At 36.1% G+C, this 115343-nt stretch carries 106 protein-coding genes, 2 tRNA genes and 1 pseudogene (1 of these 109 running past the window's edge); 19 read left to right on the top strand and 90 right to left on the bottom strand.

Features of this window, described 5'->3' with window-relative positions; all coding sequences use genetic code 11:
* The 5 genes from B9O19_RS00530 to B9O19_RS00510 form a co-directional block, all read right to left on the bottom strand.
* On the bottom strand, positions 1 to 160 hold the 5' end (the start) of the coding sequence (locus B9O19_RS00530; protein ID WP_102364641.1) for a serine hydrolase domain-containing protein. The gene continues 1265 nt to the left of window position 1, outside the view; 160 of the gene's 1425 nt are visible here — the first part of the coding sequence; its start codon is at positions 158 to 160; its stop codon lies beyond the left edge, outside the window.
* A gap of 561 nt (positions 161 to 721) precedes the next feature.
* A complete protein-coding gene (locus tag B9O19_RS00525; protein ID WP_102364640.1) occupies positions 722 to 1369 on the bottom strand; it encodes an NAD(P)H-hydrate epimerase in 648 nt (215 codons plus the stop codon).
* Positions 1370 to 1405: 36 nt separating this feature from the next.
* Positions 1406 to 2665: a thymidine phosphorylase gene (locus B9O19_RS00520; protein WP_102364639.1), complete on the bottom strand. Its 1260-nt coding sequence runs from the start codon at positions 2663 to 2665 to the stop codon at positions 1406 to 1408.
* A gap of 27 nt (positions 2666 to 2692) precedes the next feature.
* Complete coding sequence (locus B9O19_RS00515) at positions 2693 to 3430, bottom strand: DUF6062 family protein (RefSeq protein ID WP_102364638.1); 738 nt, start codon at positions 3428 to 3430, stop codon at positions 2693 to 2695.
* A gap of 25 nt (positions 3431 to 3455) precedes the next feature.
* Positions 3456 to 4043 (bottom strand): manganese efflux pump MntP, encoded by a 588-nt coding sequence (locus B9O19_RS00510; protein ID WP_245862969.1) that lies wholly within the window; start codon positions 4041 to 4043, stop codon positions 3456 to 3458.
* A 548-nt stretch (positions 4044 to 4591) separates the two neighbouring features.
* Here B9O19_RS00510 and B9O19_RS00505 point away from each other — a divergent pair.
* The 5 genes from B9O19_RS00505 (at position 4592) to B9O19_RS00485 (ending at position 9335) form a co-directional block, all read left to right on the top strand.
* On the top strand, positions 4592 to 5587 hold the full coding sequence (locus tag B9O19_RS00505) for an ABC transporter substrate-binding protein (RefSeq protein WP_102364637.1): 996 nt from the start codon (positions 4592 to 4594) through the stop codon (positions 5585 to 5587).
* Positions 5588 to 5602: 15 nt separating this feature from the next.
* On the top strand, positions 5603 to 6502 hold the full coding sequence (locus B9O19_RS00500; protein WP_102364636.1) for an ABC transporter permease: 900 nt from the start codon (positions 5603 to 5605) through the stop codon (positions 6500 to 6502).
* Positions 6495 to 7268 carry an ABC transporter ATP-binding protein gene (locus tag B9O19_RS00495; protein ID WP_102364635.1) on the top strand — a complete coding sequence of 258 codons (774 nt, stop codon included), beginning with the start codon at positions 6495 to 6497 and terminating at the stop codon, positions 7266 to 7268. Before B9O19_RS00500 ends, B9O19_RS00495 begins: the two co-directional genes overlap by 8 nt.
* Positions 7269 to 7629: 361 nt before the next feature.
* Positions 7630 to 9114 (top strand): S-layer homology domain-containing protein, encoded by a 1485-nt coding sequence (locus B9O19_RS00490; protein WP_102364634.1) that lies wholly within the window; start codon positions 7630 to 7632, stop codon positions 9112 to 9114.
* Positions 9115 to 9128: 14 nt separating this feature from the next.
* A complete protein-coding gene (locus B9O19_RS00485) occupies positions 9129 to 9335 on the top strand; it encodes a DUF3006 domain-containing protein (RefSeq protein ID WP_102364633.1) in 207 nt (68 codons plus the stop codon).
* Positions 9336 to 9367: 32 nt separating this feature from the next.
* Here the strand turns inward: B9O19_RS00485 and B9O19_RS00480 are convergent, their stop codons facing one another.
* The 7 genes from B9O19_RS00480 to pta all read right to left on the bottom strand — a co-directional run bounded on the left by B9O19_RS00480 (position 9368) and on the right by pta (position 16262).
* Positions 9368 to 9898, bottom strand: coding sequence for a Fe-S-containing hydro-lyase (locus tag B9O19_RS00480; protein ID WP_102364632.1), 531 nt, complete (start codon positions 9896 to 9898; stop codon positions 9368 to 9370).
* A 20-nt stretch (positions 9899 to 9918) separates the two neighbouring features.
* Positions 9919 to 10929, bottom strand: coding sequence for an HAD family hydrolase (locus B9O19_RS00475; RefSeq protein ID WP_102364631.1), 1011 nt, complete (start codon positions 10927 to 10929; stop codon positions 9919 to 9921).
* The gene (locus tag B9O19_RS00470; protein ID WP_154058591.1) at positions 10910 to 11530 is read right to left on the bottom strand and encodes an imidazoleglycerol-phosphate dehydratase; all 621 of its coding nucleotides are present in this window, start codon (positions 11528 to 11530) and stop codon (positions 10910 to 10912) included. Before B9O19_RS00470 ends, B9O19_RS00475 begins: the two co-directional genes overlap by 20 nt.
* A 26-nt stretch (positions 11531 to 11556) precedes the next feature.
* Positions 11557 to 12849, bottom strand: coding sequence for a histidinol dehydrogenase (hisD, locus tag B9O19_RS00465; RefSeq protein ID WP_102364629.1), 1293 nt, complete (start codon positions 12847 to 12849; stop codon positions 11557 to 11559).
* A 525-nt stretch (positions 12850 to 13374) separates the two neighbouring features.
* Complete coding sequence (sigH, locus tag B9O19_RS00460; RefSeq protein ID WP_102364628.1) at positions 13375 to 13977, bottom strand: RNA polymerase sporulation sigma factor SigH; 603 nt, start codon at positions 13975 to 13977, stop codon at positions 13375 to 13377.
* A gap of 66 nt (positions 13978 to 14043) precedes the next feature.
* The gene (locus tag B9O19_RS00455) at positions 14044 to 15237 is read right to left on the bottom strand and encodes an acetate/propionate family kinase (protein WP_102364627.1); all 1194 of its coding nucleotides are present in this window, start codon (positions 15235 to 15237) and stop codon (positions 14044 to 14046) included.
* 26 nt (positions 15238 to 15263) lie between these two features.
* Positions 15264 to 16262 carry a phosphate acetyltransferase gene (gene pta, locus B9O19_RS00450; RefSeq protein WP_102364626.1) on the bottom strand — a complete coding sequence of 333 codons (999 nt, stop codon included), beginning with the start codon at positions 16260 to 16262 and terminating at the stop codon, positions 15264 to 15266.
* Between the two features lie 336 nt (positions 16263 to 16598).
* Here pta and B9O19_RS00445 point away from each other — a divergent pair, with 336 nt between their 5' ends.
* Positions 16599 to 17735, top strand: coding sequence for a tRNA(Met) cytidine acetate ligase (locus B9O19_RS00445; protein ID WP_102364625.1), 1137 nt, complete (start codon positions 16599 to 16601; stop codon positions 17733 to 17735).
* A gap of 108 nt (positions 17736 to 17843) precedes the next feature.
* Here the strand turns inward: B9O19_RS00445 and B9O19_RS00440 are convergent, their stop codons facing one another.
* The gene (locus tag B9O19_RS00440) at positions 17844 to 19724 is read right to left on the bottom strand and encodes an Ig-like domain-containing protein (RefSeq protein WP_102364624.1); all 1881 of its coding nucleotides are present in this window, start codon (positions 19722 to 19724) and stop codon (positions 17844 to 17846) included.
* A gap of 74 nt (positions 19725 to 19798) precedes the next feature.
* The gene (proB, locus tag B9O19_RS00435; protein ID WP_102366569.1) at positions 19799 to 20581 is read right to left on the bottom strand and encodes a glutamate 5-kinase; all 783 of its coding nucleotides are present in this window, start codon (positions 20579 to 20581) and stop codon (positions 19799 to 19801) included.
* A 136-nt stretch (positions 20582 to 20717) separates the two neighbouring features.
* Between proB and dusB the strand changes: the two genes are divergently transcribed.
* On the top strand, positions 20718 to 21683 hold the full coding sequence (gene dusB / locus B9O19_RS00430; protein WP_102364623.1) for a tRNA dihydrouridine synthase DusB: 966 nt from the start codon (positions 20718 to 20720) through the stop codon (positions 21681 to 21683).
* Between the two features lie 13 nt (positions 21684 to 21696).
* Here dusB and B9O19_RS00425 read toward each other — a convergent pair whose 3' ends face one another.
* From B9O19_RS00425 to B9O19_RS00410, 4 genes are all read right to left on the bottom strand, one after another.
* Positions 21697 to 21963, bottom strand: coding sequence for a pro-sigmaK processing inhibitor BofA family protein (locus tag B9O19_RS00425; RefSeq protein ID WP_102364622.1), 267 nt, complete (start codon positions 21961 to 21963; stop codon positions 21697 to 21699).
* A gap of 68 nt (positions 21964 to 22031) precedes the next feature.
* A complete protein-coding gene (gene uvrC, locus B9O19_RS00420) occupies positions 22032 to 23906 on the bottom strand; it encodes an excinuclease ABC subunit UvrC (RefSeq protein WP_207655130.1) in 1875 nt (624 codons plus the stop codon).
* Between the two features lie 91 nt (positions 23907 to 23997).
* Positions 23998 to 24258, bottom strand: a complete 261-nt coding sequence (locus B9O19_RS00415) for an HPr family phosphocarrier protein (RefSeq protein WP_102364621.1) — start codon at positions 24256 to 24258, stop codon at positions 23998 to 24000.
* A gap of 300 nt (positions 24259 to 24558) precedes the next feature.
* Positions 24559 to 25536, bottom strand: coding sequence for an ATP-grasp domain-containing protein (locus B9O19_RS00410; protein ID WP_102364620.1), 978 nt, complete (start codon positions 25534 to 25536; stop codon positions 24559 to 24561).
* A gap of 594 nt (positions 25537 to 26130) precedes the next feature.
* Between B9O19_RS00410 and metA the strand changes: the two genes are divergently transcribed.
* From metA to B9O19_RS00395, 3 genes are read left to right on the top strand one after another with little or no spacing between them, the layout of a single operon-like run.
* Entirely contained in the window at positions 26131 to 27054 is a 924-nt protein-coding gene (gene metA, locus B9O19_RS00405) for a homoserine O-acetyltransferase MetA (protein ID WP_102364619.1), read from the top strand.
* 40 nt (positions 27055 to 27094) lie between these two features.
* On the top strand, positions 27095 to 27454 hold the full coding sequence (locus B9O19_RS11945; protein WP_245862967.1) for a hypothetical protein: 360 nt from the start codon (positions 27095 to 27097) through the stop codon (positions 27452 to 27454).
* Complete coding sequence (locus tag B9O19_RS00395; protein ID WP_102364618.1) at positions 27447 to 27821, top strand: DUF2085 domain-containing protein; 375 nt, start codon at positions 27447 to 27449, stop codon at positions 27819 to 27821. The genes B9O19_RS11945 and B9O19_RS00395 overlap by 8 nt, the downstream gene beginning before the upstream one ends.
* A 33-nt stretch (positions 27822 to 27854) precedes the next feature.
* On the opposite strand, the gene folD is transcribed toward B9O19_RS00395, so the two are convergent.
* The 3 genes from folD to safA all read right to left on the bottom strand — a co-directional run bounded on the left by folD (position 27855) and on the right by safA (position 31288).
* Positions 27855 to 28709, bottom strand: a complete 855-nt coding sequence (gene folD / locus B9O19_RS00390; RefSeq protein ID WP_172620962.1) for a bifunctional methylenetetrahydrofolate dehydrogenase/methenyltetrahydrofolate cyclohydrolase FolD — start codon at positions 28707 to 28709, stop codon at positions 27855 to 27857.
* On the bottom strand, positions 28709 to 30544 hold the full coding sequence (locus B9O19_RS00385; RefSeq protein ID WP_102364616.1) for a YgiQ family radical SAM protein: 1836 nt from the start codon (positions 30542 to 30544) through the stop codon (positions 28709 to 28711). The genes folD and B9O19_RS00385 overlap by 1 nt, the downstream gene beginning before the upstream one ends.
* Positions 30545 to 30679: 135 nt before the next feature.
* The gene (gene safA / locus B9O19_RS00380; RefSeq protein WP_102364615.1) at positions 30680 to 31288 is read right to left on the bottom strand and encodes a SafA/ExsA family spore coat assembly protein; all 609 of its coding nucleotides are present in this window, start codon (positions 31286 to 31288) and stop codon (positions 30680 to 30682) included.
* Positions 31289 to 31552: 264 nt separating this feature from the next.
* On the opposite strand from safA, the gene B9O19_RS00375 reads away from it, so the two are divergent.
* The 5 genes from B9O19_RS00375 to B9O19_RS00355 all read left to right on the top strand — a co-directional run bounded on the left by B9O19_RS00375 (position 31553) and on the right by B9O19_RS00355 (position 36674).
* The gene (locus B9O19_RS00375) at positions 31553 to 32350 is read left to right on the top strand and encodes an HAD family hydrolase (RefSeq protein WP_102364614.1); all 798 of its coding nucleotides are present in this window, start codon (positions 31553 to 31555) and stop codon (positions 32348 to 32350) included.
* Positions 32351 to 32438: 88 nt separating this feature from the next.
* Positions 32439 to 32915 (top strand): TspO/MBR family protein, encoded by a 477-nt coding sequence (locus B9O19_RS00370; protein ID WP_102364613.1) that lies wholly within the window; start codon positions 32439 to 32441, stop codon positions 32913 to 32915.
* Between the two features lie 127 nt (positions 32916 to 33042).
* Positions 33043 to 33312, top strand: coding sequence for an ACT domain-containing protein (locus B9O19_RS00365; RefSeq protein WP_102364612.1), 270 nt, complete (start codon positions 33043 to 33045; stop codon positions 33310 to 33312).
* 20 nt (positions 33313 to 33332) lie between these two features.
* Positions 33333 to 34697, top strand: coding sequence for a PFL family protein (locus B9O19_RS00360; protein ID WP_102364611.1), 1365 nt, complete (start codon positions 33333 to 33335; stop codon positions 34695 to 34697).
* Positions 34698 to 35318: 621 nt separating this feature from the next.
* The gene (locus B9O19_RS00355; RefSeq protein WP_102366566.1) at positions 35319 to 36674 is read left to right on the top strand and encodes a cation:proton antiporter; all 1356 of its coding nucleotides are present in this window, start codon (positions 35319 to 35321) and stop codon (positions 36672 to 36674) included.
* A gap of 75 nt (positions 36675 to 36749) precedes the next feature.
* Here the strand turns inward: B9O19_RS00355 and B9O19_RS00350 are convergent, their stop codons facing one another.
* The 12 genes from B9O19_RS00350 to B9O19_RS00295 all read right to left on the bottom strand — a co-directional run bounded on the left by B9O19_RS00350 (position 36750) and on the right by B9O19_RS00295 (position 49722).
* Entirely contained in the window at positions 36750 to 37679 is a 930-nt protein-coding gene (locus B9O19_RS00350) for a DUF2156 domain-containing protein (RefSeq protein ID WP_158648869.1), read from the bottom strand.
* Positions 37680 to 37701: 22 nt separating this feature from the next.
* Positions 37702 to 38199, bottom strand: a complete 498-nt coding sequence (locus B9O19_RS00345; RefSeq protein WP_102364609.1) for a YkgJ family cysteine cluster protein — start codon at positions 38197 to 38199, stop codon at positions 37702 to 37704.
* A 62-nt stretch (positions 38200 to 38261) separates the two neighbouring features.
* The gene (locus B9O19_RS00340; protein WP_169925260.1) at positions 38262 to 38699 is read right to left on the bottom strand and encodes an HIT family protein; all 438 of its coding nucleotides are present in this window, start codon (positions 38697 to 38699) and stop codon (positions 38262 to 38264) included.
* A 29-nt stretch (positions 38700 to 38728) separates the two neighbouring features.
* The gene (locus tag B9O19_RS00335) at positions 38729 to 39796 is read right to left on the bottom strand and encodes an RnfABCDGE type electron transport complex subunit B (RefSeq protein WP_102364608.1); all 1068 of its coding nucleotides are present in this window, start codon (positions 39794 to 39796) and stop codon (positions 38729 to 38731) included.
* Positions 39797 to 39810: 14 nt separating this feature from the next.
* Positions 39811 to 40404, bottom strand: coding sequence for an electron transport complex subunit RsxA (rsxA, locus tag B9O19_RS00330; protein WP_102364607.1), 594 nt, complete (start codon positions 40402 to 40404; stop codon positions 39811 to 39813).
* A gap of 1 nt (position 40405) precedes the next feature.
* Positions 40406 to 41053 (bottom strand): electron transport complex subunit RsxE, encoded by a 648-nt coding sequence (rsxE, locus tag B9O19_RS00325; protein WP_102364606.1) that lies wholly within the window; start codon positions 41051 to 41053, stop codon positions 40406 to 40408.
* Positions 41050 to 41814, bottom strand: coding sequence for an RnfABCDGE type electron transport complex subunit G (locus B9O19_RS00320; RefSeq protein ID WP_102364605.1), 765 nt, complete (start codon positions 41812 to 41814; stop codon positions 41050 to 41052). The genes rsxE and B9O19_RS00320 overlap by 4 nt, the downstream gene beginning before the upstream one ends.
* Positions 41814 to 42806, bottom strand: a complete 993-nt coding sequence (locus B9O19_RS00315) for an RnfABCDGE type electron transport complex subunit D (RefSeq protein WP_102364604.1) — start codon at positions 42804 to 42806, stop codon at positions 41814 to 41816. Before B9O19_RS00315 ends, B9O19_RS00320 begins: the two co-directional genes overlap by 1 nt.
* Positions 42807 to 42823: 17 nt before the next feature.
* Positions 42824 to 44152 carry an electron transport complex subunit RsxC gene (gene rsxC, locus B9O19_RS00310; protein ID WP_102364603.1) on the bottom strand — a complete coding sequence of 443 codons (1329 nt, stop codon included), beginning with the start codon at positions 44150 to 44152 and terminating at the stop codon, positions 42824 to 42826.
* Between the two features lie 343 nt (positions 44153 to 44495).
* Positions 44496 to 46889, bottom strand: a complete 2394-nt coding sequence (locus tag B9O19_RS00305) for a sialate O-acetylesterase (protein WP_102364602.1) — start codon at positions 46887 to 46889, stop codon at positions 44496 to 44498.
* Positions 46890 to 47055: 166 nt separating this feature from the next.
* Entirely contained in the window at positions 47056 to 48537 is a 1482-nt protein-coding gene (gene malQ / locus B9O19_RS00300) for a 4-alpha-glucanotransferase (RefSeq protein WP_102364601.1), read from the bottom strand.
* A 120-nt stretch (positions 48538 to 48657) separates the two neighbouring features.
* Positions 48658 to 49722, bottom strand: coding sequence for a branched-chain amino acid aminotransferase (locus tag B9O19_RS00295; protein WP_169925259.1), 1065 nt, complete (start codon positions 49720 to 49722; stop codon positions 48658 to 48660).
* Positions 49723 to 49996: 274 nt separating this feature from the next.
* Between B9O19_RS00295 and B9O19_RS12190 the strand changes: the two genes are divergently transcribed.
* Complete coding sequence (locus B9O19_RS12190; RefSeq protein WP_102364600.1) at positions 49997 to 50974, top strand: sigma-E processing peptidase SpoIIGA; 978 nt, start codon at positions 49997 to 49999, stop codon at positions 50972 to 50974.
* Positions 50859 to 51587, top strand: a complete 729-nt coding sequence (gene sigE, locus B9O19_RS00285) for an RNA polymerase sporulation sigma factor SigE (protein WP_102364599.1) — start codon at positions 50859 to 50861, stop codon at positions 51585 to 51587. Before B9O19_RS12190 ends, sigE begins: the two co-directional genes overlap by 116 nt.
* A gap of 9 nt (positions 51588 to 51596) precedes the next feature.
* Here the strand turns inward: sigE and B9O19_RS00280 are convergent, their stop codons facing one another.
* The gene (locus tag B9O19_RS00280) at positions 51597 to 52004 is read right to left on the bottom strand and encodes a hypothetical protein (protein WP_102364598.1); all 408 of its coding nucleotides are present in this window, start codon (positions 52002 to 52004) and stop codon (positions 51597 to 51599) included.
* A gap of 193 nt (positions 52005 to 52197) precedes the next feature.
* On the opposite strand from B9O19_RS00280, the gene B9O19_RS00275 reads away from it, so the two are divergent.
* Both B9O19_RS00275 and B9O19_RS00270 read left to right on the top strand, forming a co-directional pair.
* Positions 52198 to 52274 (top strand) — tRNA-Met (locus B9O19_RS00275).
* Between the two features lie 3 nt (positions 52275 to 52277).
* A tRNA-Glu gene (locus B9O19_RS00270) sits at positions 52278 to 52352 on the top strand.
* Positions 52353 to 52853: 501 nt separating this feature from the next.
* Here B9O19_RS00270 and B9O19_RS00265 read toward each other — a convergent pair.
* From B9O19_RS00265 to B9O19_RS00005, 56 genes and pseudogenes are all read right to left on the bottom strand, one after another.
* Complete coding sequence (locus B9O19_RS00265) at positions 52854 to 54464, bottom strand: ATP-binding protein (RefSeq protein ID WP_245862965.1); 1611 nt, start codon at positions 54462 to 54464, stop codon at positions 52854 to 52856.
* Positions 54465 to 54817: 353 nt separating this feature from the next.
* The gene (locus B9O19_RS00260; RefSeq protein WP_102364596.1) at positions 54818 to 57202 is read right to left on the bottom strand and encodes a glycoside hydrolase family 97 catalytic domain-containing protein; all 2385 of its coding nucleotides are present in this window, start codon (positions 57200 to 57202) and stop codon (positions 54818 to 54820) included.
* Positions 57203 to 57211: 9 nt separating this feature from the next.
* The gene (locus tag B9O19_RS00255; RefSeq protein WP_102364595.1) at positions 57212 to 60409 is read right to left on the bottom strand and encodes an S-layer homology domain-containing protein; all 3198 of its coding nucleotides are present in this window, start codon (positions 60407 to 60409) and stop codon (positions 57212 to 57214) included.
* A gap of 122 nt (positions 60410 to 60531) precedes the next feature.
* A complete protein-coding gene (locus B9O19_RS00250) occupies positions 60532 to 62658 on the bottom strand; it encodes an RICIN domain-containing protein (RefSeq protein WP_102364594.1) in 2127 nt (708 codons plus the stop codon).
* Between the two features lie 287 nt (positions 62659 to 62945).
* Positions 62946 to 64223: an S-layer homology domain-containing protein gene (locus B9O19_RS00245; protein WP_102364593.1), complete on the bottom strand. Its 1278-nt coding sequence runs from the start codon at positions 64221 to 64223 to the stop codon at positions 62946 to 62948.
* 15 nt (positions 64224 to 64238) lie between these two features.
* Entirely contained in the window at positions 64239 to 69521 is a 5283-nt protein-coding gene (locus B9O19_RS00240; protein ID WP_102364592.1) for an InlB B-repeat-containing protein, read from the bottom strand.
* Between the two features lie 75 nt (positions 69522 to 69596).
* The gene (locus B9O19_RS00235) at positions 69597 to 71654 is read right to left on the bottom strand and encodes a beta-sandwich domain-containing protein (RefSeq protein ID WP_102364591.1); all 2058 of its coding nucleotides are present in this window, start codon (positions 71652 to 71654) and stop codon (positions 69597 to 69599) included.
* 251 nt (positions 71655 to 71905) lie between these two features.
* The gene (locus tag B9O19_RS00230) at positions 71906 to 73129 is read right to left on the bottom strand and encodes an NAD(P)-dependent oxidoreductase (protein ID WP_102364590.1); all 1224 of its coding nucleotides are present in this window, start codon (positions 73127 to 73129) and stop codon (positions 71906 to 71908) included.
* A 143-nt stretch (positions 73130 to 73272) separates the two neighbouring features.
* On the bottom strand, positions 73273 to 74817 hold the full coding sequence (gene cls / locus B9O19_RS00225; RefSeq protein ID WP_158648868.1) for a cardiolipin synthase: 1545 nt from the start codon (positions 74815 to 74817) through the stop codon (positions 73273 to 73275).
* A 38-nt stretch (positions 74818 to 74855) separates the two neighbouring features.
* Positions 74856 to 76049: a sodium/glutamate symporter gene (gene gltS, locus B9O19_RS00220; RefSeq protein WP_102364588.1), complete on the bottom strand. Its 1194-nt coding sequence runs from the start codon at positions 76047 to 76049 to the stop codon at positions 74856 to 74858.
* Positions 76050 to 77075, bottom strand: coding sequence for a BMP family ABC transporter substrate-binding protein (locus B9O19_RS00215; protein WP_158648867.1), 1026 nt, complete (start codon positions 77073 to 77075; stop codon positions 76050 to 76052).
* Positions 77076 to 77203: 128 nt separating this feature from the next.
* On the bottom strand, positions 77204 to 78205 hold the full coding sequence (tsaD, locus tag B9O19_RS00210) for a tRNA (adenosine(37)-N6)-threonylcarbamoyltransferase complex transferase subunit TsaD (protein WP_102364586.1): 1002 nt from the start codon (positions 78203 to 78205) through the stop codon (positions 77204 to 77206).
* Positions 78206 to 78218: 13 nt separating this feature from the next.
* The gene (rimI, locus tag B9O19_RS00205) at positions 78219 to 78665 is read right to left on the bottom strand and encodes a ribosomal protein S18-alanine N-acetyltransferase (RefSeq protein WP_102364585.1); all 447 of its coding nucleotides are present in this window, start codon (positions 78663 to 78665) and stop codon (positions 78219 to 78221) included.
* A gap of 2 nt (positions 78666 to 78667) precedes the next feature.
* Positions 78668 to 80194 carry an L-threonylcarbamoyladenylate synthase gene (locus tag B9O19_RS00200; protein ID WP_102364584.1) on the bottom strand — a complete coding sequence of 509 codons (1527 nt, stop codon included), beginning with the start codon at positions 80192 to 80194 and terminating at the stop codon, positions 78668 to 78670.
* A gap of 18 nt (positions 80195 to 80212) precedes the next feature.
* Complete coding sequence (prfA, locus tag B9O19_RS00195) at positions 80213 to 81295, bottom strand: peptide chain release factor 1 (protein ID WP_102364583.1); 1083 nt, start codon at positions 81293 to 81295, stop codon at positions 80213 to 80215.
* Between the two features lie 22 nt (positions 81296 to 81317).
* A protein-coding gene (gene prfB / locus B9O19_RS00190; RefSeq protein ID WP_245862963.1) for a peptide chain release factor 2 occupies positions 81318 to 82431 on the bottom strand; the annotation gives its coding sequence in 2 pieces (ribosomal slippage) (positions 81318 to 82367 and positions 82369 to 82431; 1113 coding nt in all).
* A gap of 39 nt (positions 82432 to 82470) precedes the next feature.
* Positions 82471 to 85248, bottom strand: a complete 2778-nt coding sequence (gene secA, locus B9O19_RS00185) for a preprotein translocase subunit SecA (RefSeq protein ID WP_102364582.1) — start codon at positions 85246 to 85248, stop codon at positions 82471 to 82473.
* A 366-nt stretch (positions 85249 to 85614) separates the two neighbouring features.
* Positions 85615 to 86223: a DUF5105 domain-containing protein gene (locus B9O19_RS00180; RefSeq protein WP_102364581.1), complete on the bottom strand. Its 609-nt coding sequence runs from the start codon at positions 86221 to 86223 to the stop codon at positions 85615 to 85617.
* Between the two features lie 144 nt (positions 86224 to 86367).
* Positions 86368 to 86748 (bottom strand): annotated as a pseudogene (locus tag B9O19_RS00175) (manganese catalase family protein); the annotation flags it as partial.
* A gap of 52 nt (positions 86749 to 86800) precedes the next feature.
* Positions 86801 to 87070 (bottom strand): helix-turn-helix domain-containing protein, encoded by a 270-nt coding sequence (locus B9O19_RS00170; protein WP_158648866.1) that lies wholly within the window; start codon positions 87068 to 87070, stop codon positions 86801 to 86803.
* Between the two features lie 212 nt (positions 87071 to 87282).
* Positions 87283 to 87489, bottom strand: coding sequence for a hypothetical protein (locus tag B9O19_RS00165; protein ID WP_154058589.1), 207 nt, complete (start codon positions 87487 to 87489; stop codon positions 87283 to 87285).
* A 71-nt stretch (positions 87490 to 87560) separates the two neighbouring features.
* A complete protein-coding gene (locus B9O19_RS00160; RefSeq protein ID WP_158648865.1) occupies positions 87561 to 88421 on the bottom strand; it encodes an N-acetylmuramoyl-L-alanine amidase family protein in 861 nt (286 codons plus the stop codon).
* Between the two features lie 2 nt (positions 88422 to 88423).
* Positions 88424 to 88684 (bottom strand): crAss001_48 related protein, encoded by a 261-nt coding sequence (locus tag B9O19_RS00155; RefSeq protein WP_102364576.1) that lies wholly within the window; start codon positions 88682 to 88684, stop codon positions 88424 to 88426.
* Positions 88685 to 88686: 2 nt separating this feature from the next.
* Positions 88687 to 88941: a phage holin gene (locus B9O19_RS00150; protein ID WP_102364575.1), complete on the bottom strand. Its 255-nt coding sequence runs from the start codon at positions 88939 to 88941 to the stop codon at positions 88687 to 88689.
* Positions 88934 to 89170: a hypothetical protein gene (locus B9O19_RS00145; RefSeq protein ID WP_245862960.1), complete on the bottom strand. Its 237-nt coding sequence runs from the start codon at positions 89168 to 89170 to the stop codon at positions 88934 to 88936. The genes B9O19_RS00150 and B9O19_RS00145 overlap by 8 nt, the downstream gene beginning before the upstream one ends.
* Positions 89171 to 89186: 16 nt before the next feature.
* A complete protein-coding gene (locus B9O19_RS00140; protein WP_102364574.1) occupies positions 89187 to 90131 on the bottom strand; it encodes a peptidase G2 autoproteolytic cleavage domain-containing protein in 945 nt (314 codons plus the stop codon).
* 16 nt (positions 90132 to 90147) lie between these two features.
* Positions 90148 to 90861: a hypothetical protein gene (locus B9O19_RS00135; protein ID WP_102364573.1), complete on the bottom strand. Its 714-nt coding sequence runs from the start codon at positions 90859 to 90861 to the stop codon at positions 90148 to 90150.
* 59 nt (positions 90862 to 90920) lie between these two features.
* Positions 90921 to 92681, bottom strand: coding sequence for a hypothetical protein (locus B9O19_RS00130; protein WP_102364572.1), 1761 nt, complete (start codon positions 92679 to 92681; stop codon positions 90921 to 90923).
* A 318-nt stretch (positions 92682 to 92999) separates the two neighbouring features.
* A complete protein-coding gene (locus B9O19_RS00125) occupies positions 93000 to 93224 on the bottom strand; it encodes a hypothetical protein (RefSeq protein WP_102364571.1) in 225 nt (74 codons plus the stop codon).
* 252 nt (positions 93225 to 93476) lie between these two features.
* Positions 93477 to 94361 carry a Rha family transcriptional regulator gene (locus B9O19_RS00120; RefSeq protein ID WP_102364570.1) on the bottom strand — a complete coding sequence of 295 codons (885 nt, stop codon included), beginning with the start codon at positions 94359 to 94361 and terminating at the stop codon, positions 93477 to 93479.
* A 125-nt stretch (positions 94362 to 94486) separates the two neighbouring features.
* A complete protein-coding gene (locus B9O19_RS11785) occupies positions 94487 to 94666 on the bottom strand; it encodes a hypothetical protein (protein ID WP_245862956.1) in 180 nt (59 codons plus the stop codon).
* A gap of 67 nt (positions 94667 to 94733) precedes the next feature.
* Positions 94734 to 95600, bottom strand: coding sequence for a hypothetical protein (locus B9O19_RS00115; RefSeq protein ID WP_102364569.1), 867 nt, complete (start codon positions 95598 to 95600; stop codon positions 94734 to 94736).
* A gap of 96 nt (positions 95601 to 95696) precedes the next feature.
* Positions 95697 to 97535: a prophage endopeptidase tail family protein gene (locus B9O19_RS00110; RefSeq protein ID WP_102364568.1), complete on the bottom strand. Its 1839-nt coding sequence runs from the start codon at positions 97533 to 97535 to the stop codon at positions 95697 to 95699.
* On the bottom strand, positions 97535 to 98341 hold the full coding sequence (locus B9O19_RS00105) for a distal tail protein Dit (RefSeq protein WP_102364567.1): 807 nt from the start codon (positions 98339 to 98341) through the stop codon (positions 97535 to 97537). The genes B9O19_RS00110 and B9O19_RS00105 overlap by 1 nt, the downstream gene beginning before the upstream one ends.
* Complete coding sequence (locus B9O19_RS00100; RefSeq protein WP_102364566.1) at positions 98338 to 103731, bottom strand: phage tail tape measure protein; 5394 nt, start codon at positions 103729 to 103731, stop codon at positions 98338 to 98340. The genes B9O19_RS00105 and B9O19_RS00100 overlap by 4 nt, the downstream gene beginning before the upstream one ends.
* A gap of 120 nt (positions 103732 to 103851) precedes the next feature.
* The gene (locus tag B9O19_RS11595) at positions 103852 to 104001 is read right to left on the bottom strand and encodes a hypothetical protein (RefSeq protein ID WP_158648864.1); all 150 of its coding nucleotides are present in this window, start codon (positions 103999 to 104001) and stop codon (positions 103852 to 103854) included.
* 47 nt (positions 104002 to 104048) lie between these two features.
* The gene (locus B9O19_RS00095) at positions 104049 to 104342 is read right to left on the bottom strand and encodes a hypothetical protein (RefSeq protein WP_102364565.1); all 294 of its coding nucleotides are present in this window, start codon (positions 104340 to 104342) and stop codon (positions 104049 to 104051) included.
* A gap of 3 nt (positions 104343 to 104345) precedes the next feature.
* Positions 104346 to 104984 (bottom strand): major tail protein, encoded by a 639-nt coding sequence (locus tag B9O19_RS00090; protein WP_102364564.1) that lies wholly within the window; start codon positions 104982 to 104984, stop codon positions 104346 to 104348.
* Positions 104985 to 105003: 19 nt separating this feature from the next.
* Positions 105004 to 105435 (bottom strand): HK97-gp10 family putative phage morphogenesis protein, encoded by a 432-nt coding sequence (locus tag B9O19_RS00085; protein WP_102364563.1) that lies wholly within the window; start codon positions 105433 to 105435, stop codon positions 105004 to 105006.
* 14 nt (positions 105436 to 105449) lie between these two features.
* Positions 105450 to 105794 carry a hypothetical protein gene (locus B9O19_RS00080; protein WP_102364562.1) on the bottom strand — a complete coding sequence of 115 codons (345 nt, stop codon included), beginning with the start codon at positions 105792 to 105794 and terminating at the stop codon, positions 105450 to 105452.
* Positions 105791 to 106144 (bottom strand): hypothetical protein, encoded by a 354-nt coding sequence (locus tag B9O19_RS00075; protein ID WP_102364561.1) that lies wholly within the window; start codon positions 106142 to 106144, stop codon positions 105791 to 105793. Before B9O19_RS00075 ends, B9O19_RS00080 begins: the two co-directional genes overlap by 4 nt.
* On the bottom strand, positions 106113 to 106496 hold the full coding sequence (locus B9O19_RS00070; RefSeq protein WP_102364560.1) for a phage head-tail connector protein: 384 nt from the start codon (positions 106494 to 106496) through the stop codon (positions 106113 to 106115). The genes B9O19_RS00075 and B9O19_RS00070 overlap by 32 nt, the downstream gene beginning before the upstream one ends.
* Positions 106426 to 106575, bottom strand: coding sequence for a hypothetical protein (locus B9O19_RS11590; RefSeq protein ID WP_158648863.1), 150 nt, complete (start codon positions 106573 to 106575; stop codon positions 106426 to 106428). Before B9O19_RS11590 ends, B9O19_RS00070 begins: the two co-directional genes overlap by 71 nt.
* Positions 106576 to 106581: 6 nt before the next feature.
* Positions 106582 to 107409, bottom strand: coding sequence for a N4-gp56 family major capsid protein (locus B9O19_RS00065; RefSeq protein WP_102364559.1), 828 nt, complete (start codon positions 107407 to 107409; stop codon positions 106582 to 106584).
* Positions 107409 to 108044 (bottom strand): DUF4355 domain-containing protein, encoded by a 636-nt coding sequence (locus B9O19_RS00060; protein WP_102364558.1) that lies wholly within the window; start codon positions 108042 to 108044, stop codon positions 107409 to 107411. Before B9O19_RS00060 ends, B9O19_RS00065 begins: the two co-directional genes overlap by 1 nt.
* A gap of 143 nt (positions 108045 to 108187) precedes the next feature.
* Complete coding sequence (locus tag B9O19_RS00055) at positions 108188 to 108475, bottom strand: hypothetical protein (protein WP_102364557.1); 288 nt, start codon at positions 108473 to 108475, stop codon at positions 108188 to 108190.
* A 59-nt stretch (positions 108476 to 108534) separates the two neighbouring features.
* Positions 108535 to 108720 (bottom strand): hypothetical protein, encoded by a 186-nt coding sequence (locus B9O19_RS00050; protein WP_102364556.1) that lies wholly within the window; start codon positions 108718 to 108720, stop codon positions 108535 to 108537.
* The gene (locus B9O19_RS00045) at positions 108708 to 110264 is read right to left on the bottom strand and encodes a minor capsid protein (RefSeq protein ID WP_102364555.1); all 1557 of its coding nucleotides are present in this window, start codon (positions 110262 to 110264) and stop codon (positions 108708 to 108710) included. The genes B9O19_RS00050 and B9O19_RS00045 overlap by 13 nt, the downstream gene beginning before the upstream one ends.
* Positions 110251 to 111627, bottom strand: coding sequence for a phage portal protein (locus B9O19_RS00040; RefSeq protein ID WP_102364554.1), 1377 nt, complete (start codon positions 111625 to 111627; stop codon positions 110251 to 110253). The genes B9O19_RS00045 and B9O19_RS00040 overlap by 14 nt, the downstream gene beginning before the upstream one ends.
* The gene (locus tag B9O19_RS00035; protein ID WP_102364553.1) at positions 111624 to 112889 is read right to left on the bottom strand and encodes a PBSX family phage terminase large subunit; all 1266 of its coding nucleotides are present in this window, start codon (positions 112887 to 112889) and stop codon (positions 111624 to 111626) included. Before B9O19_RS00035 ends, B9O19_RS00040 begins: the two co-directional genes overlap by 4 nt.
* Positions 112876 to 113337 carry a terminase small subunit gene (locus B9O19_RS00030; protein WP_306559983.1) on the bottom strand — a complete coding sequence of 154 codons (462 nt, stop codon included), beginning with the start codon at positions 113335 to 113337 and terminating at the stop codon, positions 112876 to 112878. Before B9O19_RS00030 ends, B9O19_RS00035 begins: the two co-directional genes overlap by 14 nt.
* Positions 113338 to 113494: 157 nt before the next feature.
* Positions 113495 to 113899 (bottom strand): hypothetical protein, encoded by a 405-nt coding sequence (locus B9O19_RS00025; protein ID WP_102364551.1) that lies wholly within the window; start codon positions 113897 to 113899, stop codon positions 113495 to 113497.
* 67 nt (positions 113900 to 113966) lie between these two features.
* Positions 113967 to 114236: a dATP/dGTP diphosphohydrolase domain-containing protein gene (locus tag B9O19_RS00020; protein WP_102364550.1), complete on the bottom strand. Its 270-nt coding sequence runs from the start codon at positions 114234 to 114236 to the stop codon at positions 113967 to 113969.
* A gap of 22 nt (positions 114237 to 114258) precedes the next feature.
* Positions 114259 to 114459, bottom strand: a complete 201-nt coding sequence (locus tag B9O19_RS00015; protein ID WP_102364549.1) for a hypothetical protein — start codon at positions 114457 to 114459, stop codon at positions 114259 to 114261.
* 1 nt (position 114460) lies between these two features.
* Entirely contained in the window at positions 114461 to 114853 is a 393-nt protein-coding gene (locus tag B9O19_RS00010; RefSeq protein WP_102364548.1) for a RusA family crossover junction endodeoxyribonuclease, read from the bottom strand.
* Positions 114843 to 115067 (bottom strand): hypothetical protein, encoded by a 225-nt coding sequence (locus B9O19_RS00005; RefSeq protein ID WP_102364547.1) that lies wholly within the window; start codon positions 115065 to 115067, stop codon positions 114843 to 114845. Before B9O19_RS00005 ends, B9O19_RS00010 begins: the two co-directional genes overlap by 11 nt.
* Between the last annotated feature and the right edge of the window lie 276 nt (positions 115068 to 115343).

Genomic DNA, 115343 nt, shown 5'->3' with positions numbered 1-115343 from the left:
GATTATAATAGGCTTCACAAATCAGCTTATTTCCCCTCATTATCAATATGCTGTGCATATCTACTTCTTCTTTTTCTAACCTATTTATAAAATTTATAATTCTTTTGGAATTAATGTTTGCGTTTTCAGGACTGGTTTTTTCATAAAAACTTTTATTCATCTTTAAGTTCCTTTTCAATTTAATTTATTTCATTATAATATTATATTAATTAAAGCAATAAAAGTCAAGAATGCTATAAAATACTCCTAACAACTTATAGATTACATTAAAACTATTTAAAATATTTTAAAAGTAACTTATAAAAAATTACAAGAATTAAAACTATATATATTTAAAGTCAAACGAATTGATATTTTATAATATTTATATGCTGTTCAAATAATATATTGATCTTTCATACAACGTTTAATATCATTTAAAAAATATTTTTATTATACTTTTATTCATTTTTTAGTATACAAATGTTACTGATTATATATTGAAAACAAAATTTTTATTTATAATTATTTATAAATAGAAAAAACGTCACGCTTTTTTAAAGCGCAGCGTTTTTATCACACGAATTAATTATTTTATTAAAGAATAATCGCCAAATTTTATAATTAATTCAATCTTATTTTTCTTTAACATTATTTATAAAAAATAATTTATATGCAACAGAGTTTTAATAATTAAAACTGACTTTATTACGTTTAAATATATAATTAATTATTTATAAAATTATATTTTATGGCATTCTTCCGGTATTCCAATGTCAGCGCATACTACTCTTCCACAGTTTTCAAAAGTATTTTCTTTCATATGAGCATTTTTCAAACTATCTAATGCTATTGTAAAATCAGCTTTGAAAGCGCCGTCAGAAATTTCACCCGAATAATCTACTCCACTCGGAATATCTATTGCAAATTTTATAGCATCGCTGTCAGAAATTGCAGAAAATAATGATTTAATATTATCATTTAATTCACCATGAAATCCTGTTCCATAAACGGCATCAATAATTGCGTCACTTCCCCAAATTATGGGAATACTTTTATCTTTTTCAAAAGTTATTATTTCTATTCCGCAATCTTTAGCTTTATTAAAGTTTTTGATAGCATCTATAGTTTTAGGAGGTCCGTCAACCATCATAATTAGTGGGTTTCCACCAAACTTTTTTATTATTCTTGCAGCGACAAAGCCGTCTCCGCCATTATTTCCGGTTCCTGTTAGAATCAATATTATTTTCGTTTCAAAATCTTTTATATTTTTACGTACAAAATCAGCAACGCACATTCCCGCATTTTCCATCATTTGATAATATGTTATTCCCATATCGTTGGCGTTTTTTTCTATCTGTTTCATCTGACTCGCATTTACAACTCTCACCAATATTACCTCCGATCCAATTTACATAAAATATAATCATTCTATCGTTAAGCTGTCTAAATAATATTCTTTTGTAAAATCTAAAATTTCTTTTTTATCCGTGTATAAAACAGCTAATACGTCACTCTTTGAAATATAACTATCAGTCTTTTTATTTATAAAAATTCCTGCTGAATGATTTATTTTATCATTCAAGCTTTGTCTCCCTGCTCCTAACAAACATGCAGTTTTACCAATCTTTTCAGAATCCATCTTTGTTATTTGACCTGACATATTAGCTTTTACTTCTAAAGAATATTTTGATTTTGGAAATTTATTTGTATCATCAATACATTCTACATCTCCGTCTTGCATAAATACCAACTCTCTGAATTTATTCAGGGCCGTTCCATTTTCAATACTGCCCAGCGCCATCTTTCTGCATTCATCTACCGATTTATCAACAAATTCAAGCTGAAGCATTACACTTGAAATATCTATACAAAGTTCTAAAAAATCTTTTGGTCCATTTCCTTTTAGAGTCTGTATAGCTTCTATCACTTCAAGTGAATTTCCAACTGTATTTCCTATAGGCTCATTCATATCTGTAAGCAGTGCTTTAACCTTTTTACCATTCTGATTTCCTATTTTTATCATAGTTTCAGCAAGCTCTTTTGCGTTTTTATACGTTTTCATAAACGCACCGCTGCCATATTTTACATCTAATACTATAGCATTTGCACCGGATGCAATTTTCTTGCTCATTATACTAGACGCTATTAGCGGAATACAATCAACAGTTCCTGTAACATCACGCAATGAATATATTTTTTTATCGGCAGGGGCAAGATTTTTCAACTGACCAACGATAGAAATACCAATTTCATTAATTATATCTATAAAACGTTCAACTGGTATTTGTGTATTAAAATTTTTGATTGATTCTAGCTTATCTATTGTTCCACCCGTATATCCAAGACCACGTCCAGACATTTTTGCCACCTTGCCGCCGCACGCTGCCACGCACGGTCCTACTACTAAGGTTGTTTTGTCTCCTACTCCTCCGGTTGAATGCTTGTCCACTACTGTTCCGCTGATACCGGAAAGATTAAGTATATCTCCCGAATTAGCCATACACATAGTCATCTTTGAAATTACTTTTTCATTTGCCCCGGTAAAACACAAGGCCATTAAATAAGCAGACATTTGATAATCAGGTATTATCCCTTGTGTATAACCGTTAATCAAGTATTCAATTTCTGAATCTGAAAGATCAATACCATTTTTCTGCTTTATAATTATATCTATAATATCCATTGTATTTCCTCACGATTTTAATCCGGACTATTCCTCAACATTCTCCGAAGAAACTTTTAATATTGTTCTTTGAAGTGCATCTTTTGAATTTTTCCATGGTTCATCTTTAAAGCGATAATCAAACTTTTGTATAAACCAATCTATATCTTCTTGAAGCAAATCCAAATTTTTAAGTTCAAGCGGAACCAACACGGTCAAAAAATCTTTATATTTATCTGAACTTAGTTTCTTTTTTCCCTCTTTAATAATCATATTAAAATGTTCAAGACAAAACCCTTTAGAGTTTAAAATTTTTTCCCTAAAATCATCTTCCTTCTTCCACAGATAAAAAAATGTATCAATATAACTATTCATTCGAGATTCCATTCTTTTACAAGCGTAACAAGAATTTTCTATTTCAGAAATGTATTCAACAGATTTTGTTTGTTCCTCATTTTTTCTAAACAGATTTTTTTTAATAGTGTGATTGGTTTCATTTAATTCATCCTTAAAAATTTCATTCAAATTTTGTCTGATATTTTTCATATGCGTACTTAAAATCAAAGCTACACCTAAACGATTCTGCGCTTTATACATTTGCGAATAATGCTTTTTACAAAAACCAATTTTGTCGGTTTCAGACCTAATATCTTCTTCCATATATGAAGGTCCCAAAATATAATTCAATATATCTTCTTCCACCTTTTTATTTAAAGTACAGAATAAACATTCTTCATTTTTATCAATCGCTTCATTCACCGGAATTGTATACAATTGTTCCTTCACATCATTACCACCGATCTATTTTAAATTAAAAACTCAATATTCCTAAACCTTCTAAAAGTATCTTTATACCTATCAAAACTAAAATTATTCCTCCTGCAAACTCAGCTTTCGATTTAAACTTAACTCCAAACCGATTTCCAACTAAGACTCCAATAATTGAAAGAATAAATGTAATAACACCTATATATGAAGCCGCCGACCATATTTCAACCTGCAAAAAAGCAAATGAAATTCCTACGGCCAGCGCGTCAATACTTGTGGCAAAAGCAAGCAATGTAATTTCTTTAAAATCGTATTTTAAATCACAGCACCCTTCACCTTCATTTTTTATTGCTTCGTATATCATTTTACCACCTATAAACGCCAGCAATATAAAAGCAATCCAATGATCGACACTGGTTATGTAAGCCTCAAACTGTTTTCCGGCAAACCAGCCTATAATAGGCATTGCAGCTTGAAATACTCCAAAAAATAATGCTATGATAAAAGTATATTTATAGTCAACTTTACTCATTTTAAGCCCTTTACAGACAGAAACCGCAAAAGCATCCATAGCAAGACCAACAGCAATTAAAACTATTTCATAAAATCTCATTCCTGAAACATATGGCATACAAATATGCCATAACTCCTTTCTCTTTTTTAATAAAATATTAATGCATTAAAGAATATTATAACATCTATATTATATAAAATCAATCAATATTTAAAATATAAATAAAACAAAGACCGCGCCAATTTGACACAGTCTTTGTGCAGCGGGGAGGCTGCATATATTATGAAATCTACAAACTTATAATAACTCAGTTATTTATTTTTATCAATAAGCAATGTTGACAAAAAAAATATATTCTTCTTGTAGAAAATAAATAAAAAATACATACACATATATTTTATCTATAAAATGTGACATAAACACTTTAAAATTGATTTAATTATACATTTAATAAATATTTATAAATACTCCAAAAAATAAAATATTTTTATACGTAAAAAAATAATTAAATATATTTTTAAAATCAAATAAACAATAAAAGTTTTTAGCCATAAAATTTTAAATATAAAATTTAAGAATGTATTTTTATGTAATTGGAATACTTAATAAATAAGGTGTTTTTTATTATGGAAAATTTAATACTTAACTTTTGAGAGGAGCAGCTTATGAATTCAAAAAAGTTTATTTTATCTGCACTTATTATATCTATACTTCTTATAACCGGATGCTCAAATTTCGGCGGCAATGATTTAAAAAAACAACAATCAGATAAATATAAAATAGGAATAGTACAATATGCTGACCATACAACATTAGAAGACTGCAAAACCGGCTTTATAGAAGGACTTGCAAATGAAGGTTTTGTGTCCGGCGACAACTTAGAAATCATTCAGAAATCCGCTCAGGGTGACAGTTCATTAAACACACAAATAGTTCAAAATTTTGTAAACTCAAAAGTTAACCTAGTTTTCGGTATAGCTACTCCATCGGCAATGACATCATATAATTATTGTTATGAAAATAAAATACCGGTGGTTTTCGGTGCTGTATCTGATCCCGTTAAAGCAAATTTAGCTAAAAGCGAAACAGAACCTATGGATGGTATTACAGGAGTATCAGACCAGCCGCCTGTAGAAAAGCAGCTTGAATTAATAAGAAAAATTCTGCCTGACGCAAAAAAAATAGGAATAATATATACAACAAATGAGTCAAACTCTCAAAGCACTCTTAACATTTATAAAGAAAAAGCCAGTGAATTTGGTTTTGAGATTATAGAAAAAGGTATCAGCAACGCATCAGAAATTTCTCAGGCGATAGATATTGTTCTTGGACAAGCTGACTGCATATCTAATCTAACAGACAACATCGTTGTAAATAATCTCCCTGTTATGCTTGAAAAGGCTAATGCCGCCAATATACCGATATTTGGTTCCGAAAGCAGACAAGTGACAGGCGGATGTCTCGCCTCAGCAGGTGTTGATTATATAGAACTCGGAAAAAAAGCCGGAATTATGGCCTCTAAAATATTAAAAGGTGAAGAAATCAGCACAATACCATATGAGGTAATTAATCAAAGCGAAATTGCAGTTAATGAAGAAACAGCAGCAAATTTGAATATAGTAATTCCCGATGATATTTTGAAAAATGCTGAAAAAAAGTAATTAGGAGATAAATATATGGTTGGTATAGTTACAAGCATACTTGAGCAAGGATTTATTTATGGTGTCATGGCTGTTGGAGTATATATAAGCTATAAAATCTTAGATTTTCCTGACCTTTCTGTTGACGGTACTTTTCCGCTTGGAGCCGCTTTATGTATAACGGTTTCCGCCGCAGGAATAGATCCGTGGCTAAGTTTAATATTAGCATTTTTATCAGGCTGTGCAGCAGGAGCATTTACAGGATTTTTAAATGTAGGGCTTAAAATTAAAAATCTGCTGTGCGGTATATTAACTATGACCGCCTTATATTCCATTAATTACAGAATAGCCGGCTCATCAACAGTTTTTATAAGTATGACTGACAATACTATATTTTCCAGTTTTTCAAGTATGCTTCCAGCCCATATTAACTTATACAGCAAGCTTATTATTATGTTTTTTATAACTATAGTATCAAAACTTCTTCTTGACTGGTATCTCAGAACAAAATCAGGATTTCTTTTAAGAAGCGTTGGTGATAACGAAAGTCTTGTTGTTACCCTCGGTAAAAATCCGGGAAACATAAAAATTCTTGGACTGGCTATTTCGAACGGTCTGGTTGCACTGGCAGGAGCCGTAAACTGCCAATATACAAGACAGTTTTCTGTTGGAGGCGGCACAGGAACGGTAGTTATGGGATTAGCTGCAGTAATTATAGGAGCAACTATTTTTAAGAAAATGAGGTTTTTAAAAATCACGACCAGCGTTATTATAGGAATGATAATATATAAGACTTTAACATACGCCGCTATTGCTTCAGGCCTGATAGCAACAGATACCAACCTGGTTATTACAGTCCTATTTATAGTTATTTTGATTATAAATAATATATTATTTAAACGAGACAAAGGAATTGGGGTGAGACCTGATGCTTGAAATTAAAAATATTTCAAAAACATTTAACCGGGGAACAATTGATGAAAAAGTAATATTTAATGACTTTAACCTCAGCGTTCCCAGAGGTGAATTTGTATGTATAATCGGCTCTAACGGCTCCGGTAAAACAACAATACTGAATCTTATTTCCGGTGATATTAAAGCCGATTCAGGACAAATAGTAATTAACGGTAAAAATATAGTTAAACAAAAAAATTACCAGCGTGCAAAATATTTAAGCAGAGTTTTTCAAAATCCATCTATGGGCACCTGCTCTTCTATGACAATTTTAGAAAATCTGTCAATAGCTGATAACAAAGGAAAATCATTTGGGTTATCTTGGGGTTTAAATCATAAGCGCAAAAAATATTATAAAGAACAGCTTGAATTATTGGGTATGGGACTTGAGAACAGATTGGATACATTGGCAGGTTCTCTTTCAGGAGGTCAGAGACAAGCTCTGTCAATGATTATGGCAACATTATCAAAACCTGATTTACTGCTTTTGGACGAACATACAGCGGCGCTTGACCCCAAATCAAGCGACACCATTATGAATCTTACGCAAAAAGTAGTAGATGAAAAAAATATTACTACTCTTATGGTTACTCATAATCTTAAACACGCTGTGACATACGGAGACAGAACTATAATGATGCATGAAGGTAAAATAGTTATGGATGTCAAATCAGAAGAAAAAAACAAAAAAAGTATTGATGATTACCTGCACATATTTAACGAGATAAGTATTGAGTACGGAAATTAATTTTATTCTTATATAAAATAATGAGAATAAAGACAATTAAAAATTAATTTGTTTCTAAACAATATACTTTTATCTATAACCAAAGTATAAAACAAAAAATATCAAACTTAAATTTTTTCTTTTATAACACTTTACTTTGTTTATATATGTTATTTTTTGCAACAGCAATAAATAATTTTGGCTGATACAGGAACTTTTGTCTTGTTGAATCAGTCATATTATAATATAAAATATTTAATAGTCTTATTATAGCTCCATTTTTCCGTAAAACTTGACAAATAATAAGACTAATGATATAATCCTTGCTTGAAATTGTATTTAGATAATATTTATATTGTTAAACGAAAAAGGAGAATTTGTAATGTTAAGAAAAAGAGTTACATGGTCTGTCACTATTGCAGTTTTGACGTTACTTATGTGTTTAGGCAGTTTCTCAGCATATGCAACATCGTTTTATGATGTGCCTGATGACTTTTGGGCGGCGCCTTACATAACAAATCTTGAATCACGCGGAATTATTTCCGGTTATGGAGACGGAACTTTTTTACCTCAGAACTATGTTGCCAGATGTGAATATGCCAAAATGCTTGTTAATGCGTCCGGACTTAAACTTTCCACAAAACGCACAAGCCCATATGCAGACGTTGATGTTAATGACTGGTCTTTTCCTTATATCAATTCAATAACTCAGCAAATGCCTGGATACCAAAGCACATCTCCGGGAGATTCAAGACTGTATTTCAAGCCTTGGGATAATGCTACACGTGAGGACGTAACAGTTGCTTTAATGAAAGTTATGAATTATGACCTTTCCGAATATTATCCAGTTGATGACAGCTTGTTATCAGATGTGTTTTACGATTATAATACCATTCCTAAACAAGATCGTCCTTATATAGCAGAAGCTGTTAAACAAGGTTATATAACAGGTACTCAAGAAGGAACATTTCAAGGCGGAGACCCTATAATACGATGCGAAGTTGCTGCAATACTATACAGAGCTTTTCCTAATGATAATACAGCATATGTGGATTCAGTCAATAATAACAATGAAGAGTTGCCAAGCGATGTTGCGCTTGGCAATTCGTTTGTAAAAGTGTATTATTTAAATATTGGTCAAGGTGACAGCGAATTTGTTTTGCTTCCTAACGGAAAAACAATGCTGATTGACGCGTCAACTTCTAAATACGGCAAAGAAATATGCAGTTTTATAAAAAATTTAGGATATAATAAAATTGATTATTTGGTTGCAACTCATCCTCACGCAGACCATATTGGCGGTATGAATGAAGTTTTGAACAATTTTGAAATCGGAACATTATATATGCCAAACGCCGTAACCACTACCAAAACATATGAACAATTCTTAAGCACTATAATAGAGAAAAATATAAATGTAGTTGAAGCTAAATCCGGAGTTACAATATTCAATGAAGATACAATGTCAGCTTTTATACTGGCTCCAAGCAATAACGAATATAAAGATTTAAACAATTATTCTGCCGTAATAAGAATAGCATTTGGAAACACAGCGTTTTTGTTTATGGGTGACGCAGAGATTGAATCTGAAAATGAAATATTATCAAACTATAACATTGAATCTCTTTGGGCTAACGTCATTAAGATTGGACATCATGGTTCTTCTTCATCCAGTCAGCAAGCGTTTCTAAGCAAGGTAAATCCGATGTTTGCGGTTATATCCTGCGGCGCAGATAATAAATACGGTCATCCTACAGAACAAACTTTAAATACTTTAAACAATATGGGTATAAAAACATTCAGAACTGATACTGACGGAACAATAATTTTTGCAAGCGATGGCAATAATGTATACAGAGAATATTAAAGGAGATATTTTAAATGAAAATAATTATTGATAGATTTGAAGGAAACTTTGCAGTTGTAGAATTTGATGAAGGTTCAGGATTTGCAGATATGCCGATTGAATTGATTCCGCCCGAAGCCCGTGAAGGCGATGTAATTAATATAACAATTGACAGAGATGAAACATCTTTAAGAAAAGAAAATATTAAAAATATGATGAATAAAATATTTGATAAAAATTAAAAAAATACCGGTTTTCATACCGGTATTTTTTATTATCTATCATGATATAAATTTTTACCATTAGAATCTATAATAACAATAGCAGGAAAGTTCTCTACAGTAAGTTTTCTGACAGCCTCAGTCCCAAGGTCTTCATAAGCTATTATCTCTGCAGCTTTAATACTTTTCGCTATTAAAGCGCCGGCACCGCCTATAGCTCCGAAATATACGGCTCCATACTCTTTCATTGCATTAACAACATCGTCTGACCTTTCACCCTTGCCTATCATCCCGGTAAGACCTAATTTTATCAATTCAGGAGCATACGCGTCCATTCTTCCGCTTGTAGTAGGACCGCACGAACCAATAACCTGACCTGGTTTTGCAGGCGTTGGACCAGCATAATAAATTATTTTATTTTCTATTTCAAAAGGGAGTTTTTCTCCGCTTTTCAAGGCGTCAATCATTCTTTTATGAGCCGCGTCTCTGGCTGTATAAATTTCTCCGGTTATGAGAACGGTATCTCCGCTTTTTAAAGATTTTACCTTTTCACTTGTTAATGGTGTTTCAATTTTTATTTGCATAATAATCCCCACAAAAATATTTAATCGTCAATAAGTTGTGTTACATCTTCAAATATATAATCAGCATTATGGCTTAAAAAATATTCATTAGCAGATTTCCTATCAATACCGGTAAGAACACCTACAAAAACCATACCTGCTGATTTTGCCGCCATCAAATCGCTTGGCGCGTCTCCAACTACAGCAATTTTTAAACATCTCTCTTTATCATAATTACCGGATATTAATTTCTCATCATCCAGTTCATTTCTAAAAGCCGCTTTTAAAAACACAAACGGGTTCGGTTTTGACAAAGGAGTTTCGGGTTTAAAATCTTCTTCCGCTTTTAATACGTCGTCATATGTAACAATCATATTGTCAGAAAAGAATTCCATTAATCCCCACTTTTTCAGAGGAAACAAAATTTCATCTTTTGGACGCCCGGTTCCTATCCCCAAACTAATTCCCTTGCTCTTTAAATCTAAAAAAGTCTTTTTTAAATCATTCAAATCTACCAAAGGTTTTTCCATAGTATTAAGACCGGGGACAGATTCCCCTCCTAAAAACCATAATTGAAAACAGTTAATAACATCATCCCATAACTTGCTCCTGCCTCGCTTAAAATCGGAAAACTCACTATTTAAAGATACAGCAGCAAGTTCACCCACGAGATTGTAGACCTCAGGAGCCTGAACCGTGATATTTTCAATAAACATACGAACTGACTCAAAATGCCATTCGTTGAATTCTGTCAAATCCGGCTCCAGATATTTTGAAACACAAAAAACTATATAAGCTAAATCCCAATTTGTATTTACTCCTAATGCTTTCACGGCTTTTATAGTTTTATCTCCGCAAAAAATTATTTTGTGAAGCTCTTTAAAGTTGCCGTAACACCAATTATGGTCTATCTCACTCAATCCATAGAATTTATGGCTGTATAAAAGCTCATATACCGTTAAAGCCGCCGCATCCCAATAAATATATTCGCTTGTTACAACCCCATCCATATCAAATATTATCTTGTCAAAATTATTCGGCTGAAACTTCATATTCTACCTTTCCTGCAACGCCGGAGGTTAACCCTTCTCTGGAAGAATCAAATGACAAAGCTTGACCGAGAGCGATTCCAACACCTCTGAAAACTGCTTCCCAAATATGATGGCCGTTCTGACCGGATTTTAAATCAATAAACAGAGTACATCTTGCTCCCTGAGCAAATCCTTCAAGAAAAGTAATAAGCTCTTCGCTTGGCATCCTTTCAACATTCTCACAATAATTTATTGATTTTTGAAACGTAAGCTGCGACCTGTCCTCAAATGAAATTGCCGCATCTGCACACGCTTCATCAATAATCCCTGTCGCAAAACCATAACCTGATGGAGAATTTATATTTATATATTCCCCGACAGCTTTTCCAAGCGTCATTCCAACATCTTCACACACCAAATGGCAAAGTTCAAATTCGTCAAAATCCATATCAATGCTGATATTAAGTGATGCGCGCCACGCAATATGCTCAATCATATGATTCAAAAATGGCAGCGGCGTTTTAATATATTTTCTATAGTCAGGCTTTAGCTCACCTTTTTCTATTACTACCTCAATTGAAGTTTCAGTAGTTTTTCTCTTTACAGTAATTCTATTTTTCATAGTAAAATCCTCGCGTACGCTCAATTTTATTTTCTCTCTTTAACTGCTAAAGCGTGGGTATCAAAGCCCTCTACAGTTGCAATCTTATAGGCATAATCCCTAACCATTTCAAAGCCGTCGCGGCTTGCGTAACCAACCGAAGAACGCTTTAAGAAGTCCATAACAGAAACGCTTGAATAGGTTTTAGCAAACTGCCCGGTAGGCAAAATAGCATTCGGACCTAAAACAAAATTACACAATGTGACCGGAGTATAATCTCCCAGCAGAATTTCTCCCGCATTTTTTATTTTGGGAAGAACCACAAACGGTTCCTTTGTCATAACTTCCATATGTTCCGGTGCATAGTCATTTACAAAATCAATACTCTCTTCAAGACTTTCAGTTATAATAGCTCCGCCGTATGTATTGAAATTCGTAGTTACAAACTCACGTCTTTTATCAGATATTTTTTCGAGCTGTCTTTCAACAATTTCAGCCGCTTTATAAACCAGTTCTTCACAATTAGTAACTAAAAGTGCAGCGGAATCCGGTCCATGCTCTGCTTCAATCATCCAATCCAAAGCCACCTTTTCAGGGTCGGCGTTTTCATCAGCAAGTATTATACATTCGCTTGGTCCTGCCGGCAAACCTGAATCAATATAGTTGGACAAAACTCTTTTTGCTGCTGTAGCATAAGCGTTTCCGGGTCCTATTATCTTATGGCATTTTGGAATAGTTTCGGTTCCGTATGCAACAGAAGCGACTGCCTGAATTCCTCCGACCTTATATATTTCACTAACGCCGATTATTTTAGCGGCCGCAAGAATTGCGTCATCAACATTTCCTTCCTCATTAGGCGGTGTAACAACTACAATTTTTTCTACGCCGGCAACAACAGCAGGTGTAGCCAACATACATAAAACAGACGGGAAGCTTCCCTTGCCCCGCGGAACATAAAGACAAACATCTACGATAGGAGTAGTTTTTTCACCAACCAAAAGACCCTTATCCACTTCAGTAAACCACATCTCTTCAGGCATTTGCTTTGAATGAAAATTTCTAATATTTTTAACGGCATATTCAATTGCTTCTCTAGTTTCTGCATCCAAGCGCTCATAACCTGCCTCAATCTCTTCAGGTTTTACCTTCATTTCATCCGCGCTAAGAGTTACATGGTCAAATTTAGCGGTATATTCTAAAACTGCTTCATCCCCGCGCTTTCTAATATCATCCGAAACTTCTTTAGCAATCTTCATTTGTTCAGAAATGTCAGATTCAGCGCGTTTCATTATGAATTCTCTCTTTTCAGATGTCAGTTCAGATAACTTATAAATATTCATACTATACTCCTCTATATAAAAATAATAATTAACATAATTAACTTAAAAAATATAACTTAAGATATTATATATTAAAGTCTTGCAAAGTTCAAGGTATTTTATGAAAAAACTGGTTTAATTTAAAATAATATTTTTCTCAGTAGACAAAAAACAACATTAAAAAGAACAATATATCTGTATTTTTCAATAATTTAAATGATTGTGAATATAAAATATAAAAATAAATTTAAACAAAATTTTTTATTTAAGTGAGGGACTTGCCCGTAAAAACGCAAATTGTGGATAACTTTTAAAAATCAGTGATTTTAGTTATTTTTACTATATAAAAACGGTGGATAATGTGAATAACTCTGTTGATAACTGATTTTACGGGATATTCTAAAAGTGGATAATAATATTTCTTAACACAAATTTATTTAAATTTTAAAGAAAAGTATAATAAAATAAAAGTGTAAAATTTCAAAAAATTATAATTTATAAATAAATTTTTGAAAATTACTACAGATATTTTGCTCTACAATTTTTTTACTTTTCATCCAGCTTTTTTTTAATTCTTTGAAGTGCATTATCAATTGATTTTGTAGGCTTATTAATAATTTCAGAAATTTCCTGATACGACATACCCTGAAGATGTAAAATCAACACTCTTTTTTCTAAATCACTCAACTTTTCATCTATTTCTTTCTCTATATCTTTTAATTTTTCATGCATTATATAAAGCTTTTCAGGGTCCACAGATTCCCTTTCTGCCAAGGTTTCAACTAAAGTTCTCTCAGAGACGTCCTCATACACAGGTTTATTTAAAGATATATACGTATTAAGGGGCTGATGTTTCTGCCTTGCTGCCGTCTTTATAGCAGTGAAAATTTGACGTTTGACGCAAAGTTCAGCAAAACTATAAAACGAAGCCTGCTTATCCGAATTATAATCGTGTATAGCCTTAAATAAGCCTATCATGCCCTCCTGCATCAAATCATCGTTATCTCCACCCGCCAAAAAATACATTTTAGCTCTAGACTTGACCAGGTTTTTATACTTATTCAGCAAGAACTCCTCAGCAGACCTATCCTTTTCCGCTAAAGACACTATTTCTTCATCAGTCATATTTTCATAATAGTTTAAAGCCATATAATATCAACCTCATTTTTAAAAGCAAGGCTGTCTCAATCGAGACAGCCTTAACCAATAAGTGAATTATTTTACTAAATCCAAAGTCTCACGTGCGATTGCAAGCTCTTCATTTGTAGGAATAACCATAACTTTTACGTTTGAATCAGGAGTTGAAATGTAGATTTCCTTACCTCTCTCCTTATTCTTTTCCTCATCAATCTTTATGCCAAGATATCCTAAATACTGACAAATTTTATATCTGGTATCACAGTCGTTCTCACCTATTCCTCCGGTAAACGCTATTGCGTCAACACCGTTCATAGCTGCAACATATGAACCAACATATTTTGCAACGCGGTAAATAAACGCATCAAGAGCTATCTGTGCTCTTTTATTGCCTTCCTGTGCTGCGGCTGACAAATCGCGAAAGTCGCTCGATACGCCGGAGATACCTAAAACACCGGACTCCTTATTCAATATATTCAAAACTTCATCAACCGACAAATTTTCATTATTGGCAATATACTGTACAACAGCCGGGTCAATGTCACCGCTTCTGGTTCCCATTATCAAACCTTCAAGAGGAGTAAGGCCCATGCTTGTGTCAACACACTTTCCGCCGACAGAAGCAGAAATACTGGCGCCATTGCCCAAATGACACACAATTACTTTGCAGTTGCTGTTATCTAATTCCCCGAATTTAATTGCTCTGCCGGAAACAAACTTATGACTTGTACCGTGGAAACCATATTTTCTAATACTATACTTCTCGTAATATTTATATGGTATAGCATACATATACGCCTTAGGCTCCATACTCTGCCCAAATGCTGTATCAAAAACCGCAACCTGAGGAGTTCCGGCCATAGCGTCCTCACATGCCTCAATACCAATAAGGTTTGCCGGATTATGAAGAGGTCCCAATGGGAAACAATCTTTGATTACCTTTTTAACATCATCGTTAACAACAACTGAGTCGCTGTAATACTGTCCGCCATGGAGAACTCTGTGACCAACAGCGGAAATATCATTTATGTCTGCAATAACTCCATGCTCTTCATCAACAAGTGCGTCCAAAACCATTTGAACAGCAGTCTTGTGGGTTGGCATCGGTTTTTCTTCAACATATTTTTCTTTTCCCTCAGGGCTATGTGTAAGCTTTGAACCTTCAAGACCAATTCTTTCGCACAAGCCTTTAGCCAAAACTTTTTCCGATTCTGTTTCGATAAGCTGATATTTAAGTGATGAACTACCTGCGTTAATAACTAAAACTTTCATTTATTTTACACCCTCCGATAATATAATTAATCCTGATTTTGAGCCTGTACACATGTAATAGCAACAACTCCGGCAATATCTTCTGCACTGCAGCCTCTTGATAAGTCGTTTACCGGTTTTGCCATTCCCTGAGTCATTGGTCCGTATGCTTCAGCTTTTGCCAAACGCTGAACCAGCTTATAGCCAATGTTTCCGGCGTCAAGATTCGGGAAAATCAAAACGTTTGCCTGACCTGCAACATCGCTGTCAGGAGCTTTCAAAGAAGCAACGCTTGGAACGATAGCCGCGTCAAGCTGAAGTTCTCCGTCAAGCTTTAAGTCAGGAGCTAATTCTTTAGCCTTATCAGCTGCGTTCTTAACCAAATCAACCTGTTCTGATTTAGCGCTTCCGTAAGTTGAATATGAAAGCATAGCAACCTTTGGCTCTCCGCCTACAAGACTCTTATAGGACTTTGAAGAAGAAATAGCTATTTCAGCCAGCTTTTCTGAATCCGGATATTCGTTAAGTCCGCAGTCAGAAAATACAAATGTTCCATTATTTCCATATTCACAATCAGGAACCATCATTAAGAAAAATGCTGAAACAACTTTAGTGTCAGGAGCAGTCTTAATTGTCTGCAATGACGATCTCATTACGTCGGCTGTAGCGTGAACAGCGCCGGCAACCATACCGTCTGCTCTGCCTGTTTTAACCAGCATACAGCCAAAATACAATACGTCTTTTACTTTCTCAGCAGCCTGAGCCGGCAGCATACCCTTTTTCTTTCTAAGCTCATAAAGTCCGTTTCCAAGCTCTTCTGTAAGTTCGCTTGTGTCAGGGTCAATAATAGTTGCCTCAGAAATATCAAGTCCATCCGCCATACTTTTTATTTTAGACTCATTGCCTAAAAGTATGATATTGGCATATCCTTCTTTTAAAATTTGGGCTGCTGCGTCAATCGTTCTGCGTTCCTCTCCCTCAGCAAGAACAATAGTCTTCTTATCCGCCCTGGCAGTTTCCTTAATCTTGTCCATGAATTTTGACATTTGTTAAACCTCATTTCCTATGTGTATATTGATAATTATTTTACAAAATCATAATAAGCCAAAAATTCCAGTTTATATGGTAATTTTTGATACTCAGCTGTTACATTATACACCTATAAAAAGTCGATTTCAAGTATTAAATATAAAAAATTTTGTTATAAACCATAGTTTTTTTAATACTTATAACCAGTTTTTTAAATTATTACATTAAAATTTTAAATAAAACAGCTTTTCTGAAATAAAATAGCCTATATTGACATATAAACATTAGTAAGATATAATTTTATTTAGTTTATATTTTATAAAAATTGCTCTTTTATGTTGGAGGAATAATAATTGAAAGTCTGCGGAATTGTGTGTGAATATAACCCCTTTCATAATGGTCACAAATATCAGATTGACTATATAAAACAAAATTTAGGTTTTGACGCTGTTGTCGGTATAATGAGCGGAAACTATACACAGCGCGGCGATGTGGCTGTGTATGATAAATCTGTCCGAGCCTTGGCGGCTGTTCAATCAGGAATGGATCTAGTGTTAGAACTGCCTGCTGTTCATTCAATGCAGTCGGCTGAAATTTTTGCGTTTAATTCAATTTATATTTTACATTCTTTGGGACTTATTGACAGCATAGCTTTCGGCGCCGAACATTCTGAAATAACAGAAATACAAAAAACTGCTTCATTGCTATACACTGAACCAAAAGAATTTAAAATGATTCTCAAATCAGAACTGCAGTCGGGAAAGCCGTTTTTTTTAGCAAGAAAAAATGCTGTATACAGAATTTTAGGAAACAGCTATGCTAATATTTTAAGTGAACCTAATAATATTCTTGCTATTGAATATATCAAAGCATTATACAAATTAAACAGTAATATTGAACCTATTTTAATAAAGAGATGTGAGTCGGAGCATAATGATACCGTTATTCATGGCGAGATAGCCAGCGCAAGCGCTATAAGAAATATATTAAATATTCATGGTTCAAATATGATTAAAGCGGTTCCTGAAAACTGTATTTCATTATATAAAAATTCGTCACTCCATAGGATTGAAAAGTTAGATACCGCTATAATATCGGATATAATAAAGTCTGATATTATTACGATTCGGAATGCTCCAGACGTCTCTGAGGGATTAGAGAATAAAATTAAAAAATCAGCATTTTCTTCAAAAAACTTTTCTGAATTATGTGATAATATAAAATCAAAACGTTATGCACACAGCAGAATTAGACGAATCATAATGAATATATTTTTGGGAATAACAAAAGAAGACGCTGTAACACCACCTCAATATATTAAAATATTGAATTTTAATAAAAAAGGACAGGAACTCCTTCATAACGCAAAATCTACTTCAAAACTTCCGCTGGCGAAAAACAGAAACGGAATTAATAATATAGAAAAAGCGGTAAAAATCTGGGACCGCGAAATTGTTTTTGACAAACTTTATGAACTGTCACAAATATAAATAATAAAGCTTATTAATAACACTTCGGTTTAAGTAAAATTAATTTAAATCTTATACATTAAAAATAACCCGTTGCCTTAACACAACGAGTTATTTTTTTTATAATTATTAATAGATTACTATATTCCCTGCTTCTTTTACTAATGTATAAGATTTTGATATTTCTGACGCTGCACCGTGAGCAGTTATAGTTAAAGTATGAGTTCCGTCAGAAACAGAATTTTTATTCAAATATGTTTTATAAGGAATTTCTGTTTTCGTATCCAAAAGATTTCCGTCTATATAATACTCTACATAATTCGTATACTGTTCCGGCTGATAGACATATCCGTATATCGGAATATAATCGCTGTTATAAGTTCTTCCGCCGTCCGCTTTAACAAATGTATATTTAGGAGTTTCATTATATGACAGCAGATATGGACCGGTTGTAATAGCTTCTTCTATAATTTGCGTGTAGTTAGGTTTAAATGAAAGGTCAAATCCTATAACTTCTGATTTCATATCTTGATTAAAATATACAATACTTTTTAGCTGCGGGAATCTCATAGCTGCATACCAATACATATTTCTGACCCGCTTTTCTCCCCACAAATCTATGTTTTCATCACTGTAAGAGATTCGAGAGACAACACCGCCCTCGCTTATGGCAAGCGGCTTATTAATATTATTTTCTTTCATAAAATCAGTTATATATTTAAGTGAATTCGTTGTATAGCCAAAATCACCTAAGGTAAAGTATATCTGAGATTCGCGCGTAGTACATACCTCAGAACCATCTTCAACAGCCAGGCTGTTTAAAAAATCTTTCTTTAAAAATGATGACACTCCTATCCAATCTACATATTCATCACCTGGATAAAAATATCCAAACGGTCTGTCCAGGGAACCATTGTCATTCGGCGACCACATAACAGCGAAATTTGGATACTCATGTACCATATCCGCAATCTTTCTAAAAGCTTTTATATATGCTGTAGGAGAATCCCCCAGGTATCCTATATTCATTTCCGCGCCAAAACGTATTATTGTCGGCTTATTATATTTAGCCATATTATCTAATGTTTCTTTAATGTATTCATCGTTCGCACTGTCCAAAACCAAATTAATATCCACAACATTCCAGGGAACCTGGCTTATACAGTTTTTCTCCGGCACAATATAACTGCTGGGCTTATTAAGCTGGGTTTGAAAATCATCAAATTCTAAATATGATGAATACACCCCAAAATCATGATGAAATGTTTCCGGCGAACCGTCTTCGGGATTTCCGTTGCCGTCGCTGACTATACCTGCATATATACCGCTTCTGGGTTCCAGCTTAGCTCCGTAATATGTTGCTTCTTCAGGCTTTCCTTCAGTATATATGTCTATCTCAGTCTGATTTACTTTGCTTTCCATTTGAGCAAGCAGTTCAGCCCAATCATTAACCTTAAACCTAAAACAGTTTATATTAAAAGCGTTGGCAGAAGCGTCATAACCGCCGCACATATTGTAATCAGACCAACCGGTTTGTATATTATATTCATCACTTAAATAAACCAAATCATCAACGCTGACACACGCATATCCATCAAGACAATATGCATATATTTTTATACCATTTATCCGCACATCAAAACTGGACGGCTCAGCTATGTAATTTGAAACAGCTATTGATTGTTTATATGGATATACAGCAATTTCAGATGTTGACCTCAAATTAAGCACATTTTTCTCTGGGTCATAATTTAATTCGAAACCATATCTAGTCATATCATCAATAGAAATTAAGACTTTTTCATCGCAGTAATACCCTTGAATTTCATATCCGTCAAGATAAATTGGCATATATGACAAAGAATACTGCCCATAATACTCATTATCTGCACATACATCATTATATTTATTATCAGAAAACAAATCACTGCTCCAAACCGCTATAACAGCCAGTAACAGCAAAGCAATAATAAGTTTTGGAAAAAACAAACCATATATTTTTTTACGCACAAAAATACCTCCCGATAGATTTTATAGTATTTAGACGTAAAAAAATGGAAAAAGTTCCAATATATTATTTGTAATTATTTTTCTTTGTGTTTAAATAATGTTCCAATATTCTCGCCTTCTAAAACTCTATAGATCTTTTCAGGAACATTTCCATTTAATAAAACCATATCTATACCATTATCATTCACAAACTTAGCAGCCCTTAATTTTGTTTTCATACCGCCTGTTCCTCGGCTGGAACCTTCCGCTCCTGCACACGACATAATCTCCTCAGATATTTCCGATACCACAGGAATAATTTTTGCGTTTTTATCTTTTCTTGGGTCGCTGTCATAAAATCCGTCAATATCTGAAAGAATTATTAAGAGGTCGGCTCTGACAAGTTCGGCTACTGTAGCTGATAACGTATCATTGTCACCAAACTCTATCTCATAAGTAGATATCACATCATTCTCATTTACTATAGGAACAACGCCAAATGAAATCATAGCGTCAAAAGCCCTGCGAGCGCTGTTATATCTAGTTTCCTCATCAAGGATAAACTTTGTTAAAAGAACCTGACCGGTGCTGTATCCGTATTCTTTAAAGATTTTATCATAAATAGAAACCAAACTTGCCTGACCTATAGCAGCCAGGGCTTGTTTCATTCTGACTGAATCAGGCTTCTCTTTCAAACCTACTTTCCCTGCTCCGACGCCAATAGCGCCGCTTGAGACCAATATTACTTCATGACCCATATTTTTAATATTTGAGATAACACGAACCAACTGCTCTATTCTCTCCAGATTTAATTTTCCGCTTTCATGGGTAAGCGTAGAAGTTCCAACCTTTATTACTATTCTTTTTGTTTTCAAAATAATCAACCCTTAAATTTCATTCTTCATAATTGTTAAAATCTAACCCGGGTATTATATCAATAATGTCTCTTTATGTCAATATTTCATATTGGCAAATCACAATATATAGTGTATAATATCCGCAAGGAGAAACGATATGAAAATAGGAACTTTAAATCTTAAAAACAATATAATACTTGCACCAATGGCCGGAGTGACGGACAAAGCGTTTAGGCTCATAACAAAACCGTTCGGTCCTGCTTTGATGTATACGGAAATGGTATCCGGAAAGGGGCTTCTGTATAAAAATAAAAGGACTGAGGTTTTGCTGGAAGTTTTGAATTTTGAAAAACCTACCGCCGCTCAGATTTTTGGGCACGAACCTGAAGTAATGTCAGAAATTGCTGAACGCTCACTTGAATTTGGGGCAGATATGATAGATATTAATATGGGTTGTCCGGCACCTAAGATTGTAAATAACGGTGACGGCAGTGCATTAATGAAAAATCCTGAACTGGCAGGTAAAATTATCAGTGCAGTAAGAAAATCCGTCAATTGTCCTATGTCAGTAAAATTCAGGATGGGCTGGGACGATGACAGTATAAACGCAGTTGAGTTTGCAAAAACAGCAGAAAACAACGGCGCTGACGCAATAACAATACACGGAAGAACCAGAGCACAATTTTATTCTGGCAAAGCGAATCTTGAAATAATAAAAAAAGTAAAAGAAGCTGTAAAAATACCGGTAATAGGCAACGGAGATGTACATGACGGCAAATCCGCAAAATATATGCTTGATTATACCGGATGCGACGGTATAATGATAGGGAGAGCAGCTCAGGGAAACCCTTGGTTGTTTAGTTCTGTGCTTCATTATCTGAAAACCGGTGATGAACTTGCTCCGCCTACACTTGAGGAACGTTCTGACATTGCCGAAAAACATCTCCGGCTTTTAGTGAAATTTAAAGGCGAATACCGCGGCGTTCTTGAGGGAAGAAAACATATGGCATGGTATTTTAAAGGTTTGTGCGGCGGAGCAAAACTGAGAAATCTTATCAATCAATGCGATACTCTTGAACAAATGCTGGACTTAATAAGTTATGAAAATCTACGTGACTTTTAACGCAATACCGCTGCTATGCAAAACATGACAACACGCATAGCAAAACAAGTCCCGGAACCCCTAATACACCTATTGTAACCGCATTAAACGGATTTAGAGCCAAAGTAAAACCGGATTTTTGAAATATTAAATTAAACAGCAGAAGTATTCCAATACCAATAATACAGCTAATCATCAGCCTAAAAATCCAAATCAGCGGTTTTTTGAATAACTTAATACACATAAAAAACAAAAAAAGGCCAAATATGTAAACGATAATACTTCTTAAGTCAAAAGACATATAAATCAACTCCTCACTGATTTATATGCTTGTTCGGTTTACAAAATTACTTAGCCTTTTATTTATTTTTAATTTTCAGGATGAAAATATTTATATACATTCCTTGCTGTTTGAGGGTCTATAACAGCGGATAACTCTCCGACTGTAGCATTCTTAATTTTTTTAATAGATGAAAAACTTAATAGAAGCTTATTTCTCTTTGCCGGACCAACTCCTTTTATATCATCAAGTTCACTGTGAACGCTGGCTTTTTCATGTTTTTTTCTAAAGGCAGTAATCGCAAACCTATGTACTTCCTCCTGAAGACCCGTAAGAAACTTAAATAACTCGCTGTCTTTATCAATATAAAATTCTTGATTTTCATCAGTTAGCGCTCTGGTTCTGTGTTTATCATCCTTAACCATACCATATACTGGAATTTCTTCTCCCATGGTTTCAAACAGTTCTTTTATTACGTGGACATGCCCTTTGCCGCCGTCTAATAAAATCAAATTAGGAAGCGGCAGAAATTTTGCTTTATCATCTTGCAGAGTTCCTGATTTTATTGCGTCCTCTTCCTCATATGCTTTAGATATCCTGCGAAATATAACCTCTCTTGTACTTTCGTAATCATTTGCTCCCTCCACTGTTTTTATGTTAAACTTTCTATATGAAGATTTATGAGGACGCGCATTATTATACACAACACAAACACCTACGCTTTGAGAACCTGAAATATTAGAAATATCATAACTTTCAATTCTAAAAGGTGTGATTTTAAGCTTAAGCAATTCCATTAGTCCTTTTAATACAGCATTTTGATTTGTTTGCTCCCTGTCCCTTTTAAATTTATGAACTTTTAAAGATTCCTCAGCATTTTTATTAACCATTGTAATAGTATGCGCTTTATCCCCGCGTTTTGGCATATGAACCCGTATTTTATGTCCGCTCTTTTCAGATAGCCATTTCTCTATTTCTTCAGAATCTTCTATCTCTACGGGAATCAAAATTTCTTTAGGTATATTTGTTGCCGTAAAATAAAATTGTTTTATAAATCCCGAAATAAGTTCTTCCAATGTATCGTCACTATTTTCAAAAACATAGTGCTCGGAACCAAGCATTTTTCCGCCTCGCATATAAAAAATCTGAACACAGCAGTCGTTATTCTCTCTGTATACGCCAATAATATCTCGGTTATCCTCATTTGTAGATATTATCTTCTGCTTTTCATCAAGTGCTCTTAGATTATTAATTCTGTCCCTATAACCTGCCGCCTTTTCGTATTCTAAATTATCTGAAGCTTTGTACATTTTCTCAGTCAATGCTTTTTCTAACATTGAATAGTTGCCGCTTAAAACATCTGAAATTTTATTAAACATTTCAGAATATTCTTCCTGAGAAATTTTTCCTGCACACGGAGCGCTGCACTGACCAATCTGATAATAAAGACATGGCCTGTCTTTTCCTATATCCCTGGGCAGAACCCTATTGCAAGTTCTTATTTTAAAAATTCTTTTAATCGTGTCAAGAGTTTCTTTTGTATTGGCGGCGCTCATATATGGACCGAAATACTTTGAACCGTCTTTTACAAGTCTTCTTGTAACAAATATTTTTGGATAATCTTCTTTTACAGTTATTTTAATATACGGATATTGTTTATCATCTTTTAAGAGTATGTTATATTTCGGCATATACTTTTTTATTAAGTTACATTCAAGTATAAGCGCCTCAACCTCACTGTCAGTTAATATATAGTCAAAATCATTGACCTGATTCACCATTTTAACAGTTTTGACAGTATGGCTTTTCGAATTTATAAAATATGAGCTGACCCTGCTTTTAAGAACCTTGCTTTTTCCGACATAAATTATTTTTCCGTCCTTATCCTTCATTAAATACACGCCAGGTGACATTGGAAGAGTTTTTAATTTTTCTTTTATTCTACACATAATATCTTCTTTCATTAATATCACCCCACATTTTATTTTATGTATCAAAAAAGAGTAAACTGTGAAAACAGTTCACTCAAATTTTAGTATATTTTAACCAAACGGTTTATGCAAAATTATAAGAAATCAAATCAACCAAGTTATTAACAGCGTCTTCCTCATCCGGACCATCAGCAATTATGGTGATCGTAAGACCTTTAGTAATACCGAGCGAAAGAACACCCAGCAGACTTTTTGCGTTAACCTTTCTATCTTCACTCTCAACCCAAATACTGGACTTAAATTCATTGGCCTTCTGTATAAAGAAAGTTGCCGGTCTCGCATGGAGTCCAACCTGATTCTGAACTACTACCTCTTTCATGTACATAATACCGCTCCTTTTAATGCAAAAAATTAACTGAGACTTTACAGTTGTCATTACTATAATACAAGAGTTTTCAAGATAAGTCAAGTAGAAATTTTGAAATTATACTAGTTTTTATTTGAAATTTAATGATTTTATCCAATCTTGTATAACTGCATAAATTCATATTTTTAAGTTAAAAGTAATTTGTTCAATTTAACAATTTAATATTTTCTTTGATAATTATATTATTTTACGATTTACCCAAATTATTTACAAAATGTATAAAAACACTTTATTATATGTATAAAATTAAAACATTAATTATAACTGCCATTTTGTTTGTATTAACTCATTTAGTAAATCATAAAACGACCAGCCAACAGCCGAGGCGGCAATCATTGTAAGACTATCCTGGTCTAATCTGTGAGGTCTAACCGCTCCGGTCATATTAGGTTTCAAATTAAAATCAAACATCTCATATTCTCCATGGATGTTCTCCCTGCAGTCAATTCTTACTAAAGCTTTTAAATCCATTGAAATAACAGCTTTTGAACAGGCTTCAGAAATTTTGTTTAAACTTTCATTATTTTTTAAAATGGCCCGGCTATTTTTAGAAACCGCAACAACGCCATTATATGGAGCTATACCATTGCAATGGTTAAATCTTTCAACAACCGGCAAACATGTGCCATTTGGTAAAACAGAAATAGTAATTTCTTTTCCATCTAAAAACGGCTCAACAATCATTTCATCCCCATAGAATCCACTATCAATCAGGTTTTTTAAAGCACTGTAAAGTTCTTCAGCTGAACAGCATCTCATAACTCCCTGGCTTCCTCTGCCGCGAACGGGTTTTATCACACAAGGAAAATCTCCGTTATATTTACTCTCTTTATTAAGCAAAACACCCTTTACTACCGGAAATCCCAAATTTCGCAAATAATTATTTGTATAGTACTTATCATCATATTTTGACACATCTGACGGACGCTGACCTATAATATTAATACCGCTAAAACTTTCAATCGGATGATTGTTATACAAAACTGTATTTAACCATATTGTGTCTGCGCCCAAAGAAATTGCATGCTGTATTCCTTCCTTAGTATCCGGAAAAACCCAATCAAAATCCTTTAGCATATCAGGATGTTTAACAGGCGTCACAACATCAATATTGTTTTTTTGAAGACAATAGCAAATATCCGCTCCGCTGTCGCTGTATCCGCCTTCCTTCATCGGTTTTTTTATTCCTTTGATAACAGGCGGACTATTCTTTTGATATAAAACAGCAATTTTCATATTTTAATCCTCCTTAAAATTTAATATTTAAAAAGTCTAATAATAACATATTTTATCATAAATGTATTTTAAAATCAAACTAGAAAATTATCATGTTTCACCTTGTTTAATATATAATTAAAACCGTATCATATTATTTAGCTGTTCTTTATTTTAAATAACAAACACCTATCTGTAGAAATTTAATAGTAATTATCTATTTTATTACATAAAAAGTAACTGTTATTAAAAATTTTACATAATACATATTTAGCAAATAGTTATTTAGATTTAACAATAAAAAATACGCCATGACAATATTATCATAATTATATTTATATAAATATAAAGACTTGAAATATACATTAAAAACAAACTGAAAATATTTCAATATAAAATCTATATTTTACTCTTTAGTTTTTTATATTAAATCTAATATTTTATATATTTTGTTAGAATAATAAATCTGTATTATAAAATAAAGTGAATAATATTTTAAATCTGCTTATTATAAAATCATTCTGCTTATTTATAAAATTATTAATATAAAATTGCTTTACTAGTATAAATTTATGTGTTATAATCGAAAATACAAAATAAATGGTGGTGAGAAATATGCCGATAAAAGTTACAGATACTCTTCCGGCAACCGGAACTCTTAACAGTGAGAATATATTCGTAATGACAGAGACTAGAGCTCTTAAGCAAGAAATAAGACCTCTTGAAATAGTAATATTAAACCTGATGCCTAAAAAAATAGAAACTGAAACTCAACTTCTCAGAGTTCTTGGAAATACGCCGCTTCAGATTAACATTAGTTTTATGCACACAAAAAGCTATGAATCAAAAAATACACCAAAAAGTCATATTGAAACATTTTATGATACGTTTGATAAATTTAAAGACAAAAAATTTGACGGTTTGATAATTACAGGCGCACCTGTGGAGCAGATGGATTTCGAAGAAGTAGATTATTGGGATGAGCTTTGCGAAATCATGGAATGGTCAAAGAAAAATGTTACATCAACTTTTCATATTTGCTGGGGCGCTCAAGCCGGCCTTTATTACCATTATGGGATACCAAAATATGAAATGAAGGATAAACTTTTTGGCATTTTTGAACACTATGTGCTTCCTGAAAAAAAGCATAAGATACTTCTAAGAGGATTTGACGATAAGTTTTATGCTCCTCATTCCAGACATACAGAAACCAGAGAATCTGATATTGTTAAGGTTCCAGAGCTAGAAATTTTATCAAAATCTGACGAAGCCGGCGTTTACATAGTATCAGCTAAAAGCGGACGTCAATTTTTCGTTACCGGACACTCTGAGTATGATAATATTACATTAGCAAATGAATATTTTAGGGATAAAGCCAAAGGTATTGATATTAATTTGCCAAAAAATTATTTTCCAGATAATGATCCATTAAAAGAACCTCTTATGATGTGGCGTTCTCACGCAAACTTATTATATTCAAATTGGCTGAATTATTTTGTATACCAAACAACACCATATAATTTAGATGAGATTCAATAACATTTAGTAAAGCCTTGATGTAGATTTAGGAGTGAAATTTATGTATTGCAAAAAATGCGGAACGGATATGGGCAACTCAACTTTCTGCCCACATTGCGGACAACCTGCCAGCGTGCCTGAATATGATGCAGAAGTTGTAGGAGGTCCTAAAAATGCTTCAAATAATGAACAAGCAAATGGTTATTCAGGCATAAAGTGTCCTCATTGCGGAAGTAATAATTGTCAGCCAATGACAGAAACTAAAGTTTCCGGCGGAGGGTACGACCCCGGAAGCGGATGCTGCGGATATATTTTGTTTGGTCCTTTGGGTCTTTTATGCGGAGCTTGTAACAGCGGAACTACGTCAACTAACCGCACCTATTGGATTTGCAGAAATTGCGGAAGACGTTTTAATGGATAAAAAATTTGATTCAAATAAGCTTTGGTTAAAACTCATGAATTTTGGAAGGCTGACAAAATGTCATCAAATACCTGAAAGAAGTTTTTTTATCAATGGATTTCAGTTTCCTGTATGTTCTAGATGTACCGGCGTATTCTTTGGTTGGATTGCCGCTATTTGTTTAATATTTTTTTATAAACCAAATATATTTATTGTAATATTATTTTGTTTGGCAATGTTTTTAGATTGGTTTTTACAATCTAAAAACATAATAAAATGTAACAATATCAGAAGATTTATTACAGGTACATTGGGAGGATATGCTCTTATGAGCTTATACCTTAAAATAATTATTTATATAATTCAATTTTTAATTTCAAAATTTTAACAGGGAAGACAAAAAGTCTTCCCTGTTTCATTTTTATTTTTCTAATTTCTTTTTTGAAGCTGTAACAGTATTTCTCATAAGCATAGCTATTGTCATAGGTCCAACTCCTCCGGGAACCGGAGTAATTGCTCCTGCAACAGGCTCAACCTCATTAAAATCAACATCGCCGCACAACTTTCCATTTTCGTCTCTATCCATTCCGACATCAATGACTACCGCACCGGGTTTTACCATATCGGCTTTTACAAATTTAGGAATACCTACAGCTGCCACAAGAATGTCAGCACTTTTTGTAACTTCAGCTAAATTTTTTGTATGAGAATGGCATGTTGTAACAGTACCGTTTTCATGTAAAAGCAGCATTGACATTGGCTTTCCGACTATGTTGCTTCTTCCTATAACAACACATGTCTTTCCGTCAACTTCAACTCCGCTTTCATGTATTAATTCCATAATTCCGGCAGGAGTACAAGGCAAAAAGTCGTAATCTCCAATCATTATTTTACCAACATTACTTGGATGAAAAGCATCAACATCTTTTTCAGGTTTAATATTATCAATTATAACCTTATCATCAAGATGTTTTGGCAATGGAAGCTGAACTAATATTCCATCAATTTTATCATTTTCATTTAATTCATTTATAAGTTTTAAAAGTTCTTCTTCCGATGTATTTTCAGACAACCTATGAACTTCTGAATAAATTCCTACCTCTTCACAAGCTTTTTCCTTATTTCTGACATAAACTTTTGAAGCAGAATCATCCCCAACAAGAACAACAGCAAGTCCTGTTTGTTTTCCACGCTGTGATAGTTCTTCCACCTCTTTTTTAAGTTCATCTTTTACACGGGCAGAAACAATTTTACCGCTCAATATCTTTGCCATTATTATCCTCTCCTCTTTGTATCAGGTTTATATATTTTTTTATTTCCTAACGGTTTAATTAAACATTTGGAATCAAATCCAATTAAATCTTCCCTGCCTGCCTTTTTTAAGGCTTTCAGAACCAAATTATAATTTTTAGGGTTTCTATATTGGAGAAGTGCTCTTTGCATTTGCTTCTCTTCATATGTTTTTGGAACATAAACTTCTGTCATAGTCCTAGGGTCGATACCGGTATAATACATACAAGTAGATATACTTCCGGGCGTTGGATAAAAATCCTGCACCTGTTCTGGATTATGTCCTGTATCTCTAAGATATTCCGCTAACTTAACTGCGTCTTTTAAAGTGCTGCCTGGATGCGATGACATTAAATAAGGTACCAAAAATTGTTCTTTACCTAACTCTTCGTTTATTTTTTTATACTTAGCGGAAAATTTTTCAAAAACTTCATGCTTAGGTTTACCCATATATTTCAAAACATTATCTGAAATGTGTTCAGGAGCAACCTTTAATTGTCCGCTTATATGATATTTTGATAATTCATATAAAAAACTACCATTTTTATCTGCCATTAAGTAATCAAATCTTATACCGCTGCGAATAAAAACTTTTTTAATCTTAGGTAACTTTCTAAGCTTTCTAAGCAGCTCAATATAATCAGAATGGTCAACAACTAGATTTTTACAAGGCTGCGGGAAAAGACACTGTTTATTTTTACACACACCTCTCTGAAGTTGTTCCTCGCATGAAGGGAATCTAAAATTTGCAGTCGGTCCTCCGACATCGTGAATATAACCTTTAAAATTCTTTAATTCTGTTAACAGTTCAGCCTCGTTTATTATTGACTTATGGCTTCGTGCAGTTACAGTTCTTCCTTGATGAAATGTTAAAGCGCAAAAATTGCAGCCTCCAAAACACCCGCGGCATGAAGTAATAGAAAACTCTACTTCATTAATCGCAGGAACTCCGCCCTGTTTTTTATATATCGGATGATAAGTGCGCATATATGGCAAAGCATAGACATCGTCAAGTTCTTCAGTGGATAAAGGAGCAGCAGGCGGATTTTGCACAATATATCTGTCATTGTCGAGTTGAACCAAAGGTTTTCCTCTGACAGCGTCCTGTTCTTCATATTGAATTTTTGTCGCTATAGCATAAGATTTTTTATCATTTGAAACCATATCAAATCCCGGAAGCGAAATTGCATCATACGGAAGATTATTTTTATCATTCTCTATATACATGGTTCCCAAAATTCCTTTGATTTCACTCACAGGAACTTCAGTGTCAAGAAGTTCGGCCACTTCAACTATTTGCCTTTCACCCATACCAAATATAAGCAGGTCAGCTCCACTGTCAATTAAAATACTTCTTCTTACTTTATTGCTCCAATAATCATAATGTGCAAATCGTCTCAAACTTGCTTCTATTCCGCCTATAATAATCGGAACACTGCCAAAGGCTTCTCTTATTTTATTACAATATACTATTGTAGCCCTATCAGGTCTCATTCCGCCTTTTCCGCCCGGAGAATATAAATCTGTATTTCTGACCTTTTTCGAAACAGTATATCTGTTTACCATGGGATCAATATTTCCGGACATAACAATAAAGCCCAATCTGGGCTTTCCCAGTATTTTGAAATCATCACAGCTTTTCCATGACGGCTGTGAAATTATTCCTACAGTATATCCATTATGTTCAAGTACACGAGAAATTATTGCATGTCCAAAACTCGGATGGTCAACATATGCGTCACCGATTACATATACAAAATCCAGCCGCTTAATTCCTCTTAAATCTAAATCTTTTTTAGAAATAGGCAAAAATTTATTCATGTTATGATTATAGCATTATATAATATATTATGTCAAATAAATTATTATAATCTAAATTTTCAAACAAATTAAAAGCCCTCGGTTGAGAGCTTTTACACATGTTTTAAAATTTCTTTCTGAGATTTCTAAAATATCCTACTTTTGTATAAACATCTGAGTCCAATAGTTTCCATTTGCTACATAGCCTACGCCAATATCAGTATAATTAGCGTTAAGCATATTTGCTCGGTGACCTGCCGAATTCCACCAGCTGTTTACAACCTGTGCCGGTGTACGCTGACCATAAGCAATATTTTCTCCGGCTGAACGGTATTTGATTCCAAAATTCTTTATCATATTAAAAGGTGAACCATACGTAGGACTGGTATGAGAAAAATATTTGTTATTTGCCATATCTTGAGATTTATAACGAGCGACTCTTGATAATTCCCAATTAGCATTCAAAGGTTTTAATCCTCGTGATGCCCTTTTTTCATTTGTTAAATCTATTACCTGCTGCTCGAAAGAAGTTATAGACTCATCCATCAATGGTATATTTAAAACCTGATTCGGATAAATTAAAGCAGGATTAGATACTTGAGGATTAGCTGAGATTATCTCACTTAATCCGACCTGATATTTTACTGCTATTTTCCACATACTTTCGCCTTTAACAACCGTATGCTGTATTGTCTTTGCTTCTGCTGTGATGCAAAACAAAGAAATTATAAATATTAATGTCAATGATTTTTTTAGTGTTTTCATAATAATCCTCCATACTTATTTTTTCATATTTGTAAAAAAGAATACGAAGAAAAATATTACTTAAATTATATAAAATCGAACTATATAAAAATTTTTATACAATATAAATACATAATAGGCGCAAATTTTCTTAATAGATTTATTACCTATTATATAAAAAATGTATTGCAAAGATTTAAAGTTTGAGGTAGAATATTTAAAGATTAAGTAAATCTATTTCAGTCTGCTGAATCATGACTAAACAAGATATAAGGAGATATATTTATGAAGAATTACAGGGGAGCAGTATTTTTTGACTTCGACGGTACCCTTGTTGACGAAGGTGAAAAAATCTTTATTCCTACTAAATCTACTAAAGATTCTATTCAAAAACTGCAGGAAAACAATTTCATGGTTGGTCTTGCAACCGGCAGAGCACGCTGTTATGTACCTGAAACAGGAATTGACTTTGATTGTTATATTACATCAAATGGAGCTTGTGCCACTGTAAACGGAGAATACATTATAAATGATAAACTCACAACAAATGAATTAACTGAATTAATAAGTTATTTTGATGAAAATAATTATGGTTATATTACAGAAAATCATGACGCCTGCTATTACAGCAAAAATAATTATGAAAGTTTTATGGAAATGATGAATCATTTTAATATTAGCATGAACTGTTTCTTCCCAATGCCGGAAGATATAAATATAGTTCAGGCAAATAAAATGATGTTTACGTATAACGGTGACAAGTTATTCAGCAAACTAATTGAAAATTTTGGAGATAAATATAATATAACCAAACACCGTTCCAATCCTTCCGGCGACCTGGTTAAACAAAACATTTCAAAGGCTTCGGGTATAAATCAAATAATGAAGCACTTTAAACTTGACTTAAATGATACATATGCCTTTGGAGACGGTGATAATGACTATGATATGCTGAAAACTGTTGGATACGGTATTGCAATGGGAAAACACACAAAGCAACTTGAAAATATAGCAAGTTTTGTAACAGAAACCGTGTTGAATGAAGGAATAACTGTTGGATTAAAAAATTATGGTCTAATATAAGACGTATTTTTTGTTCACTAGCTTTATCGGTTGAATACAATTATAACAATAAACATACAATATACTAAAAAATATATGAGGTGGTTGTATGTTTAAAACATTAAATTTGAAAAAACTCATTTTGTCATTTTTGATACCATTTGGAGTTGCCTTTTTATCAGAAATATTGACAAAAAACGCTATGGAAGAATATGCAAATCTCGCGTCGCCTCCGCTTTCACCGCCAGGTGTGGTTTTTCCTATAGTATGGGCGGTTTTATATTTTCTTATGAGTTTATCACTGTATGGAATTGCTAACTCAACGGCTCCGCAGCCTAAGAAATCATTATGCTATTTAATTTTTGGCTTACAGCTGTTTTTTAACTTTGCTTGGACAATTTTATTTTTTGTATTCGGACTGCACACGTTTTCAGCTGTATGGCTTACAATATTAATTGCTCTGATTATTTTAAACATTTTAGCATTTTATAGAATATCCAAAGCGTCTGCTTATATGCTGATACCATATTTATTATGGTGCATTTTTGCATTGTATCTTAATATAGGTATAGCAATTTTAAATTGATGTAATATTGTACTGTACTTTTTTAAAATTTAATGATAATATATTTATTAGAGTAATGGTTTAAAATCTTTAGACCATTACTCTAAACATAAGATAAATTATAATTATATACTTAAGGAGAAAAATTATGAAAGCAGTATTAACAGTTATGGGAATAGACAAGACGGGTATAATTGCGAAAACCAGCAGTCTGCTCTATGAAAACGATATTAATATTCTCGATATTAACCAAACAATAATGCAAAATATTTTCACCATGGTAATGCTCGTCGATGTAAGCTCAACCAAATTAGATTTCGGCGAACTGTCTGATAAACTTGCCGGCCTGGGAAAAGAACTTGGAGTTGAAATTAGAATTCAACATGAAGACATATTTAATTCAATGCACAGAATTTAAACCACCGAAAGGAAATACATATGATAAACTTAAATACAAATGAGATTACCGAAACCATAAAAATGATTAGGGATGAACATCTAGATATTAGAACTATAACTATGGGAATATCATTACTAGATTGTGCAGACGAGAATCCTGACAAAGCATGTCAAAAAATCTACGATAAAATCACTAGATGTGCAAAAGATTTAGTCGAAACCGGAAATATTATCAGCAGGAGATATGGTATCCCTATTATACATAAACGTATATCAGTTACACCAATATCATTGGTTGCTGCAGCAAGCAAAACTGATAACTATGTTCAGTTTGCAAAAACATTGGACAAGGCTGCAAAAGAACTCGGAGTTAATTTTATCGGCGGATATTCCGCTCTTGTATATAAGGGATATACCGAATCGGATAAAAAATTGATAAAATCAATTCCAGAAGCTCTTTCAACCACTGAATATGTATGTTCTTCTGTCGGAGTTGCAACAACTAAAGCCGGTATTAATATGGATGCAGTCAAAGAGATGGGAGAAATAATCAAACAGATGTCTGACATGTCAAAAGATGATGACTCTTTGGGCTGTGCAAAATTTGTTGTTTTCGCCAATCCTGTTGAGGATAATCCTTTTATGGCTGGAGCGTTTCATGGCGTAGGTGAGGGCGATACTGTTATAAACGTAGGCGTAAGCGGTCCCGGAGTAGTAAAAAAAGCACTTGAGCAAGTCAAAGGTGAAGAATTTGGCACTGTATCTGAAACTATAAAAAAGACTGCTTTCAAAATAACGAGAATGGGTCAGCTTGTAGCTCGCGAAGCTTCAAAGATGCTTAACTCTTCTTATGGAATAGTTGACCTATCACTTGCTCCAACACCTGAGGTTGGCGATAGCGTAGCTTATATTCTTGAAGAAATGGGGCTTGAAAAGTGCGGATGCCACGGCACTACCGCTGCTCTTGCACTATTAAATGACGCGGTCAAAAAAGGCGGAGTTATGGCGTCAAGCTATGTTGGCGGACTTAGCGGTGCGTTTATTCCGGTTAGTGAAGACGCAGGTATGATATCCGCAGCTGAATGCGGTGCTCTAACTTTAGATAAGCTGGAAGCTATGACATGTGTTTGTTCGGTAGGTCTGGATATGATAGCAATACCAGGAGATACGCCGGCGTCAACAATTTCCGCGATTATTGCAGATGAAATGGCAATAGGAGTTATTAACCAAAAAACCACAGCTGTCAGAATAATACCTGCTGCCGGTAAAACTGTTGGAGATTCTCTTGAATTTGGAGGACTGCTCGGTGAAGCTCCGGTTATGCCTGTTCATAACTACAGCAGTGAAGTATTTATTAACCGCGGCGGACGTATTCCTGCACCGATACATAGTCTTAAAAACTAATTTATGACATAAAATTAGTTTCATTTTTCAAAGCTATTTGACAGAGCTATTTGTCATATAACTTTGAGGTTGTTGACAATATAAAATAATTTTGGTAAAAACAACGGCTTTGACCGCTTGCGGAGCAATGAGGATGAGTTATACATAATATTTTAACATATTATTTACACCATATAATGTGTAGTTGCCGTGATCTGTAACAATAATATCTCTCTTGTTTTACACATATAATTTCATCATAAATATACGAAAAAGACCAGCGTTTGCTGGTCTTTTCAATATGATGTATTTATGATTATGCAGATTTTTGATTATGTTGTACAATATAATTATTACCTATAAATAATAAAATCATTAATTAACAAGTTTTATAATTGATATACTATAACAAATCTTTATACTATTATACATTATATTCCAAGATATTTTCAAAACAGAAATAATAGCAAAAAAAAACACATTAACGATAAAATATAGGTAGACAAAAACTAAAAAAAGTAGTATCATAGTTCTTGGTGCATTATTGCTTAAATCAATTTGTGTTCTGCATCAATATATTTTTATAAAATAAAAGCTATAATGTTATTTTGGGGTTAATATGAATTTATAAGGATGGTAGGGATTATGGAATATGGATATTTGATTGATTTAGCGCTTATATTGTTAAGCACTAAATTATTAGGTTTGCTCACAAGAAAAATACAAATGCCTCAGGTTGTCGGTGCTTTGCTGGCAGGTTTAATTTTAGGACCGGCTTGCCTTGGATGGCTTCACAGCACGGATTTTATAACTTCTATATCTGAACTTGGCGTCATAGTTCTAATGTTCAGCGCAGGTCTCGAAACCGATATAAAAGAATTGAAAAAATGCGGTGTAGCCTCTACGGTTATAGCACTGATGGGTGTTATTCTCCCTTTGATTGGCGGTTGGGTTGTAGCTTACTTTTTTAACAAATCAGGTGACCCGAATACGCTGCTGCAAAACATTTTTATTGGCGTTATTTTAACTGCAACATCGGTAAGTATCACAGTTGAAACGCTCAAAGAATTAGGCAAGCTTTCTACCCATTCAGGTAATGCTATTTTAGGAGCGGCACTTATTGATGACGTTTTAGGTATTATAGCGCTCACAATAATAACCAGCTGTGCTGATCCGACTATAAGTCTACCGATTGTACTTATTAAAATTTTAGCTTTCTTTGCATTCTGTGGTATTGTCGCTTATCTGTTTTTTAAATTTGTTAGGCCTTGGATGAATGGTTATAAAAAAGATTTACGCCGTTTCAGCGTTTTGAGTTTTGTATTTTGTCTTCTTATGGCATATTGCTCTGAAGCATTTTTTGGTGTTTCAGATATAACTGGAGCTTTCGTTGCCGGGCTTATATTATCAGGAACTAAAAGGACTTCATATATAATTTCCAGATTCGATACGGTGTCTTTTATGTTGCTCTCTCCTGTATTTTTTGCCAGCGTCGGATTAAAAGTTACCATTAACTCAATGGGACCGGCTATAATCGCTTTCACATTTTTCTTATTAATTGTTTCTATACTTTCAAAAGTAGTCGGGTGCGGCGTTGGTGCTAAAATGTGCGGATATACTAATCTACAGTCTACAAAGATAGGAATTGGAATGATCTCACGTGGTGAAGTTGCTCTGATTGTCGCCAGCAAGGGTGCAGCTCTTGGTTTAATGGTTCAGGAGTTCTTTGCTCCCGTTGTAATTGTCGTGGTGGTCACTACGATAATCACACCAGTATTGCTCAAACTTGTTTATAAATACCAAGCAGCTCACTATGAAGACCCAGTCTACAACACAACTCTTGTAGACCGTATGCAGGAAAAACATCAGATCGAAATGGTTACCCAAAAGGTCGCTGATATACATGAAGATATAAAACTTGAAAAGAATAAAGAAGAGCAGCTCAAAAAATATAACGAGAAGTATGGGCTTAATGTTGACAAAGATAAATTTTATTGATTTATTAAGATTTTCTTATATAAACAAAATTAAGACAGGGATATATGCTATCCCTGTCTTTTGTATAATAATTACTTATTTGAAGAAAGCTGTATATTTTTTTAACATATATTCAGGTCTATACCTGGTTTTTGAACGTCTTAAACCTATAAGACCTATATCTTCCTCCATATTAGTCAATTCAGCTCTTTCATAATAGGTCTTAACATGCTCCTGCAATACTACCTTATAAATCTGCTGATAACTTATATCACCTTTCTGTGCTATAATATCAAAAGCCCCTCCGGGCAAAATTGTCCCGTATCCATAGCCTCTGATTGATTTACCAACAAATATTATAATTCCTTCAAGGTCTAACTCATTAAAATTTTCAAGCGCGTTGCATATAGAAACATTTTCTTTTATTAAAGAATCAGAATCCATATTTCTCTCTATGTTTTCTTTAAGCCATTTGCTTTGATACTTTAATAATTGTTTTATATTACTTTCGCTGATTCTTTCAATCCTGGTTTCCTCTCCATAGAGATTCCAAAAACGATTTACTGCCCTACGCTGTTTTGAAAGGTCTGATGAAGAAAAATCAACAAGTTTTTCACTTTTATAAATATACTCTGCCCAATCTTCCTGCTCCTCTATACAAAACTCAAACTTATCTAATTTTTCAAGTTCATCTTTCGTATCATCGGTCACAGCAAAAAAATAAGGTCTATGCCCTTCTTTCCTCGATATCTCAATAATTAAATTTATGGCAGACTCAAGATTTCCGGTTCCTATCGGTATCGGAACAAAATATGCAATTTGATTATTTTCACCGCCAAAATTTCTATTCTTCTGACGAATAAATAAAACATTATCCTGAACGCATATTTCAGTATTATATTTTTCACGAAGACAAAACAAGTTTGCGAATGTCATTTGACATGAATTCGAATTCGTTTTATTTAAAAAATTATTAACTATTTCTTTATCTGAAAGTTCAATCCTTTTAAATTCTAAACTTGGCATTAAATCACCTTTCATTTGTATACTAATCAGAAAATGTCATTATTACCGGAAAATCACTTCTATATTCCTTTATAATATCTGGCATTTTCATTGCTTTATCTCTAATATATTCACCAATCCCCGACTGGACAAACTCTTTAACTGTTTCAACAGGCAATTTATTAATCTCCTTGCAAGTTGGGGTCAAAGCAATAACTAAATGTTCAGCATCCTTCATTATTCTAAGAGGCCATATTTTGCAGTCCAGAGGCTTTTCATCATCATTAAGCATACAGCCACTTTTTTTGTCAAGAAAAAAACAAGCTGCTTCCTCATCATCAGAATCAGTTTTATACTCTTTGCTTAAATCTATAGTATATAAATCACCTACGCGAACAAATTCAGAATCTTGATATTTTGTTTTGAGTTTTTCAATAACTGACTTTGAAAAAAGAGGAGTTTCCCAAATACTGGTTCTTCTGAAAACACAGCAAAAACCGCAGTCAGCGCACTGTTCTTTTGAGAGAATTTTTGAAAGCATAAACACACCTCCGAGTCTAAATTAAGCAGAGTCAAACAAGACCCTGCTTAATTGCATTTTATTTAACCTGCATCCTCTTCTTTTAGTGCTTCTCTTATTTCATTTATCATATCTGCATATTCAGCATCGTCAAGATACACACGATCAGGATTCATTAGGAACACTCCACCCCACTCGTATTCATCTTTATACTTTGGAACCAGATGAAAATGCAAATGGCTTCCGGTATCCCCATATGCCCCATAATTTATTTTTTGAGGATTAAAAATTTTTCTGAGAGCAGAAGAGATTTTTGCTATATCCTCAAAATATGAGCATCTTTCTTCCGGAGTAAGTTCCGTCATATCACCAACATGTTTTTTATGAGCTGCTATAACTCTTCCTCTATGACTTTGTTCTTTAAACAAATATACCTTACAAGTTTCGAGTTCACATATTTTTATTCCAAACTTTTCAACTAACTCGCCTTCAACACAATATGCGCAGTTATTATCAATCATACATATACCTCCTGAATATAAATCCATGATTATATTCTATTCGATTCTTTAACATTTATTTCCTGAGTATCAGAAATTTGCACACCACTTTTTATTTTTACTTCTCTATCAATATTATTCTTTACAACATCGTTGAATTTAGTATCTGCATCAACAACTTTTGACTTTATATTCTTTTCACTTTCGCCGGGAGACTGATTTAAGTCTTTTCTTTCAGCAGCTTTTTTAGCTTTCAAAGCTTCTATTTGTTCCGGCGTCAATTTAGGTTTAGACGGTTTTGGTTCAGGACGAACCAATCCAGCTGGAGTAACTTTATTAATAGCCTTTTGCGGACATTTTTGTGCGCAGATACCACAATTAACACATTTATTAGGGTCAATAACCGCCAAATGCTCACTTATTGATATAGCCCCCTTCGGACAAGCTTTTGCACAAATTCCGCAGCCAATACAACCAACCGCACAGTCTCGTCTGGTAATTTTTCCTTTTTCAACACTCTTACATGTTATAGTATACTTACTTTTAAGCGGCAGTATTTTAATAATCTTTTTTGGACATTCTTCCGCACAGGCTCCGCACGCAACACATTTGTCTATATCAACATATGCTACTCCATCCTTAATGCTCATTGCACCGAACTTACAAACCTTAACGCAAGAGCCAAATCCCAAACATCCGTAAGCACACATTTTTTCCCCGCCGCCAAGACGCGAAGCACTGTAACAATCTCTTGGACCGTCAAAATAATATTTTTGAACGGCTCTTTCAGGACTTCCGTTACATAGAACACGGGCAACCATTTTTTCTTTTACTTCATTCTTAACACCCATTATTTCAGAAATCTTTTCGGAAACAGCGTCACCGCCCACAGGACACATATTGGTCTTAACTCCGCCTTTACACAAAGCAGTTGCATAAGCCGAACATCCTGCAAAGCCACATCCTCCGCAATTTGCTCCCGGCAGAACCTCTAAAATTTTAGGAACACGCTCATCCTCTTTTACAGCAAATACTTTTGAAGCAACACCAAGTAAAACTCCAAAAATTAATCCCATTCCACCGACAACAAGGACAGGGATAAGAATACTTGAAACCATTTATTTCCCCTCCTTTAGAAACTTAATCCCGAAAATCCGAGGAAGGCAATCGAAAGAAGCGCCGCCGTTACGAGCGTAATCGGCATACCTTTCAGGAATTTGGGAACGTTTGAACTTTCTAATCTCTCTCGTACACCTGCAAACAATACAATAGCTATGGTGAATCCAATACCAGCTGAAACACCATAAACCACCGACTTCAAAAAACTCATATCTGTTCCGCCGAACTTAGTTATATTTTGTATAGCTACACCAAGCACCGCACAGTTTGTAGTAATAAGCGGCAAATAAACGCCAAGTGAGCTATATAAAGACGGAATAGACTTTTTCAAAAACATCTCAACAAACTGCACAAGCACAGCTATAACTAAAATAAACGCTATCGTCTGTAAATATTCCAGATGGAACGGAACCAACAAATAATATTGAACACACCATGTTATTATTGACGCGCATGCCATAACAAACACAACGGCAAACCCCATACCAACAGATGTATCAACCTTTTTTGACACTCCTAGGAAAGGACATATTCCTAAAAACTGAACTAATACAAAATTATTTATAAGTATAGCGCCTATACTGATTACCAATAAATCTGCAACCATATTATATGCCCTCCTTTTCATCTGACGAATTCAGAGCAGTTTTTTTCTTTTTCCTTTTCATAACAATTATATTAATTACCGCAAGCAGACAACCTAGCGTCAAGAATGCTCCCGGAGGAAGTATCATAATGGAAACCGGCTGAAATCCGCTGCCAAACAATGAAATACCGGCAAATGTTCCGGCTCCTAGAATTTCTCTTACTGCTGAGATTAAAATAAGAGCGGCTGTAAAACCAAGACCCATACCTAATCCATCAAACATTGATTTACCAACAGAATTTTTATTGGCAAACGCTTCAGCTCTTCCTAAAATTATACAGTTAACAACAATCAAAGGAATGTAAATTCCAAGACTGCTTGACAGAGCAGGAACATAAGCGTTCATAAGCATTTGAACAACTGTTACGAAACCGGCTATTATAACTATATAAGCCGCTATTCTTATCTTGTCTGGTATAAACTTTCTCAAAAGCGATATAACGATATTCGAACAAATCAAAACCGCCGTAGTTGAAAGACCCATTCCGATAGCGTTAACAACTCCGGTTGTAACGGCAAGAGTAGGACACATACCTAGAAATAATACAAACGAAGGATTTTCATAAAGCAATCCATTCAGGAAAGTTTTAAAATATGTATTTTGCTTCATTCTGCCGCACCCCCTTCAACATCTTCATCACTGTCAGCCGGTTCTTCTCTATTAGTTTCAGAATCTTCCTGACTAACTTCTGCTTCAGAATCTATTGTTTCAGATTCAGCACTTGGCTGACCTTCCTCAACTTGATTTTGATCCGAATTTTCATTATTTTGCACTTCTTCAGCCGGCGGAATATTATTATCATCAATAACCACGCGTGCGGCGTCAAGAGAAGCGTTTACAGCTTTTGTAACGGCTTTTGAAGTAATAGTTGCGCCTGATATAGCTTCAACCTTGTATTCTGCTGATGCAGCGCTTCCATTCTTATCAACTTGTATATCCTGACCCAAACCTGTATACTGGTCTATCCAATCAGACTGACTTTTTGCTCCAAGTCCCGGGGTTTCACTCATTTCCGTAACTTTAGCTTTTGTTACCTTACATTCTGAATCAATTCCTACCATCACAACTATATCACCGCCGTAGCCTTCTCCGCATACAGCACTTGCGACATATCCAACTATAGTACCGTCATTTAGCATACCGGCATATATACCGTCAACAGTTACACCGGATTCAGGTTCAGGCAGTTTTGTACCGTCCTTTTCAAACTTATCTGCTTCAGGAAGCAGTTCTTTCATATTCTCATTAAAAGCAGCCTCAGTATTTTTAGCGATTATAGGTGATGTTACCATATTTACACCGCCAAGCAGAGCTGCCACAATCGCAGTTATCAAAAGCAACTTTATAGTAAGAGTAGCTGTCTCTTTCATTATACTTGTGCCTCCTTTCTTTTTCTTGAGGCACCATAACGTTTTGGTGCTGTGATTCTGTCAATTAAAGGCGTAACAATATTCATAAGAAGAATCGAGTATGAGCAGCCTTCCGGATATCCGCCCCACACTCTGATTAAAACAGTTATTACTCCGCAGCCGATACCAAAAATAATTTGACCGACAGGAGTATATGGAGTAGTAGTATAGTCCGTTGCCATAAAGAAAGCTCCCAGCATTACGCCGCCGGCAAGAACCTGATACAAAGCGTCTCCTGTAAAAAATCCATCCGGACCGGCAAATATCCAAGTTCCAAGAGCTAATGTCAAAAGATATGCAAGCGGGATTCTTAATCTTATAACTTTTTTAATAAGGAGATAGGCTCCGCCGATTAAAATTGCCAAAGCTGAAGTCTCTCCAATACATCCGCCAACGTTTCCAATAAATAAATTAAAATAGCTTGGAAGCTGAGAAGCTCCTTCGGTTCCTGCATATGCTGCAAGCGGTGTCGCTGATGTCACAACATCTGCAGTATTCCAAAGCGGAACAGCTGTATGCGGAGCAACCCATGTAGTCATCGCTAATGCCCACGACGCCAGCAAAAACGCTCTTGCAGCCAGGGCAGGGTTCATAAAATTATGACCAAGACCGCCAAAAAATTGCTTAACAATTATAATGGCAAAAAATGCTCCTATAACAACCATCCAAAGCGGAATTGTAACCGGCATATTAAAGGCCAAAAGCATACCTGTTACAATAGCGCTGAAGTCACCAACAGTAGTTGGTTTATTTAATATCTTATTCCATAACCACTCAAATAAGACGCATGCCAAAACACTGATAACAGTGACGACCGCAGCCCTATACCCAAAAACCAAAACCCCTGCAAGCAATGCCGGAATCAAAGCAATTATAACATCAAGCATTGTTTTTCTGACCGTATCATTACCTGATATATGCGGGGAATGTGAAACAACAAGTAAATTATCCAAATTTATTCCCTCCACCTTTATTTATTTCTTTGCTGTGCGGCACGAAGCTTAACTTTTGCCACCTTTATCTGCTGAACCTGTCTGCGTTTTGAAGGACAACTGAACGCGCAGCTTCCACACTCAATACAATCTGCAATATTCAACTTCTCCAGTGCTTTAAAATCATCTGCTCTCGCCGCCTCATCAAGCCTATTCGGCAGCAATTTCATAGGACAGGCATAAACACATTTACCACATCTGAGACAAGCGTTTTCTTCAAAACCATAAGCCAAATCCGGGCCAAAAGCTAAAAGACCGGACGTGCCTTTAACCGCCGGCACATCAAGTGTAGGGATAGCCATCCCCATCATAGGACCTCCCATTATCAGCTTGGTCGGCTCTTGTACAAATCCACCCGTTTGCTCAATAACATCTTTAAGGGAGGTGCCGATACGAACTTTGTAATTTCCTGGATTTTTAACACAGTCACCGCCGGTTGTTACCACCCTTGTCATAACCGGCAAACCTCTTTTAACAGCCTGATAAATAGCTCTGCAAGTATCAACATTGCACACAATGGCGCCAACCTGATATGGAAGCTGTCCCGGTCCTACTTTTCGGCCGGTTATGGCATTAATAAGCTGTTTTTCACCGCCCTGCGGATATTTGGTTTTTAATTTTTCCACATGAATATCAACATCTTTAGATTTTGCCGCAAGAGCATTCATCGTCTCAATCGCTAGCTCTTTGTTATCTTCAATACCTATGTAACCATCTTTTAATCCAAAAATATGCATTACTATTTTTAATCCGCCAATAATCTGTTCAGGTATTTCAAGCATCGTTCTATAATCCGATGTTAAATATGGTTCGCACTCAGCGGCATTAACTATTACATAATCTATTTTAGCTTCCGGAGGCGGCGACAGTTTAACATGTGTTGGGAAGGTAGCTCCGCCAAGACCAACGATCCCCGCTTCTTTTATAATTTCAATTATTTCCTTAGGCGAAAGCTGTGTATAATCATCACAGCCCTTTAAGTTAGGATAAATAGTATCCTGTCCGTCATCCTCAATAACTATTGAATTAACCATTAATCCATTTGGATGAAGCCTCTTTTCAATCGCTTTAACCGTGCCTGATACAGATGAATGAATACAGGCAGACACAAATCCTCCGGCTTCTGCAATCTTCTGCCCTGCATAAACGATATCACCAACCTCGACAATCGGACTTGCAGGCGCTCCTATATGCTGGGCAACAGGATAAACCATTTCCTGCGACGGATCAAGTTCAACGATAGCCTTTCCGGCTGTTGGCTCTTTCATATCGTTTGGATGAACACCGCCACGAAATGTTTTCAACATTTTAAATACCTCCTATGTAACAAAATATCATCTTCAAAATAAACTGCCAAAAGACACAAATTTTAGATTTTATACTTAGAATCAGAGTGCAAAAAAACAGTATAAAAACTGAAAATGTTTTAGACCAAAAAAACTCAAATTAGCATTCTATTTATTATACCTTTGAATGACTTTAATGTCAATAATTTAGATTACTATTTTATAAACAAACCATATTTTTTGACAATTTTTTGGTCATATTATAAATTTTACCGGTAATTTTTTTATTCCATGCTATACTTAACCCCGCTTAATATATTAGGCGGGGTCAAAACAATAAATCAAAATATTTATCAAATAAACACTATAAAACTTCACTTCCGTTATATGTATTAAAAGTTACTGCAGGAAGTCCTGAATCATCAGTTAAATTTGGCATTTCGGGATACGCTCCCCAAGCATACATAACATCTGTAGGATTAAAAACGCTGTCGCTCCATACGACAACTTTATCATTTTCAATTCTTGCATTTGCCGGATAAAATTTGCCATTCTCATCAGAAATCCAGAATTCATGCAAAATGCTAGTATCTGTAGATGAAGCTGATATTTTTTGCTCGCAGACAGAATCAGCATATTGACTTTTATCCATAACTTTTAACTTCCCTTTATGTTTAAAAGTCAGAACTATGGTATTATCAATTTTCTGCTTAGACTGATATACAGGTCCCGAAGTATTGGCTTCTGAATCCTTGTATATATCATGTCCTACATAATCAAGAAATCTATCTGCCACTACTTCTTTCTGCCATGGATGAATATCGGTTCTTGCACATCCTTCTCCTTGGTCATACCGTCCGATTATATCAAGCAGACCAAACATTCCTACATTCTTTTTATTTCTCACTTTTTGGAGGGCTATGCGCTGCCCTTCTCGAATTTCACTTGCATCCTTCGTTTCATATCTTGTTAATTGAACATAATAAAACGGCAAATCTTCACTGCTCCATTTTTGTCTGTACAGATCAATTAATCCGGCCATCGCGTCGCTGTATTCCTCAGCATTCATATTAGTTCTGTAATTATCCGCTTCACCTTGATACCATAAAATACCTTTTATTTTCTGATTAGTAAATGGATATATACGGTTATTGTACAGCTTTCCGCTGTCACCTGTAAATTTTCCAAAACTCTCTCCTCTTGGATACCATTGATTAATTTCGGTATCTCCGACCGCTACACTGATTATTCCTACATTACGGTCATATCGGTCTTTTATTCCCTGGGAAAAATAATATGCTATTGCAGACATATAAGAAACTCTGTCAGGCGTGAGTTCTGTCCAATATTCGTTCCAGTCGTTTAGCGGAACATTCTCAACTTCACCTGCTGCTCCCATATATCCGATATTATACATATTTATCATTCTGATTTTATCAGTAGTTGACTTCTTCTTACCTTCCTTAGTATTTAATAGTTCATTTCCGCTTTTTTCTCCGCACAGATAAAATTCCATATTAGATTGTCCGGCAAAAACCCATATATCACCAAAGGTTATATTCTTAAATTCTAACTTTTCATCTTCAGACGATATAAAAAGTTCATAATTTCCGCCGTTTTCAAAAACTCCTAAATTTATCTCCCAGTCGGAAATATCTTTGGCAATATCGCTTCCCGAAAATTCTTGTCCCGTATCCATGTTTCTAATAACCGCTTTAACTTCAGAACCGCACACTCCTTTTCCTGATACCACGAGTTCCTGATCTGCCTGAAACATCATATTATCGCTATATATATTTGAAACCGATAAATTTGAAGACGCCTCCGTAAAGCGATAATCCAAAGGTAAGTCAACCGCCATTTTCATATCCTGCTTATCATATGTTATTACTCGTATGTAATCCCCAAGCTCTAATTGAATATCAGAAAATTCCAGTTTTGTATAATCACCCACCTTAAAATCAGAGTCAATAGTTTCCACGCATTTTAATATTTTATCTTTATTATATATAGTTAAGACAGTATACCCTTCAAATCCTTCCATAGCGTCAAAAGCCATAAAACTAAAATCAGTTTTATCATTTTCATCTGCGATTATACCAGTATCACTTACCCATTCAATTTCTCCAAAAGACGCATACGGAGAAAGCTCAACTTTAAAATATCTGTATTCTCCATAACCGCTGAACTCAAGTGTATGCCAATCTAAATTTATATCACCGTTAACGTCAGGATTAACTGTTCCCAGCTCAACAAAATATTTATTATCCTTAGAAGCCAAAAATTTAGTTCCGACGCATGTATTGCCCATGATTTGCGATGAAGTGTTTGGTATATATCTTATATATGAAAGAGTTTTTAACTCTCCAGCATCTAGAGTTGCCCAAGAACTGGAACTTCCTGAGCATGTAGAAATATCTCCGTCATAAAGATTATTAGCTCCGCCTTCAGCATTATAAGTTCCATCAGCACTCTTTAGATTAGACGGAGTTATTTTGTCAGGCTCAACAACCGATGTTTGTTCTGAATACACCTTAATTTTAGCCGCAGGCATTTCCTCGGCAATTTGAACTTTATTCTCTGTTTTATCAAACAGCATATTTTTCATCTCTGAAAACAAATTAGGAATTTGATTTACGTCAAATTGAGATTCACTTAATAAAAAAACTCCAGTCAAAACCAACAGCACGCCAATAATAGAATAAATCCATATTCGTTTGCTTTTTCCTTTGTTTGATTCAATATTTTTTTTGCCCATTTAAACACGCCCTAATCAGACATTTTTCTTAATTTTGAAACTTATTATAGCAAATAAAAGCTTAAACTTCAAGTAGGTTAACAAAATTATAATAATATAATTTATAAAATTATTCTAAATAAAAAGGTTCGCCCAAATTTTCCAGGCGAACCAAACAAAATATAACTTACCTTGAATAAATATTAGTAATTTCTAAAAGTTTTGAAGAAAGAGAGTCTGAAAGCAAATCCATAGACTTTAATCTCCACTCCCAATTTCCTCCCAGTGTTGAAGGCGTATTCATTCTTGCATCATTTCCTAAGTTCAGAATATCCTGCATCGTTACTATTGCTGTATTCGCAACAGTTGATAATAAATTTTTTATAAATCCCCAATTGTATCCCTCATCTTTATTCAGACGAAGATATTTAACCGCAAAATTTTGAACTTCTTCAGGTTGTGAATCAAACCATCCTTTTAGAGTATCGTTATCATGAGTGCCGATATATACAACAGAATTATTTTTATAATTATGAGGTAAATAATCACTGTTTTCTCCCGGAGAAAAGCCAAACTGCATAACTTTCATTCCGGGAAATCCACTGTATTTCAGTAAGGCTCTAACATCATCCGTTATAGTTCCTAAATCTTCCGCTATTAATGCGGGAGATTCACCCAAAGCTTCTTTCAACCTATTGAAGAAATCAACTCCGGGACCTTTAAGCCACTCTCCCTCAGTGGCGTCAGGTTTTCCATAATCTATTGCATAAAAAGCGTCAAAAGCTCTAAAATGGTCAATACGAACAACATCATACATTTTCAAAGCCGCTTTTAAACGTTCTATCCACCATTCATAACCGGTTGAAGCTAGGTAGTCCCAATTATAGAGCGGATTTCCCCAAAGCTGACCTTTGGGTGCGTAACCATCCGGCGGGCAACCTGCCACTTTTATTGGAATACCACAGCTATCAAGCATAAGCACCTCGTTATGAGACCAGGCGTCTGCGCTGTCTTCTGCTACATAAATTGGTATATCTCCAATAATTTTTATTCCCTGCATATTAGCATATTCTTTTAACGCATACCATTGTTTATAAAATAAAAACTGTACATATACCCAAAAATCAATTTCAGTATTTAAATCATTATACGCATTAATAATTGCTTCAGGAGTCCTTTTTACTATATCCTCATTCCAATTTCGATACATTTTCAGATTATTATCAAACTTTAAGGCCATAAACAAAGAATAATTTTCAATCCAATATGAATGATTAAATCTAAAATTATCTATTTCCGCCTTTTTTCTTATTCTGTCTCTAGAGTATGCAGCCTTAAGAACCTTAAATCTGCTTTTAAATATTTTTTCATAATCAACTCTGTCAGGCTTGTTTCCCCAATCAATTTCAGAATAATCCTCTAAATTTAAAGAACCATCTTCGCGCAGCAAATCAAAATCTATAAAATAAGGATTACCCGCAAAAGTTGAAAATGATTGATACGGTGAGTCTCCAAAACTGGTAGGACCAATAGGTAGGATCTGCCAATATTTTTGACCGCTTTTTTTCAAAAAATCAACAAATTGAAAAGCTTCCTTTCCCATTGTACCTATTCCGTATTTTGCAGGGAAAGATGAAATATGCATTAATATTCCACTTCCGCGCTCCATCAGCTCATCCCCTTAAATTATAAAAAAACAGGCATTGGTCATTCTATCAAAATATTTTGAATTTAAATGACACTGATGCCTGCATTCCTAATTATATTATTATAATACCCAATCAATTATTTAATCAACTTTTAAAACCCAGCCCATTTTATCTTCTTCTTTTCCGGTCTGAATATTTGTTATTGTATCAAAAATTCTTTGAGTAATCTCTCCGATTTTATTATCATTTATCAACATAACTTTATCATCCCAGCTAAGCTCACCAACCGGAGAAATAATAGCTGCGGTACCGGTTCCGAAACACTCTTCAAGAGTACCGTTATCATAAGCGTCGGATACTTCCTGGATTGATATTTTTCTTTCAGATACCGGAACTCCCCAAGACTTCAAAAGTTCAATAGTAGACATTCTGGTTATACCGCTCAAAATACTTCCGTTTAGAGCAGGAGTAACAACTTCACCATTGATTTTAAAGAATATGTTCATAGAACCTACTTCTTCAATATATTTCTGTTCAACACCGTCAAGCCAAAGAACCTGAGAATATCCCTTCTCATGAGCAACAACCTGAGCTCTAATACTGCCTGCATAGTTACCGCCAGTCTTAGTAAATCCTGTTCCGCCGCGAACCGCACGAACATAAGAATCCTCAACATATATTTTTACAGGAGCTAAACCTTCAGGATAATACAAACCGCTCGGCGAGCATATAATCATAAACTTATATGACTCGGATGGTTTAACACCTAAAAATGGATCGGTAGCAATAATAAACGGTCTAATATATAAAGACGTGCCTTCCTGCTCAGGAATCCATTCTTTGTCTAATTCTACAAGCTTTTTTAAACCTTCAAGACATAAAGCTTCATCAATTTGCGGAATTGCCAGTCTTTCATTAGAAACATTTAGTCTGGCAAAATTTTTGTCCGGTCTAAACAAACGAACATGTCCATCAGAAGATTTATATGCTTTTAAACCTTCAAATACCTCTTGTGCATAGTGGAAAACCATAGCAGACGGGTCAAGTTCAATTGGTCCATATGGGACAATTCTCGGATCATGCCAGCCCTTTCCTTCGTCATAGTCCATAATGAACATATGATCTGAAAAATACTTTCCAAACGGCAAATTACTCATATCAGGCTTTGCCTTAGGATTTTGCGTTTTGTTTATAGTGATTTCCACTTTTATCAACCTTCCCTTATTAAAGATTACATTAAAAAAATTTAATATTATTTTCTAAATATATGTATTTAACTTTTTTATTGTATCATATAACAATATGGAATTCAAGACACAAAATTAAAAAATTTTTATCTATATACTATAAATATTTGTTATTTTATTGTTTTAACATTAAAATGCGAAGTTACTTCACAGCAATTAATTTATTTTTATTTTTCCCCCATTCTGACATATTTTTTTCAAAAACTGCTCTATAATATCTTTGGTGATATAATTGACCATATACATAGATACTTTATATTTAAGCAATTTTTTGATTAACTCTTTAATAATTTTTGCAGCAAGCATAATTATTAGATTTAGAACCACGATATTGAGACTGGCACTAGGTTCAGCAATATCAGCTCTATATTCTGTAATTATGTTTTTTCCGCATACATATTTGTTATATACTTTATTAGGCCGAATATTATTTACTGTTTTATTCGTAATGATATTTTATAAGTGCAACACTTTTATTAAACTGATTAAACATACTTTGGTATTCTTTATAGTATCATTATTGTTTTCGGGATTTGTTTATTTTATAGCATATCAAATTTCTATAAAAGATACATCTATAATCTCAAACGGGGTACCATACTTGGACTTAAACATTACAACTCTTATATCATTAGTTATAGCTGCCTATTTGATTATTCTCGCTTTTATAAAAATATGCAGCAGAAACCTAAGCCGAAATAAAATAATACAAAGCGCTGAATTGATATTGATGAATAAAAAATACAAACTAAATATTTTAATGGACACAGGATGTGAGCTAATTGAACCGCTAAGCGGAAAACCTGTTATTTTAATCGGCGGCGAAAAAAACTCATATACATTTTTAGAAAACGAACATATAAAATATAGGCTGGTTAAAATATCTACTGTATCCAAAAATAATGATAACTTAATACCGGTATTTGAACCCGAACATATAACAACAAAATATGGAAAATATTATTTTGACAAAAAAAATTGCTATGTTGGGTTCGTAAATACAGAGTTTTGCAGCGATGGTCTGTATAATGCAATTGCAAGCCCGGACGCCTTTACAGAAAAAAATAATAAATATATCTTCAGGGGGAAGAATAATGTACCAAAAACTAAAAAAGTACTTAAAACAGCTTTATCTAAACTTTGTTTCAAAAAAGGATGGCAAAGTTTTCTACGTAGGAGGAAGCGACACTCTGCCTCCTCCGCTGAATAAAGAAGATGAACAATGGTGGACATCGAGACTTGGAAATCCTGACTATTCCGACAAGGCAAGACAAATATTAATTGAGCACAATTTGAGATTGGTAGTATATATAGCAAAACGATTTGACAGTACCGGTATAGGTATTGAAGACTTAATCTCAATCGGAACCATCGGACTAATTAAGGCAATAAATACATTTAAGCCAGAAAAAAATATAAAACTCGCTACATATGCTTCAAGATGTATAGAAAATGAAATATTAATGTATTTAAGAAAAAACAATAATAACAGAATAGAAGTATCAATTGACGAACCGCTAAACGTAGATTGGGACGGAAACGAACTTTTACTTTCTGATATATTGGGAACTGATAATGACGTAACCCAAAAAAACATTGAAGACGAAACAGATAGAGAACTGCTTTATCTTGCAATGGAAAAACTTTCAGGCCGAGAAAGAAATATTGTTGAATTAAGATTTGGAATAAACAATAACGGCGATGAAATGACACAAAAAGAAGTAGCAGACCTTCTTGGTATTTCGCAATCATATATTTCAAGACTTGAAAAAAGAATTATAAAAAGGCTGAGAAAAGATATGAACAAAATGATAAACAGTTAATTCAATCACCTATTTCAGCCCAATATTATAATTTAAAAGCAAAGTATGAATACGTTCGAACAGTAAGCCGACGGCAAACCAGGCAGGCGCATAATCTATTCGAATAAGCCCCATGATAGAAAATTCACCGGTATAATGCCAAGGCTCAATTTGAAACAATCTCAAAATACCTCCGGTAGTAAATTCTATGACAAAAATTACCGAAGCCCAAACACAACCTCTTAGAAACCAATTTTGGTCAGCAATTAAATTATGAATTGGTTCCATAATGACCACAGCAAGACCATATATAAAAAACATCCATATAGAAGTATGGCCGATTAAATTATGAGAACCGCTTTTTATTCCCGAAAGGCTGGTCCAGAAGATTTCCATATTCATTCCGAGCAAGCCATATATAATATATCGTATCAGCATATTAATATTATTTCTTTTTTAAGAATTGATATACATAAAAAAAGAAAATTTAAAAACTAATAAATAGCCTGTAAAAGATTAAAAAGCCGCATTAAAAAATTTTTTATAAATTTTTAAAAAAAGTGTTGACATATATTATTTTCTCTGATATAATATCAACTGTTGTTCGCAAATTGAAGGAATAACAGTATTTGGCGGTATAGCTCAGTTGGCTAGAGCATACGGTTCATACCCGTAGTGTCACTGGTTCAAATCCAGTTACCGCTACCATATGGCTCCTTGGTCAAGTGGTTAAGACTCCGGCCTCTCACGCCGGCTACAGGGGTTCAAATCCCCTAGGAGTCACCAAATGGTTTGATATTCAAAAATGTATTGATTTTTGAATCGGTATTACTTATACTTTAAGTTTACCAGAAAGTAGCGGGATAGCACATGCTATCCCGCTACTTTTTATTCTATTTATATTATGCACTTTTTAATCTATCTCATCAACATAACCTCTTTTGTATTTCTGCAGTTATAAAAACATGCTTAACAAATTTTAGGTTCTTTGTGAAATAATCAAGGCAGCACGCTAACTTAATTGTCCGGATTGCCGGATTTTTTACAAATCATAAGTTGAATATAACCAAATTATGATTTTATTATATAAATAATGAGAATTTATTGTCTACAGAGCTTTTTATTGTTCACTCTCACCAAATTTATCAACTTTTAAAACCGGTAATATCTTCAACTGTCATTATTAAAATATAAATTATTTTTTCTATAAAAGAACAAAATGCCACATTAAAAGAAAGTATATATTTCAAATATTTTTTAGTTAAACCTTATTCTAGTTATATATAATTATAAATACTTTTTAATAGCCTCAAACAATTTCGACATATCTATAGGTTTGGATATATATTCATTCATTCCATTCTGTTTAGCTTTTTGAACATCTTCACTAAACGCATTTGCCGAGACTCCCACTATTAAAATATCTTTCGCATCCGGCCGCTCCATTGCTCTTATTAATTTGCTTGCTTCCAAACCGTTCATTATAGGCATTTGAATATCCATCAAAATCAAATCATAACTTCCAACAGCTGATTCAGCAAATTTTTTCACTGCCTCTTCTCCATTGATAGCTAAATCTACTTCAGCACCGCATTTTTGCAATAAAAAAGTAATAATTTCTGCGTTTATTTCATTATCTTCAGCTAAAAGGATATGAACCTCACAAAGATTCATAAGCTCCTCTTTCTTTTGTTCAAAAATATTTTTATCTTGTTTTTCATTAAGCTTCGCATTTTCTGCTTTTTGAAGAGGTAAATAAATAACAAATTCAGAACCTTTATTTAATTCACTATGTACAATGATTTCACCGCCCATCAATTTTACAAAGTTATAACTTATTGCCAATCCTAACCCAGTACCTGCATATTGATGAGAGTTTCCATTCCGTTCCTGCTCAAACGGTTCAAACATATGTCTCTGAAATTCTTTACTCATACCTATCCCTGTATCAGAAACAACAAATTCAAATATAACTTTTTCATCATCATCGATTTTCTGTCTGACATCAAGAGTTACCTTACCGCCGAACTGAGTAAATTTTATTGAATTAGAGATTATATTAATAATAACTTGACTAATTCTTAATTCATCACCAATAACTTTATTTACGGTTACATTATCGCTTTTAATTTTAAAATCTATACCGCTCTCATCACTCTTTTGCTTAAACATTATATATATTCGTTTTAAAACTTCAGTGATCTCAAAAACTTCATTATCAAGTTTAATTTTCCCGCTTTCAATCCGAGACATATCTAGTATATCATTGATTAGTGATAACAAATAACTAGATGACAAATCAATTTTATTTAATGAATCTATCAACATTTCTCTATTATCCAAAGACATACGCGCAACCGCTGTCATTCCGATAATCCCATTCATTGGCGTTCTTATTTCATGAGACATTCTTGAAAGAAATTCACTCTTAGCACGGCTGGCGTTTTTAGCAGATATAAGGTCTGTTTGAACCTTTTTTTGTCTCATACCAAGCATAAAGAATAAAATAAATAATATAACAAAACCGGCATTTAAAACAAACAAAGTCCACTTTGCACTTTTTACGCGCTCCTCAGTATAAAGTTCAACAGAAGAAACTGTCTTGTTGGCAAGCGCAAAATAATCTTCACTTAAATCAAATAATTTATGCTTATCTCCTCCAGCCCTGACAAACTGTACCTCAGATTTTATAACTTCCCACTTTTCCTTCATTTCGTTAACTAATCCCTGATATTCTTTATCATTAATCATTCTCAAACCATTCTCACCATCACCTGTTGAAAGTTCAAGAAGTATTCCATCAATATAATTTATTAATTCATCATTTGGGTACTGATTCATTTCTTGTTTTACAAGCCTTTGAGTGGCACCTCTTACAATTCCGGTATAATTAATCACCCGTGCGTTACCCTGCATATGAATAATTGTAACAATAGACGTAACACTTATAAAACAAAACATACCAGCTAAAATAAAAGGAAAAACATATCTAATATATTTTTTTATTTTATTTATTTTCCCCATCTCCCAAAAAAAGATAAAATCTTTTTATATAAATTTTTATCAATATTTATAAATAAAGCTAATAGTTTATTATTTTTATTATAACATATTTAACATATATTGGCAATAGCTATAACGTTTTTTTATATTGATATAACAATAATAGTATTTGCAACTAAAAAGTCAGCATATTCTAAAGAAATAAAAATATAAAATCCCATGATATGAAATCATGGGATTTAAAAGTATCACTTTAAGTTTTGACACCTAAATAGCATTGCAGCGGCTTCAGCTTTAGTAATATTATTTTTAGGCTTAAACGAGTTATCTTCGTATCCGGTTATAACTCCCATTGCAACACATTGTGCAACATACTCTTTAGCATATTGGGATATCTCATTGCTGTCAGAAAATCCACTGTTTATACCGCCTTTAAGATTCTCATATCGGCCTATTATAGTTGCCGCATCTTCACGAGTGATATTCGATTCCGGTAAAAACGTTTCCTCACTTGTTCCATTAATAATACCTTTTTCTGTGGCTATATAAATATAATTCTTGGCAATATGCCTTATACTATCATAAAATCTAGGACTTCCTTGCATACAACCTATATCCAAAGCGTCTGTCAAAAGCATAACAAATTCAGCTCTGGTTATATATTCATCCACTCCAAACTCGCCGTAAAAATATTTATTCAATTTATTTTTTTCAGCTAATGATAATATATTTTTTTCACACCAGTGTCCGTCAATGTCCGAAAATAACTTTGTATTTTCTTTTATCGGTGTAAACTTTACAGCTCCTCCGCCGTGCGTTAACTGCGGAATAGTTATTGTATCCCGATTAGTAACAACACCATTATAAACAGCTATATCTGTATCATTGGAACCGTCAGTATACATTTCAAACCAATACTTGCCGCTTTTAAGAAAATCAAGATTTATATCCACAACATATTGATTATTACAAATGCTCCCAACATAATATGTATCACCAAACCTTCTCATAACTGCGGCACTTTCTCCAATATCTCCTGATAAGAGCTTCGTTTCATCCCAAACAGCAGGAATGCTTTTAAATAATTCACGAGCCGCACTATTTTCATATATTTGAGGCTTATCTGACAAACACTGTATCCCGGATTCAAAAACTATAGGCAACGCACATTTTTGACCATCGGTAAAATAATTTTTATCATTATGATTAGTAAGTTCAGGTGTAAAATCCATTGGTCCTACTGCATTTCTTGTAAATGGCAATGTGCAATTATGCTCAGCCGTCGGGCCCCAATTTTCTCCGCTTAAAAAATGTTCATTTCCATATACTGCCTCACGTGTAATAATATTTGGCCAAGTTCTGCGTTCTCCTGTCGGCTTAACGCATCCATGAAAGTTTACCAGCAGCTTTAACTCTGCTGACTCCTGAGTTATTGAGTCCATAAGTTTTAACGTCTGCTGAGTTTCGCTATTAAAAAAGTCAACTTTTATACCTTTAATACCCATATTGGCCCATTCTTTTAATCTCTCACGCTTTTGTTCAGTATCAAGATCCCAGCTTGTAGACCAAACAATAATACCAATTCCCCTTTGTTTTCCGTACTCAATAACTTCCTCTGTCCAATCCATAATTCCGCTATATGTCTTTCTCCCATACTCATCGTATTCTAATGGCTGCCAGCCCTCATCCAACAGTACGTATTGCCAGCCCATATCGGCAGATAAGTCAATATACTGTTTATAAACTTCAGGGTCATTAGTTGGGTCACCGTTAAACCATGTCCAGCTTGATACTCCTGGCTTTATCCACGAAGTATTTTCTAATTTGGAAGGAGCACAGAGATTTTCCGGCATTTCTGTAGAAACTATGGTATTCAAATCTCCAATTATAACAGTGCGCCACGGCGACAAAAATGGTGCTGAAATTTCAACCGGCTCTGATTGTTTAGGCTCATATCCGAGTTTTAAAACATTGCTGCCGTCAGCATTTAATACTGAACCTGCATAGTTTCCATTAAGTTCAGCTTCGGTAATTAAAGCATAAGTATTATCAGCAACCTTGACAGTCATAGGCATACCATATACTCCATTCAGCTCATATAAGTTATGTCTATTATAAAAATTTTCATAACACATTTCGTATTCCATAGCATTTACTGTGCAATTTTGAGGTAATCTGAAAGTTGTGTTTTCTGAAAGTGACTGACCGTTTTCATTGAACCCATATCTGAACGCTATTCCATCATCATAAGCTCTTACATATAAATCAAGCAAATGCCCGTCTTTTTCAAATGTCATAACTGTTTCATTTGCCTTATTTGTATATACAGATGCTTTTCCTGTCAGCATCGAATATGTTTCATCTATAGTATTCTTATATGATGATACATATTTTACCCCTTCACTAAAATCAACTGAAGAAAATGTAATTCCAATATTAGAACTTTCGATTATGCTGATTGAGTTATACTTAACACTATAATTTATTTTTCCGTCTTTTGTTTCTATTGAAATGGATATACAGCCGTTTGGTGAAGTAACAGTCAAACTATCATCTGCTGACACAGCTCCTATTTGAACTATGCTAAAAACCAAACAAACAGTCAGGATAAATGTTGTTAATTTATTTTTCATATTTATTACCTACCCTAAATTCATAATACGTTCAATTATTGTTGCCGCTTCTGCACGGGTAAGGTTATCTAAAGGTTTAAAGCTTCCGTCCTCCATACCTGTTATTAAGCCAAGTTCAACCATTGAATAAACCTCGTTTGACGCCCAGTCCGGAATACTACTGTTATCTGTAAACGATGGAATACCCTTTTTATCAGGCGCTAGTAATCTACCCATAAGAGCAACTGCCTGTGCTCTTGTTATAGACTTGTCAACTCCAAATATCTCAGTGCTGTCGCTTATATTATCACAAATTCCAAGATATATAGCCTTACTTACATATGGTCTTGCCCAACTCGCATTAACATCTTTATAATTTGTAAATCCGTCAGAAGTTCCTTTTCCTGTTGCACTCATCAAAAGTTTAATAAACTCTCCCTTAGTAACGCTATCCTCAGGTCTGAAAGTTCCGTCTTCGTATCCGTTTACAACATTTTTAGAAACCAGATTTCTTATGGTTTGCTCAGCCCAATGACCGCTGATATCTGTTAATCCGCCTGATGTTACATCAGGAGTTTGGGGTGTATAAACCGTTGTATCGTTAACAGATATATTTAAACCTGAAGTTTGAATATATTTATATGGTAAAGTATTTCCGCTGAAATCAAGATTTTCTCCGGTGATGTTTCCTTCATTCAATCCTGCAAATTTCACTGCCGGTACAGCATTGCCTGCTGAATATCCACCGTTTGCATACGAAGAACTTATTGCTGCATAATTCATACCTACAAAAGCTCCTGCATAATTCGCTTCCGAAACAGAAGCCCCCGTATAACAATTATTAATCTTTCCGTTATTATCATTTCTTCCTGCCATACCGCCAACAGTACTTGGCGCGCTTACAACAGTGTCATAAACATAACAATTTTCAATTGTGCCGTTAGTGTTGTTTCCAACAAATCCACCGGCAATACTATTACCGGAAACTTTACAATTCATTATATAACAATTATTTATTACTCCGCCTTCGGAATTTTGCCCTACAAATCCGCCTGTTATATCAGTCAAAGAAACGTTTGAGTCAATTACTGAACAATCAGAAATTTTACCTCCCAAATTTTTATTTACAAAGCCTCCATCAAAATAGCTAACATTTGAATTATATACTGTACAATGCTCTATTGTTGCTTTGTCAACGGTCTCAACAATTATTCCTGATACCGTTAAATTGCCAATATATCCACCCGGATTTAATGTGGTAATCAAATTCCCATTATGTTGTCCTACCTCATGACCTCCGCCATCCAAACTTCCGCAAAATTGACCTAATGCCCTTACAGAGAATAAATCATTCATTATTTTATAATAATTTCTCTCTCCGCTGTTTTTTATTCCAATTCCAACTCTGATCCAATCTGATGATGTTCTAATCAAATACGGATTTTCTTTTGTGCCCTTTCCTGAAATCGAAGACAATACAATACACTCTCCGCTTTCATCTACAGTCCAAACCGAAGTAAAATCAAATCCCGAATAGTAATAATCATTTTTGAGTTCATCTGCTGATATACCTCCAGTTTTATCCTCTGTTCCGCCTATTAAAACAGAAACAAGTTCTTTATTGTAAAGACAGTTTTCAACAACTCCGTCTTCGATTATACTGCCAACAATACCTCCGATACTATTTGAGTCGTTTCCATAAACTCCAGCATTAGAATAACTATTACGTATAACTCCATTATACAGTCTTCCTGCGACTCCTCCGCTTTCGCTGGTACTTGTGTTCACACTTGCAAGTGAAAAACAATTTTCTGCTAATCCATTGGAGTTATCCCCAACAACACCTCCAACACTATGATCGGAGCTTCTAATAGTTCCCGAATAGACCGCACAATTCGATATTGTGCCGTAACTGTTATATCCCACAATACCGCCTATGCCGGAACCACGACCATTAATATCGCCTGTAAAAGAACAATTAGTGACAGTGCCATTAATATTCTCTCCAACGATTCCACCTAAATCTTTTGAACCTGAAATTGTACCGTTTCCAACATTACAATTATCTATTGTCCCGTGATTTATTGAAGCGACAGCGCCAGCTACACCTCCGCCGGAATAATTATACCCATCAAAAACAACGTTTTTTACAACGGCATTTTCAGCAACTGAATAAAAAATTCCTCCGCTTGATATATTGGTGTTATAAAATACATAACCATTTCCATCAAAAAAACCGGTAAATCTGCTATTATCATCTCCCAGTGATGGACCTGAATAATTCTTTATATTTGCAGCGAGCTGATAATATCTGCCTGTTCCTGCATCTCCCAAATATGGCTGAATTATTGATATTAACTCGTCATTAGTGTGAATTTTATATGGATTATCTGAAGTTCCCTTTCCGTTATAGCAGACAAGTTTAGGAAATTCACCATCAATATGTACCCACGTATTAGAAAAGTCAAATCCGGCAAAAGTCTCCGCTGATTTCATTTCTTCACTAGTCTTTGCAGTGACAGTATCCGAACCAATTCCTACCCCTAAAAACGCTCCGTTTTTACTAGAATTATAATAACAGTTATTTATTGAAGATGAACTGTTGCTTCCCAAAAAAGACCCCGCCTCAGCTCTTGACCCCTCTATTGAAGCTGAAACATAACATCTTTCAACACTTGCATTTTCAGCTGCTCCGATTAGTCCTCCATAAATACTGGTTCCGCTTACCGTTGCCAACGAATAACAATCGCTCACCGAACCGCCCGAAAGCTTACCAACAAGACCGCCGCAATTAATACCAGATGCGCTGACATACCCTGAAACCCAGCAGTTTGATATCGTTCCATATGAAGTTCCGGCAATAATACCTACGTTATCAGTACCGGTTGCCGCTGAAATATAAACATGGAGATTTTTTATCGTTGCTCCTTTTTCGAGAACTTCGACAAACCCGCCTTCCCTTGAATTTGAGAAACTTATACTATGACCATTGCCGTCAAAAATGCCGCTAAAATTTTGAACACTAAAATTATCAGCGTTATTTATCTCTATATCCTTTAAAAGAATATAACTTCCGCCAGGATTCTTCATCATGTTCACTAAATCAGGATAAGAGGAAACATAAATAGTCCCGGAACTATCCGCCGATACATTAATTGTTTGAATTAAAGCAATTGAAACTAACATAAAGACAACTAAAAACATTGAAACTAATTTCTTACACTTCATAATAACTCCGCCTTTCAGTACATTTTATATAAGCAAAAAATAATCACTTATACTTAATAAGACGAATGTTTTTGAAAAAAGTTCCAATGTTTAGTTATTTTACCAATATTTATTTAGTGATTTTAGTTCACCTTTTCAAAAATCCATTTTTGATGTGCACCTCCAGCGTACCCCCATTGCTGTACATTTGCACCACTGGATTTTGACCCTGATTCCACATCCAAACCTGATTGGTTATTAGTGATTTTAGTTAAAATAGCATAGCTTCCGTCACTCTGCTTCTCCAGTTTAAATACCTGTGCGTCACAAAAAGTATTTTGCCAAATCCTTATATTGGTTCCGCTTGATGTATTCCCGTCTGCAACATCTAATAAATATGTGTTTCCATCACCAACCTGAGAATAAAGCTGATAATATCCATTTCCTACCGAAACAGCTTTCCACGTATTGTAAGAAGCGGATGAGCTAGCCCCCCACTGCTGTACATTTGTCCCATTTGACGCAGCACCGCCAGCTACATCAAGATACAGACCACTGTTAACATTTTTTATCATATATTTTCCGCCGTCAACGATTCCGGTATCTACAGTATCATCACCGTCATTATCCGGGTCACTAAAGGCAAAATTAACAGGCGAAATTACAGTTGAATCAATGTAATTTGAACAAGCCTCATGATTTATATAATGCAGTTCAGAAAAGTTCTTTACTGCTCCGGAATAATTATCACAGAATACTGTAATATCATTATTTCCATAGGCTTTTACAATACTATAACCATAATTTTCAGACGGGCTCCATGTTGCAACGCTTCCATCAGTCGGTGCTGCTAACTTATAAGGTACAGACACAGGTGTTTCACCCTTGTTTGTATATGAACCATGGTCTATAAAACTGGCTGAAGAATCTACTGTAACTTCCATATCCCAATAGCCGCTTGATTCTTTCCTATATCCGACAAATCTGTTCGAATCAGAATATACTGCCGAACCAGCTCCGCATTTTATGGAAGCGTATCCGTCATTATAAAGGGTAGAATCATTTCTATAATATGAGTTGTTTAATACATGAAGAGTTCCGTTTCCAAGCTGCGGTGCGCGGTGAACAACAGAAGTAAATTTGTTATACATAGCGCTCGCCCTATCTTCTGCAGTATATTTAGCTCCAAAAGCTATACCCCAAAATCTATGATTAAATTCATTATAAGATATGGTTACAAAATCAGGATCTAAACTTGCATATTCGCATCTGTTTACCCAAATAAACTTACCTACTTCATCATAATATAAATCTAATGAGCAATTAAATGAACAATGGTCAATCCAAATATTTCTTGAACCATATACTGCAAAAGCAACTACATCTTCTCTTTCAGCAATATTGAAATTAATATTTTTGATAACAATGTTATTGCTTACCGCCTCCTCTTTAAAATAGTCGTCCGTGCGCAGACGGGGGTCAGTAAGCCTATTTGCACCATAAGAACCAATAATCGTCTTATTATCTTCTATCCTTAAATCATACATTTCACTGTTGCAGTTGTCAATATTTGCAGTTATAACAATTGTAAGCGGTTTCGTGCTGAGCAATGCACTTTTTAGTTGAGATAAATTTGACACATATACTGTTTCGCCTAATAAACCTCCAATGGTACCAGCTTTTTCACCTTCCTGAACAAGACAATTTCCGGCAAAACCGTCTAAACCATCACAGTTTAACTTCCATTTTTGATTGTTGGCGCCTGTATAAGTTTTTAAGGTAATAGCATTTGTAGTTGTATTATAACTTATAACAAGGTCTGGATTTGCATAGTTAGAAATTTTGTAATATAAATCGTTTCCCAAAAAATCTTGCTGAACACCAACAATATTCCACATTTGAGAAGAACTTCCGTTATCATTAAGAAGTACACATTTTGCGTTGCTTACAGCAGAATTATTTTCAGCTGATACCAGCTTGTCTGTAGTTACGTTAACAATTTTAAAAACTCCGCTGCTTACATAATCAATTCTCCACTGCTCGTTTGTTGAACCGTTTGAATTCCATGTATTAAGAGCAGAACCTTCACCATACCCGGAAATATTTAAATTCCGTTCACCGCCATAGACTGAAATTTTCACCAATTGAGCCGGATAGCTCAAATCCTGGGTTGCCGCCGAAACGAACTGAACCATAGTTCCAAGAATAATTGCCGCACAAAGAAAAATACGCATTAAAAATTTACCTGCCCTGTCTGCTTTTGATAACATAATGTACCTCCTAATAATAAATTTATTTTATATTTTTATATATTTTCACAACATTACAGTAAATACTAACAACTAAACTTAGTTTAGCATACATTTCTTTTGATTGCTACATTTATTTTGTCGTTTATTATTTATATTTTGTCAATTATACACATTATACACATTATATTTTTATAATTTATTAAAATAACAGATTTTAATCTTTGGCTTATAACTAAAAAGGCAACAGAGCTTCAAAATAGCTCTGTTGCCCAGCTAAACATGAAACGCGTTTCATGTTCATTCGTCTATTTAGATTTTTTTACTCGGTTAATGACAGCTGCCGATTCTGCTCTTGTAGCATTTTCAAATGGTCTGAACGTGTTGTCGTCATATCCCTTTATAAATCCCGCTTCCGTCATAGATTGCACATAAGGTTTAGCATAATCCTCTATTTCATCAGAATCAGTAAATACAGTTTCTTTATCTGATACAATATTAAGTTTTCTGCCAATTATTGCACACATTTCTTGTCTTGATACATTTTTATCAGGCTCAAAATTAGTTTCAGAATATCCTGTCACAATACCTTCATTGTATGCTGCTGCAATATATGGAGTATACCATTCACCTGCAGGAACATCCACAAAGTTTGTCTCTGCGGTTTCATCTACCTCAAACTCAAAAAGCAATGCAACTAATTTCGTAAACTCTGCTCTAGTAATATTATTTTCCGGCAAAAATGTATTAGGACTGTCTCCGTTAACTATACCTGCATAATAAAGCTCCATAATATCATCATATGCCCAATAACCAGTTTCAACATCATCAAAAATCTGAACAGAAATGCCACTTGTTGGAACTGGTGTTATTATTGGTTCAGATGTCGGTGCTTCTGAAGCTGAAGGAGCAGCAGTTGGCTTTGGTGTGGCGGTATTTGTATCATTGCCGCCACCGCCTCCACCGCCACCGCCTCCACCGCCGTTTGTATCAGGCTTTGAGGTTGGCTTTGGCTTAGCAGTAGGTCCCGAAGTCGGCTGCAATGACGGAACAGGTGTTGGAGTGGATATTGAACCTTCTACTATTTCCGCGTCAATATCTGAATATGATGATGAATATCTGCTTAAATCGCTTTTTGTCACATAAGCAGAATCATTTTTTATACTGCTGTTTCCTGTCTTTTTTGCCTTTAGTTTAAAACTGCCGACTAATGTTCTGCCGCTGCGTTCGGTTCCGTTTTCACTCGAATCAACAAAACCAATTAAAACTTTTGCTCCGCTTGAAGACTCAAGTTTTCTAAATCCATACTTAAATCCGTTTTCAACATTTATACTGCCTTGCACATAATCAAAATATTCAGTATCATACAATATTTCATTCTGCATTGAATACATTGAATATGAAGCTCCATCATTTTTTACCAATTCAAATTCAACTGTAATTTCATCCCCAACACCAATAGTTACCGTGCTTTGACCGCCTGATTTTAAAATAAAATCAAAATCAGCAGCCGCAAATACTGCTGTTCCCGGCATTAAAGATAAAAACATACAACATATTATAAATAGCGAAATATATTTTTTCAATCTAATCCTCCAGTCTTATTTAGTAAAAGAACGTCCTACAACAGTATAAAGAACTGCAGCTATATCACTTGTGTCTACTGCGTCGTCACTGTTATAATAGTTTGCTTTTATTCTCATTTCGTCTGATGTGTCCCCTATTCGGTTGTTGTAATACAGGTCGTTTACTATCATCGCGTCTACTGATCTTACATATCCGTCTCCGTTTATGTCCGCCGTATGCGCTATCACTGTATTGGCTGTCTCTCCCTCCATTACTGACAGTCTGTCCTTAACTTCCTGCTCCGTAATTGTTGTTCCGTTGTTTGATACAAATGCCGCGTATCCTCCCAGGCCTTCTGAGTAATACATTTCTATTGCTGCTGTTCCGGCTGACTGCAATACATATTTGGCATTTTCATTCTTTTCTGTCACTATTATTACCAAATCTTTTCCGCTCGGCGCCGCATTGTAACTGTCATGAGCTACAATCTTTACCGTTCCTGTTATTACTCCTGCATATATCTGTATATTCTCTCCAAACATCTGATATGGGATTGTATATACTCCGTTGCTTCCTGTTAAGTATCCTTTGTTTCCTCCGTTTACTGTGTAATATACATATCCTACTATATCTCCGCTGTTTGCCGGCTCTACACTGAACGTTATATCTGTTCCATATGTCGCTTTTCCGTCTGTTACTCCTGTCTCTCCTGTATACGCTCCATTTGTCACAGTATTAAATGTTACGCTATACTGGGCTTCTGTATATGCCGCTGTCAATGTTGCGTCTCCTGTCACTTCATATGTACTCAGGTCTATCTTTACATCTCCGCTCATCCAGCCATCCGGATTATATCCTGCTTCTGCTTCTATTGTCGGCAAATCTGACTGCAGCAATTTTGAGTTTACATCCTTTGCTATCTCTGTCACTGCTCCTGCTGCAAAACTTCCGTGTGTTCCCGGCTCAAATGTTATCTTGTATTGGCGCACTGCCTGAGCTGTCAGACTTGTATCTTCCGTATATGTTCCTGTTGTCAAATCTGTGCTTGTATACCCTGTTCCTCCGCTTGTTTTCCACAGCGGTTCCTCTGTTGTATCTTTTGCCAAACGGTAGTTCTCGTTTGCAGTTACCAGTCCCTTTATTTGCGTATCTGTCACTGCCGTAGTATAACTGTCGTCTGTGTATAGTCCTGCTGTATTATACTTTGTATAATATGCTGCCGGTGAACCTGAAACAGTGTTTCCATCTCCGCTTGAGAGTGTTACTTTCAGGTTATACAGATTAACGGTTTCAGCTGTTGATACTGCTGCTATATCAGTATCAGCTCCTGTTGGTGCAAAATATCCGTCCTTCGTTCCTACTGATACATTAGCCGCTGTTTCTATTCCTCTATTTACTGTATATTTTACTGTCATTATAGTTACAGCTTCGCTTGATACATCAACCGAGCTGCTTCCTGACGTATACGCAATCTTATTTTGCTCCGCTCCTTCTCCCTGCACCAAATTATATCCGTTTGTTTTTATAGCGTCTGACGCTTCTACTGATGTTAACGTCATTTTTGTGCTGTCATAGTCAAGAGCTATATTAAAGCTTCCAAAATTAGTCGGTTCGCTGGACTTAACTTTTACCGCTACCGCTATCTCGTCACCGGGGTTAAAGTTCTCGTTTGACGGCGTTACTAATTCTGTAACCAACTCATATCCCAAACTGTCAGTTATTGCATATGTGCTCAAATGCTTTAACTTTGTTATTACCTTTTTACTTGCCGTGTCATATGCCGACGCTACTCCTGATTTTTCTCCGGCGTCATTTATATACACTACTGATACTTTTGAAGGATTTGTTACTGCCGCCTCGGTTTCATACGGCACTTTTAGTGTCAAGTTTCCGTTTGAGCCTGCTGAGCTTTCCGGTAACAATTCTGTAGTTCCTGACATCAGTTTTACGTCTATAACTTTTGCTCCGGACATTATCATATTATTTACTGTTTCATTACTGCTGGCCTCATGAACATCAACTTTTAAACTAATACCTTCGCTTCCTGCAGTATTTGAAATTTTCTCAAATGCAGTTTTATCAAGTTCTATCTCCGCCACATCAGTATTGATTACCACACTGTCAGGAACTGCACTGCTTATACTATCTACCACGTCTTTTGGAATACTAACATCACTGTTTTTAATTTCACTGCTTGGCTCATCAGTTGTTGACGCATTTATTACAGGATTTCCTGTGTCCGCCCCTGTTATTTTGCTGTCATCAATAGTAACGTTTTTGGCAAATGCCGCAGTAATTAAAACTCCGTTTTCGGGCATTACAAAACTATAAGTTCCATTATTTTCAGTTATTACCACAGGATTTGCTCCATCAGTCAATTCAGTATATGTTAAACTTCCGTTTGCAAAGGTATATCCTTCATTCGGTTCAACAGTTAAAACCACTGTGTCGCCAATATTTGCGTCCGGATTTTCAACACTAACTGTTCCCCCTACAATTCCGGTATCAATTGTTATTTTTTTAGAAATTGAAGAAAATGCTGTTCCGTCATAATAATATGTACCGGCATCAAGTTTTGTATCAAACCACAGCGCTCCATCAGCATTTCCGACAGTATATCTGGATTTTTTATCAGATAAAATTTTTCCTGTCATTAACGATTTATCACCGGCGATTATATTTGAAGAATTTCCAAAATCAAATTTTGAATTTGTGGACTTGAAGTCTACAAAACCAAGATTATTTAAATTAATAGCACTATTCACATTCTCAAAAGCAACAGATGAATTATCAAAATTAAATCCAAGTGCTGTATACCAAGAGTAGCCATCAAGATATATACCATTTTCAGAGTTCTTTGCAGTCACATTAATATTTTTAAAATTAATATATTGTGTATCTGAATTTTTAGTTTTGATCGCAGATATACCGTTGCCATTCATATCGATACTAAGCGTTGGTGGCTGATTTGTTGAATCTTCAATTCCTACAATATTAGATGTTCCTGTAAATATACCACAAGCATCAGCTTCTGTTCCTGTATACTTAATGGAATTATCTCCATACATAAATATTTGCATATTATCATATGAGTCTATAATAGCTTTTTTTGAAAGATTTGAAGTTACAGCAATTTTATCAGTTTCAATTGTTACATTATTTAATATTAGCAGTTTTTCTTCTGGAATCCATTTTATACCATATTCTGCCAGTTCTGAAATTGTCAACGAATTTAGTTCTGAACCGATATCATCTGCGCCTAAACCACCTGTAAATATATTTCCTGACCCACTGTTTACATAATAATAATTACTGTCTTCATATGCAGCGTTGAAATTCCAAACTGAATTTTCTATACTGTATATTCCTGACGGAATAATATTTTTATCATAAATATACATATCAGAAATAAAATTAATACTTCCTGAACCTTCTGCAGCTTCAGGCTTAACAGAAAATGCTTTGTATTTAACGTTATTTAACGTAATATCACCGCTTAGTTTAATTCTATTATTATCATTGTTAAGCGTAAACCCAATTGCTTTCGAAACATTTTCTATATTAGTAGTCCCGCCTTGAATTTGTATACTTCCATTCTCTTCAATATTAATTGCTGTAGCGGTTATACCATGTAGATTCTTTATACTTGTAGTACAATTTGTTAAAGAAATTGTTCCGCCTGAGCTTGTTTGAAATCCATACACATATGAAGATGAAGATCCATCCAAATCAATATTTACTATTGAATCAGTTAATATAATAGATTCCTTTGTAATCACAAAGCCTTTCAATGTATTTTTAATATTAACTTCACTATTTTCAGAAATAATACTTTTATTCCCCTTCACACCTGCAGCTCCACCGGAAGAATTAACGTTAATTTTAGAATTATTTCTAAACGTAACCGTTCCGCTAAAATCAAGACCGTTTCCTTTTGTATTTGTAACTGTAATATTAGAATTATCAAAAATGACATTTTGCTTAGCATATGATATAAATATACCTGAACCACTTGTATAATTAGAATCAGAAAAATTAATTTTAGCATTTTCAAACCTAACTTCTCCTTCAGAAGAAGATTCAGAATATATACCATATCCTCCGCCGCTCATATTTAATTCACCATTTGTAGCAGAATCGCTGGATATAAATCCATCACCTTTCATGAAAACAGATGCTGCCGCATTTGAAGATGTAGCGATAGTATTCTTTATATTATTAACACCCATTAATATTACTTTTGTATTAGCCGGCAAATTTATTATTCCGCTCACTTGACCAAATCTTGCAACTTCCAAAGCTACTTCAATATTTGCATTATAAAGTGTCAAAGTATGGCTTCCATCTGTGTTATCTTCAAAATATATTCCATAGTCCTTTTGCTGCTGCTCTGTCAAAGGGTTACTTGAAGTAAAATCAAGTTTCTTCTCGCACTTTACTGTACCGGGAGTTTTTGTTTCTCCTGCCGGTTCTTTATCAGAATTTGGATATGTAAATGTCACTGCTAAATCATGTATATTGCTGTCCCCCAACGATTCAAAATATCCGCTTTCACGTACGTCCGAGTATTTATATGCAAACGCTGGACTGCTTTCGAATATACGTACTTCTACTCCAAAATCTTCTCCTGTTGACAACTGTTCTTCTGTATATGTCTGTACTGGATGTAAAGTTATCGTTTCTTTATCAAAATCTTCTAATGTTACTCCATCCTTTAACCTAAAATAAAAACTCATCAAGTCAAATGAATTAATCGCTTTCGACAATGGCGTTGTCCAGCCTGCTGTCATTCTTACTGCTTTTCTTCCTTCTATATCCGCATGATATAATTCATTTGCTACTGCTGCGCCTGCTTTTGCCGCTACTTCCAGCGCTCCTGACACTGTTATTCTATTATCTTGATCCGGCTCTGTATATAATAAATCGCTGTATTGATCATTTGATAAATCACCAATCGCATATACCGGCTGTATCTTAGAATCGTCATAGTTTAATACTGTCTCCACCATCTGCAAGTTTGCCGGTGCTGATAAATTACATACTATCTTATATATTTGTTTATTATCAGATTCCCTAACTCCTGCTTCCTGCCAATTTAGAGCAACTTCCGGCACTGTCACGTCAGCCAGCTCTGCTTCACTGCTACTGTCTATAATTTCTTCATTGTTTTCTTCTGTTTTTATTTTATCAACACTGTCAGAAATATCTGTATCTTGAATTTCTGCAAGAGATTCATCAGCAAATACAAATGTCGGCGATACGCTGAATATCATCGCTATAGCCAATACCAAACTTAAAATACTTTTTTTACAATTCATTTTTATTCCTCCATAGATTTATATTACATATTTACCATTCACGTTATTTATATAATTTAATTATTCATAAGCAACTTATTCAGCTATGGCGCTTCTTTGATAATTCGCGAGTAAAATCGAAAGATCAGCCGACGTAACCATTCCATCACCATTAATATCGCCAATATCAATTGATTTTTGATAATTTCCAAGTAGTATTGAAAGATCAGACGAAGTAACCTTTCCATCACTATTTAAATCTCCGCCGTTTAAAACCACCTCAGATATATTTACAATATCAGAATTTGATATTACAATTGCTGATTTTCTATAATTTAAAAAGTTTAATTTTTGAATATTTAAAATATAAGAACCATATTCAATATTACTAAATTTATATCTACCGTCAGCATCTGTAACCGCTGTATAATTATTTTCTGAATTCGAAAGCGTAACACTAACTCCCTCATTTGATTTGTTTCCGTCAAGTGTTACCATTCCTGTCAACTGTCCGTCACTGCCCGTCTGAACTATATCGCCTCCGCTCCAAACTGTTCCGGAATACAAATATTCACCGGCTTTTGTCCCCAAATGTTTTGTTGAGTCAGCAAATATAAATTCAGTATCAAAATTCAATTTAACTGAATCCGGCCCTGATGTTGCACTTGGTCTGTATCCATTTGCCTCTTTAGTTGTGACATCAAGAACCGCCCCATCAGATATCACTACTTTGGCCGGTGACGCCGCCGAACATTCAGGACTTCCGGTTATGTCAGCCGAAAAATCACAACCACTGTCAACCGTTACAGCTGCTCCGGCATATAGTTCAAATTTAGCTGCCGGTCGTTCAGGATATTCAGTATTTACAAGATTTTTAACATCATGGAATTCGTCATAAAATACAACTGTGCCGCGTTTACCCGTAGTTGTTGGAGTTTCCTCCCTATATCCTCCGTTTATTGTTAATGTAGAAGATTCTAAAAGATTTAACTCAGAACCAGTCAAAAATTTAAAATCATCATTAATCACATAATTTCCGTTATGAAGATTAAAAGTCATTATCCCGTTAATTGGATATAAATAATCTTTTGTGCTTAGGTCAGTGCCTACAATATTAAGAGAGCTATGACTTGCCTCAGCACCGCCATAAATATCGATTGTAGAACGTCCCGACTCTTTATCAAGAGTTTTTATAGCATAACCGCCGTCATTTATTCTAACTAAACCATTATTTTTATCAAACTGCGGAAATCTTGTTCGATTATATCCTCCGCCCGCATACATTTTTACGGTTCCTGCATATGTAGCACGCGAATCAATTTTAACAGGCACTTGAATATTTCTGCATTCATATTCGTTCATAGGATATATTCCTTCGTCAAGAGTAATAGTTGCCGCCTGGCTTCCGCCTCTCCAGCTCTTAACAACATATAAATCATAGACTGTAGACGACGCGTTTGCATTTACTTGTCCATTTCCTGAAATGTATCCGCAGCAGTCAAGCATTCCATATGCACCGACCTCAATTGTGCCGTCCAATATTATCTCGGCATATCCTGCTGAAATATTCTGGTCAAAGTTGCCTCCTCCCGGGCGTCCAACCACTGAGTTTATTAAAACCTTGCCTAAGATATTCATCGTTACATTTTGAGGTATAGTAAGCGTGCAATATTTTGACTCTTTTCCAGCCACATCAGTTCCGTCCGGACAAAAGCCTGTTTCTGTATCATAACCGGTATCACCGTCCATACAAGACAATAAAAGGAACACTCCTGATGGTACAGTAATGTCCCGGGTAAGTTCATAATCTTTTAATAGAACAACGGTATCGCCGCTTACAGCACCGTCAAGTGCTTCTTCCAATGTATTATATCCTGTTCCGTTTCTCTGAGCTATCGTATCGGCTTTTGTCTGTGCCAACACAACTTCCGGTAAATCCAAAGTACTCCTGTTAAGCTCGTCTGAACCAGCAATTTCTATTGTTATATCATTACTGTCGGCGGACGAAAGCATGGCACCCGAAAAATCCGGATCTGAAAAATATACATTATGTTCGTTAGCTTCATTAAACTCAGTTTCTGCAAAAGAAAAAGTACAAAAAGAAAACGAAAAAAATATTGATAAAAATAAAATACTAAAACGTAATTTTGACATAAAATTCCTCTCCCTAAATACAAATATGACATAAAATTATTATATAGACATATTTTATCATAAAAATTACATAAATCTCTATGTTATATTTATAACACAAACTATAACCACAATAAAAACATAATATTTTTTAATAAAAAACAGTTCCAAGAATACTCTTGGAACTGAAAATAAAACTTATATTTTTACTCATTAAAATTATTTTACAATAAACTGTATGATACTTAAAAATAACCTATAATAGTATTTTACTATTTATCAAGTCCCTGCATATACTCATCCATGGCGTCGGCTACTAATTTTGAATATTTAACCGCTTCAACAACAGTTTTTGCTCCTTTTACAACATCTCCGGAAGCAAATATCCCCTCTCTGGTTGTTTCACCGTATTCATTTGTAACCAAAAGACCCTTTTTGTTTGTATCTATACCTTTGGTTCTCGAAAGGATTTGGTCTTGAGCGCCTTGACTGATTGATATAATTACTGAGGTAGAAGGATATAATTTTTCGCTTCCTTCAACTTCTTCTATTGAACCGTCTTCGTTTACAACAGAGTCTTTAAAAATAACACCGTCCGGCTTTATCTCTACCGGAATCTTACAAAATTCAAAATCAACTCCGTCAAACTTTGCATATTCATATTCAAGGTCGCTTGCGGCAACTTTATCACTTCTGTTAAACACCGTAACATTTCGAACACCCTTGCGGATAGCTGTTCTGGCAACATCCATCGCCGCATTTCCGGCTCCGATGATTATAAGATTATCACCGAGATTGTACTCGTCAGGATTAATTAAATAAGCTATTGCATAGTGTACGTTTCCTAAACTTTCACCTTTGATTCTAAGACTATTCGGTTTCCAAACACCGGTTCCTATAAATAATGCGTCATATCCGTCTCTAAATATATCTTCAATACTTATAGCCCCTCCAATAGTAGCGTTTGGCCTTATTTTTATACCAAGCTCGAGCATAAGTGATTTATATTTTTCAAGAATAGTTTTTGGAAGTCTGAATTCAGGAATTCCGTACCTAAGAACCCCGCCTATTTTATCTTTAGACTCAAAAATTGTTACATCGTAACCTCTTCTTGCAAGTTCTATGGCGATCGTAATTCCCGCAGGACCTGAACCAACTATTCCAACCATTTTACCATTGCTCTCTGGTTTCTCAAATTTGAGACGGTCAAGATAAGTAGTGGAAATATAATTTTCAATACTGCTAATATGCACAGGATTTCCTTTTCTTCCAAGCACACAATGACCCTGACACTGTTTTTCATGCGAACATACCAAAGAACAAACAACTGATAACGGATTGTTATCAAAAAGCATTTCTCCTGCCTCTTCCATCTCACCATTCAAAAACATTTGTATCATCTTTGGAATTTCAGTGCTTATCGGACATCCTTCCATACACATTGGCTTTTTACAATTCAGACAACGTCTCGCTTCGCTAACTACATTTAATGCCAATTCAAACACCTCCAATTTATATTTTTATCCTACTATATAACAAGTTAAAAAGTCAATTTAAAATTCATTTTATAACAATAAATTATTTAAATATAACAAGATATTCAATTTGTCATAAAATTAACATTCTCATTTGATAAAATCTATAGCAAAGGCGCTATCAACCTTATAACTCTGCCCAATATTCTGGTAACCAAGCTTCTGTTTTTAATTGTATCTTCAGTAACTTCTTCACATAAACTCAGCGTATGAACAAAATCACTTTCCATATCTTTAATCTGAGGCACATCAACCAAATAAGCCGCACACTCATAATGAAGATAAAGGCTTCTATAATCATGATTAATGGTTCCGATTATAGCACGCTTATCATCTGAAATTGACATTTTTGAGTGAACAAATCCAGGCGTATATTCATATATTTTAACTCCTGCCCCCAAAAGTTCTCTGTAATAAGTTCCTGCAAGCCAAAAAGCATAAGGCTTGTCCGGTATATGAGGGAGGATTATCTTAACATCAACGCCGCGTTTTGCCGCAAACTTTAATGCCTGCATCATATTGGTACCCAGAACAAGATAAGGCGTCATTATGTGAACATAATCTTTGGCAAGATTAAGATTATTAATATACATAGTTTCACCAAACCTGTCCTTTTTCAGGGGGCTGTCCGCAAACGGTATAATATATCCGTCTCCTTCTTTAAAATCACCATCAGAAACAGAATTTATATATTTATCATAATTATCTTCCTTAACTTTATTAATTGAAGTATTCCACATCTGAAGAAACATGGAAGTATATCCTGATACCGCGTCACCTGTTATTTTTATCGCGTTATCTTTCCAATGTCCGAATCTTTCTCTTTCATTTATGTACTCATCGGCAAAGTTAACGCCTCCTGTATAAACGGTTTTACCATCTATTAAGATAATTTTTCTGTGATCCCTATTATTTTGATATGTTGAAAAAAAAGGAACTATAGGCGCAAACACTCGGCAGTTTATACCAAATTTTCTAATCGTATCATCATAATCATTTGGCAGAAGAGACATACATCCCATTCCGTCATACATTAATCTAACTTCTACGCCCTCCTTAGCTTTTTCTTTCAATATTTCTAAAATTTCAGGCCACATTCTGCCGTTTAAATTTATTATAAACATTTCTATAAAAATAAACTTTTCAGCTTTCCTTAGTTCATCTTTTAAATCAATAAACATTTGGTCACCCAAAGAAAAATACTCTGCCGACGAATTTTTATATACCGGAAACCCGGAATAATCATATATATATTTTGATATACCTATATCCTCTTGATAAGTTTCAGAAAATTTTTGTAAGACATCAGTCTCCTGTTTTGTATATTTAAGAGTACGGCCTCTTATTTCGTCACTGTGAACAGCAATTTTTTTTGAGGCTCTGTTATAATGCAGAAATATATAAAGCAAAGTTCCGAAAATGGGTATAATAGCAATAAGCATTACCCATGTCAGTTTAAACCCCGGTTCTTCTTCTCTGTTAATTTCGTATATAATCAATACAGCGCTCAGAAAATTCATAAAAGTATAAAAATATTTAGAATAATCACCAAGCCAAGCGCTGAGCAATAAAAGCACAGAAAGCTGTGCTATCATCATAAGAAGGCAAAACAATTTATTAGAATATATTATTTTAAAAAAACGAGTCATCATATCACCCCAAACCTAAAATAAAATTGGTGTATAAATCAAAAAAATGAAATAAAACCTGTAATTATTAAACTATTTAAAAAGTCAATAAACAACGCTCCAACTATCGGAACAACTAAAAAAGCCTGGGGCGACGGAGCATATTTATCTACTATAGACTGCATATTCGCCATAGCATTAGGAGTGGCTCCCATACCAAATCCGCATGCTCCTGCTGTCATCACAGCAGCGTCATAATCCTTGCCCATATACTTAAAAATTACAAAACGAGAAAATAACATCATCAAAATAAGCTGGGAAGCGAGCAGAATCAACATTGGCAGCGCTAAATTTGATAAAGTCCATAGTTCTAATGTCATCAATGCCATCGATAAAAAGAAAGACAATGAAGCTTCGCCTATTTCCTGAATTTCCATAAAATAAACTTTAAACTTCCCTGTGAAATCAGAATAGTTTCTAATTGCAGCTGCCACAAGCATTGCGCCTATATAGGAAGGAAACTTTAATCCTGTCAATTTCAAAACATATGAAACCAAAGTACCAAGTCCCATAGCAATTACAATCTGATAAAAACCATATGAAAATCCGCTGGCTATAAACTCCTTAAACCCGGAAACCGAGTCCTCGATATCAGGGTCATCCAATCTATGTTCTACTTCTTTATAGAGATTTTTCTTTTCAATCAATCTTTTAGCTATTGGTCCGCCTATGGCGCTGCCAGCAACCAAACCAAAGGTTGCTGAAGCAATTGCCACAGATGTGGCTCCGTCAACGCCCATAGCTTTTATTGTTGGTCCAAAAGCGCCGGCGCTTCCATGGCCGCCAACCATGGGTATGGATCCTGTACATAGAGAAAGCAAAGGCGGAACATTCAATAATTTACCTATTCCCAGAGCGATAATGTTCTGGCAGATAATTAAACAAGCAATAAGAACAAGGAATATAAATATATGCTTTCCGCCTTGTTTTAATGGCTTTATTGAAGCATTATAACCAACCGTAGTAAAGAATGCAATCATAAAAAAATCTTGCAATGTGGTGTTAAAGTTAATATATAACCAGCCAAACTCATGACATATAAAAACTAATACAGAAAAAATCAGACCACCGATAACCGGAGATGGTATGCAGTATTTTTGAAAAAAATGTATTCGTCTTTTTACAAACTTTCCAAAGAACAATAGACCAGTAGCCAGCGCTAATGACTGAATCATATCTAAATATATTGTCATTTACTGCAACTCCTTCTTAAATGTCTCATAATCGTCTTTATTCTTAGGAACAATTATTTCATCAGAAATTATTTTTTGTTTTATGTTCTGTGTTTTTTCATACAACTCATCTGAATAATTGTCATGGTTTGACGGTATATCTACAGAACCATTTTCCAATCCAAAATAGTATGTGTTTTTATTGCTGTTTTTAAAATTATTTTTAATTATATCCTCAGATACATATTTTGCAATTGCTCTGCAATGTTTAAGCGCAGACGTAAGAACATTTTTGGGCGCAATCTCACTCTGATCTACATCAACGCCGATAACCCACCTGTCATTTTGAACCGCAGATTCAATAACTCCAAGTCCGGCAGCTCCTGCGGCCTGATAAATCACATCATTACCGGCTTTATACATTTCATCGCCGATTGAAAAAGCTTTTGCTAAATCCGCATAAGAACCAACATATTCAGAAGATATATTAATATTAGTTTTTCTTTCTTTTGCTGCAAACTCAACACCGGCTTTATAGCCATATTCAAATGTTGCTATATTATCATCATTTATTCCGCCTACAAATCCTACTTGATTTGTATTAGTGGTCATCCCTGCAATATATCCCACAAGAAATGATGATTCCTCAGTTCTGAACACAACGCCGAACAGATTTGTTGTTTTATCATCAGAGGGGCTGTCAAGCACAACATATTTAGATTTTGTATTAAACTCCGCAGCTTTTTTTGCATCATCAAAAAAATAAGCCCCGCAAGCCCATACTAAGGAACCATTTTCACCGGCAAAGTCCAGCTTATTTAAAAAATCACTTTCATTTTTACATGTCAAACTTTCAAAATTAAAATTATTATCACCGCAAAAATCGTTTACTCCGCTTTTTGTTTCTTCAAGAAAACTATCCTTTTCAACTGAATCCACTACTATATATATGTTATTTCTTCCACTCTTTGTATTTCCGCAGGCGGATAATAATATTGTCACCACAATTACAGACAATACACTAAAAAACACACTAAATTTTTTCATATTATCCCCCTTAAAATAACACATCAATTATTATTTTTAGTATATCATAATCACATAAATTTGTCAAAGAAATCATATAAAATTTGTTTATATTTTCAAATAAAAAAACGCCCTTAAAGGGCGAAAGTTTATATATCTAAATTTGCATAAGCGTTGAGCGACAAGTCGGCAATATTCCCATTTTGATACTCATAAAAACCTGCGCATCCTATCATTGCAGCATTGTCTGTACAGAGGATAGACCTAGGGTAACAAAACTCAAATTTTTTCTCAGCAGCTTTGTCACTTATAGTTTCCCGTAACGGAATATTAGACGCCACTCCTCCGGCCAATGCGATACGGTCAACACAATACTGCTCAGCCGCTTTTATAAGGTGATCCGACAATACGTCAACTACTGCTTGCTGAAATGAAGCTGCTATGTCGTTTTTATTTATCTCAATCCCTTTTTGCTCAGCATTATGTATATAATTTAATACTGATGTTTTCACTCCGCTGAAACTGAAGTCAAATCCATTACTTCCCATATTAACACGCGGAAAATTTATTGCATATTTATTTCCGGATTCGGCGGCTTTTTGTATCTGAGGTCCTCCGGGATAGCCAAAACCTAAAACGCGCGACACTTTATCAAAAGCTTCTCCTGCCGCATCATCATTGGTTTTTGCTATAACATCATATTCAAAATATGATTTAACATAAATAATATGGCTATGACCGCCGGACGCTACCAAACAAATAAAAGGAGGCTTAAAATCAGGATTTTCCAAATAATTTGCGCATATATGCCCTTTAATATGATGAACCGGAATCAGCGGCTTATCCAGCGAATAGCTTAACCCCTTAGCATATGACACGCCAACAAGCAGCGCTCCCACAAGCCCCGGGCCATATGTTACCGCAACAGCGTCAATATCCTCAAAAGTCAGATTGCAGTCATCAAGCGCTTTATCAACAACAGCGCTTATGTTTTCAATATGTTTTCTTGAGGCGATTTCGGGCACCACACCACCATATAGTTTGTGCAATTCAATCTGAGTATTTATAACGTTAGATAAAATATTAGTTCCATCTTCAACTACAGCTGCCGCAGTTTCATCACATGAACTCTCTATAGCTAATATTTTCATAATTTACCACCTTCTATAAATCCTTTGTCATCAATATAGCGTCAGAATTATCTTTATAATATTTTTTTCTTTGACCAACTGATACAAATCCCATTTTTTCATATAACGATATAGCTGCAATATTTGTTGATTTTACTTCTAAGTTTATATACTTGCATTTATTTTTTTTAGATTTCTCTATTATATAATATAGTATAGTTTTACCGATTCCCTGTCTCCAAAACTCAGGAGAGACAGCAATATTAGTTATCTCAGCAAAATCCGCAATGAACCAAACACAGCAATATCCTAGAATAGCTTCTTCGTCGTTTGACAAAGCAACAATAAATGAAGAAATTTTGTTCTTTACTTCACTTTCAAACATTAATCTTGTCCATGAATCTCCCAGGAAACATTTTTCCTCAATCTTAAGAAGCCTGTCAATATGACTTTCATCCATAGGTTTAAATATCATATCCATAACTATTCATTAGCCTTTATACGTAATATAAGTTTTTCAATCAAGGATTTTATATCAATCATACAGCTCTTATAAAGATTCAAATCTCCGCCAAAAGGATCAGATACGTCACTTTTCTCTCCAACAAATTCCGCAATCGTATAAACCTTATCTTTTAAATCAGGAAATTCATTTATTATCGCCGACTTATGTGACGATGACATTGTCAAAACTAAATCAGCATCACTTATTAATTGAAAATCCAACTGTTTGGGCTGATGTTTTGAAATATCTATGTTTTCAACACTCAAAGCGTCCACTGAGTTTTTTGACACTTTTGAACCCGGAAATACATAGATACCGGCGGAACTTGCTCTAACATTCAAATTTTCATTTTCAGCCATACTGTTAAATATTCCTTCAGCCATAGGGCTTCGGCAGGTATTCCCGGTGCAAACAAATAAAATATTATGAATATCTTTTATTTCAGATTTTATATCAGAATGATTTTTGGATTTTTCAAAATAATTTTTTGCGTCAACTATTCTATTTCCGGCAGCTCTGTATAATCTGTTTCTAACGCCGCTCCACTTATCAGTACTTGGGATTTCAGGAGCAAAAACTCTCTTCACGCCACGGTTGTCCATTTCCCTTAAAGCTTTAAATAAAGAACTTGCCGCTTCTTTCGGAGACTTCATACTCCCAAGCGAGATAATCTCGATATTGGGACTAATTTTTTTATTTAGTTCTGAAGAAAACTCGTCAAATATTAGAATACCGCATCTATCTTTCTGACCGTTTACGCAATTCACTACTTCTTCAACCGAACCTTTAATAATGATAACCTCTGCTTTTGGAGAATAGTGCTTATATTTAAGACCTGGAGATTTGGGCTTTTCATTTTCTTTTACTTCCGATACTGTTTTAACTTTACAATTCAGTATCTGTTCAATTTGTTCAGTCGTAACATCACCCGGTCTGTATATAATAGGTTCACCTGATAAATCTATAACCGTGGACTCAATACCAACATTACAGTCGCCGCCGTCAATTATTGCATCAACCCTTCCGTTCATATCATCTACACAATGTGCAAACGCAGTGGGGCTTGGTTTACCTGACAAATTTGCGCTGGGCGCGGCAATAGGAACTCCTGAAAGTTCTAAAAGTCTCTTTGCTTCAGACTGTACTGGCATTCTTACACCTACGGTATCAAGTCCGGCCGTTACTTCATTCCTAATTTTATTGCTTTTCTTTAAGATAATTGTAAGCGGTCCCGGCCAAAACTTATCCATTAGCTTTTTAGCCGATTCCGGAACTTCACTTACTATCTCGTTCAACTGCTTAACATCATAAATATGGACAATAAGCGGATTGTCAGCCGGCCTGCCTTTTGCCGTAAATATTTTTTTTACTGCATCAGGATTTAACGCGTCAGCGCCCAGCCCGTATACTGTTTCGGTCGGGAAAACAACAGTTCCTCCCGACCGAATTATCTCAGCTGCAATATTCAAATCATTCTCACTATTTGATAATAATTTAGTTTCCATAAACAACACCTGAATTAATTATATATTTCCCTCAGCTTGAGACTTCAGCTTTTCACTTTGGTCAGTTGTAATCAAAGCGTCAATAATCTCATCTAAATCACCGTTCATTATCTGTTCCAGTCTATACAAAGTCAAACCAATACGATGGTCTGTCATTCTGCCCTGCGGAAAATTATATGTTCTGATACGTTCGCTTCTGTCACCGGTTCCAACCTGGCTCTTTCTGTCAGCAGCTATAGCGGCGCTCCGCTCCTGCTCCATTTTATCATAAAGTCTTGAACGAAGCATTTTCATTGCCGCTTCCCTATTTTTATGCTGGCTTCTTTCATCCTGGCATGTAACCACTATTCCTGTAGGTTTGTGAGTAATTCTTATCGCTGATTCAGTCTTGTTGATGTGCTGACCGCCGGCGCCGCTCGAACGATAAGTATCAATTTCCAAATCATCCGGGTTTATCTCAACCTCTACATCATCAACTTCAGGCAGAACAGCAACCGTAACGGTTGAAGTATGAATTCTGCCGCTCGATTCAGTTTCGGGCACTCTTTGAACCCTATGAACTCCGCTTTCAAACTTAAGCCGGCTGTAGGCTCCTTCACCATTAATCATAAACGTTACTTCTTTAATGCCGCCGATTCCTATTTCACTTATATTCAAAACTTCTATTTTCCACTTTTTACTGTCCGCATACATTGAATACATTCTGAAAAGATCCCCGGCAAACAGTGCCGCTTCATCTCCGCCGGCACCGCCTCTTATTTCAACCATAACGTTTTTATCATCATTAGGATCTTTTGGAAGAAGCAATATCTTTAATTCTTCTTCAATTTTTTCAATATTGGCTTTAGCTGTTTTTGATTCATCAACAAGCATCTCTTTAAATTCTTTATCTGTATCAGGGTCATCCATTAATGCGTTAGCGTCTTCAATTGTTTCCATATTTTTTTTATATTCTCTGTACTTTTCAACAATTGGAGTAAGGTCGGAATGTTCCTTACATAATTTACGCCAAGTCTCCTGGTCCGCGATGACCTCCGGGTCACTTATCTTTTTTGCCAGCTCTTCAAACTGTTCTTCTAAAAATGATAGTTTTTCAAACATCTTATTCTCCTCATAGTTTTAATTATATCTCACCTTTTGATTTTGCTTTAAGATACGCGTTAATAAATCCGTCAATATCACCGTTCATAACAGCGTTTATATTACCTGTCTCATAGTTTGTTCTATGGTCCTTAACCATGCTGTAAGGATGAAAAACGTATGAACGGATTTGATTTCCCCATGCAATTTCTGTCTGTACACCCTTTAAATCGTCAATTTTGTCTTTCTGTTCCCTCTCAGCAATCTCGACAAGCTTTGATTTTAAAACTTTCATAGCAGTTTCTTTATTTTTATGCTGGCTTCTTTCATTCTGACATGTGACCACAATACCTGTCGGCAAATGTGTTATTCTTATAGCGGATTCAGTTTTATTTATATGCTGACCGCCGGCGCCGCTGGAGCGATAGGTATCTATTCTCAAATCCTCAGGATTTATCTCTACGTCCAACTCCTCGTCAAGTTCCGGTATTACTTCACAGGAAGCAAAAGAAGTATGACGTCTGGCGGCTGAATCGAAAGGTGAAATTCTAACAAGGCGATGGACGCCCTTTTCAGATTTTATATATCCATACGCATTCAGTCCCTCAATGGAAAATGTCACGCTTTTTATACCGGCTTCTTCACCGTCAAGATAATCAATTACCTCGGTTTTAAAACCTTTTCTCTCCGCCCACATATTGTACATTCTGTAAAGCATTTCGCACCAATCCTGGGCTTCAGTTCCGCCTGCTCCCGAATGGAGAGTAATAATAGCGCTTAATTTATCATATTTACCGGAGAGCAGTGTATCAAGCTTCATATTGTCTATTTTTTCCTGAAGCTCGCAATATCCGGTCTTTACTTCACCCAATACGCTGTCGTCATTCTCTTCAATTCCCAGTTCCACGAGGGTAGAAACATCCTCCCACTGGTTTTTAATATCATTAAATCCCTGAACCTTGTTTTTCAGCAATTTTATTTTCTGCAGTATCTTTCCGGCTTTATCCATATCTTCATAGAAACCCGGCTCAAAAGATACTTTTTCAAGTTCTTCTATTTCACATTCAACTGCGGACAAGTTAAAGTGAATCCCTCAATTCAGTAATATCTTTTTCCATGCTCTCGAGCCCTAACTTAAACTCATCAAACGCTATCACTTTATCACCTCAATAAAATTTATTTATATAGACATATAGTTATATATTTCCATTCTCACGATCCTTATCAAGACAGCAGTTCTTATACTTTTTACCTGAACCGCATGGGCAAGGATCGTTTCTGCCTATCTTTGTAACCCTCCTTATCGGCTTCTTTTTAACAGTTCCATCTCCGCCTGCATTTTCAGCAATCGGTTTTGCTACCTGCTGTCTCTCTATCTTTGACTGAGGTATTACATGGAACAAATGTTTTATTGTATCCTCTTTAATGGATTCTGTCATCTCTTCAAACATATCCATAGCTTCAAACTTATATTCGATTACAGGGTCATGCTGAGCATATGCGCGCAGGAAAATACCCTGACGAAGCTGTTCCATATTATCAATATGATCCATCCACTTTTGGTCAACAACACGGAGCAATATTATACGCTCAACTTCACGCATAGCGTCGCCGAACATTTCTTCTTTCTCAGCATATTTTTTCTCGGCATCTTCCATTACGTAATCAGTCAGTCTGTCCTGAGTCATTTTGTCAATTTCAACATCAGTGAATTTCAGGAAATCTTCCGGCATTTCACCAAGTATGGTTTCAAGATGGTCTTTTAAGCCTTCCCAATCCCATTCTTCAGGAGTATTTCCCTTGTCGCCTATATATAGACCAATTACACCACTGAATACGTCCTTCATCATTTTCATGATGCTGTCTCTTAAATCTTCGCCGTCCAAAACTTGATCACGCTGTTTATAAATAATCTCTCTCTGCTGATTATTTACATCGTCAAACTGAAGGACATTTTTTCTGATATCAAAGTTCTTTCCCTCAACTCGCTCCTGAGCAGTTTCAATAGCTCCGCTGAGCATTTTGCTCTCAATCGCGTCATCGTCTTCAAGTCCAAGCGTATTCATAACTTTAGAAATACGCTCCGGCGCGAACAAGCGCATTAGGTCATCTTCAAGTGAAATATAAAATTTAGATTTACCTATATCTCCCTGACGTCCTGAACGGCCGCGAAGCTGGTTATCAATACGCCTGCTTTCGTGTCTTTCAGTACCCATAATATTTAAACCGCCGGCTTCAAGAACTTCCTTTTGCTCCGGTTCTATTTCAGATTTAAATCTATCGTTTAATTCTTTAAATGTTTTGCGCGCTTCTATAATTTCCTGGTCGTCTGTTTCGGCAAAACCAGTTGCCTGGTTAATAAGCTCCTCTGAAAATCCCATCTTTTCCATCTCATGCTTAGCCATAAACTCAGCATTTCCGCCCAGTACAATATCCGTACCACGTCCGGCCATATTCGTAGCGATTGTTACTGCTCCTTTTTTACCGGCCTGTGCAACTATTTCTGCCTCTTTATCATGAAACTTAGCATTTAAGACATTATGTTTTATTCCGCGCTTTCTGAGCATTTTACTAAGCTTTTCGGATTTTTCGATTGACACCGTACCTATTAGTACAGGCTGACCCTTTTCGTGAGCCGCTGCCGCGTCATTTATAACGGCATTAAACTTAGCGTCTTCTGTTTTATAAACGCTGTCATGCTCATCTTCCCTTTGCAGAGGCCTGTTTGTCGGTATAACAATAACATCAAGCTTATATATTTCCTGGAACTCTTCTTCCTCTGTCTGTGCCGTACCGGTCATACCTGATAATTTCTTATATAATCTGAAATAATTCTGGAAAGTAATAGTAGCCAATGTTTTTGACTCATTTTCTACAGTTACGCCTTCCTTTGCTTCAATAGCCTGATGCAAACCGTCATTATATCTCCTGCCGAACATCATACGTCCTGTGAACTCATCTACTATAATAACTTCTCCGTCTTTTACAACATAGTCCTTATCCTTTTTCATTACACCAATAGCTTTGATAGCCTGGTTAATATGATGAGACAAAGTCATATTTGCCGGGTCGGTTAAATTTTCAACATGAAAAGCTTCTTCTGCCTTTTTAACGCCTCTAGGCGTCAGCATTGCAGTTTTAGCTTTCTCATCTACAATATAATCATATTCGTTAAGTTCATCTTCGTCTTCTACCTCAACCTTTGAGTCTGTTTCAACTACTTTTTTGAACTTTAAAGTCTTTGCAAACCTGTCCGCTTGGGCATATAAATCAGTTGACTTATCACCCATTCCTGAAATAATCAGCGGCGTTCTGGCTTCATCAATTAATATGCTGTCAACCTCATCGACAATTGCATAATTATGTCCTCTTTGAACCTTATTCTCTTTATATATCACCATGTTATCACGCAAATAGTCAAAGCCCATTTCGTTATTTGTTCCATAGGTAATATCAGCCGAATAAGCTCTCTTACGCTCAGCATTGTCCATATCGTGAATAATTAAGCCAACGCTTAACCCTAGAAAACTGTATAATTTCCCCATCCACTCACTGTCACGCTTTGCCAAATAGTCATTGACCGTTACAATATGAACGCCTTTGCCTTCAAGAGCGTTTAAATAGGCCGGGAGAGTAGCAACCAAAGTTTTTCCTTCACCCGTTTTCATTTCAGCTATTCTGCCTTGGTGAAGAACAACGCCGCCGACAACTTGAACAGGGAAATGCTTCATTCCCAAAACTCTCCAGGCAGCTTCACGGCAAACCGCAAAGGCTTCAGGAAGAATGTCATCAAGTGTTTCTCCGTTACTTAAACGTTTTTTAAAAACTTCAGTCATAGCTTTGAGTTCAGTATCGCTCTTTTTTTCCATAACAGGTTCTTGTTCGAGGACCTTATCAACAATAGGATAGATTTTTTTCAATTCTCTGTCGCTGTATGTTCCTATTACTTTCTCAATTATCCCTTTTATACCCATAAAGGATACCTCCAAAATCTCATATTATTTTCAAAATTAATATAATAAATCTATAATTTATACTTTGTAATTTCCATACCATTTATGTTATATGTTAAACAAACTGTTTCTAAATTTAAACACATACTGGTATATTATAACTCCAAACAAATTTTATTGCAAGAGTTTTGTTACACTAAATAAAAGTTCATAGGCTTATATATTTAAATAATGTAACTATAGTATTAAAAACTGCAAACAAAAAGCAGGTATTCACCCATAAAATTTGGCGTGTATACCTGCGTAAATTATATATTTAGAAAATTTATACATATTTTCTGCACACAAATAATAACACGGCCAAATAAAATTATATAACCGTATTATCTATTGTTTTATCTGCTCTATCGCATTCAAAGTGTTTGTAACAAGAAGTTCAGGCAGTGCAGAACCATCTACTTTCCAGCTTCCGCCCTCTTTTTTCATATTTACATCAATAGTTTTCGTAACATTAGGAACTCCGCCGTTCTCCAGCACATTTGCAAGCTGGTCGTCCATAAGTTTTTGATAATCCTCTTTTGTCATTGTAGCAAGATTATTCTGATATTCCGGACTTGAGACCATCACAGCAATATTTTCTATATATTTCTGCATTACTTGAGACGCGTCAATAAGAGTAATATCTGCATTAACAACAGCCTTTTTTGCACTTGACGCAGTAACAGAATTAATATCATACGTCACATTCTTTAACGATGACAGGATTGCAGCTCTTAAATCAGTATTATCATTTATCTCAACTGAATCACAGTAGTTTTTTATCTGCTCAACATTACCGGATTTAAATGCCTCCATGGTTTCTGAAAAAGCTTGTTCAGCTTCCTGTCTTGCCTCTTCAGTGTTTCCGCCGCATGATGTCAAAGCGCCGATAATTAATATCAAACTCAAAAGCAAAGCAGTACAGGAAAAAAACTTTCTCGTCATTATATTTCCCATTTCATCACTCCTAACAATTTATAACTATGATTATACACTAAAATATTAAAATGTCAACATTTTATATGAATAAAAAAAGGATACCCAAAACAGGTATCCTGAAATAAACACTTTACTTATAAATAAAATATTAATCCACTATGTCTATTTTTCTACTCCGCAGTACATTTTTGTTGCCGGTCTATTTTGAATTTGATCCAGGGCTTCTCCAAATCTTTGAAAATGCACTATTTCCCTTTGACGCAGGAATTTTATAACATCGTTTACATCAGGGTCGTCTGATACTTTCAAAATATTATCATACACGACTCTCGCTTTTTGTTCGGCAGCCAAATCCTCGGTTAAGTCTCCTATAGGATCGCCTGTTGAAGCTATAGCCATTGCATCAAATGGCACTCCTGTAGCATCAGCCGGATAAACTGACCTTCCGTGATTCATGAAATAAGCGCCTAAAGGACTGGCAGCAATTTCTTTATCACTTGCATTTTTAGCTAACTGTCTCACCAGGGTTCCAACAATTTCTAAGTGTGCAAGCTCCTATGCACCGCCATGTTAGACATTTATATTAAATAATAATTTACTTTTCATCCTTTTTAACTCTGTCTTTGGGCACATAACCTAACTTTTGAATATCAGAAATAAACTTATTTATACCTATCTCGCCATTTATTATAAAGTTAATCAGGCTAATAGAAGATGGAAACCTCTTCCCGCTTTCAATATCTGCATATTGTCTTAGTGACATACAGCATTTTTCAGCCATCTTTCCTTGACTGAGATTTAATTCTTTTCTTTTAAAATACAGTATATTACTAAAACACATTTTCAAAATGTCAACAGGTTCCATAATTCCACGCCCTTTGATAAAATATACAAACATTTTATCAATTTATCGCATAAACACATATGTGATTAATCTCACATTTTTGTTTTATAATAAATATTTTGATGTGGAATTATGAAAATTAAAAGAAGGTAGGCACAAAAAGTTCCTACCCTCTCAATTAAAACCCGTCTTTTTTATTATTTAATTTTCTAATATTATTAACAACAAAATTGCTACGCAACCAAAACAGCTATTAACATAGCAGCGATACCCAAAATAGTTGCAATTGCAATACCAATAATCCATTTTTGACTTGCATCCATTTTTTCAATTAAATCATCTTTAAGATTGTCAATAACATCATTTTGTTTAAGCATCATATCTTCAATCCGGTTTAGTCTTGTGTCCATTCTTTCTTCAATATCATCCTTGTTCATCACTAAATCCGCCTTTAGCATTTATAGTCTTTATGTAGATAATCATTACAGTATTGTTAAGATTGCATATCTAATTACTCCCCATATATCCCCGCGCGGTCGTTGACTATAAACATTCGCATTAACTCTTCTGTAAGTCCGAGCTTGCCTTCCTCATCACCTTTTAAAAATCCCTTGTCAACCAACTTTTGTATTGTCGGTCTTGCCCACTCAGGCATATTCTCGTCAATATAATCATAAATTATAGCTTTTACAGTGTTTCTCAAATCCTCAAGTTCTGTTCCCATTTGGTCAATTATGACATTCTGACGGTCGTTTTCCGCTTTTAACTCCTCATATTCTTTGCTCATCAGTTTATCCTCGCTTTCTAATTTATATTCTATTCCCAAATAGTCGCATATACCTTTGTATATAGCAACTGCACATTTATATTTTCCGTCATCGTTGGCTAAAAATCTGTTATCGTCATAATTGTCTATAAATGCAGTTTCTACCAGTATAGCAGGCATATTAGTGTGTCTTATAACCGCAAAATTAGCAGACTTGACATCTCTGTTATATCTTTGTGTTTCCGCGGCCATATGCGGCTGTACGCACTCTGCTAACGCCTTACCTTGTGTGCTGCCCGTGCAGTAATATGTCTCACAGCCATACGCTTTTGTGTTTGCTGCATTACAGTGTATTGAAATAAATACATCTGCATTCCAGCTGTTGGCACTATTATATCTGTATGCAAGACTACCGTTTAAACTGCTTGATACCGTATCGATAATACTATCACGGCTCATCTTTACAGTTTGTCCACTGTTAATCAGCATATCTCTAAGTAATACTCCAATTTGCACAGACACATCTTGTTCTTTTAGTCCGTAACCTACGGCTCCCGTATCCGCTCCGCTGCAGTTATGTCCCGGGTCTATGTATATCTTTGCCATTTTCATTTCTCGCTTTCAAACAAATTTATACCTTCAATTTCTGCTCTAATTTCAAGACTATTTATGTAACTGCCCATAAATGACTTTTGTTTTTTAAGCAATTCAAGACTGCTTGATGGTGTAAAGTTTAAAGTTCCAGCCTCGTATTTAACTATCATTTTATGAAGCTTATCATATCGGATTTTTGTCTGATAGTATTCAGCTTTAAATCTATCCTTGTAATCAGAACTATTCATCAGTTCTATTGTTTGACTTAATTTCATAATTATTTTTCCTCACTTTCATTCTTTTTAAGTTTATTTAAATATTTATCTGCATTTATAGCATTAACTGAAAATGAATTATTCTTCCACCATGCTGCAGCAGACGCACCAATTGTAAATAATAGGCTGACCGTCTGATATATATCATCGTCTGCAATATTAAGCACCTGCTTACCGCACATAGCCAATACTTGATTTGCTAGTGCTAATATTAATACTATGGTTCTTGCTATTGTTCCTGTAGTTACATTATTCATGCTCTTTCACCTCCTCGCTCAGTTCATCAAGCCGTTTGTGAGCTGACTTAGCTGACGCTTCAACGGCTACCATTCTCTCTATTAAATTATTATGTTTATTTACCTTTTCTTCAAGTTGTCCTATCCTATATGTAGTGAGCTTATTCGCTGCAAATATCCCTGATAATGAGCCAATGAGCGTACCTATTAATGATAGCACCCCAACTATTATTGTGCTGTCCAAAACCATGTCATTATCCCCCAACCTATCTCACAAATATTTTAATATGGTTATCATCTATCCGCTCAAGCACGTAAAAACCGTCTTCTGCTGCCGTTGCTTTTGCCTCATTATTCGGTTTGCATCGGCCTTTTGCTTCACATGTGCCGTCATCTATAACAACCAGTTCTCCATGCGTTCCCATATATCCCCATTCCGGGCGGTCTTTTCTCGGTATGTAACTTTGTGAAGGGTCATAGTCTTCCGATAAAATATATACATCTCCTTCGCCTGCAGGTGTTATAATATTGCCATTATCATCCCTTTCCTCTTCCCACGTTACATGCTCAGTCAGCAACCGGCCAAATACATCCTTCTTATATTTTCCGCTCCACTGGTCATCATAGTTGTTTCCAACTATACATGGATTTCCTGATATAACTCCGAGTAAGTCTTTTGGGTCTTCTGAATTTGCAAGCCGTATCTTCTCACCGTCAAAGCATACAAACAGTCCGCATCTGTCCTCATTATCAGGATTTCCGTCTGACCATTCTCTAAGCTCCGCATAGTCGGCTCCTGTTCCGTTTATTGACTTCATCGCATACACATCACCGCTGTACGCCGCACGAAAAGCGTTGGAACGGGAACTTAAAGTCCCGTTTCCAACTATAAATCCGTCGCCGTTATTATGAGAATGATATCCGGCTGTTGGTTCTAAATTATTTTTACCGCACACAGTGTTGTAGCCGTTGCAGAGCAGAGACCATCCGCCTATCGCAACCGCTCTCTCACCATTTACAGCATTCGAATAACCGCCTAATGATACTGAACAAACTCCGGGGACCACCCCTTGTCCTCCTATGACAGCAGAGTAGCCGCCTTCTGCACTTGTCCCCTCCATCACATTTATCAGCTTTTTATCGTTGACATACTTTTTTGTCTTATCTACTAGCTTTGTCAGTGCTGTCATTCCTAAAATCTTTGTCGCCATCTATATCCCTCCAGGTTTAGTTAAATAAAGCCTCTACTTCTGCAGCTGTGATTTCCTGCAGTGCGTCGTTCTTCATATATCCGCTTAAGTCTATAGTCTCGCCAAGAGCGTCCCACGCTGAGCCTGTCCATGCAAAATTTTGACCGTTCTTATCAACAACGTTCCATACATCTCCAACGGTATTTCCTGTTGTCGGAAGCGAAGCATATGTATCCTTACTTCCCTTATACTTGTATACGCTTGACACTTTGTTGTTTACATATGTTTCTGTTGCTAGTCCTGCCTTTGCAGCTGTAATTTTTGAATCAACCTGAGCCGATGTCATTTTCCCGTCTGCGCTCGTTTTAACTTCATTAATCGCCGCAACTATAGTCCCTTTTGCTGTTGTGTTAAGGTCTGTCAATGCACCAATACGTGCATCTAATCCATCAATAATTTCTGCTTGCCCTCCTACTATCGAAGCAGTTGAATCCTGATGTTCGTCTATTTCGTTAATCGCTGCCACAAGGTTATTTTTTGCCGTTGTCGTCAAGGTTGTCAATGTTCCTACATCAGTTTTTGCCGCTAAATCCTTTGTCGCATTCATAACTGTAGTAGATACCTGTGAACTCGTCTGATAGCCACTGTCGTTTGTAAGCTGACTGAGTTTGGTTGGTATCGCTGCCGTTACCGCCTTAATCTTTTCTACTAACTTTGTTAATGCTTCCATTCCTAAAATTTTTGTTGCCATGATCCATGATATTACCTCCATATTTTTATTTAATATATTTAATTTATTTTTTTACTTATTTAAAATAATGCGCTTACCTCATCTGCAGTAACCTCAACAAATTCACCAGTTATAATACCGGATGTATTGAAAATCTTTAGCAGATTAATTTCCAAGTTTTCATTTGCAGATTCACTTCCCGAATAAATAACACTAACAGTTCCGTCAGGTAGCAAATCATTCTCTGCGTTCAATGTAACAGTCCCAAGATAGATATTAATAGTTGTCAGTTTCGTTTCGTCTTCTATATCTAAATAGCTGTTTGGGTTTCCTTTTGCTTCTTTTAGCTGATAATATACAGTCACATCTGACGTACTCAATTCACCGGATAAATTGTCCGTGTCGAGCGTGTAAGAAGCATAACAATATTTTTTCTCTTCTCCGATTTTGTCCTTTACTCCTGAAATTTCTAAGATTTGAGACGGCAGGGTAAAAGTTCCGTATGTGTCATCTGTAATTGTTATATTCGGTATACTATATCCTACTATCCAATTACCACCGGATGAACTAATATTAAAATCCTCGGATTTTGATAATACTTCCCCCAGCACTGCCTTACTGGCGTTATTCCCTTTGCTTAAACTCAATTCGTTTATTGCGTCTACAATGCTTGATTGATTAGTAGTATATAGTCGACTAAGTCTGCCTACATCATTAATATAGTATTCGTTATCTGTAAAATCACAGCTGACTATTTTATACCCCCGAAACTTCATTGTACCTTTATCGGAATTACTTCCGTCACCAATCTGCACAGCATTGTCTGCCAAACATTCCGCGCCGTATCCTATTGCTACAGATTTATCAGCCCCGGCCGTTGTAGTGCTTCCAATCGCAACACAATTACTTGCACCTTCTGCTCCTGAACCAATTACAACGCCATATGCTCCGGTTGAAGCTATACCGTCGCCTATAGATATATTTTCAACTTCTCCGACTTTTGCTCCTCCGGCTATAAATCCCCCGTTTGTAACCTTATCTGCCTTTTGGGCTAAGCCGTCAGCAATATTTTTTATTTCGTCAGAACTTTCCACAAGATTACTTATAGCATTTTTAACTACAAGCGGCGTTACATAGCTGCTGTTATCTGTGGTCTCTGAGGTTATTGTCTCAGTCGTCTTAATCGGTATTTCTTTTCTTATAGTTTCGTCAGCATTAACACGGGCATTAACTTCGTTTGATATATTCTGATTGACTTCATTTATAGCATTAACTAAGTTTTCTTTTTCGACAGTAGTCAAATTTTGAGTATTACCTATTTGGTTAATAACCTCAGTTCTTAATGCAGTTACATCAGATATTTTCGCCAGCCGCACCCATTCCGTAAACTGCGGAGTATCACTTTCTAAGCCTGAAACATTTCTGTAATATGTTGTCCACTCCCCATTAACATTTTGATGAAGTATCTGCAATAGATTTGTAAAAACCGGATATATCTCTATTGCAAACCAATATGTGCCGCTACCTCCTAACGTACCATTAACAACACCTCCCCCATAATAAAAGCCCGGTGTTAATATTTCATCGGGCAATTTATTTGTCTGCTTAAACAGAGACATATCTATTTTATTTATTTTTTCCTTAACAGTGCCGCTGTCGTCGTAGTCTATATCCTCCGCCCTGTGTCTATCTGCCGTGCCGTCTATATGGCTGTTGTACCAACCCAGCAGATTTGACAGATTATCTCTTATAACTATCCACCAGTGGCGCAATTTCGTTTGTCCGTTATAGTTTTCGTTTATACTATGCTTTGCCATTTTATCACCCTTTCTTTTTCGCAACAAAAAAACACCCTATTGGGTGTCTTGACAAATATTATTTGTGTGATATAATATAGCCAATGGAACAACTGTAGGGGTACGGTTATTCCGCTGCAATTTAGAGTTGAGGGAATACCGTCCGCCATGGGCGGTTATTTCTTTTTAAGAACTATTAGAGTTAGAAGTATTATGTACATGACTATAATTACTTCCTCCATAATATCAACTCCCCTCTATGGGAAGTCAGAATAACCGCCAATCGTCCATTGGCTTTTTTTATTATATCAAATATACATATTTATGTCAATTTTTACCTCCTTTCTATTTTATTATTTGGTTCTAGTCTGAGCAGATGGGATAATCTGTTTTCTCTCGCTTTGTCTCAACCTCGCCTGGTGTTACATTTTGCAACGCCTGTGAAACAAGTTTTAATACCGTACGTGTTCTTCCATATGGTATTTTTGCTTCCAAGATTGCGTCAAAAACTTCTCTGCAATATGGATATAACCCATCCGGTATCACATCATCACAAACGAACGGAACATGCTCATTTTTTTGTAACATAATTATCATCCTTTCTTAATTTTATATATATAAAAAGAACGCCCTTTCGGACGTTCATATTTTTCAATCCACACACACGAAATGCGACCGTCAACCCTATTGCTCAAAAATGAGCGAAAGTCTTATCAATCCGCGCACCCCACATGGGGTGCGCCCCAAATCATCTGTTACAGATGGGGCGGCGTTTTGACACCCCCTAGTTTTATCTTCATCACCCACATGTGGGTGCGACATTGATTAATTATAAGATTATCAATCAAAAAACAATAATTGCTTATCATTACTAACAGTAATATTGTCAATCACTTCCATACATTTTTGCAAATCACTAAAACGTTCACGCATTATTCCTTGTACATCTTTGATGTCATCCCATGTAAGACTTTGTGTCCAGCTTTTAAAACAATCATTAATAATACTTGAAAAACGTATCCCATCATCAACTATGTATTTTAACGGCTTAATCGATGAAAGGTTGAATATTTTATTCTTTTTTGGCTCGGGTAAAGCCTTAAAGCAATCCTGTATAGGTACACCCTGTATCATCTGAGCAAGTTTTTCAGCTCCTTGCCTATTGATAACGCATAAGCTGGAAATCATTTTGTCGATGGAAGGGTTGTTTCGCTTAAACTTTGCCAAGTCTTCCCACTCTAATAAGTAATAATCTTTATTACGCTCAAGACGTCTAACATAATAACGTATAGTATTTACGTTTAGGTCTGATAATTTTACAATATCCTGTATCGTTATAACCGGTTCGCCATTGTGATATTTGGGTGTTATTTCTTCTGCCTTAGGTTGCGGTAAGCTACTATTACTATTAAGTTTATTTTCCATTTCGTGAAATTTATTAATATATGCAGCTGTGAATTGTATATGTTTCTTTCCAGTCATTTTATGAGCTATCAGCTCACAACCCTTTTTTGTTATAAAATAACATTTATATTTCTTGCCTGTGCCTGATCTGTAGCTGCTTTCTGTGAAAAAATCATCAGAACGCAATTTTGCGTTTTGACTATCATCTAAGTAATTTCGATAGTTTTCAATAGTCCTAATTAAATCTGTATGTCGCTTTTCAACCATCTTTGCAACTTCTCTACTATCTAAAGTTTGTACTTTTTCTTGTAATTCTTGCATAAATAAAAGCTCCTCTCAAAATTATTGAATTTGTTTGACAGAAGTTTCTATCTATGATACAATATATTTGATAGATTTATCTGTCGACCGAGTAGTCGTTTAACCTTTTCCAGAGGACGGCTACTCTATTTTTTTAATTTATTGTAAACCTCTTTAATACCCAAACGTATAATTTCGGACTTTTTCATTCCTGTTTTCTCACAACAGAATTCCAGACGTCTTATATCTTCCTCCGAAAATCGAACCCTAGTGTTAAGAGTTTTTGGGTCATCCGTCGGTCTACCTTTTTTAGACAAATAAATCACCTCTTTTCTGTATCCACAAATATATTAACATATGTGGATACTTTTGTCAAGAAGTTTTTTGAATATTTTAATTATTAAGTATTTTATATCTCCGTGTACTCTCAAATCTTACTTTAGAAAGTTCATCATACTTGCTTTCTTTTAAATCTGATATTGCTTTTAATTGACTGTTTTTACTTGCGTAATCTAAACCCATATCGTTTTCAACTACTTTATCAAAAGCATCTGATAAGATGTCAAGTTCATTTTTAAGTTCACTTTCTTTTTTCTTTATATTTGCGTCGCTATATTCCTCATATCCTGTTACATAATTTTTTTCATTATCTGTTAAAATTCTTGAATACTTAGTTATGTATCCATCTGCTCCCCATTCACTTCCGGTTTCGCCAATCCCAAACTTAGATATTGTAACAGAACTAACAATATTGTCATTCGAATCCGCAAATAATAATAAATGATAAACGTCATTGCCATCTACTTCAAAACATTCATCTATTATTTTCATCATTTCATCGCAACTGCGACCTTTAGAAAAATCTATATATCGATCTTTGTTTTTCACTAAAAATAAATGATATTTTTCTTTATCATATTTATCTTGTATTAAATTATGTTTTTTTTGAATAGTATTAATTGAGGTTCCTATTTGGTATGCATTTAAAAAAAGATACACTTTGACTTCATCTGATAATCGTATATATTGAACTGTATCATCTATATATTTTATTTTTATATTCTCAAAACAATCGTATTCATCTTCAACTTTAGGGGTACCAAGTATATCTACAAGCTCATTTTTTGACATTCCTATTTTAATATAATTATTTTTTTCTGTATTATAAATAGCCAAATCATTACTTGTATAGGTCGCTCCACAACTTGACAAACATAATAAAAGCAAAATTGATAACGTCATTCCAATAAACTTCTTCATTTTTCTTCCCCCTCTATTTTATATTTTTCTACATAATAGCATATTTTTCATGACTTGTAAAGGAATTTTATGACATGTTTCCTAAATTCACATTAATTATATACCTTTCAGCGTATTAATCTGCGACTGCAATCTTTCTATATCATCTTTCGTGACAATTTCCGCTCCTTTATAATACCATGTACCGACTAAGCCACACCTAATGTTGTCTAAACTCATAATCTCAGAACCGTCACACATTATCGTTATTAGACCCGCTCCTTCATTTCTGATTTCAAAAGTTTCTTGTCCATTGCAATATAAAGATAAATCCGGAAGACCTTTACTCACCACTAACCCATGAAGTTTATTATTATTATCATAACTCTGTATACCATTGCCGTCTATAACGGTTCTTGCTTCGCCATTTTCACCCGTCATAAACACACCGCAAATTGTTAAATTTCCGTTGTCGTCCATATACGCCGTGCGTTTTCCTTGTTCATTATATAGTTCAAATACATATTTATGACCGTCGTAGCCCGATTGATAGCGCAATGTTCCATTTCCGTCGTACATCGTGATTAGATTATCCTCTATTTTAAGTTTGCCATTTTGCGACATTATTGTGATTAAGTTGGTATATAGATATGTCGTTGCCCAATCGCTTCCGTCACCGTGTCCAAATACTCCTATCCAGTTCCAGCCGTCGTCACGACTTTTGTCAGCTGCTCCAATCTTGATTTTCCCATCAATCAAAGCAACTGCATATTTACCGTCGTCCGACACGAACATTGCTCCCGTTTCATACTGCGCTATTTTTTGATATTCTCCGTTATTTTCAACAGTTACATCTTCATTTTTCTTCATAAATTCAAGTGTGTTTGTCTTATATTCATTTCTTTCGTTCTGCGCCAGTCTTAAATATTGGTGAGCTGTGAACATTCCGCTGAATGCTTCTATCATATTTATTGGCGGCACTCCTACAACAATAGAATTTTTGTGCGGCTCATACGGGTATTTTTTAACCGTTATAACTCTTTGATTTGATTTGATTCCGTTGTTTATATCATTTACCGTCACTATGTCTCCTAGGTTTATTTCTCCCGGCAAATCCAATACTTTTACATTTACCGCATATTTAGGCACGTCTATTCTTTCCGGGTTGTCTGCCCTGAATTGTGTCTGTGCCGCCAGCAACAAATCTTCCTGGTCGGTTACTTCATCAAAATTACAGAACCCTTCGTATTCTCCCAATGTATCATAGTTAGGACTTAAAATATACTGCTTGTCGCCCTCAAGCGGTAAATCATCCTTACCGTATGGATACAGCTTTGTTACTAATGTATAAGTTGATATTTTAGGCTTTATTTCACACCCGTTATATCTAGGGTCGATAACAAAATCTTTCTTTGTTCCCAGCTGTCTTACAAGGCCAATTTTGTCATTATCAATATATACTTCGCTGTGTACTCTATACTTTTTTAACGTTTCCATAAGCCTGTTAAGACACGCTATAGGGGTAGTCTTTGACATTTCAAAAAAGTCTATTTTGTCCGTGACAGGTTCAAGCCCCAGTGCTTCAATCTCTTCTTTTTTCAAAACTGTTACATACGGCGTTTTTGAAAAAATACCCTCCATAATCTCATTTGCCGGGGTGTTTATCATGTCTCCTATGTATTGCACATGCGTTCTGCACGCGTCCTGCAGTAGCGTTGAGGCTGATATTGTGCAGTCGTCTATATCTTTAATCCTGAATATACGTCCGTCATACCCGACCTTGCGCTCAAAGTCAATCAATCCCCATTTTTTATCACCTTTAGGCAGGATAAATGTCAATTCATAATCTCCGTTAATTGACTGTTCAATACATACATCTTTTGCATTTTCTAAAAATCCCAGCCTGTCTGATTCATATTCTGTTGCGTCTTTATCGTACACTGCAATAAATTTCATTAAAATCCATCTCCATATAATAATTTAGGTACATATTCTAATATAATCTGACCGTTTCCGCTCAGACAGTTAATATTTATTTTATTTATTTCGGGTTTCAGCTCAAAAAAATCACCTGAAAAACCACTCGGCAGAACAGCATTTGCACAGTCTATTGTTACAGGATTTTTAAAAGCTGCTGTACTGCTTATAGTGCTGTTGTTAATCGTCAGGTTGAATCCGTTAGTCTCAGTTGTTGGCGTTATAATAACAACGGGTCTGACAGGAGCAGAACCGCAATAATCTAATTCAAGCCCTGTTGCTCCTGCGCCGTATATTATCTCGTTTTCGTCTCCCAATCCCAAAGGTATATCGCTGTCCAATGAATGGTTACTGTCCAGCGGCACTCCTTTACTGTCATGTATCCAGTCGTTAAACGGTCTGCACCTGAATTGTATTTTGGTGTGTCCGTTTTTATATAGCTCAATTGTTAAGTCGTCTAAGTCAACAGGTTTTGCAATCCATACTGTGCTCAGCATGTCGTCAAATATAAGTATCCCGTATCCTCCGGCTAACCAGTTTGCGACTTTTGTTACGTTTTTTTGGAGTTCAACAGTATCGTGGGAAATTAAATAAAAGTCAAGCTCCAAAACTTTATCATCATAATATAACCGCCCTCCTGTCTCGGAGCAATCAACATTTCCGTCCCTGTATGGCACCTCCTCATCAATCTGTCTTACAGGCGCAATTATCGGTCTCCCAACGGTCTTTACGATTACGCCAACATCATTACTGTGTTTACCCCTAAATGTTATTCCATGTCTCATTTTTGACCCCCTACAGCGGTTACCGTTTTAGACAGCACTTTGTTGTGATAGAGTATCCCGTCAGTGCCGTCATTTATATTACTGGTAATATTCTGTGTTACTGTAATACTCGGCTTTATTTCCTTAATGGCAGCTTCTATTCTGCTCGCCATATTATCCATATTAGCATTTATACTCTGTTCCAGCGGTTCAACCACCGAGGCAACTTTTAAATTTGCTTCTTTTGTCTGCTGTAATATATTTGCCTTTTCGTCTTCAAGCGCCTTATATTCAGCTTCCATTTGCTTTATTATGGCATTATTTTCCTGCTCTATCTGATAACGCTGTTCGTCTCGCTCTATCTCTTTGAGTTTGTCTAATGCTTCCTGATATTTTTGCTTGCCCTCTATCGTTACAGCATTCTTGTATTTCTCAATGTCTGACAGGGTTTCGGCCTTATCTTCTGCACGATCTTCCACTTCCCAGGATTCTTCCAGAGCTGACAGCTTGTCGTCGAGCAAGTCCTTGACCTCGTCCATACGGTCCTTAGCCATATCCAGCATTTCGTCATATCTATCCTCTGTGGCTTCGTACAGCTTCATCTTCATTTCGTCAGCTTGACGGCGAGCATATTGCTGTTTAGTCGGGTCCAGGCTCTCATCTTGCGACCATTGTGTATATTTATCTATTTTGCGCTGGTAAAAATCAAGCTTATTTTCTCCAATTTCTTCCCAGCCATATACCCCTGCTTGCTTCTCAGTCCAGTCTGCGTCATCTTCCCATTCGCTCAATTTGTCTCTGACCGCGTCATAACTTTTTCTGTCCAGCTCTGCTTCTATTTTAATTTTAGCTACCTTTTCTTCATTGGTTAGTTCTCCGAGTTCCTCAAAATATTTTTGTACTTCTTTCTTTTGTCTATTAACCGCCGCTATAGTGTCAGCCGCAGACATATTGTTATATTCTTTCTCGTTTTCTATCCAGTCGTTGGAATAATTCAAATAACCGTCAAGAAACTGCTCTGTGTAATCAAGCCTGGTATCAAAATAATCTTCCCAGGTGATTAATCCGTTCTTTGCCGCCTGAACATTACGCTGATTAACCGTCTGCCAAACAGCGCCCATACTTGTGCCCATTTCGCCCCAGTCGTTTATACTGGCGTGCAAATCAATATATGCCTTAGAAGCTTTATTTGCGTCGTCAATAAGCTGCTGACTGTACTTATGTAACTTGAGCGTTGCGTCTTTCCATTCCTGCGTGTCGGGCGCGAAATTTTCATCACGGTATACGGCAAGGTTATTATAGTATTCTTCCTGAGATGTCCAGCCCATATCAAGCGCAAATTCCATTGATTCCAGGTTTTGGCTCCACATCTCTCTTGTATAATTGACTATTTCTTCCTCAATTTCTTTTATAACTTCCGCATCAGAAGCAAATTTCTGTTTCATTTGGTCGAGCCATTCAAGCTCTTCCCAGGCCGGTATTATGTTGTATGAGGTTTTGCGTATATGTTCTCTGTCAGACTTAGCGTTCTCCCAATCCTCGTTATTTTTACCGCTTGCATAACGAGGGATTCCTGCGCCTGACATTATTTGTTTTGTTTGCTTTGCAGTGTAAATTTTGGCGTGCTCAGGCAAAGGCAGTACAACGTCCCTGCCCTCAAATATATACCCCCTGCCGCCGTATTCAACAAGCTCCCTAGGGTCTGATGTTCCCTTTTCATCATTTATCATTGCCATACCGCCTGGGAAATTTTTATCTCCTTTGGCTTTGGGTGCACCCTGAATTTCAGCCTTATAAACAACTGTTCCGTGAAGTGTCGGAGCACTTGACGGAAAATTACCTTTATAGTTAGCAACACCCGAAATATCAGGAGCTGATGTTGGTGCGGTTCCTAAATTATAATTTGCTGTTCCGAGTACTTCAGGCACAGAAGTTGGAGTTATTCCCAAATTATAATTTGCCGTTCCGGTAATAGTTGGCGGTTCGACTTGCGGCATTGTTCCCAATTCATAGTCTACTTTACCTTTTACAACTAAATTATCAGGGGTTGGAACTTCCCCAACTTCTAAATTAATAGTTTGGGTAACTGGCTCAAAGTCAGCATTCGGAGCTTCCTCAACTTCCTGCTTGACTTCTTGAGTAACAGGTTCAGGAGATTCTGTTGGAGCTTCCTCAACTTCTTGCTGTACCTCTTGAGTTACCGGCTCCGGTTCTTCTGTGGGAGCCGGCTCAACTTCTTGTTCGACCTCCTGCGTAACAGGCTCGGGTTCAGGCGTTTCGGCTTCATTAACTTCTTGATTCACTTCTTGAGTGACTGGTTCCTTGCCTATTTTGTCTATAACTTCCAGTCCGTTGCCCTCTGCATTTATGGCAACTGTTTTATCTTCGGGCAATTCGTTAAGACTGTTTATTATATCAGCGACAACATTTCCATCCGCACCATTTTGCATTAGAGATGTACCTATATTCGCCATTGATTTCGCTATATCATCAGAGCTTGCACCTGCAAGTTCAGCATTGGAAACAAAATCAGAAAAGAAATTACCTATTCCCTCTGTGCTTCCTTGAGCTACCTGATATATATTGTCAAGACCTTGCTGTGCAACAGTCAATTGCTCTGTTATACCTCTTGCAAAGTCGTCATATCCCATTTCTTTGGTATAATTTTTAACATCGCCCAAAGTCGTATTTATTCCGCTTAAAGCGCGCTCAAACTCACCGTCTGCAAGCTGCTTGGGCACTAAGGCACTTGTTACATCTGCAACGCCTTGTATACCTTCTTTATACTGCTGCACCTCTGCTTCTGATTTATCCAGCTTAGATGAAAACTCGCTAACTCTTCTTTCTGCGTCCAACAGCCAGCCTGCCACCGGGTCATTTGCCGATACACCATAAGCATTACGCACTTTTTCCTGCGCACTGGAATAATTCTTTTGCAGTTCAGACATTTTGTTATTATATTGTTCTGCATCTATAGAACCGCTTTGAAGCTGTTCATTAAGGTTTTTTTGTGCGCTTTCAAAACTACTGGTGAGGTCTTTATATTCTCCTAACGCGCTTGAATATCTTTGCACATCGTTTTCCGCTTCTTTTAAACCGCTGGAAAAATCTTCTGTATTTTTAATAGCTTTACTAAAATCACTATCGTTTAACTGATTTTGAAGGTCAGCACGGTTGCTTAGCAAATCGCTTTTAGCTTTCCCCTCTATCTTATCAAATTCACCGCCAAAGCCATTATCATTTACAGTTATTTCAACGTTATACTCTTGTTCAACCTGAGCCTTTAATTCATCAAGTTTCTTTTGAGCTTTCTCAATCTCTTTTGTGTCCGTCGAGGTTTTTATCGTGGCTTCAAGCTGTTGTGCCTGTGTCTTATATCCTTGAATTTTATTGTATTCTTTTAGACTGTCTTTTGTAGCTTGAACTAGTTTTCCAGTAACTTTTACTACATCTATCTGAGCATTTTGATACGCGTGATATGCGGCAGTTCCTAAAGCAACGGCACCTGTAACCGCGATAATACCAGCCGCCGCTGCAAGACTTATACGCCCCACACTAGCCACCGTAGGAGCTACTGTCCCTAATTTCCCCAACGATTCAACAAAATTTCCTATACCTTTAGTTGTCCCGGCTATTACTTTTGCGCCTGCACCCATACCAATAAGCCCGGTACCTATATTAATAAGTCTTTGCTTACTGTCATCGCTCATATTAGCAATATTCTGAGCAAAATCTTTGATACCGCCGGATACATTCTTTATAGTTGGCAAAAATGTTTCCCCGATACCCCGTGCGGCTTCAACCAAGTTATTTTTAGTAATTTGAACTTGACTTGCTGTTGTCTCTGCTTTAGCATTAAATTCTTTTTGCAGTGCTGTTCCCTCTGCCCATGCAGTGTTTGAATGTTCTAATGCGTCAGCCAACAAATCTATACCTGAGCTTCCTGCAAGTTTCTGCAACGCCTGAAGGTCTCTTATATTGTTAAATCCTAAATTGCTTAATGTAGATATTTGGTCGTCTGTCTTAGATAACCCTTTCAAAAAGTCCTGGAACGCTCCGCTTGCGTCTGTGTTCCATTGTTCTTTGAATTCTTCTGAACTCTTTCCGCTTAGCTCGGCAAAGGTTTCTAAATCTTCTCCGCCCTCTGCTACTGACTGGTGCATTTGCATCCAAATTCGGGACACTGCGCTACCGCCCGACGCGGCTTCTGCTCCTAAAGATGATAATGCTGTCGAATACGCTAGCACGTCCTGAGCTGATATACCAACATTCGCCCCTGTAGACCCCATATACATAGCCATATCAGCTATTTCAGCCTCAGTCGTAGCGAAATTATTACCCAAATCAACTATTGACGAGCCTAAATTTCCTACCTGGTCTTGCGAAACACCAGCCACGTTCATAAACCGGGCAAGAGTTTTTGCACCTTGTTCTCCTGCTAAATTAGTCGCAGTTCCCATTTGCGCCATAGTTTCAGTAAAACCTACGATATTTTCCGTCTTAATACCAAGCTGACCGCCAGCGGCCGCAAGTTCTGTCAACTGTGCTGTTGTTTGCGGAATGGCGTTTCTGCCGTCTATTCCTGTTGTTGATAAATCTATTATACCTTGTCTTACTTCTTGAAGTTGCTGAGGTGTGCCATCTACAGTCTTTTTTACATTTGCAAAATTATCTTCAAAATCTATCGCGAATTTAGCAGAAGCTACACCCCCGGCCGCAAGGGCAACACTTGCAAGCTGAATAGGCTTAGTTATTGCGTTAATGCTCTGTCCTGCTTTTTGCCAGCTTTCCCCAACATCTTGTAGATTTAAAGCCTTTTCCATGTTAACAATAGCTTTTTGGTTTTGAGCTAAACTTTCATACTGTTTGCTTGCGTTTGAAACAGCTGACTTTGCAGAATTATACGCCGCACTTTCTCTTTTCAATGCGCTTTCATTGCTCAGAATTGATTTTGATACTTCATCGTGCTGTTTCTGCAATCCTTTATATTCATTTTGTGTCCACTGGATTGCCTTAACATTATCCTTATACGCCTGACTATTTTTATTCAGTCCTGCATTGGCAGATTCTAAGGCCTGAATCTCAGCTTTTTTTGAAGTCATAAGACTGCCTATAGCCGATTTCTGACCGTTTAGCCCTTTTATATTTTCGTTCAGCTGTTTAGTATTTTGCTTATACGCTTTTTCCGTTTCAGCTAATATACTTCGCTTTTGCTTTAGGCTTTCGGCCGACTTTGCGACTATCTTATCATATCCGCCCATTTGCCGGGTCTGCTCTGCAATGCTTTTTACGCCTTTTTGCGACATTGCATTCATACCGGATAATTCTGACTGCACCTTTGATATAGTGGAGCTTAATGACGACGCGTCACCCGTAAATTTTACAGTTAATTCCCCTAAATTTCCGCTCATATAATCCCGCCTTTCTTTCCGCAACAAAAAAGCACCCCTAAAGGGTGCCAATCACAAAGCAAAAAACACTGTTTAAAATGCTTTTTGCTTTGTGCAGTCCTAAAACTGCACAATATAATTTTATAATCCATTCATCCAGCCGAGACTGGGAGGCAAATTTGTGACAGAGTTTTCCTCCTCGTCTTCGTTTAGTGAAATTAACATTTCCATTAATTTAACCGGATTTTGTCTTGCAAGCTCGTCGGGCAGTATCCCTTTTGACTTATACATTACTCCATATATATCATTAAGATTAAAAGTTTCGTCACTGTCCGACTTTACTGGTTTTTTATAAGTTCGTTTACTTCGCTTATTGTATTGAGGTAAATGTCAAGCAATTTCCGACACAACATATCTTTTTCTGCGATGGACATTGTGTCAATGTATTCTTTATTAGCCGCTGTGCCTTTAAACATGCTTATTAGTACACCATAACACAACTTGCAAGCGCCTGAATGCCCTCTTAAATGCTTGTCCTGCATATCTGCGTAATCCTCAAAAGCAAACGGCCTTGATTGAACTTCTTTGCCGTTAATCTTTATAGTCAATATATTTTCTATGTCTTTTGCCATGGACTAAACCCCCTGTTCCGGTGTTGTTGACGGATACCAGTTCGGGTCTGTGAACCAGTTTTCTACAGCCTGTTCTTCCGTCACTCCATCAGGCAGATTGTCTGTATCTATATAGTAATATCCCTTACCGTCAGAATCACGGAATACGGCTGAAAATGTGGCTTTGGCTGTCTGATGTTCGGGCGCGCCCTCAGAAGCTTTTGTCTTGCCTCCAATATTTGAGGCAAAACCATATTTGCCCTTATAGTACCTAACCAAACGTTTTACACCGTTGGCTTTTTCAATCACCCAAGCCACAGCAAAATATTCAGCCTTTGCCGCTGTGTCTTTATTGAACTCCACGCCGTTGTCTACAAGTTCCGCACCTCTCCACATTGCGTCAACCTCGGGCGGTATATCAGCGTTTGTAATTTCATGACCCATTTTTTCAACGTATGAATCTACTTCATACGCTCCGTTGTCCGCGTCAAATGTTGAGGTAGAACCTGAATCTGTTGGAGCGATTTCAACCGTGCCTGGCAATGTCACCGCCTCGCCGTATGTAGTCTTCCCTGTTGCTATATCATCAGCTGTTATAGGGAAAAAGGTATAATTTGATACACCAATTTTTGAATGTGGTTTATTTATTTCTTTTACTGCCATAATTAATGACCTCCTAAAATTAATTTATTGCTTTTTGTACTTCATTAGTTAATATTTCAACCGCTTCATCTTTCCCGGCTTCAAAACCGGGTTCCATGTACGGCTGTGGTCTCTGCCCCCTGGTCGTGTGCCATTGTCCTTTGCTGTCCTGATACCTCCACGGCGTTTGTCGTCCTCCGGCGTAAATACCTGTACCCATTTCGACGTATATACCGTAATCAACCGTGGGTCCTATCTCAGATGTATATTTTCCTCCACCGCCTGTTGTTTCTTCTACAATGCTGTTTCTCAGTTCTCCTGTATCAACAGGACACTCAGCTTTACACTGGGCTTGTATAGCTTTGCCGCCCTTTGCCACCCCGTTTTGTACAGCGCCGTCAAGTTTAGATGATATATTTTCTAAGTTGTCCAATATATTATCAAGCCCATCAATTTCAATATTGATTCCCATTGTCACCCCTCATTTTAAAAAAATACCTCTTTTTTATATCTCTGCGACAAATGATATAATTCATCAGGGCTTTGCCGGGGCACATCGCAATCGTATGTCCTTGTCCAGCCGTCCGACTGCATTATCTCATTGACTTTTACTCCTATATTGGATAACTGCACGGGCGAATTACTCCAAATATCCACAGCAAACTTGCTTACTTGTGACTGCTCGGCGTTATCGGCGTGAAAGCCCTCGTCAGTTGTCACTTTTCTAAACGTAATAACAGGCACGGCGTTAAAATGAAACTCCGTGCCATATTTAACCGTTATTCCTGTACTTTCGAGCAGTTTTTTCACCCGTGGAATTAAATCAATCAATAAAACCCACCCCCGTATATATCACTTGCGCCGTTCTCTCCCGTGTTAACGTTCACGCTCTCATCTTTTACGGCTGTTGGCAGCTTGTTTAAAAGAGCCATTGTGTAATCGTCCCAATGTTCGGAATACTTTACTGTATAGCTTATATTTTCACCTTTCAAAGCGACCCTTGCGCCTTCTTCAAGAAATGTACAAGGCTCGCAGTAAATACGCTTTACAGTCTCAATTTCAAGTCCGTATTCTTCCTGTGCTAGACCTCCGCTGTATGGTTGAATATCTGCTGTTATTTCAGCTTTAAGTTCAGCGCCGCTGTATACCTCAATCGTTTTTTTCAGGTTCATCAAAATCACTCGGAACCCTCCCTTTACGATTAATAAACGGCTTTAATCTCTCGCGGTAATTATTGAGAAAATGACTGTCGTTAGCCGTACTGTCCTCATAGCTTTTGCTTACAGAGCCCTGTGTTTCCGACTTCACAACCTTGTCTGCTTTTTCCTGCCCATAGCTTGCGCGCCTATATCGGTCGGCGGTCATAACCGGCAAAAGGCTTTCAAGCTCTTGCGGAAAATCTGATATTCTGCAATAGTTTAAAATCAGATTTATGTTATCCTCAATTAAAAAGGACAGCAGGTTATCCCTGCAGTCCCCCTCTATCCCTAGAAGCATTTTTGCGGTTTCTAGCGCGTTCGCTTTGTTTAACATTGGTTCTCACCTCCGCCTTCGGCTTATCGTCAGATACGGCTTTTCTTGCTTTCCTGTGTCTGCTTAATAACATTCCCATAGGGTATTACTCCTTTGCGCTAATCTTGATGGCCTTGGCGTCGTCCGCGATGTGCGTTGTATAGTGCTTGTCGGCTGTGATAACCGTGGTTTTATTAACAATATCTCTGTCATTTTCAATCTCGGTATCGCGCTTTAGGTAAATCGCAAGCGCACCGGGCTTAACGATATAGTTCGTATAAGCGCCGTTCTCCGCCTTAATCTTGTTGGAAAGCACAACTTGACAGCCGTGTATCATGCCGACCGTGCCCTTAATTATAATATCCGCGCCGATGTCGGTCGCTTTAATCCAGTCCTCGGATTTTCTAAGCTCCGCCAGCTGTGCCGGAGCGATAAGCAGAACCTTTTCACCGTCTATGTCCTCTCCGAATTTAACGAGTGCGTCCGCTATAAAGTTTGAAGTCAGCGTTGCCGTGCCATCTCCGACTGTCATAGCGGATATGATATTATCAAGCACAGCAAGCACATCATTGTCAAGCTTGTTTGCTATTGACAACCCAAGCTGATTTACCGCCTCGCCCATAGGGTCGCCATAGCCGCTTAGAACGGACTCGTCCGTAAGCTCAACGCCCTTGCCTGCCTTTTTAACGCTTACCTTGGTGGTCGATGTCGCCATTTTCTCAATCGGAATAGCCTCGCCCTCGCCCACGTCCTCCGCGTCACCTATGTACGCATACTTTGGAAGCGTGACGGTATCGCCCGGCTTTCCCTGCAATGTTCTGTCAATGGTCGCAAGCGGGGCAAACTTCATAGCTGCCTCAAGCTTTGCCGATACCATAGGCGCCATAACCTCGGGATTTACCATGTTTTCAAGCTTCGTTGTTCCTGTTGCCATTATTGATTACCTCCTGTTAATTTTTCATAAGTTTCTTTGTCCTCGTTATACAGCTTGACGCGCTCTGCATAACTCATTTTGTTAAAAGCCTCTTGCGTTATTGCAGCGGCTTTGTCTGTCCCCGCCTTTGGGACAGTTCCTTTCAGCTTATCGACAACCGCAGCTTGCACCTCTTCGTTAAACGCCTTTTCAAACGCGTCTATATTCGCCTTTGTGGTTTCGGCGTTGTCCTGCGCCAAAAATGAAGCGAATTGAGGCGAAAGTCCTTTGTCCATAAGTGATTTACCCGTTTCAAATTCAAGCTTTTCACGCTCATATTTCGCGCGTTCTTTCTCAAATTTTTCCTGTTCCTTTTGCCGCTCGGCTTCTGCTCGTTCGTCCGCGTTCAGCTTGGCAAGACGTTCACTTTCGCTTATTGCTTCCGACAACCTTGTTTCAAGCTCTGCATCCCACTTCTTGCGCGCCGCCTTTAACGCTTCATCAATTTTGGATTGAACGTCATCGGTGCCGCCCGCGTTGACAGCCGTCCCTGCGGCCGGCGCTGTAGGTCCGGTCGGCGTTGCCAGGTCTGCAACATTTTGTCCTGTTTGGGGTGTTACCATAGCGCCGCCTGTCTGTTTTGCATTTTCTGCCATTTAAAATCCTCCTTTCAATTTTGGGTATAAAAAAAGAGCGTCTCCGCTCATCATCTTTATTTTAATTAATTTGTTGGGTCTCTTGACCTCATGTCATCACCTCATTTTTGGTATAATAAAAGCACCCTGCATTTGCAAAGGTGCTAATCCATAACGTCATTTATAATATTCATAATTATATCAACATTGTTTTCAGTACATCTAATAGGACACAGCCCGAATTGATAATCATAACATAAGGTTACTTCATCATCATTACATTTAGATTCAATTATATCTTGAAAAGGTCCGTTAATTTCTCGTTCAACCGTTATTTTCGGATTTTTTATAAATTCCGCTTTTATTTTCTCAAAGACAGGTTCTTCCGCTTCTCTTTTAAAGTTAGGTATTACCAGATTATTACTGTTATTTTTACTTTTTACCGCTTTCATTTCAATCACCTCATTATATTTCATAATAACATTAACTTATAATATCTTGTGAACCACTACTATAAGCTAGGGTCTATTCTCTTTTTACAATTTCTGCAAATTTCATAATGCTTTTGGGTTAAAAACTTTTCATCCTTTGTTGGTTTTACTCCGCCGTCAACAATCCACTGCAATTCAACACAATAACCTAGTTCTATTACTTTATTCAACATTGGACAATTAACGTCATCTACTATTTCAGCCATTTTTTCATCACCTCTATAACTACAAGTGTATCGTTCATCATTCTATCTTTACTAATAACAGTCTGAACTATTCCACTATAAGACTTAACACCTATTACGCCACTGCTACTATAATAATCACACAAAGTATTTGGTTCCGGGTACCTTTTCATTATTGCTATAGCGTTCTTTTTATATGTAAGTGCCTCAGCTTTTGAAATTCCGCTTTGTTTAATTCTGTTTTCTGCATGAACTCGCCAGCCGTTAATTTTAATGTCTTCTACCGGATATGCTTTCCCCTTGTTTTTAATACCAGCCTTTTCAAGTTCTCTGTCTATCTTTACATATTCAATCGGTCTTCCATTGATATTACGAGCATAATATTTTAAGTCGTCCCATTGATTGGTATAATTATACTTTATATTTTGGAATTCGTCAAATGTTTTAGGGACATTCTTCTTTCCCAACACCTCAGTATATCTCACATATTGTTTCTTGTCGCCGCCTCGGTTTCTATACATAACAACATGTTTGTCAAACGCCTCTTTTTGCTTGTCTGTCAGGCTCTCAATCCATTCATTGTAACTCATACCCTTTATTTTATAGCCCTTGCCTGTCAGAGGGTCGCGCGCCCAGCGTCTTGCATAGTCTGTCGGCATTGTTGTTGTACATCTGCAATGCGGGTGCATAGGCGGATAATTTACGCCACCTACCGCCTCACTGACTTTAAATATCTTATTATCAAGCGGCGAACAGCTTTCACACGTCCTCTCATCAAGCGTTGCAAGATATTTGTATTGTTCTATTCCTAATTCTTCATAAGCCCTCAATTCAGCCATGTTCATGAAATAACTGACCTGCGTATTAACCAGCCTCTGCGCGTTATACTTTGATGTTTCCATTATCTCAGCAAGCCGGGCAGCCATTTGCGTATATCCCGCATGGCTCATTATCCCTTCTGTAATTATCTTCTGCGACTGTTCAGCGACCTTTGCCGTGTTATTCCACACTCTATCGCTAAATTGTTCGCCATGCCACTTACTCCCAAGCATTTCATTAACTGCGCGCTTAGGTATAAGAGAAAAGTATACACCTACATTACAGCCTTTTGCTATGTCGTGAACGGTTCTGTAATAGCTTTCTTCTATAACCGTATTGTATAAAGTCTTAGTTTTCTCTATCTCCGTTAGTGCCTTTTCTTTGAAATAAGCATATACATTAAGCTTAACCGCTTCTAAACGGCTAATTCTTGCCCCGTATGCCTGCGCGTGTATCTTGCGCATAAGTTCAAGCCGCTGTTTTGGATCTTCCGTGTCTTTTAATATTTCAGACAGCCTATCTGCTATTTGGTTCTGCGCCGCTTTATTAATAAGCTGTTCGGCTTCCTCGGCTGTGATTTGTACACCATTTTTGTATGTGTTGAATATCTTTTTTATTTCTTTGTCGATATCTTTTATGATACTGTCATACATACGCCTAAGCTCTTGTATTGTGTATGCTCCGCGGTTGTGTGCATCAAGTTCGCGCATTAGCGCAACTCTCAGCCAATAATCAGCACTTCTCATCAGTTAAATCTTCAAGCGCTGTATAATCCGCGCCCGTGCTCTTTCTGTAAAGTTCCTCGCGCTTTATCTCGCGCTCTACGCGGCTTTCCTCCTGCTTTTCCACAAGCTCCATTTCTTCCGCTGAATCGGACACAAAATCAAGCTGCTCAAGCAGTGTTTCATCAGATACAAGACCGCGCAGATAATTAATCGTCTGTGCCAGCTCCAAATTATTCTCAGGAAGATTTCGATTGAAGATAAAGTCAACATCTCCCGAACTTACTACACTCATACGGCTTAGTAAAGATAAATAATGGACATATAGGTCAAATCTTTCTTTAAGTCCAAGAACTAAAAACCGTTCCTTATTCTTAACATGCTGTTCAAACCCCAAAAGCTTGTATCTTATAGCAACGCCGGAAAGGTTATTGCCGAAATTCTCGTCTGTGAGGTCGGGCGTTAATGAAAATTTATGTAAATCGTCCTTGATATTATTCCTCAGTATCTCTACATCAGTCTCGTTTAGAACCTTTTGTAAATATTTTGCTTCCGCGTCCGGCGTGAAAGACATCATTATTTTTTCAGTCAATAATTCTTTGGCTTTTTCGCTGTCAACCTCTACGTTTTTAAGGAACAATATAGCGTCTACAAACTGCTCCTTATCATTAACGCGGTCACTCATCAGCGTGTTGTATGCGTCTATAAGACCGATAAGCTGTTCAAAATCGCCCTGCTTGTCTTCATTGTTGATATACTCAATCATCGGCACCCTGCCAAATGAATGCGCCGTCCTCTCTATTTCTTCATAAACGCTCCCTCCCCCTGTGCTTCGGTATTTTATAACCTCGTTTTCTGTATAAACATTAGCGACTTTACCCACTTCCAGACCGTCTATATCTGTTATCGTGTAGTAATGCACACCGAACAGTTTTCTTTGCTCTACAGTATCATCATAAACAATAAACGCCTGCCGCGGTTCAAGCACAGCAGACTTCGGTTTGGAATCTTCGTTCGCATAAACCAACTCATATGAATGTCCGTAAATAGACATATCCCGTACAATCCGGCTGTCTGTATTTTGTATCTCGCTTTCAAAATATGCGTTCTTTAACGGTTCGATATCAATACCGTCTGCCGCACTGTACGCAATAGGCGCGCCGAGCAAATAACCTTGTGTCATATCAACTATGTACTTCGCATGGTTACATACCGTTTTGTTGTTCGGCAAGCCTTTGCCTTTAGGTCTTCGATAAAGCACATCATGTTTTCCCAAATAATAATCTTTAAGCTTGATAAGCCGTGCCGTATCTTCAGCACGTTTATTAATCAGCTTTCCCAATATTCTTCCGTCAACCTCTTTTACCGTCTCAGCGTCAACTATCATATACCCAGCTCCTTCCTGCTTCTTATCTCAATACCTCTGTTACTCATATCATCTTCCAGCGCATACCTAACCGCGTCAATTGTGTGGTTATCCTTGTCAGGGTAAGAAGCTTTAAACTCACCTCTGCTGTCACGTTCAAGCTCGTAGTTATAAAACTCGTTGGCAGCATGCGGACACCGCACAGGGTCGATAATTATTACTTCAAGCGACTGCAGGAACTTAATACCATACTCAATACTATCGGGCCCTTTCTTTGCTCCGCGTACTTTAAGGCCATATCCTCTTAACTCCGCTATGCTTTTAGGTTCCGCGCTGTCGCAGACAATGTAACCGTCATACACCTCGCACCCTTGGATCAACTCCGCCGCCGCACGATTTGACAAGCCGACTTTGTATATTTCATCCATGAGGTACAGCCGCTTCCGTGTCTTGTCATAGTGGCAGACGAGATACGCAAACGGGTCAACCGCATACCCAAAGTCAATTCCCCGCCTGATCCGGTCAAAAACCGCAATCTCTTCTTCGCTTATCTCGCGAACATCAAGGTTTGTAAACACCTCGCCGCCCGTTCCGGTAACCTCTCCCAAATACTCGTGGTTATAATTACTCGGTTTCGTCTTCTTTAAATGCTCCGCCTCCAAAATAAACTGTTCGCCGAGCCACTGAGGAGGAACGCTTAAATATGTGCTGTGGTGTATCACTCTGTCGCTTCGCGTTGTCAATACCTCTTCATTTACCCAATTCCGTTGACTTTGCGGAGGGTTGTAAGAGTAAAATACATTATACATTTCACCTCCGCGCATAAGTGACTGATTAATCGTACGTATCTCTTCCATGCCTCCAAATTCGTCCACTTCCTCATACCAAATATAACGAATATATCCTCTGTGCACCTTGGTAGATTTCAGTTTCTTGGGCTTATCTGCTCCCCTGAATAATATCCGCTGCCCTGTCGGAAGATATATCAGTTCAAGCGGCGACAGCTTGAATTGCCAAAGGTGTGATACTCCGAGTTTTTCTATCGCCCACACAAGCTGTTCATATACACTGTCTTTAAGATAAAGTCCCACCTTGCGAACTACAACGGCATTAGCACTCGGATTACTCATTATACCAAGCACAATTTCCACGCTGATAAAAGAAGATTTTGTGCTTCCTCTGCCGCCCTTTAGCCAGTAGTGTGTATGCCCGCCTCGCTTAATATCATGGTGAAGAGCATAAAAAGAAGGCGCGATAAGGTCTGTCAAACTAACCACTATCATCACCCTTTGGAATATTGTCTAAAATCTGAACCTGCGCTATTCCATCAACCTGCGTTCGTTCTGTAAACAGTGTGTAATACTTACCAAGCAACTCTGCCGCTTTTAAACGTTCTTTTTCATCAGGAGATTTTTCAATGTGCTTCGTCTTCGAAAAGCCATCTCCCCGTCCCTCAACAACAAGCACCTCCGCTTTACTTTTACCCCGCATTACTGACGTGAGATACTCTACAACCTCCTGCGCATCTGCTGTCTTTTCGTTGTGCAGCTTCTCAATTTGCTCACTAATATATGCTTTAATCTTAGTATTTCTTAGCAGTTTAGAAGCATTTACAGCCGCCGAATCATTATTTTTTACATTGGGATAAGCGTTCTTATATGCTCGAGTCCCATTCAAATCTATCAAATATTCATCACAGAAACGTTTCTGTTTTTCAGTCAAATATCTCACCTCCAAATCACATCACAGCCGCCCGCCCCTCAGCAAATTTATGATGTACAATTCCCACAAGACCTAAAACTAAAAGAACCGCCCCAAAAAGGAAAACGGCTCTTAAACAAAAAATATATAAAAGGAGAAATTACTTTGCATACCTTTCATAATACAATTATAACATGTGATTTTCGTATTTTTCGTACTTTTTTAAAAAATTATTATGTTTTTTTCTCGGAACCTGTTCATCACCATTGCCTACTTTAAAAGCAATCTTTTGGAATGTCCACCCCTCAATATATCTGTATCTGAAAATTCGCCTTGTTTCGCTGTCAGCAATGTTGTTAATAAATTCATTCAATGCGTGATATTCGGCTTTTAATAACCCCAACTCTTTTTTTAACATATCACGTGTGTGGTCGCACTCTCCTGTTTCCACTTTCATGTTATGTTTTATGTACGGGAATTCCCTGTCTGACCCCTGCACAATGTCAGAACTTTCAAGCATTTGTATCTGTTCGGCCAATTCTTCAATTTCTGCTTTTATACTTTTGTACTGCCTTAATCTTTCAGCTGTCATAAGATTTATCACATCCAGTTTGATAATAATTCTTTGTCTGTTAAATTACTTTTTTATCCATATAGTTTCAGTCCTTTTCCATAGCGCACAAAAACGCAATATTGCAAGCCAAATGCCACAAATGCGGCAGTCCGCTTTCTTCATCTGCACCCAAAGGGTCATTTATGTATGACACAAAGTGTCTGAAAGCCGCGTCTCTGTACCTTTGCGGTTCAACATCTTTCCAGCTGTCACTATCTCCATACTTTTTTGCTCCATACTCTCTTACCATGGCAACCGCTGTAATTATTTCTGTCGGGCACAAGGTAAGTTTCGGCTTTCCTTCGTCATATTTCATCTTGTCCCTCCTTGTTATAAATTTATTTCTCAATAAGTTCTACATCACTTAGTTGCACATGAATAACACAATTTGCGTTTTCGTCATATAGTTCTCCGTCATATTCGATTCTATCTTCATGAATATTTTTAAAACATCTACTAGCATAAAAGACATAGTTTTTATTTTTATAACGAACTATACTTTGTTGCATAATTGCTTGTTTAACTTGTTTTAACTCCATCTTACAAATCCTCTATCCTGATATATATTCCGGGCTTTTCAGCCCAAAATTTTTCCACAATTTCACTTGCCACCAAATTATCATCTGCCCAATACCCCAACTTTGTCATTACATCCTTGAGTAACTTCTGTAAATTGTCCGTATCCGGCTTAGTTATTTTATACTCACCGTCTCTGTGATTTTTTCTCGGGAAACACCATTTTACAATAAGCCGAACTCCACCAATATATTTTTTTGCTGGAACAAATCTAGCTAAATGTGACATAAGTTTTAAACGGGCGTCTTTTAAATTATATGGTTCATAAAAAACCGGTTTACCTTTTATCACACTGACTTTCTTTTCTTGATGAGTAACAGTTGGTGGAATAATTGCAACAAAAAATTCAGTTATCATAATCAACACCACTCCAACATCCTGATTCAGCATTATATTTTATCGCTTCGGAATTTTTTATATTATTCCAGATATAATTTAAAATTTCAGGTTGCATTATAAGCCATTTAATAACTTCACTATTTTGTATTTTAAATTCTTTGCCCGGAATTGAATGTCTCAGTTCAGGCATTCGTTTAACTGCATCTAACAATTTGCTTCTTTGTGTTCTCATATTTTTTGTTCACCCCTCAGTTTTTGTTTTACTCTTGAAAAAATTTTTTGTCAGTGACAGGGGGAGGCGTTGTTGTGCGTGAGCTTCGCACAACGACTTACCCCACTGACCCGTGAGGGAAAGGGAAAATTATATATTTATATATATAAATTTCCTTCCCGATTTCCCGATTGCGCTCTAACCCACATTTTTACGCGGTTTTCAAGACTTGAGGGAAAAAGGGAAATTTCCTTGTTTTTTCCCAATTTCCCTTGAGGGAAAAAGGGAAATTTCCCT

Origin of the sequence: Monoglobus pectinilyticus (assembly GCF_002874775.1) — a bacterium.
Classification (GTDB): domain Bacteria; phylum Bacillota; class Clostridia; order Monoglobales; family Monoglobaceae; genus Monoglobus; species Monoglobus pectinilyticus.
The sequence above is the reverse complement of the archived record's forward strand: the minus strand, read 5'-3'. Positions and strand labels throughout refer to the sequence as shown.

Excerpts from the sequence above, each read along its gene's own strand:
- B9O19_RS00520 (WP_102364639.1), bottom strand. The coding sequence starts at position 2,665 with ATGGATATTATAGATATAATTATAAAGCAGAAAAATGGTATTGATCTT.
- B9O19_RS00510 (WP_245862969.1), bottom strand. The coding sequence starts at position 4,043 with ATGCCATATGTTTCAGGAATGAGATTTTATGAAATAGTTTTAATTGCT.
- B9O19_RS00505 (WP_102364637.1), top strand. The coding sequence starts at position 4,592 with ATGAATTCAAAAAAGTTTATTTTATCTGCACTTATTATATCTATACTT.
- B9O19_RS00500 (WP_102364636.1), top strand. The coding sequence starts at position 5,603 with ATGGTTGGTATAGTTACAAGCATACTTGAGCAAGGATTTATTTATGGT.
- B9O19_RS00495 (WP_102364635.1), top strand. The coding sequence starts at position 6,495 with ATGCTTGAAATTAAAAATATTTCAAAAACATTTAACCGGGGAACAATT.
- B9O19_RS00490 (WP_102364634.1), top strand. The coding sequence starts at position 7,630 with ATGTTAAGAAAAAGAGTTACATGGTCTGTCACTATTGCAGTTTTGACG.
- B9O19_RS00485 (WP_102364633.1), top strand. The coding sequence starts at position 9,129 with ATGAAAATAATTATTGATAGATTTGAAGGAAACTTTGCAGTTGTAGAA.
- B9O19_RS00480 (WP_102364632.1), bottom strand. The coding sequence starts at position 9,898 with ATGCAAATAAAAATTGAAACACCATTAACAAGTGAAAAGGTAAAATCT.
- B9O19_RS00475 (WP_102364631.1), bottom strand. The coding sequence starts at position 10,929 with ATGAAGTTTCAGCCGAATAATTTTGACAAGATAATATTTGATATGGAT.
- B9O19_RS00470 (WP_154058591.1), bottom strand. The coding sequence starts at position 11,530 with ATGAAAAATAGAATTACTGTAAAGAGAAAAACTACTGAAACTTCAATT.
- hisD (WP_102364629.1), bottom strand. The coding sequence starts at position 12,849 with ATGAATATTTATAAGTTATCTGAACTGACATCTGAAAAGAGAGAATTC.
- sigH (WP_102364628.1), bottom strand. The coding sequence starts at position 13,977 with ATGGCTTTAAACTATTATGAAAATATGACTGATGAAGAAATAGTGTCT.
- B9O19_RS00455 (WP_102364627.1), bottom strand. The coding sequence starts at position 15,237 with ATGAAAGTTTTAGTTATTAACGCAGGTAGTTCATCACTTAAATATCAG.
- pta (WP_102364626.1), bottom strand. The coding sequence starts at position 16,262 with ATGTCAAAATTCATGGACAAGATTAAGGAAACTGCCAGGGCGGATAAG.
- dusB (WP_102364623.1), top strand. The coding sequence starts at position 20,718 with ATGAAAATAGGAACTTTAAATCTTAAAAACAATATAATACTTGCACCA.
- B9O19_RS00425 (WP_102364622.1), bottom strand. The coding sequence starts at position 21,963 with ATGTCTTTTGACTTAAGAAGTATTATCGTTTACATATTTGGCCTTTTT.
- uvrC (WP_207655130.1), bottom strand. The coding sequence starts at position 23,906 with ATGAAAGAAGATATTATGTGTAGAATAAAAGAAAAATTAAAAACTCTT.
- B9O19_RS00415 (WP_102364621.1), bottom strand. The coding sequence starts at position 24,258 with ATGTACATGAAAGAGGTAGTAGTTCAGAATCAGGTTGGACTCCATGCG.
- B9O19_RS00410 (WP_102364620.1), bottom strand. The coding sequence starts at position 25,536 with ATGAAAATTGCTGTTTTATATCAAAAGAATAGTCCGCCTGTTATCAAA.
- metA (WP_102364619.1), top strand. The coding sequence starts at position 26,131 with ATGCCGATAAAAGTTACAGATACTCTTCCGGCAACCGGAACTCTTAAC.
- B9O19_RS11945 (WP_245862967.1), top strand. The coding sequence starts at position 27,095 with ATGTATTGCAAAAAATGCGGAACGGATATGGGCAACTCAACTTTCTGC.
- B9O19_RS00395 (WP_102364618.1), top strand. The coding sequence starts at position 27,447 with ATGGATAAAAAATTTGATTCAAATAAGCTTTGGTTAAAACTCATGAAT.
- B9O19_RS00385 (WP_102364616.1), bottom strand. The coding sequence starts at position 30,544 with ATGAATAAATTTTTGCCTATTTCTAAAAAAGATTTAGATTTAAGAGGA.
- safA (WP_102364615.1), bottom strand. The coding sequence starts at position 31,288 with ATGAAAACACTAAAAAAATCATTGACATTAATATTTATAATTTCTTTG.
- B9O19_RS00375 (WP_102364614.1), top strand. The coding sequence starts at position 31,553 with ATGAAGAATTACAGGGGAGCAGTATTTTTTGACTTCGACGGTACCCTT.
- B9O19_RS00370 (WP_102364613.1), top strand. The coding sequence starts at position 32,439 with ATGTTTAAAACATTAAATTTGAAAAAACTCATTTTGTCATTTTTGATA.
- B9O19_RS00365 (WP_102364612.1), top strand. The coding sequence starts at position 33,043 with ATGAAAGCAGTATTAACAGTTATGGGAATAGACAAGACGGGTATAATT.
- B9O19_RS00360 (WP_102364611.1), top strand. The coding sequence starts at position 33,333 with ATGATAAACTTAAATACAAATGAGATTACCGAAACCATAAAAATGATT.
- B9O19_RS00350 (WP_158648869.1), bottom strand. The coding sequence starts at position 37,679 with ATGCCAAGTTTAGAATTTAAAAGGATTGAACTTTCAGATAAAGAAATA.
- B9O19_RS00345 (WP_102364609.1), bottom strand. The coding sequence starts at position 38,199 with ATGCTTTCAAAAATTCTCTCAAAAGAACAGTGCGCTGACTGCGGTTTT.
- B9O19_RS00340 (WP_169925260.1), bottom strand. The coding sequence starts at position 38,699 with ATGATTGATAATAACTGCGCATATTGTGTTGAAGGCGAGTTAGTTGAA.
- B9O19_RS00335 (WP_102364608.1), bottom strand. The coding sequence starts at position 39,796 with ATGGTTTCAAGTATTCTTATCCCTGTCCTTGTTGTCGGTGGAATGGGA.
- rsxA (WP_102364607.1), bottom strand. The coding sequence starts at position 40,404 with ATGGTTGCAGATTTATTGGTAATCAGTATAGGCGCTATACTTATAAAT.
- rsxE (WP_102364606.1), bottom strand. The coding sequence starts at position 41,053 with ATGAAGCAAAATACATATTTTAAAACTTTCCTGAATGGATTGCTTTAT.
- B9O19_RS00320 (WP_102364605.1), bottom strand. The coding sequence starts at position 41,814 with ATGAAAGAGACAGCTACTCTTACTATAAAGTTGCTTTTGATAACTGCG.
- rsxC (WP_102364603.1), bottom strand. The coding sequence starts at position 44,152 with ATGTTGAAAACATTTCGTGGCGGTGTTCATCCAAACGATATGAAAGAG.
- B9O19_RS00305 (WP_102364602.1), bottom strand. The coding sequence starts at position 46,889 with ATGGGCAAAAAAAATATTGAATCAAACAAAGGAAAAAGCAAACGAATA.
- malQ (WP_102364601.1), bottom strand. The coding sequence starts at position 48,537 with ATGGAGCGCGGAAGTGGAATATTAATGCATATTTCATCTTTCCCTGCA.
- sigE (WP_102364599.1), top strand. The coding sequence starts at position 50,859 with ATGTACCAAAAACTAAAAAAGTACTTAAAACAGCTTTATCTAAACTTT.
- B9O19_RS00280 (WP_102364598.1), bottom strand. The coding sequence starts at position 52,004 with ATGCTGATACGATATATTATATATGGCTTGCTCGGAATGAATATGGAA.
- B9O19_RS00260 (WP_102364596.1), bottom strand. The coding sequence starts at position 57,202 with ATGAAAAATAAATTAACAACATTTATCCTGACTGTTTGTTTGGTTTTT.
- B9O19_RS00255 (WP_102364595.1), bottom strand. The coding sequence starts at position 60,409 with ATGAAGTGTAAGAAATTAGTTTCAATGTTTTTAGTTGTCTTTATGTTA.
- B9O19_RS00250 (WP_102364594.1), bottom strand. The coding sequence starts at position 62,658 with ATGTTATCAAAAGCAGACAGGGCAGGTAAATTTTTAATGCGTATTTTT.
- B9O19_RS00240 (WP_102364592.1), bottom strand. The coding sequence starts at position 69,521 with ATGAATTGTAAAAAAAGTATTTTAAGTTTGGTATTGGCTATAGCGATG.
- B9O19_RS00235 (WP_102364591.1), bottom strand. The coding sequence starts at position 71,654 with ATGTCAAAATTACGTTTTAGTATTTTATTTTTATCAATATTTTTTTCG.
- cls (WP_158648868.1), bottom strand. The coding sequence starts at position 74,817 with ATGACTCGTTTTTTTAAAATAATATATTCTAATAAATTGTTTTGCCTT.
- gltS (WP_102364588.1), bottom strand. The coding sequence starts at position 76,049 with ATGACAATATATTTAGATATGATTCAGTCATTAGCGCTGGCTACTGGT.
- B9O19_RS00215 (WP_158648867.1), bottom strand. The coding sequence starts at position 77,075 with ATGAAAAAATTTAGTGTGTTTTTTAGTGTATTGTCTGTAATTGTGGTG.
- tsaD (WP_102364586.1), bottom strand. The coding sequence starts at position 78,205 with ATGAAAATATTAGCTATAGAGAGTTCATGTGATGAAACTGCGGCAGCT.
- rimI (WP_102364585.1), bottom strand. The coding sequence starts at position 78,665 with ATGGATATGATATTTAAACCTATGGATGAAAGTCATATTGACAGGCTT.
- B9O19_RS00200 (WP_102364584.1), bottom strand. The coding sequence starts at position 80,194 with ATGGAAACTAAATTATTATCAAATAGTGAGAATGATTTGAATATTGCA.
- prfA (WP_102364583.1), bottom strand. The coding sequence starts at position 81,295 with ATGTTTGAAAAACTATCATTTTTAGAAGAACAGTTTGAAGAGCTGGCA.
- secA (WP_102364582.1), bottom strand. The coding sequence starts at position 85,248 with ATGGGTATAAAAGGGATAATTGAGAAAGTAATAGGAACATACAGCGAC.
- B9O19_RS00180 (WP_102364581.1), bottom strand. The coding sequence starts at position 86,223 with ATGGGAAATATAATGACGAGAAAGTTTTTTTCCTGTACTGCTTTGCTT.
- B9O19_RS00170 (WP_158648866.1), bottom strand. The coding sequence starts at position 87,070 with ATGGAACCTGTTGACATTTTGAAAATGTGTTTTAGTAATATACTGTAT.
- B9O19_RS00160 (WP_158648865.1), bottom strand. The coding sequence starts at position 88,421 with ATGGCAAAGATATACATAGACCCGGGACATAACTGCAGCGGAGCGGAT.
- B9O19_RS00155 (WP_102364576.1), bottom strand. The coding sequence starts at position 88,684 with ATGAAATTAAGTCAAACAATAGAACTGATGAATAGTTCTGATTACAAG.
- B9O19_RS00150 (WP_102364575.1), bottom strand. The coding sequence starts at position 88,941 with ATGAATAATGTAACTACAGGAACAATAGCAAGAACCATAGTATTAATA.
- B9O19_RS00145 (WP_245862960.1), bottom strand. The coding sequence starts at position 89,170 with ATGGTTTTGGACAGCACAATAATAGTTGGGGTGCTATCATTAATAGGT.
- B9O19_RS00140 (WP_102364574.1), bottom strand. The coding sequence starts at position 90,131 with ATGGCGACAAAGATTTTAGGAATGACAGCACTGACAAAGCTAGTAGAT.
- B9O19_RS00135 (WP_102364573.1), bottom strand. The coding sequence starts at position 90,861 with ATGGCAACAAAAATTTTAGGAATGGAAGCATTAACAAAGTTAGTAGAA.
- B9O19_RS00125 (WP_102364571.1), bottom strand. The coding sequence starts at position 93,224 with ATGTTACAAAAAAATGAGCATGTTCCGTTCGTTTGTGATGATGTGATA.
- B9O19_RS00120 (WP_102364570.1), bottom strand. The coding sequence starts at position 94,361 with ATGCAAGAATTACAAGAAAAAGTACAAACTTTAGATAGTAGAGAAGTT.
- B9O19_RS00115 (WP_102364569.1), bottom strand. The coding sequence starts at position 95,600 with ATGAAGAAGTTTATTGGAATGACGTTATCAATTTTGCTTTTATTATGT.
- B9O19_RS00110 (WP_102364568.1), bottom strand. The coding sequence starts at position 97,535 with ATGAAATTTATTGCAGTGTACGATAAAGACGCAACAGAATATGAATCA.
- B9O19_RS00105 (WP_102364567.1), bottom strand. The coding sequence starts at position 98,341 with ATGAGACATGGAATAACATTTAGGGGTAAACACAGTAATGATGTTGGC.
- B9O19_RS00100 (WP_102364566.1), bottom strand. The coding sequence starts at position 103,731 with ATGAGCGGAAATTTAGGGGAATTAACTGTAAAATTTACGGGTGACGCG.
- B9O19_RS11595 (WP_158648864.1), bottom strand. The coding sequence starts at position 104,001 with ATGTATAAGTCAAAAGGGATACTGCCCGACGAGCTTGCAAGACAAAAT.
- B9O19_RS00095 (WP_102364565.1), bottom strand. The coding sequence starts at position 104,342 with ATGGCAAAAGACATAGAAAATATATTGACTATAAAGATTAACGGCAAA.
- B9O19_RS00090 (WP_102364564.1), bottom strand. The coding sequence starts at position 104,984 with ATGGCAGTAAAAGAAATAAATAAACCACATTCAAAAATTGGTGTATCA.
- B9O19_RS00085 (WP_102364563.1), bottom strand. The coding sequence starts at position 105,435 with ATGGGAATCAATATTGAAATTGATGGGCTTGATAATATATTGGACAAC.
- B9O19_RS00070 (WP_102364560.1), bottom strand. The coding sequence starts at position 106,496 with ATGTTAAACAAAGCGAACGCGCTAGAAACCGCAAAAATGCTTCTAGGG.
- B9O19_RS11590 (WP_158648863.1), bottom strand. The coding sequence starts at position 106,575 with ATGGGAATGTTATTAAGCAGACACAGGAAAGCAAGAAAAGCCGTATCT.
- B9O19_RS00065 (WP_102364559.1), bottom strand. The coding sequence starts at position 107,409 with ATGGCAACAGGAACAACGAAGCTTGAAAACATGGTAAATCCCGAGGTT.
- B9O19_RS00060 (WP_102364558.1), bottom strand. The coding sequence starts at position 108,044 with ATGGCAGAAAATGCAAAACAGACAGGCGGCGCTATGGTAACACCCCAA.
- B9O19_RS00055 (WP_102364557.1), bottom strand. The coding sequence starts at position 108,475 with ATGAAAGCGGTAAAAAGTAAAAATAACAGTAATAATCTGGTAATACCT.
- B9O19_RS00050 (WP_102364556.1), bottom strand. The coding sequence starts at position 108,720 with ATGGCTGAAATAGTAGATGACGTTAATTGTCCAATGTTGAATAAAGTA.
- B9O19_RS00045 (WP_102364555.1), bottom strand. The coding sequence starts at position 110,264 with ATGAGAAGTGCTGATTATTGGCTGAGAGTTGCGCTAATGCGCGAACTT.
- B9O19_RS00040 (WP_102364554.1), bottom strand. The coding sequence starts at position 111,627 with ATGATAGTTGACGCTGAGACGGTAAAAGAGGTTGACGGAAGAATATTG.
- B9O19_RS00035 (WP_102364553.1), bottom strand. The coding sequence starts at position 112,889 with ATGATAGTGGTTAGTTTGACAGACCTTATCGCGCCTTCTTTTTATGCT.
- B9O19_RS00025 (WP_102364551.1), bottom strand. The coding sequence starts at position 113,899 with ATGACAGCTGAAAGATTAAGGCAGTACAAAAGTATAAAAGCAGAAATT.
- B9O19_RS00020 (WP_102364550.1), bottom strand. The coding sequence starts at position 114,236 with ATGAAATATGACGAAGGAAAGCCGAAACTTACCTTGTGCCCGACAGAA.
- B9O19_RS00015 (WP_102364549.1), bottom strand. The coding sequence starts at position 114,459 with ATGGAGTTAAAACAAGTTAAACAAGCAATTATGCAACAAAGTATAGTT.
- B9O19_RS00010 (WP_102364548.1), bottom strand. The coding sequence starts at position 114,853 with ATGATAACTGAATTTTTTGTTGCAATTATTCCACCAACTGTTACTCAT.
- B9O19_RS00005 (WP_102364547.1), bottom strand. The coding sequence starts at position 115,067 with ATGAGAACACAAAGAAGCAAATTGTTAGATGCAGTTAAACGAATGCCT.